95 protein-coding genes and 1 riboswitch (1 of these 96 running past the window's edge) are annotated in these 115,343 nt (G+C 47.2%); of the genes, 56 read left to right on the top strand and 39 right to left on the bottom strand.

What is annotated here, in order from left to right:
- Together QCB45_RS02750 and QCB45_RS02745 are read left to right on the top strand one after the other, a co-directional pair.
- Nucleotides 1–804, top strand: the 3' portion of a protein-coding gene (locus QCB45_RS02750; protein WP_279419010.1) for a sensor domain-containing diguanylate cyclase. 474 nt of this gene lie to the left of the window's left edge; only the last 804 of its 1,278 coding nucleotides appear in the window; its start codon lies beyond the left edge, outside the window; the stop codon is at nt 802–804.
- 180 nt (nt 805–984) lie between these two features.
- Nucleotides 985–2,352 (top strand): anti-phage deoxyguanosine triphosphatase, encoded by a 1,368-nt coding sequence (locus QCB45_RS02745; RefSeq protein ID WP_279419009.1) that lies wholly within the window; start codon nt 985–987, stop codon nt 2,350–2,352.
- Here QCB45_RS02745 and queG read toward each other — a convergent pair whose 3' ends face one another.
- The gene (gene queG / locus QCB45_RS02740) at nt 2,353–3,540 is read right to left on the bottom strand and encodes a tRNA epoxyqueuosine(34) reductase QueG (protein ID WP_279419008.1); all 1,188 of its coding nucleotides are present in this window, start codon (nt 3,538–3,540) and stop codon (nt 2,353–2,355) included.
- A gap of 1 nt (nt 3,541) precedes the next feature.
- On the opposite strand from queG, the gene tsaE reads away from it, so the two are divergent.
- Both tsaE and QCB45_RS02730 read left to right on the top strand, forming a co-directional pair.
- Entirely contained in the window at nt 3,542–4,045 is a 504-nt protein-coding gene (tsaE, locus tag QCB45_RS02735; RefSeq protein WP_279419007.1) for a tRNA (adenosine(37)-N6)-threonylcarbamoyltransferase complex ATPase subunit type 1 TsaE, read from the top strand.
- A gap of 65 nt (nt 4,046–4,110) precedes the next feature.
- A complete protein-coding gene (locus tag QCB45_RS02730; protein ID WP_279419006.1) occupies nt 4,111–5,631 on the top strand; it encodes an N-acetylmuramoyl-L-alanine amidase in 1,521 nt (506 codons plus the stop codon).
- 67 nt (nt 5,632–5,698) lie between these two features.
- On the opposite strand, the gene QCB45_RS02725 is transcribed toward QCB45_RS02730, so the two are convergent.
- Both QCB45_RS02725 and QCB45_RS02720 read right to left on the bottom strand, forming a co-directional pair.
- A complete protein-coding gene (locus tag QCB45_RS02725; protein ID WP_279419005.1) occupies nt 5,699–6,298 on the bottom strand; it encodes a 5-formyltetrahydrofolate cyclo-ligase in 600 nt (199 codons plus the stop codon).
- Between the two features lie 331 nt (nt 6,299–6,629).
- Nucleotides 6,630–6,893, bottom strand: coding sequence for a cell division protein ZapA (locus QCB45_RS02720; protein ID WP_279419004.1), 264 nt, complete (start codon nt 6,891–6,893; stop codon nt 6,630–6,632).
- A 116-nt stretch (nt 6,894–7,009) separates the two neighbouring features.
- Between QCB45_RS02720 and QCB45_RS02715 the strand changes: the two genes are divergently transcribed.
- The 6 genes from QCB45_RS02715 (at nt 7,010) to QCB45_RS02690 (ending at nt 13,482) form a co-directional block, all read left to right on the top strand.
- Nucleotides 7,010–7,600: a YecA family protein gene (locus QCB45_RS02715; RefSeq protein ID WP_279419003.1), complete on the top strand. Its 591-nt coding sequence runs from the start codon at nt 7,010–7,012 to the stop codon at nt 7,598–7,600.
- A gap of 22 nt (nt 7,601–7,622) precedes the next feature.
- Nucleotides 7,623–9,005, top strand: a complete 1,383-nt coding sequence (gene pepP, locus QCB45_RS02710) for a Xaa-Pro aminopeptidase (protein WP_279419002.1) — start codon at nt 7,623–7,625, stop codon at nt 9,003–9,005.
- A gap of 40 nt (nt 9,006–9,045) precedes the next feature.
- A complete protein-coding gene (locus QCB45_RS02705; RefSeq protein ID WP_279419001.1) occupies nt 9,046–10,257 on the top strand; it encodes an FAD-dependent monooxygenase in 1,212 nt (403 codons plus the stop codon).
- Nucleotides 10,254–11,516, top strand: a complete 1,263-nt coding sequence (locus QCB45_RS02700) for a UbiH/UbiF/VisC/COQ6 family ubiquinone biosynthesis hydroxylase (protein WP_279419000.1) — start codon at nt 10,254–10,256, stop codon at nt 11,514–11,516. The genes QCB45_RS02705 and QCB45_RS02700 overlap by 4 nt, the downstream gene beginning before the upstream one ends.
- A gap of 39 nt (nt 11,517–11,555) precedes the next feature.
- Nucleotides 11,556–12,377, top strand: coding sequence for a potassium channel family protein (locus tag QCB45_RS02695; RefSeq protein ID WP_279418999.1), 822 nt, complete (start codon nt 11,556–11,558; stop codon nt 12,375–12,377).
- Nucleotides 12,378–12,531: 154 nt separating this feature from the next.
- Nucleotides 12,532–13,482 (top strand): LysR family transcriptional regulator, encoded by a 951-nt coding sequence (locus QCB45_RS02690; protein WP_279418998.1) that lies wholly within the window; start codon nt 12,532–12,534, stop codon nt 13,480–13,482.
- 88 nt (nt 13,483–13,570) lie between these two features.
- Here QCB45_RS02690 and QCB45_RS02685 read toward each other — a convergent pair whose 3' ends face one another.
- Together QCB45_RS02685 and QCB45_RS02680 are read right to left on the bottom strand one after the other, a co-directional pair.
- Nucleotides 13,571–14,983, bottom strand: a complete 1,413-nt coding sequence (locus QCB45_RS02685; protein WP_279418997.1) for a PhoH family protein — start codon at nt 14,981–14,983, stop codon at nt 13,571–13,573.
- Between the two features lie 41 nt (nt 14,984–15,024).
- Nucleotides 15,025–15,495 (bottom strand): peroxiredoxin, encoded by a 471-nt coding sequence (locus QCB45_RS02680; protein WP_279418996.1) that lies wholly within the window; start codon nt 15,493–15,495, stop codon nt 15,025–15,027.
- Nucleotides 15,496–15,699: 204 nt separating this feature from the next.
- Here QCB45_RS02680 and dapA point away from each other — a divergent pair, with 204 nt between their 5' ends.
- The 4 genes from dapA to QCB45_RS02660 all read left to right on the top strand — a co-directional run bounded on the left by dapA (nt 15,700) and on the right by QCB45_RS02660 (nt 23,760).
- Nucleotides 15,700–16,575, top strand: a complete 876-nt coding sequence (dapA, locus tag QCB45_RS02675; RefSeq protein WP_279418995.1) for a 4-hydroxy-tetrahydrodipicolinate synthase — start codon at nt 15,700–15,702, stop codon at nt 16,573–16,575.
- A gap of 39 nt (nt 16,576–16,614) precedes the next feature.
- Nucleotides 16,615–17,730 (top strand): outer membrane protein assembly factor BamC, encoded by a 1,116-nt coding sequence (bamC, locus tag QCB45_RS02670; RefSeq protein WP_279418994.1) that lies wholly within the window; start codon nt 16,615–16,617, stop codon nt 17,728–17,730.
- 66 nt (nt 17,731–17,796) lie between these two features.
- Nucleotides 17,797–21,666, top strand: a complete 3,870-nt coding sequence (gene purL, locus QCB45_RS02665) for a phosphoribosylformylglycinamidine synthase (RefSeq protein WP_279418993.1) — start codon at nt 17,797–17,799, stop codon at nt 21,664–21,666.
- Between the two features lie 180 nt (nt 21,667–21,846).
- Nucleotides 21,847–23,760: a 5'-nucleotidase C-terminal domain-containing protein gene (locus QCB45_RS02660; protein WP_279418992.1), complete on the top strand. Its 1,914-nt coding sequence runs from the start codon at nt 21,847–21,849 to the stop codon at nt 23,758–23,760.
- A 326-nt stretch (nt 23,761–24,086) separates the two neighbouring features.
- Here the strand turns inward: QCB45_RS02660 and QCB45_RS02655 are convergent, their stop codons facing one another.
- The 3 genes from QCB45_RS02655 to ettA are packed head-to-tail and all read right to left on the bottom strand — an operon-like array spanning nt 24,087 to nt 27,192.
- Nucleotides 24,087–24,581: a DsrE family protein gene (locus QCB45_RS02655; RefSeq protein WP_279418991.1), complete on the bottom strand. Its 495-nt coding sequence runs from the start codon at nt 24,579–24,581 to the stop codon at nt 24,087–24,089.
- Nucleotides 24,582–24,601: 20 nt separating this feature from the next.
- Complete coding sequence (locus tag QCB45_RS02650; RefSeq protein WP_279418990.1) at nt 24,602–25,513, bottom strand: sensor domain-containing diguanylate cyclase; 912 nt, start codon at nt 25,511–25,513, stop codon at nt 24,602–24,604.
- 8 nt (nt 25,514–25,521) lie between these two features.
- Nucleotides 25,522–27,192 carry an energy-dependent translational throttle protein EttA gene (gene ettA / locus QCB45_RS02645; protein ID WP_279418989.1) on the bottom strand — a complete coding sequence of 557 codons (1,671 nt, stop codon included), beginning with the start codon at nt 27,190–27,192 and terminating at the stop codon, nt 25,522–25,524.
- Nucleotides 27,193–27,402: 210 nt separating this feature from the next.
- On the opposite strand from ettA, the gene glyA reads away from it, so the two are divergent.
- The 8 genes from glyA to thiL all read left to right on the top strand — a co-directional run bounded on the left by glyA (nt 27,403) and on the right by thiL (nt 34,456).
- Nucleotides 27,403–28,674, top strand: a complete 1,272-nt coding sequence (glyA, locus tag QCB45_RS02640) for a serine hydroxymethyltransferase (protein WP_279418988.1) — start codon at nt 27,403–27,405, stop codon at nt 28,672–28,674.
- Between the two features lie 179 nt (nt 28,675–28,853).
- Nucleotides 28,854–29,336 (top strand): transcriptional regulator NrdR, encoded by a 483-nt coding sequence (gene nrdR / locus QCB45_RS02635; protein WP_279418987.1) that lies wholly within the window; start codon nt 28,854–28,856, stop codon nt 29,334–29,336.
- Complete coding sequence (gene ribD, locus QCB45_RS02630; RefSeq protein WP_279418986.1) at nt 29,333–30,499, top strand: bifunctional diaminohydroxyphosphoribosylaminopyrimidine deaminase/5-amino-6-(5-phosphoribosylamino)uracil reductase RibD; 1,167 nt, start codon at nt 29,333–29,335, stop codon at nt 30,497–30,499. Before nrdR ends, ribD begins: the two co-directional genes overlap by 4 nt.
- A 16-nt stretch (nt 30,500–30,515) precedes the next feature.
- On the top strand, nt 30,516–31,166 hold the full coding sequence (locus QCB45_RS02625; protein WP_279418985.1) for a riboflavin synthase: 651 nt from the start codon (nt 30,516–30,518) through the stop codon (nt 31,164–31,166).
- Nucleotides 31,167–31,168: 2 nt separating this feature from the next.
- Nucleotides 31,169–32,284, top strand: a complete 1,116-nt coding sequence (gene ribBA, locus QCB45_RS02620; protein WP_279418984.1) for a bifunctional 3,4-dihydroxy-2-butanone-4-phosphate synthase/GTP cyclohydrolase II — start codon at nt 31,169–31,171, stop codon at nt 32,282–32,284.
- A gap of 119 nt (nt 32,285–32,403) precedes the next feature.
- The gene (ribE, locus tag QCB45_RS02615) at nt 32,404–32,865 is read left to right on the top strand and encodes a 6,7-dimethyl-8-ribityllumazine synthase (RefSeq protein WP_279418983.1); all 462 of its coding nucleotides are present in this window, start codon (nt 32,404–32,406) and stop codon (nt 32,863–32,865) included.
- 13 nt (nt 32,866–32,878) lie between these two features.
- Nucleotides 32,879–33,364 carry a transcription antitermination factor NusB gene (gene nusB / locus QCB45_RS02610; RefSeq protein WP_279418982.1) on the top strand — a complete coding sequence of 162 codons (486 nt, stop codon included), beginning with the start codon at nt 32,879–32,881 and terminating at the stop codon, nt 33,362–33,364.
- Between the two features lie 81 nt (nt 33,365–33,445).
- Nucleotides 33,446–34,456 (top strand): thiamine-phosphate kinase, encoded by a 1,011-nt coding sequence (gene thiL, locus QCB45_RS02605; protein WP_279418981.1) that lies wholly within the window; start codon nt 33,446–33,448, stop codon nt 34,454–34,456.
- A 99-nt stretch (nt 34,457–34,555) separates the two neighbouring features.
- Here the strand turns inward: thiL and aroG are convergent, their stop codons facing one another.
- Nucleotides 34,556–35,623 (bottom strand): 3-deoxy-7-phosphoheptulonate synthase AroG, encoded by a 1,068-nt coding sequence (gene aroG / locus QCB45_RS02600; RefSeq protein ID WP_279418980.1) that lies wholly within the window; start codon nt 35,621–35,623, stop codon nt 34,556–34,558.
- A 318-nt stretch (nt 35,624–35,941) separates the two neighbouring features.
- On the opposite strand from aroG, the gene QCB45_RS02595 reads away from it, so the two are divergent.
- Complete coding sequence (locus QCB45_RS02595) at nt 35,942–36,235, top strand: DUF3579 domain-containing protein (RefSeq protein WP_279418979.1); 294 nt, start codon at nt 35,942–35,944, stop codon at nt 36,233–36,235.
- Nucleotides 36,236–36,396: 161 nt separating this feature from the next.
- On the opposite strand, the gene QCB45_RS02590 is transcribed toward QCB45_RS02595, so the two are convergent.
- From QCB45_RS02590 to QCB45_RS02575, 4 genes are all read right to left on the bottom strand, one after another.
- Nucleotides 36,397–37,182: an A24 family peptidase gene (locus QCB45_RS02590; RefSeq protein ID WP_279418978.1), complete on the bottom strand. Its 786-nt coding sequence runs from the start codon at nt 37,180–37,182 to the stop codon at nt 36,397–36,399.
- Between the two features lie 106 nt (nt 37,183–37,288).
- Nucleotides 37,289–37,666 carry a 6-carboxytetrahydropterin synthase QueD gene (queD, locus tag QCB45_RS02585; protein WP_279418977.1) on the bottom strand — a complete coding sequence of 126 codons (378 nt, stop codon included), beginning with the start codon at nt 37,664–37,666 and terminating at the stop codon, nt 37,289–37,291.
- A gap of 100 nt (nt 37,667–37,766) precedes the next feature.
- Complete coding sequence (locus tag QCB45_RS02580; protein WP_279418976.1) at nt 37,767–38,651, bottom strand: farnesyl diphosphate synthase; 885 nt, start codon at nt 38,649–38,651, stop codon at nt 37,767–37,769.
- A gap of 119 nt (nt 38,652–38,770) precedes the next feature.
- Complete coding sequence (locus tag QCB45_RS02575; RefSeq protein WP_279418975.1) at nt 38,771–39,373, bottom strand: peroxiredoxin C; 603 nt, start codon at nt 39,371–39,373, stop codon at nt 38,771–38,773.
- Nucleotides 39,374–39,622: 249 nt separating this feature from the next.
- Between QCB45_RS02575 and QCB45_RS02570 the strand changes: the two genes are divergently transcribed.
- The gene (locus QCB45_RS02570; RefSeq protein ID WP_279418974.1) at nt 39,623–40,255 is read left to right on the top strand and encodes a CBS domain-containing protein; all 633 of its coding nucleotides are present in this window, start codon (nt 39,623–39,625) and stop codon (nt 40,253–40,255) included.
- Between the two features lie 70 nt (nt 40,256–40,325).
- Here QCB45_RS02570 and trxA read toward each other — a convergent pair whose 3' ends face one another.
- Entirely contained in the window at nt 40,326–40,700 is a 375-nt protein-coding gene (trxA, locus tag QCB45_RS02565; protein WP_279418973.1) for a thioredoxin, read from the bottom strand.
- A 29-nt stretch (nt 40,701–40,729) separates the two neighbouring features.
- Nucleotides 40,730–42,121 carry a class II fumarate hydratase gene (locus QCB45_RS02560; RefSeq protein WP_279418972.1) on the bottom strand — a complete coding sequence of 464 codons (1,392 nt, stop codon included), beginning with the start codon at nt 42,119–42,121 and terminating at the stop codon, nt 40,730–40,732.
- A gap of 259 nt (nt 42,122–42,380) precedes the next feature.
- Here QCB45_RS02560 and QCB45_RS02555 point away from each other — a divergent pair, with 259 nt between their 5' ends.
- Together QCB45_RS02555 and QCB45_RS02550 are read left to right on the top strand one after the other, a co-directional pair.
- A complete protein-coding gene (locus tag QCB45_RS02555; protein ID WP_279418971.1) occupies nt 42,381–44,468 on the top strand; it encodes an ATP-binding protein in 2,088 nt (695 codons plus the stop codon).
- 58 nt (nt 44,469–44,526) lie between these two features.
- Nucleotides 44,527–45,180: a response regulator transcription factor gene (locus tag QCB45_RS02550; protein ID WP_279418970.1), complete on the top strand. Its 654-nt coding sequence runs from the start codon at nt 44,527–44,529 to the stop codon at nt 45,178–45,180.
- Nucleotides 45,181–45,261: 81 nt separating this feature from the next.
- Here the strand turns inward: QCB45_RS02550 and QCB45_RS02545 are convergent, their stop codons facing one another.
- A complete protein-coding gene (locus QCB45_RS02545; RefSeq protein ID WP_279418969.1) occupies nt 45,262–45,984 on the bottom strand; it encodes a DUF5610 domain-containing protein in 723 nt (240 codons plus the stop codon).
- A 251-nt stretch (nt 45,985–46,235) separates the two neighbouring features.
- Between QCB45_RS02545 and prfB the strand changes: the two genes are divergently transcribed.
- A protein-coding gene (gene prfB / locus QCB45_RS02540; RefSeq protein ID WP_279418968.1) for a peptide chain release factor 2 occupies nt 46,236–47,331 on the top strand; the annotation gives its coding sequence in 2 pieces (ribosomal slippage) (nt 46,236–46,307 and nt 46,309–47,331; 1,095 coding nt in all).
- Between the two features lie 88 nt (nt 47,332–47,419).
- Nucleotides 47,420–48,934, top strand: coding sequence for a lysine--tRNA ligase (gene lysS / locus QCB45_RS02535; protein ID WP_279418967.1), 1,515 nt, complete (start codon nt 47,420–47,422; stop codon nt 48,932–48,934).
- A gap of 137 nt (nt 48,935–49,071) precedes the next feature.
- Here lysS and QCB45_RS02530 read toward each other — a convergent pair whose 3' ends face one another.
- Nucleotides 49,072–50,160 carry a folate-binding protein gene (locus QCB45_RS02530; protein WP_279418966.1) on the bottom strand — a complete coding sequence of 363 codons (1,089 nt, stop codon included), beginning with the start codon at nt 50,158–50,160 and terminating at the stop codon, nt 49,072–49,074.
- Between the two features lie 233 nt (nt 50,161–50,393).
- Between QCB45_RS02530 and QCB45_RS02525 the strand changes: the two genes are divergently transcribed.
- The gene (locus tag QCB45_RS02525; protein ID WP_279418965.1) at nt 50,394–50,942 is read left to right on the top strand and encodes a chemotaxis protein CheW; all 549 of its coding nucleotides are present in this window, start codon (nt 50,394–50,396) and stop codon (nt 50,940–50,942) included.
- Nucleotides 50,943–51,015: 73 nt separating this feature from the next.
- On the opposite strand, the gene nadB is transcribed toward QCB45_RS02525, so the two are convergent.
- The gene (nadB, locus tag QCB45_RS02520) at nt 51,016–52,620 is read right to left on the bottom strand and encodes an L-aspartate oxidase (RefSeq protein ID WP_279418964.1); all 1,605 of its coding nucleotides are present in this window, start codon (nt 52,618–52,620) and stop codon (nt 51,016–51,018) included.
- Nucleotides 52,621–52,793: 173 nt separating this feature from the next.
- Here nadB and QCB45_RS02515 point away from each other — a divergent pair, with 173 nt between their 5' ends.
- From QCB45_RS02515 to QCB45_RS02450, 14 genes are all read left to right on the top strand, one after another.
- Nucleotides 52,794–53,258, top strand: a complete 465-nt coding sequence (locus QCB45_RS02515; protein ID WP_279418963.1) for a SoxR reducing system RseC family protein — start codon at nt 52,794–52,796, stop codon at nt 53,256–53,258.
- A 91-nt stretch (nt 53,259–53,349) separates the two neighbouring features.
- Nucleotides 53,350–54,831, top strand: a complete 1,482-nt coding sequence (locus tag QCB45_RS02510) for a DegQ family serine endoprotease (protein WP_279418962.1) — start codon at nt 53,350–53,352, stop codon at nt 54,829–54,831.
- A gap of 240 nt (nt 54,832–55,071) precedes the next feature.
- On the top strand, nt 55,072–56,880 hold the full coding sequence (lepA, locus tag QCB45_RS02505; RefSeq protein WP_279418961.1) for a translation elongation factor 4: 1,809 nt from the start codon (nt 55,072–55,074) through the stop codon (nt 56,878–56,880).
- The gene (gene lepB, locus QCB45_RS02500; protein ID WP_279418960.1) at nt 56,880–57,650 is read left to right on the top strand and encodes a signal peptidase I; all 771 of its coding nucleotides are present in this window, start codon (nt 56,880–56,882) and stop codon (nt 57,648–57,650) included. The genes lepA and lepB overlap by 1 nt, the downstream gene beginning before the upstream one ends.
- A 1-nt stretch (nt 57,651) precedes the next feature.
- Entirely contained in the window at nt 57,652–58,362 is a 711-nt protein-coding gene (rnc, locus tag QCB45_RS02495; RefSeq protein ID WP_279418959.1) for a ribonuclease III, read from the top strand.
- A gap of 107 nt (nt 58,363–58,469) precedes the next feature.
- Nucleotides 58,470–59,429, top strand: a complete 960-nt coding sequence (gene era, locus QCB45_RS02490; RefSeq protein ID WP_279418958.1) for a GTPase Era — start codon at nt 58,470–58,472, stop codon at nt 59,427–59,429.
- A gap of 27 nt (nt 59,430–59,456) precedes the next feature.
- The gene (gene recO / locus QCB45_RS02485) at nt 59,457–60,179 is read left to right on the top strand and encodes a DNA repair protein RecO (protein ID WP_279418957.1); all 723 of its coding nucleotides are present in this window, start codon (nt 59,457–59,459) and stop codon (nt 60,177–60,179) included.
- Between the two features lie 44 nt (nt 60,180–60,223).
- Entirely contained in the window at nt 60,224–60,973 is a 750-nt protein-coding gene (gene pdxJ / locus QCB45_RS02480) for a pyridoxine 5'-phosphate synthase (protein ID WP_279418956.1), read from the top strand.
- Between the two features lie 9 nt (nt 60,974–60,982).
- Nucleotides 60,983–61,363, top strand: a complete 381-nt coding sequence (acpS, locus tag QCB45_RS02475) for a holo-ACP synthase (protein ID WP_279418955.1) — start codon at nt 60,983–60,985, stop codon at nt 61,361–61,363.
- A 23-nt stretch (nt 61,364–61,386) separates the two neighbouring features.
- Complete coding sequence (locus tag QCB45_RS02470; protein WP_279418954.1) at nt 61,387–62,106, top strand: DUF445 domain-containing protein; 720 nt, start codon at nt 61,387–61,389, stop codon at nt 62,104–62,106.
- A gap of 57 nt (nt 62,107–62,163) precedes the next feature.
- Nucleotides 62,164–63,078: a bile acid:sodium symporter family protein gene (locus tag QCB45_RS02465; RefSeq protein WP_279418953.1), complete on the top strand. Its 915-nt coding sequence runs from the start codon at nt 62,164–62,166 to the stop codon at nt 63,076–63,078.
- 250 nt (nt 63,079–63,328) lie between these two features.
- Complete coding sequence (locus tag QCB45_RS02460; RefSeq protein ID WP_279418952.1) at nt 63,329–65,422, top strand: bifunctional diguanylate cyclase/phosphodiesterase; 2,094 nt, start codon at nt 63,329–63,331, stop codon at nt 65,420–65,422.
- Nucleotides 65,423–65,616: 194 nt separating this feature from the next.
- A complete protein-coding gene (locus QCB45_RS02455) occupies nt 65,617–67,872 on the top strand; it encodes an EAL domain-containing protein (protein WP_279418951.1) in 2,256 nt (751 codons plus the stop codon).
- Between the two features lie 338 nt (nt 67,873–68,210).
- Entirely contained in the window at nt 68,211–71,768 is a 3,558-nt protein-coding gene (locus QCB45_RS02450; RefSeq protein ID WP_347710072.1) for a transporter substrate-binding domain-containing protein, read from the top strand.
- 54 nt (nt 71,769–71,822) lie between these two features.
- Here the strand turns inward: QCB45_RS02450 and QCB45_RS02445 are convergent, their stop codons facing one another.
- The 8 genes from QCB45_RS02445 to QCB45_RS02410 form a co-directional block, all read right to left on the bottom strand.
- Nucleotides 71,823–72,230 carry a hypothetical protein gene (locus QCB45_RS02445; protein ID WP_279418950.1) on the bottom strand — a complete coding sequence of 136 codons (408 nt, stop codon included), beginning with the start codon at nt 72,228–72,230 and terminating at the stop codon, nt 71,823–71,825.
- A 139-nt stretch (nt 72,231–72,369) separates the two neighbouring features.
- Nucleotides 72,370–72,630 carry a helix-hairpin-helix domain-containing protein gene (locus tag QCB45_RS02440; protein ID WP_279418949.1) on the bottom strand — a complete coding sequence of 87 codons (261 nt, stop codon included), beginning with the start codon at nt 72,628–72,630 and terminating at the stop codon, nt 72,370–72,372.
- Between the two features lie 21 nt (nt 72,631–72,651).
- On the bottom strand, nt 72,652–73,041 hold the full coding sequence (locus QCB45_RS02435) for a VOC family protein (RefSeq protein ID WP_279418948.1): 390 nt from the start codon (nt 73,039–73,041) through the stop codon (nt 72,652–72,654).
- A 105-nt stretch (nt 73,042–73,146) separates the two neighbouring features.
- Nucleotides 73,147–73,530 (bottom strand): hypothetical protein, encoded by a 384-nt coding sequence (locus QCB45_RS02430; RefSeq protein ID WP_279418947.1) that lies wholly within the window; start codon nt 73,528–73,530, stop codon nt 73,147–73,149.
- A gap of 324 nt (nt 73,531–73,854) precedes the next feature.
- Complete coding sequence (locus QCB45_RS02425; RefSeq protein WP_279418946.1) at nt 73,855–75,060, bottom strand: HlyD family efflux transporter periplasmic adaptor subunit; 1,206 nt, start codon at nt 75,058–75,060, stop codon at nt 73,855–73,857.
- A gap of 4 nt (nt 75,061–75,064) precedes the next feature.
- Nucleotides 75,065–77,428: an ABC transporter permease gene (locus QCB45_RS02420; protein WP_279418945.1), complete on the bottom strand. Its 2,364-nt coding sequence runs from the start codon at nt 77,426–77,428 to the stop codon at nt 75,065–75,067.
- Between the two features lie 6 nt (nt 77,429–77,434).
- Nucleotides 77,435–78,130 (bottom strand): ABC transporter ATP-binding protein, encoded by a 696-nt coding sequence (locus QCB45_RS02415; RefSeq protein ID WP_279418944.1) that lies wholly within the window; start codon nt 78,128–78,130, stop codon nt 77,435–77,437.
- Nucleotides 78,131–78,355: 225 nt separating this feature from the next.
- Nucleotides 78,356–79,582, bottom strand: coding sequence for a hypothetical protein (locus QCB45_RS02410; RefSeq protein WP_279418943.1), 1,227 nt, complete (start codon nt 79,580–79,582; stop codon nt 78,356–78,358).
- A 167-nt stretch (nt 79,583–79,749) separates the two neighbouring features.
- Between QCB45_RS02410 and QCB45_RS02405 the strand changes: the two genes are divergently transcribed.
- Nucleotides 79,750–80,355, top strand: coding sequence for an arylesterase (locus QCB45_RS02405; RefSeq protein WP_279418942.1), 606 nt, complete (start codon nt 79,750–79,752; stop codon nt 80,353–80,355).
- Nucleotides 80,356–80,399: 44 nt separating this feature from the next.
- On the opposite strand, the gene greB is transcribed toward QCB45_RS02405, so the two are convergent.
- The 4 genes from greB to QCB45_RS02385 form a co-directional block, all read right to left on the bottom strand.
- A complete protein-coding gene (gene greB, locus QCB45_RS02400) occupies nt 80,400–80,903 on the bottom strand; it encodes a transcription elongation factor GreB (RefSeq protein WP_279418941.1) in 504 nt (167 codons plus the stop codon).
- Nucleotides 80,904–80,947: 44 nt separating this feature from the next.
- Nucleotides 80,948–81,397 (bottom strand): hypothetical protein, encoded by a 450-nt coding sequence (locus tag QCB45_RS02395; RefSeq protein ID WP_279418940.1) that lies wholly within the window; start codon nt 81,395–81,397, stop codon nt 80,948–80,950.
- 126 nt (nt 81,398–81,523) lie between these two features.
- Entirely contained in the window at nt 81,524–82,648 is a 1,125-nt protein-coding gene (locus QCB45_RS02390; protein WP_279418939.1) for an FAD-dependent oxidoreductase, read from the bottom strand.
- Nucleotides 82,649–82,863: 215 nt separating this feature from the next.
- Entirely contained in the window at nt 82,864–83,775 is a 912-nt protein-coding gene (locus QCB45_RS02385; protein WP_279418938.1) for a pyridoxal-phosphate dependent enzyme, read from the bottom strand.
- A 54-nt stretch (nt 83,776–83,829) separates the two neighbouring features.
- On the opposite strand from QCB45_RS02385, the gene QCB45_RS02380 reads away from it, so the two are divergent.
- Together QCB45_RS02380 and QCB45_RS02375 are read left to right on the top strand one after the other, a co-directional pair.
- Nucleotides 83,830–85,047 carry an ammonium transporter gene (locus QCB45_RS02380; RefSeq protein ID WP_279418937.1) on the top strand — a complete coding sequence of 406 codons (1,218 nt, stop codon included), beginning with the start codon at nt 83,830–83,832 and terminating at the stop codon, nt 85,045–85,047.
- A 143-nt stretch (nt 85,048–85,190) separates the two neighbouring features.
- The gene (locus QCB45_RS02375) at nt 85,191–87,593 is read left to right on the top strand and encodes an ATP-binding protein (RefSeq protein ID WP_279418936.1); all 2,403 of its coding nucleotides are present in this window, start codon (nt 85,191–85,193) and stop codon (nt 87,591–87,593) included.
- Between the two features lie 131 nt (nt 87,594–87,724).
- Here the strand turns inward: QCB45_RS02375 and QCB45_RS02370 are convergent, their stop codons facing one another.
- The gene (locus tag QCB45_RS02370; RefSeq protein WP_347710071.1) at nt 87,725–88,222 is read right to left on the bottom strand and encodes a DUF2062 domain-containing protein; all 498 of its coding nucleotides are present in this window, start codon (nt 88,220–88,222) and stop codon (nt 87,725–87,727) included.
- A gap of 52 nt (nt 88,223–88,274) precedes the next feature.
- Between QCB45_RS02370 and QCB45_RS02365 the strand changes: the two genes are divergently transcribed.
- The 6 genes from QCB45_RS02365 (at nt 88,275) to QCB45_RS02340 (ending at nt 94,724) form a co-directional block, all read left to right on the top strand.
- Complete coding sequence (locus tag QCB45_RS02365) at nt 88,275–90,818, top strand: DNA internalization-related competence protein ComEC/Rec2 (protein ID WP_279418934.1); 2,544 nt, start codon at nt 88,275–88,277, stop codon at nt 90,816–90,818.
- Entirely contained in the window at nt 90,815–91,834 is a 1,020-nt protein-coding gene (lpxK, locus tag QCB45_RS02360; RefSeq protein ID WP_279418933.1) for a tetraacyldisaccharide 4'-kinase, read from the top strand. The genes QCB45_RS02365 and lpxK overlap by 4 nt, the downstream gene beginning before the upstream one ends.
- 14 nt (nt 91,835–91,848) lie before the next feature.
- Nucleotides 91,849–92,049, top strand: coding sequence for a Trm112 family protein (locus QCB45_RS02355; protein ID WP_279420006.1), 201 nt, complete (start codon nt 91,849–91,851; stop codon nt 92,047–92,049).
- 54 nt (nt 92,050–92,103) lie between these two features.
- Nucleotides 92,104–92,874: a 3-deoxy-manno-octulosonate cytidylyltransferase gene (gene kdsB, locus QCB45_RS02350; protein WP_279418932.1), complete on the top strand. Its 771-nt coding sequence runs from the start codon at nt 92,104–92,106 to the stop codon at nt 92,872–92,874.
- A gap of 11 nt (nt 92,875–92,885) precedes the next feature.
- Complete coding sequence (locus QCB45_RS02345; RefSeq protein WP_279418931.1) at nt 92,886–93,086, top strand: hypothetical protein; 201 nt, start codon at nt 92,886–92,888, stop codon at nt 93,084–93,086.
- Between the two features lie 222 nt (nt 93,087–93,308).
- Nucleotides 93,309–94,724, top strand: coding sequence for a PilZ domain-containing protein (locus QCB45_RS02340; protein ID WP_279418930.1), 1,416 nt, complete (start codon nt 93,309–93,311; stop codon nt 94,722–94,724).
- Between the two features lie 2 nt (nt 94,725–94,726).
- Here the strand turns inward: QCB45_RS02340 and QCB45_RS02335 are convergent, their stop codons facing one another.
- The 5 genes from QCB45_RS02335 to QCB45_RS02315 form a co-directional block, all read right to left on the bottom strand.
- Nucleotides 94,727–95,656: a cobalamin-binding protein gene (locus QCB45_RS02335; RefSeq protein WP_279418929.1), complete on the bottom strand. Its 930-nt coding sequence runs from the start codon at nt 95,654–95,656 to the stop codon at nt 94,727–94,729.
- An 80-nt stretch (nt 95,657–95,736) separates the two neighbouring features.
- Nucleotides 95,737–97,563, bottom strand: a complete 1,827-nt coding sequence (locus QCB45_RS02330; protein WP_279418928.1) for a TonB-dependent receptor — start codon at nt 97,561–97,563, stop codon at nt 95,737–95,739.
- 140 nt (nt 97,564–97,703) lie between these two features.
- Nucleotides 97,704–97,919: riboswitch (cobalamin riboswitch) on the bottom strand.
- Nucleotides 97,920–97,982: 63 nt separating this feature from the next.
- Entirely contained in the window at nt 97,983–100,814 is a 2,832-nt protein-coding gene (locus tag QCB45_RS02325) for a PAS domain S-box protein (protein WP_279418927.1), read from the bottom strand.
- 305 nt (nt 100,815–101,119) lie between these two features.
- Nucleotides 101,120–102,331, bottom strand: a complete 1,212-nt coding sequence (locus tag QCB45_RS02320; RefSeq protein WP_279418926.1) for a multidrug effflux MFS transporter — start codon at nt 102,329–102,331, stop codon at nt 101,120–101,122.
- Between the two features lie 280 nt (nt 102,332–102,611).
- A complete protein-coding gene (locus QCB45_RS02315) occupies nt 102,612–105,158 on the bottom strand; it encodes a methyl-accepting chemotaxis protein (protein WP_279418925.1) in 2,547 nt (848 codons plus the stop codon).
- Nucleotides 105,159–105,646: 488 nt separating this feature from the next.
- On the opposite strand from QCB45_RS02315, the gene glnS reads away from it, so the two are divergent.
- Nucleotides 105,647–107,317 (top strand): glutamine--tRNA ligase, encoded by a 1,671-nt coding sequence (gene glnS / locus QCB45_RS02310; RefSeq protein ID WP_279418924.1) that lies wholly within the window; start codon nt 105,647–105,649, stop codon nt 107,315–107,317.
- Nucleotides 107,318–107,438: 121 nt separating this feature from the next.
- Here glnS and QCB45_RS02305 read toward each other — a convergent pair whose 3' ends face one another.
- Nucleotides 107,439–107,903: a peroxiredoxin gene (locus QCB45_RS02305; protein ID WP_279418923.1), complete on the bottom strand. Its 465-nt coding sequence runs from the start codon at nt 107,901–107,903 to the stop codon at nt 107,439–107,441.
- Nucleotides 107,904–108,063: 160 nt separating this feature from the next.
- On the opposite strand from QCB45_RS02305, the gene QCB45_RS02300 reads away from it, so the two are divergent.
- The 3 genes from QCB45_RS02300 to QCB45_RS02290 all read left to right on the top strand — a co-directional run bounded on the left by QCB45_RS02300 (nt 108,064) and on the right by QCB45_RS02290 (nt 113,211).
- The gene (locus QCB45_RS02300; RefSeq protein ID WP_279418922.1) at nt 108,064–110,643 is read left to right on the top strand and encodes a CHASE domain-containing protein; all 2,580 of its coding nucleotides are present in this window, start codon (nt 108,064–108,066) and stop codon (nt 110,641–110,643) included.
- A 15-nt stretch (nt 110,644–110,658) separates the two neighbouring features.
- Nucleotides 110,659–111,780 carry a SpoIIE family protein phosphatase gene (locus QCB45_RS02295; RefSeq protein WP_279418921.1) on the top strand — a complete coding sequence of 374 codons (1,122 nt, stop codon included), beginning with the start codon at nt 110,659–110,661 and terminating at the stop codon, nt 111,778–111,780.
- A 231-nt stretch (nt 111,781–112,011) separates the two neighbouring features.
- A complete protein-coding gene (locus QCB45_RS02290; RefSeq protein WP_279418920.1) occupies nt 112,012–113,211 on the top strand; it encodes a methyl-accepting chemotaxis protein in 1,200 nt (399 codons plus the stop codon).
- 108 nt (nt 113,212–113,319) lie between these two features.
- On the opposite strand, the gene dbpA is transcribed toward QCB45_RS02290, so the two are convergent.
- Nucleotides 113,320–114,702 (bottom strand): ATP-dependent RNA helicase DbpA, encoded by a 1,383-nt coding sequence (gene dbpA, locus QCB45_RS02285; RefSeq protein ID WP_279418919.1) that lies wholly within the window; start codon nt 114,700–114,702, stop codon nt 113,320–113,322.
- Between the two features lie 189 nt (nt 114,703–114,891).
- A complete protein-coding gene (locus QCB45_RS02280; protein ID WP_279418918.1) occupies nt 114,892–115,101 on the bottom strand; it encodes a cold-shock protein in 210 nt (69 codons plus the stop codon).
- Between the last annotated feature and the right edge of the window lie 242 nt (nt 115,102–115,343).

Below are 115,343 nucleotides of genomic sequence, written 5' to 3'. Positions count from 1 at the left end.
ACTTCGGTCAGCAGAGCTTTTTGTGAGATCAGTGGATTCAGTCGTGAGGAGTTAATTGGTCGAAACCACAATGTGGTTCGTCATCCTGATATGCCTAAATCCTTGTATAAAGATTTGTGGCGAACAATCTCCCGGGGGAAAGTGTGGCGGGGTGAAATCAAAAACCGTAAAAAAGATGATGGTTTCTATTGGGTGGATGTGACCATCAAGCCAGAGCATGATGAAACAGGTGGAGTATCTGGATATACGGCGGTTCGTCATGACATCACGGATAGAAAGAAAATTGAGCAGTTAATCATTACCGATGAACTGACCGGTGTCTTTAATCGTCGTTATTACAACCAGGTTTTGATGAGTGAGGTGAACCGCGCCAAGCGTCATGGAGAATGGTTGGGGTTCTTGATGGTGGATGCGGACAATTTCAAAAAATACAACGACGGCTACGGTCATCACGCTGGAGACGGCGCTTTGCAAGCAATCGCCGACACATTGAAGCAGGTTTTTCAGCGCAATGGCGATTATGTCTTCCGCTTGGGGGGGGAGGAGTTCGGCGTTCTTTTCGCATCGGAATCCCATGGTGGATTTGCGCATCTGGCCGAAAAAGCAAGGCAGGCCGTGTTTGATTTGAAAATGGAGCATGATGGCAACGAGCCTTATGGTTGCGTCACTGTTTCCATCGGGTTGTTCATCATGGATCCGAGGTTGACACATCTGGACGAGGACATCCTGAAATGTGCCGACCGGGCTTTGTATTTGGCAAAGGAGAATGGGCGCAACCGCATCGAAATCCATACAATAATCTGATTTTTTACTGTGTTGTTCAAAACGTTTCAAAAATCTTAACAGGCCTGCCGGTACCTATCCTTTTTCTCTTTTATTGGCTTTATTAATGGCTTGAAGCTTGCATCCCTGCGGGCTTTTCGTATGATGATAGCCAATTGTCATTGTTCGCAATCATCCTAATCCCAATATACGGAGTGAAGCATGGATATTACGCAAAGCCAAATATGGACACAGCGTTATACCGATTATTTGAATCAACAGGAATCCAGACCGGCACGAATCGTCTATCAACGTGACCGCGCCAGAGTGATTCATTCCGCTTCATTTCGCCGTTTGCAGGCCAAGACCCAGATTTTCGGTTTGAGTGAATCGGATTTCTACCGCACTCGTCTGACCCATTCGATGGAGGTCGCACAAATCGGTTCCGGCCTGGTGGAACAGTTGATTACCGTGGGAACGGAAGGGGTGGCCCAAGAAGCCGAATACATCAAATGGTTGCCTTCGGTTTATCTGATTGAGGCTATCTGTCTGGCTCATGATTTGGGACATCCGCCTTACGGTCACGGCGGAGAAGTGGCCTTGAATTATATGATGCGTCATTATGGCGGTTTTGAGGGCAATGCTCAGACGCTGCGTATCATGGCGAAGTTGGGTGAATACACACCGGAAAACGGTTTGGACTTGTCGCGACGTACCACATTAGGGGTGATGAAGTATCCAGCTCTTTACAATGAAGTTATCAATACAAACGAAGACTATCAGATGCAGTTGCTGGAGCCGGAAGTCTCTGATTTCAGAACCTTGCAGATGAATCGTTGGAACCCTCCTAAGAGTTTGTATTCGGAAGAAAAGACGGTATTCGATTGGGTGCTACAGCCGTTTTCGGACTCTGACCGTGCCTTGTTCACCCAGCTTTCACATTGCGAAGGCGCTTGCCATAACCGAACCAAATACAAAGCGTTGGATACCACGATTATGGAGTTGGCCGATGACATTGCTTACGGTATTCACGACTTTGAGGATGCGGTGGCAATGAAGATGGTTTCCCGCGAATTGTGGCAGGCGGAAGTCATGGACGATCCGGTTTTTCAACAATATGCACCTTGGGGTGATGAAATGACAGAACGTTTGTTCTGTGGATCTTCTCGTGCCCGTAAGCATGCTATCAGTAAGATGGTCGGTATTATGGTGGAAAGCATCTATATGGATGAAAATCACGAATTCGAGCATCCGCTACTGCGCTATCAGGCTAAGTTGGCCGAAGACAAGGCGGCGGTTTTGGAACTCTTGAAGGCATTCGTTTTCAAAAACGTCATCACCATTCCCGAAGTGAAAGGGATGGAGTACAAAGGCCAGCTGATTGTTCTGGAGTTGTTCAAATCGTTACGCGCTAACCCAAGCACTTTATTGCCTAGAAGCTCCTACCAGAAATATCAAGCGGCTGAAAGCGAGCAGGCGCAGCAGCGTGTGATTTCCGACTACATTGCCGGGATGACCAATACCTATGCTTCGCGTTTGTATGCGAAACTCTTTACGCCGACGCAAGGTTCGGTATTTGACGTTCTGTAGTCAGGATTTTGGCTTGGGAAGATAGTATTTAGGTGCCTTGAAGGGCTTGAAATTGAACCCAGTTTTGGTTTCTGAAAACCCAACAGGCCTGTTGGGTTTTTGCTGAAGTTTGTTTTTAGCGATGGCGTTTAAGGCCCATTGAATATGTTCGTCTACCAAAGGGCTGATTTGACCGATCTCAGACCTCAACGCGGTTTCCGCAATTTCCAGGTTGTCAGAATCGCTTTGCATATTACCCAAAGCGACCGCCAGATTGCGCTTCCATTGATTATAGCCAATCCGACGGATGGGCGAGCCTTCAAAGTTTTTCAGAAATTGCTTTTCGTCCCACTTCCAGAGTTCCAGTAAGCTTGACGAATCCAGATCGGCTTTAGGTTGAAAGGCTTCTTCTTGCGTGGAAGTGGTGAATTTATTCCACGGGCAAACCAGTTGACAGTCGTCGCAGCCGTAGATACGGTTGCCGATTTTGTCGCGTAACGCTTCCGGAATTGAACCGTCGTATTCGATGGTCAGATAGGAGATGCATTTGCGTGCATCAACAACGGCGTCGTCAAGAATGGCGCCGGTAGGGCATTCGTCGATGCAGGCGGTGCAAGGACCACAACCTTGTTTGTCGAATGCCGGATCGGGTTGCAACGGTAGATTGGTATACAGTTCGCCGAGGAAAAACCAGGAACCGGCTCGTGGATGGATGATTAGGCTGTTCTTGCCGATGAATCCCAAGCCGGCTTTCTGCGCCAAAGGGCGTTCGAGTACTGGGGCACTGTCGCAAAAGGCACGGTAGCTAAAGTCGGGAACTTCCGAATGAATCTTTTCGGCCAACTGTTGCAGACGCTTTCGCATCAGCTTGTGATAATCCTTACCTAAGGCGTAGCGTGAGACATAGGCTTGTTCGGAGTCGTGCAACTGCTGAAACGGTGAGTTGGCTTCAAGATCCAGATAGTTGAGACGGACGCTGATCACGGTGAGTGTACCGGGTTCCAATTCCTCAGGGCGGGTTCGTTTGGTGCCATGACGTGCCATGTATTCCATTTCGCCATGAAAGTTCTCACCTATCCAGTTAAAATAACGGGCTTCGTAGTCCGACAGGTCCGTATCGGAGATACCGACATCGGCAAACCCCAATTCAAGCCCCCATTGCTTGATTTTTTGGGCCAGGGATAACGGTTTGGATAAGTAAGGTTGCATAATGACAAATTCTAAGGCAGTTTCTGAAAAACAGGTAATTTTTTTAGAGGACGAGACGGCGACGGCGCAGTTTGCAGTCAAGCTGGCACAGGTCTGTGAGGCTTCCGGGCTCTACGAAAAGGGGCTGATGATCTATCTGAAAGGCGATTTGGGAGCCGGGAAGTCTTTTTTCTCCAGAGCATTCATTCAATACTTTTTACCTGATCAAAAAGTTAAAAGTCCTACCTATACTATCGTTGAAAGTTATAATTTTTGTAAATTTACGATACATCACCTTGATTTATATAGACTTTGCGATCCGGAAGAGTTAGAGTACTTAGCTGTTAGGGATTTATTATCAAAATCTTATGTCGCTTTGGTGGAATGGCCGCAGAAAGGTGAGGGCGTTTTACCGGGTGCAGATATCGAAATTACTCTGAATCACAAACAGCCTGGTCGGCAGCTTGAATTGCAGGCATTGAGCACAGAAGGACGGCAGCTTTTAGGAAGTGTGCCGGAATTTTGACGGTGAAGTTGGCATGCTGTTTGTTATGACATTGGTAAGTTAAACTTTAGTGTAGAGATAAGTTTATGAAATCATTCAGCTTTGCCAAGACATTCATTACTGCGACTTTAGCTGTGGCGTTGCTGCTCAATGCCTCTTCGGTTTATGCCGGAGCAGAGTTGGACAAAGTTCGTGTCGGCCAGAAACCGGATAAGACGCGGGTTGTCTTTGATATCAGAAAAAATCATGACTTTAAGGTTTATAAGCTAAACAATCCGTCCAGAGTGGTGGTCGACTTTTACAAAACCGCCAATAAGCTCGATTTCAAGAATAAATATTTCAAAGATTCCCGTCTGTATCGAGTCCGTGTTTCTGATCACCAGAAAGGCTTGCGGATCGTCTTGGATCTTCATAAGAATTATGACTACAACTTCTTTACGCTGGGTGAGAACAAATCCGGCGCCGAGCGTTTGGTTGTAGACCTGGTTCAGCCTGACGTTCAGGTTGCCGACAAAAAGGTGACAGTTCAAAAGCATGAGAAGAAACCTGCCGAAACTAAGGCAAGTTTGATCGCTAAATCGCCGGAAAATCCGAAGCCGTTGATTGAAAAAACTCCTTCACAGCCTTTGGTAGCGATGGACAAAACGGTAAAAGACAACGTTGCACGCGAAGTTAAGAATAACCAAGCGACTCAATCCTTGCTTAATAAAGATAGCTCGATTCTGATTAAGGGCGATACGTTGGTTGTGGCGATTGATCCTGGGCATGGTGGAAAAGACGTTGGGGCAATCGGTCATAACCATGTGTACGAAAAGAATGCTACGTTGCAAATGTCGCGAGAGCTGAAACGTCTAATCGATCAGCAACCTGGGATGCGCGCCATTTTGACGAGAAACAGCGATGTCTTTATTCCATTGCATGAGCGCGTTAAAATTGCCAAAAAGAATAATGCCGATATTTTTATTTCGGTTCATGCGGATGCTTTCCATAAAAAATCGGTGCGAGGTGGTTCGGTCTACGTTTTGTCGAAGGGTGGTGCGAGTAGTGTCATGGCCAGACTGTTGGCAAAAAGTGAAAATGCCTCTTTACAGGATATTAAGCTGCAAGGGCGAGATCGTGACGTGGCGTTTGCGTTGAGTGATCTGACGCGAGAAGCGAATATCCGCGCCAGCCGCAAGCTTGGAAGAAGCGTTTTGAAAGAGATGCAGAGATCGGTTCATATGCATAAATCCACACTGCAGTCGGCTGAATTTGCTGTATTGAAATCGATTGATATGCCTTCTTTATTGATCGAGACGGCATTTATTTCGAACCCAAGTGAAGCACGTAAGCTAATGAGCTCTTCGTTCCAAACCAAGATGGCAAGCTCTATCGTGCGCGGTTTGCAGAAGTTCGTTGACGGCAATGCACAGAAACCGCATTGGGGAGAGACTTTATATGTGCAGTATAAAGTTCAGCCCGGCGATACGCTGTCTGAAATCGCGAGTAACTATCAGGTTTCAACGAAGACTTTGAAAAAGTTGAATGGAATTAAAAATGCGAACCAGCTTTATGTTGGTAAGAAGATGAGAATTCCTTTGTCTGATCAGGTGGTTGCGGGTCTTTAAAGAACCCGGAAGCGTCTTCTGGACGTTTTTTCTTATCTCTGGCCGTTTATTCTCAGGCGGCTTTCACTCACTTGTTGAAGCTTAAAAGGCCTAGTTCGGTTACGATGGCGTCGAGTGGAACATCCCAAGATTCAGTATCGAGCTTCTGTACCTGTTGGCAACTATGCGCCCAGCCGATCAACAACGGTTTCTGTTTGTGTTCTTTGAGTTTAAATTCGAAAGTTCGATCATAATAGCCGCCGCCCATTCCCATGCGATTTCCATCTCCGTCAAAACCGACTAGAGGCATGATGACCAGATCCATGTCGACACCCGATAGGTGTTGCTCTAGAGGTATATCCGGTTCGGGAATCTTGAAGCGGTTGGGAATCATTCGACTACCAGGCAAGTAAGGCGAGAATCCCATGTGCCAATTAGGTTGGGTTTCCAGTGCCGGCAGGTAGACTTCCAGATTTTGTTTTTCCCATAGCGCGTGGATGAGTGGTTCGGTTCCCAGTTCTCCGTCTTGACTTAAAAATACGGCGATTTTTTTGTTTTGTTGAAGGAGTTTGGAATTCAGTAGGTTTTGGCAGGCCGAGAGCGCGTGTTCGTTTTGTTGTTGCGTTGTTAGCGTCTGGCGCTTTTCTCGCAGTGTCTTTCTTAGGGTGGCGCTGCTTTGAATTGTCATTGTCCGGCATTCGAAATGGATGATAGGGTAGACACGAAATCGCTGAACGAAAATCCCTGAACCGAAGAGTTCAGGTGGCAGCCTCCACTAAGAATTTAGGCTTCTCGGGTTAGCCAGGCTAACGAGATGCTCACCACTCAAAGTTTCTGGCCCCAATGTAGTAATTATCGGAAGGGGGTTTATGCCCAGCAACTCCGTGCCATGGTTATATTATAACATTGCCAGAGGCAGACTCTGAATAAGAAATAACGCGAATCGCTGCGATTATTTTGATCGGTTTTTATAAGTAAATGTGATGTCTTTTATCGGTTTGACGTTTGGCGTCTATCGGTCAGGTCGATTCTGTCGCCAACTGATTCATGACTGTGTCCATCTGATCTTCCAGATGTAATGTGTATTGCACGGTTTCGTCTTTCATCATCAAATGTTCGTAGGCCAGGTTCAAGGCAACCATTAGAACTTTGCTTTCGCCTTTTAAACTCGGGACCTGTTCCAAACGGTCTTCGATTAAGGTCGCGGCTTCGATCAAGCGTTCTTTATCCTCTGGTTCACAAGGGATTTCAAAAGTGTGATTCATTAGGGTTATGGTTAACACGGCCAACGCTCCTTAAAGGGATTTTTGGTTTTTGCAGGGACTTCGAGTAAGTATGTTCTGCCTTTAAGTATGGTATTATTCATCAATATTTTGAGATTAACAAGAGTGTGTTGGAAATGGATTTTGATCAAATAAAAGAAGCGCTTTCACCGTATCCGGAATTGGAGTCGCCATCTTTCGTTCAAGGGGTGCTTGTCGGCTTGATTTGTGGTGATAACGACCTTGAAGAGTCGGTGTGGATTCGTAAGTTGCTGGAAGAGGCTCAGATTAAATCCGTTAAAGAGTCTTTTTTGAAAACTTTGCACGATCTTTACCTGGCTACGGATAACGGCCTGAACGGTTCCGGTTTTGAGTTGGAATTGTGCCTACCTGAAGATGAACAGGATTTGATTTACAGGGCTTCCATGCTGGGTGAGTTGTGCGAAGGTGTCCTTTACGGTCTAGGATTGGTTGGGCGGCTGCAAGATCCGGAAGAAAAAATTTCAAAAGATGTTCGTGAGTTGATTAGTGATTTGGGTGACATCGCACGAATCGATGTGGATGGTTTGGCCGAAGCGAAGGAATTGGGTGAAGCCGAAGAGAGTGATTTGATGGAGTTGATCGAGTTTGTGCGCATCGGGATTCTGACGATTAATGAAGAGTTGAATCCGACACAGGCGCCGCCGATCATGCCTGAAGATTCGGATATGTCTGATACCGTTCATTAATTGGTTTTAAGTCGAGTACCTTATGTTGCAAAACGATTCCAAACAAACTGGTTCTGCTCAGAAAAATGGCTGTCAGCCAGCCAATCATATGATTGATATGGCACAGGAGCACCGCCATGCGCTGTTTGCTAAACTCCCGGAAAACAGCGCAGTACTGGTTTCTTCTGGACACGAACAGATTCGTAACCGGGATGTGGAATTTCCGTTCCGCGCAGAAAGCGATTTTTTCTATTTGACCGGTTTTTCCGAACCCGATTCAGTGCTGCTGCTACTTAAGACATCACGTAATCAGAGTGTACTTTTTGTTCGCCCGAGGGACCCCGAGCAGGAAACCTGGCAAGGTAGACGCCTCGGAGTCGAAATGGCGCCGGCAATTCTGAAAATTGATCAGGCCTGGTCAATTGAAGAGATGGATGAGCACGTGGCGGAATATCTGGAAAACATCGAGAACCTTTATTTCAGTTTCGGTCAGATGGCTACTTGGATGGAGCCGGTCGAGCAGTGGTTGTCCACTTTGAAATCTAAGGTTCGCAGAGGGGTTTCGGCGCCGACGCAGTTGTGCGACTTGGATACCATTACTCATGAGATGCGTTTGTTTAAATCCGATGCGGAAGTCGCATTGATGCGTGAAGCCGCGAGAATTTCCGTTGAAGGGCATTTGGCGGCCATGCGCAGTGTGGCTGCCGGTAAATATGAGTTTCAGGTGCAGGCGGATTTGGAAGCGACGTTTATGCAGCACGGTTCGCAGAAAGTGGCATTTAATTCGATTGTGGCCAGTGGTGATAATGCCTGCATCCTTCACTATACCGAGAATAGTGATCAGATGGGAAGGCATCAATTGGTTCTAGTGGATGCCGGGGCGGAATTCCGTGGGTACGCCGGCGATATTACGACTACATTTCCGGTAAGCGGCCGTTTTTCCGAAGAACAGAAAAGTTTGTACGAGTTGGTCTATCAGGCTCAGCAAACGGCGATTGATTGTATCAAACCGGGCGTCTGTTACAGTGAACCGCATCAAAAGGTGATTGAAATCCTGACGACAGGTTTGGTGGAGTTAGGGTTGTTGAATGGTGATGTTCAGGCCTTGATCAAGGAAGAGGCGTATCGCGCTTTCTTCATGCACGGAACCGGACATTGGCTGGGTATGGATGTACATGACGTTGGCAGTTACAAGATCAATGGCGACTGGAGAGAGTTTGAGCCGGGTATGGTGGTGACTGTTGAGCCGGGATTATATGTTGATCCGGGACTGGACGATGTTGAAGAGCGCTGGAAAGGTATCGGAATCCGAATTGAAGATGACATTCTGGTGACGGATTCGGGTAGTGAAGTATTGACCAAAGGGTTACCGAGAACGGTGGAAGCCATTGAGCAATGGATGTCTGAGAACAATCCCAATGTGTGATGTTCGGGGCTAAGAGATAGATAAAACGGATAAAACATTCATGGCAAAAACGATTAATCAGGGTGACGCATTTATCTGCGGCGGAGGTCCAGTCGGTTTGATGTTGGCTATCGGCTTGGCTCTGAAAGGGCATTCGGTTGTCTTAGCGGAAAGCGTTGCATTGGATGATGTTTTAACTGGAGGGGATGAGCCTTCCCGAAGCTCTTTTGACGGGCGCGTTCTCGCTTTGTCTCATGGTTCTAGACTGGTTCTGGAAAAATTGCAGGTTTGGGCCGACGTTCAGACTTTTGTGACCGAAATCCAACATGTTCACGTTTCCCAGAAAGGCTATTTGGGTGTTACGACCCTTAATGCAGACGAAGTCGGCGTTCCCGCTTTGGGGTACAGTATCCAGTCCAGTGATCTGGGCAGGGTGTTGTGGCAGCATGTCCGTAAGATGGCGACTGTTACCGTACTTTGCCCGGCTGAACTGGTCGATTTTTGTGAAAAGGGTGATCGAATCCATGCAAAGGTTCAAATGGGTTCCGGAGAAGAGATCGAAGTGCAAGCAGGATTGATCATTGGAGCCGATGGAACACACTCTCGGGTAAGGACGATTTTGGGACTGCCTATGCAGGAAAAGTCCTATCATGCTTTTGGAGTCATTGCCCAGATTGAGACGCAACAGCATCCCGAAGGTTGGTCGTACGAGCGTTTTACTGAGCAAGGACCGGTTGCACTCTTGCCAATGCAGGACCATTTTCATAAGGCGGTATTAGTTTGTCCCGAAGAAGAAATCGAATCGTTGATGGCTCTGAATGACGAGGCGTTCATGGATTTGTTTGCCGAAAAGATGGGGGAGCGTCTGGGTGCTTATACCCAGGTGAGTAAACGTGTCGCTTACCCGTTGAAAGAGACTTATGTCGAACAGATGAATTCGGGGCGGGCTGTGTTGATGGGAAATGCATCGCATACCCAGCATCCCGTTGCAGCGCAAGGTTTAAATCTGGGAATTCGTGATATTGATGTTTTTCTGGAAGGGCTGGAAACACAGGCTGATATTGGTGATCCGCAATATCTGGCCGACTATGCCGAACAACGCAAATCGGATCATGAAAGCGTTATGGGATTGACGGACAGCCTGATTCAAGTGTTTCAGCATACTTCACCTCTGGTAGGGCATTTAAGAGGAATTGGAATGATGGCCTTGCAAGCGATGCCTGGACTGCGCAAGCGGTTTGCCCGATTTGCAATGGGAGGGCGCCGCTCATGAATTTAGTTACGGAACAGGGTGCATTGAATCATGTCACGCCCGAGCAGGCGGAACAGACAGTTTGGGGTGTTGTGGTTGTTGGTGGTGGAATGGTTGGTGCGGCCATGGCTTTGGGCTTGGGTCGTCAAGGTTTTAATGTTCTACTTCTTGAGCGTGAGGCGGTTAACACCGACTGGAACCCGCAACAGCTTTATCAGACCCGTGTTAGCGCTTTGACACGTGCTTCGGAAAACATTCTTAGAAACCTGGGGGCCTGGCAAGGAATCGAGCGTCGTCGTTACCATCCGTTTGTTGCCATGCATGTCTGGGATGAAGTCACCCCTGGTGAAGTGCATTTTTCCGCTGAAGATATGGGCGAACCTAATTTGGGTTATACAGTAGAGAACAGTGTGGTTCAGGCGGCCTTGTGGGAGCAGATCGCACAATGTGAGCAGATCAAGGTTCTGCTGGATGTGAAGCTGGAAAAGTTGGGACGCGAAAATGAACAGGCCTGTCTGTTTTTGGAAGGTTATGGAAAGATTCGTACAAACCTGGTCATTGGAGCAGATGGCGCCAATTCTCAAGTTAGGCAAATGGCTAACATCGGATTGGATATCCACGAATATGAGCAGTGCGCGGTGGTAGGCTGTGTCAAGACAGAGTTGAGTCATCAAGATACCTGTTGGCAGCGTTACCTTAAGGACGGCCCGTTTGCGTATTTGGCAATGGGTGAAAATATCAGTTCGATCGCTTGGTATCTACCGATCGAAAAAATGCAGTGGGCATTGTCGTTATCGGATGCGGAATTTGCCGAGCAGCTTGGTATCGCATCGGATTGGAAGTTGGGTCGTGTGGTTGAGGTTGCTGAAAGAGCCGCTTTTCCGCTTGTAAGACGTCATGCGGAGCATTATGTGAAGCCGAATCTGGCACTGATTGGTGATGCCGCGCATACGATTCATCCTCAAGCTGGACAAGGGGTCAACCTTGGGCTATTGGACGCAGCCGCTTTGATTGAAGTGCTTGCCGAGGCGCGAGATACCGGTAGGGATTTAGGGCAGTTTTCTGTTTTGCGTCGATATGAACGTTGGCGCCGAGGCGACAATGCCATTGTTCAACGTTCAATGGAAGGGTTTGATTGGATGTTCAAGCAGGATGCTGCGCTCAAGTCGGTCTTCCGAAAAGGGTTCTTACCGGTTGCCAATCGACTTACGCCTGTTAAGAACTGGTTGATGGGGCAGGCTTTGAACGGACGTGAAGCCTTGCCGAAATTGGCAAAATAAATTGATGTTCAGAAATACAGTGTTGGTTGGGAAGCGTGAATGGATTATAAGTCGATATTAGGGATTGCCGGCGTTAATTACCGTGAGAATGCCAAGGCGAAACGGATTGGTGGTCAATTCGAGGTACTGGTGCTTCTGGCATTGCTGGCCGTGTTTGTCCAGTTGTTGATGTATTATTCAGGATACGAGGCGGATACTTCATGGTTATCGACGCTTATCTGGATCGTGTTTGCAGCAGAGCTTTTCGTCAACCTGTATAACGTGAACGACCGTCCTCGATATTTGCGGGAGAATTGGCTGAACGTTTTGATTGTCATCCTGGCATTCCCGTGGATCGGTTGGCATGGTGATTGGGCTGTTATCATGCGTTCCCTGCGGCTTTTGCTGTTCCTGAGATTTTTTGCTCACTTCTATAATGATGTTGTTACTATCCTCAAGCGCCACCGGCTTGGGCAGATTTTGATAGGCGCGGCGTTCATGATTGTCGGTGCAGGTGGTTTGTTCTCTTATATAGAGGATCGCAATATCATTGATGGTATCTGGTATGCGATTGTGACCGTAACGACCGTTGGTTATGGTGATGTGGTACCACAAACTGAAAATGGCCGTATTTTTGGAACCTTTCTGATTTTGTTCGGGGTGGTTTTGTTTTCCTTGGTTACTGCGAATATTTCCGCATTTTTGATTGGTTCGGGTCAGCGTAAGCAAGAAAAAGAAATTCTTAATTATGTCCGCTTGATGGAAGAGCGTCTTGAGAGGCAGACGATTGAGAATCAGCAGCATGTTGAAAATATCATTAAGCACATGACCAAAGAAATTCAGGACCTGAAAAGTCAATCAGATGATACAAAGTCAAAGTAATACAAGCTGTTATGATTGCTTGCTTAAAGCAGGTGTTGGAGACTTCTGCGGCATAAAATTTATGCTGCTATCAATAAGTTTGACTTTTGGGTTTTAAAGCCCTATATTCACAGTGTTTAATAAATTTTATTGTAGATCATAAAGGAAATTTCGGATGGCAGATAGACGTCTTCAAGTATTCCATACTGTTGCGAAAGTAATGAGCTTTACCAAAGCTGCTGAAACGCTTCATATGACTCAGCCGGCAGTCACGTTCCAAGTAAAGCAGCTTGAAGATTTCTTTAACACCCGACTTTTCGACCGTACGCACAACAAGATAACTCTGACGGATGCCGGGAAGGTAGTGTATGACTATGCTGACCAGATTCTTGAGCATTATGAGAAGATGAACAGCGAAGTCCGGGAATTGACTGGAGAAGTTACTGGGAGTCTGGTGATCGGTGCAAGTACGACGATTGCCGAATACATGCTGCCAAGCCTTTTGGGTGCGTTCAAAAAGCAATTTGAAGACGTTAATATCCGTCTTCAGGTTGGGAATACCGATGCAATCGTGTCTATGGTCGAAAACAACATGATCGATTTGGGTCTGGTTGAAGCGCCGGTACACAACAAAAACCTTGAAGTGGATGTCTGCCGACTGGATGAAATGCAGTTGATCTGTCCTTTGGATCATCCATTGGCTAAACGCGACAAAGTATCGATCGAAGATTTCAGAAAGTATGGTTATATTTCACGTGAAGAAGGCTCAGGTTCCCGTTCGGTAATTGATACTTACATTCGTGAGCAGGGGTTGAGTTACAGTGACTTAAACGTTGTGATGGAGTTGGGTAGCCCTGAAGCTGTCAAAATGGCTGTAGAGTCTGATGTGGGGGTAGCGATTGTTTCACGTACCACTATCTCTAAAGAGTTGCGTTTGGGTACTCTGAAGGCAATCCCTCTGGATCCACCTATCGTACGTCCGTTCTCTCATGTCCGTCAGAAGCATAAGTTCCGTCATCGCGCGGTCGGTGAGTTGTTGGATTTCGCAATCAACTATTGCCGTGACAAGGCGTTGGAGCAAGGTTTTTCGTTGCCTGAAGACGTATTGAAAGAGCGTCAGAAATAATTTATAGCTTAGATGATTGCTCGAATGATAAAAAAGGCCGTATAAACGGCCTTTTTTGTTTCTGGATGGAAAGTCGCTTGTTACACAATTAAAGTGTTTCTGAAGCGAATAGCGACAATCTTGAACGCTCTCCTTGCTGGAGGGTGATGTGCGCGCCGTGATCCCAGTTCTTGAATCGATCAACCACGTAGGTCAAACCACTTGTCGTTTCTGAAAGGTAGGGGGAGTCGATCTGACCGATGTTACCGATACAGACGATTTTTGTGCCCGCTCCTGCCCGCGTGATCAGGGTTTTCATCTGTTTTGAGGTTAGGTTTTGAGCTTCGTCCAGAATGATGAATTTGTTTTGGAAGGTGCGGCCGCGCATGAAGTTCATGGACTTGATTTTGATGCGTTTGCTCAGTAGTTGTTGGGTGCTCTCTTTTTCCCATTCGGTTGTGTTGGCGCCGTCAGAATTTGTGAGCACCTCAAGGTTGTCCATTAAGGCTCCCATCCACGGCGTCATTTTTTCCTCTTCGGTGCCTGGTAGAAAACCGATGTCTTCGCCAATTGGAATGGTGGCGCGTGTCATGATGATTTCGTTGTAAATGTTCAGGTCCAAAGTTTGCTCTAATGCGGCAGCCAGTGCCAGAAGTGTTTTTCCTGTTCCGGCAATACCTAATAGAGAGACGAAATCGATTTCCGGATCCATCAAGAAGTTTAGTGCCATGTTCTGTTCGGCATTTCGTGCATGAATCCCCCAGATTCCTTGAGTGCCTTTGCCGTAATCCTGCATGTACTCTAATACAGCTTTGTTGTTGGATACGGAACGGACGATGGCATTGAATCCGGCTTCATTTTCACTGATTAAGCATTGGTTGGCATGCCAGTTGCAGGTGTCGTCGACTTCAAGTTCGTAGAAGGTTCGGCTGCCGTCCTGCCACGATTTCATCTGTTTTCCGTGTTCTTCAAAGAAGTTTTCCGGAAGCGATTCCCAGCCAGTATAAAGCAGGTCAACATCTTCCAGTACCCGGTCGTTGTAGTAGTCTTCGGAGTGCAGTCCCACCGCGGAAGACTTGATGCGCATGTTAATGTCTTTAGTGACCAGTGTAACGTTGCGTTGCGGGTAGTTTGCCTTTAGAGCCAAGCCGGTTTGCAGGATGTGATTGTCGGCCTTGTGGCTTGGCAGTGAGATCGGAAGTTCGGCGATCAATGGCTCCGTTTCAAAATAGAGTTTTCCTAAGTGTAGGCCTTCTTTGTCAGAGTGAGGGTGGATTCTTTCAAGTGGTAAGCCTTCTTTGATCTCTTCGAATGATGCATTGCTAATGATTTCGTCAATCAGACGGTTGGTTTCACGAGCGTTTCTGGAAACTTCGGAAATCCCTTTTTTTGCAGCGTCCAATTCTTCCAGTACCGTCATGGATACGAATATGTCATGTTCCTCAAAATTGAACATGGCCATTGGGTCGTGCATCAATACATTGGTGTCCAGTATAAATAATCGTTTGTGCTCATTGGTCATACGAAGGCTTCCTATATGGTTTTAATGGTGCTGCTAGATATTCATTTGCTGAGTTCTTTTAGTTTTTCCAAAACGGCTTGCGCGTGATCCTTTACCTTTACTTTTTGCCACTCTGCGACCAGTTTGCCATCGGGATCGATCAGAAAGGTGCTGCGTACGATTCCCATGTACTCTTTGCCGAAATTCTTTTTAAGTTGGTAGGTGCCAAAGATTTGGCAGAGTTCCGCTTCAGTGTCTGAAATAAGATCAAATGTAAATCCTTGTTTACTTTTAAAGCTTTCATGTCGCTTCATGGAGTCCATTGAGACGCCTAGTATCTGGCAGTTAAGCGCTTGGAACGATTCCCTTAATTCGGAGAAATCTTTTCCTTCGGTGGTACAGCCGGGAGTGCTGTCTTTGGGATAGAAGTATAGGACGGTGTAGTGTTTGAGAAGGTCTTGCTGAGTGATGGTTCGTTCTGATGTGGCGGGCAGTGAAAATTTGGGAACTTTCTGTCCAAGGGAAATATTCATTCGAGGCCTCTTGAATAGTAGATTTTATTCAAGTATGCCGCGTTTTAAAGAGTGTTTCAATAAATAAAAATCAGTTTTCTAAAAAACGATTTTTGTACTGGATTTTGTCGTCAACAGAGGGCCGAATTTAAGTTGAAGTGTTCAGGGGGAAAGGGTAAGATTACCCTTTTTTGAGTTAGCGTAAATCTATTGGAGAATTTCGCCGTGTTTAGAGGCAGTATGGTGGCGTTAGTCACACCTATGTTGGATGATGAATCGATTGATTACGATTCACTTGAGAAATTGGTGGAATTTCATATTGCATCAGGAACCGATGCCATCGTTGCAGTAGGGACGACCGGAGAGTCGGCAACATTGGATATGCAAGAACATTGTGAAGTGGTCAAGTTTGTGGTTGATAAGGTTAATAAACGTGTTCCTGTTATTGCCGGTACAGGCGCTAACTCAACGACGGAAGCAATTGAGTTGACTCAATGCGCTAAAGAAGCAGGTGCGGACGCCTGTCTTCTGGTGACGCCATACTACAATAAGCCGACACAAGAAGGGCTTTATCTGCACTATAAGAAAGTGGCGGAGACCGTCGATATCCCTCAGATCTTATATAATGTTCCAGGTCGTACAGCTTGTGACCTTCTGCCTGAAACCATTATTCGTCTTTCTAAGGTCAAGAATATCATTGGTGTAAAGGAAGCGACGGGCGATCTTTCTCGAGTGGCTGAGATCAAGGCGGGAGTGTCTGACGATTTTGATCTTTATACCGGTGATGACGCCAGCGCGGTCGATTTTATCCTGGCCGGTGGTCATGGCGGAATTTCTGTAACGGCAAACATTGCTCCCAAGCAGGTGCATGAAATTTACCAAGCGGCCCTGGAAGGAAATGAGGAAGAGGCAAAGCGTTTGGATGAGAGTCTGACGGCATTGCATCGAGACCTTTTCGTTGAGGCGAATCCGATTCCTGTTAAGTGGGCCGTTTCTGAAATGGGGTTGTGTGGAAAGGCGATTCGTTTACCTTTAACAGTACTTTCCGAGAAATACCAACCTCTTGTGAAAGAGGCGATGAAGCAAGCGGGTGTCGCTTAAGACAGCTATCAATTTAAAATCAAGAGTAAAGTCCTAAGAATGAACACGCCTACTAAATTTGTTCCTGTGTTGTTAATGTTTTCACTTGCCGGATTGAGTGGGTGTTCAACTCTCTCAAGTTGGGGGAGTTCCGATGAGTCTGATTACCGAGAAACTAATACTCGCTTGGCCAAAGACTTAGAGGTTCCGCCAAATCTGTTTAACCCATCCAAACGTCAAGATCCAATGGAAGTCGTCTTGCAGAAAGCGACGACAGAGAAGCAGAATGATTATATTCCTACTTATAAGGCTTCGGGTGTTGCGATCAATTCGAATCTGTCGGAACGTTGGTTGGAAGTTGATACCATCAACAGTGAACACGTTTGGGATAGCGTAAAACGTTTTCTTTCCACAATGGGGATGAAGATCAAGGAAGAGCGTAAGGACATCGGAATCATTAAGACCGAATTCACCAAACGTACTGAATTGGTTCCGTTAGACGATGTTAGTCCTCTTACCCGTTTGTTGAACAGCTGGCGTCCTGAGTTGGCAGAAGGGGTTTATGATCGTTTCGTCGCACGTGTTGAAACGGATAAGGAAGCCGGCAAAACGCGAGTTTATTTCCATCACCATATGGTGTATTCGCCGGATACCAATTCGGAAATGGGCGGTGAAGATCGTTGGAGAATCAAGCCGTATAATCCTATGATGGAAGCGGAAGCTTTATATAGAGCGATGATTTTCTTCGGTTCGACTTCGGATGTGGCTTTGGCTCAGTTGAAAGTGACCGGAAAGATGTCGGAAGAATTTAACGGTGAGCAGGAATTGGAAGGCCTGGTTCTGCATGCCAATCTTTCACAAAGCTGGGGTTATCTGCAGGCGATGGTGTATCGTGCCGATTGGCAGGTCGATCATTCACGCCAAGAAACGCATCAGATGTGGGTGAAGGTACCTGAGTCAGCAAGAAAAGACGAAGGTTTCCTGTCTAAGCTGGCCTTCTGGAAAGACGATTCGGAAAAAATGCAGTTGCCTGAAATCGTTATGTTGCAGCTTGAAGCGGACGAGAAGAACTCGGAAGTGTCTATTTTGAAAGCCAAGGCGCTGGAAAGCGACACGCCCCTTAACGAAGAAAAGCGTAAGTATTTGTTCGAGCGTTTAGGGTTGATGGGACAGTAAAAAAAGATTTTGATTTTAGGACCCTCGAAGATCGGGGGTTTTTGTTTTTTTGGAAGGACAAAAGATATGCAAATTGTTTGGGGAAATCCTGCTCACTCTGATTACCGTTTGAATCAACTTTTGAACAAGTTAAAGAGTGTTGGCGCAATTGAAGCGGTTCGTTCACAGTTCGTTTATTTCGTGGAGCTGGAAGGGGAGTTATCCTCGACAGAAATGGCTCATTTGAGAGTTCTTTTGAACAATACGGAAGAGAGTCTGGATGCTTCGATTGTTTCCGGAAGCTGTATCGTAACGCCGCGTTTGGGTACGATTTCTCCTTGGTCATCCAAGGCGACGGATATCACCCATACTTGTGGTATTCAGTCTATTCAGCGAATTGAACGTGGTATTGTTTATTTCCTGGAGGGGGTTGCAGAGTCTGATAAGCCAGTAATGGAAGCTCAATTGCATGACCGAATGATGGAACAGGTATTTCATTCATTTGATGAGTTGGAAAATCTGTTTTCCCACCAGTCACCAAGGCCTATGACGACAGTTGATGTTCTGAGTGGTGGTAGGGATGCGTTGGTTAAGGCTAATGCTGAAATGGGATTGGCGTTGAGTGACGATGAAATTGACTATCTGGTCGATGCTTTCACCGGCTTGAAGCGTAACCCGGTTGATGCCGAATTGATGATGTTTGCCCAGGCCAACTCTGAGCACTGTCGCCACAAGATTTTCAATGCTGACTGGACGATTGACGGCGAAGACAAACCAAATTCATTGTTTGGTATGATCCGCAATACTTATCAGAAAAATCCTCAAGGGGTGTTGTCCGCCTATAGCGATAATGCCGCTGTTGTCGAGGGTGCTCAAGCCACTCGATTCTTCCCGGATCCGGTAACCCGTGAATACGGTTACCATTCCGAGCCGGTACACTTCCAGATCAAGGTTGAGACTCACAACCATCCAACTGCGATTTCACCTTGGCCGGGAGCGGCTACGGGTTCCGGTGGTGAGATCCGTGATGAGGGTGCGACCGGTCGTGGTTCCAAGCCTAAGTCCGGTTTGACGGGTTTTACCGTTTCTAATTTGAACATTCCCGGTTTTAAACAGCCTTGGGAGCGAGAGTATGGCAAGCCAGGGCGTATCGTAACGCCTTTCGAAATCATGATCGAAGGACCTTTGGGAGCAGCCGGTTTCAACAATGAATTCGGTCGTCCAGCCATCAATGGTTATTTCCGTACTTATGAAAATACATTGATGACCCATGATGGAGAAGAGGTACGTGGTTATCACAAGCCGATCATGTTAGCGGGTGGTCTGGGTAGTATCCGTGAAGTTCATATCCACAAAAATGACATTCCAGTTGGTGCCAAGTTGGTTGTGTTGGGTGGTCCAGCTATGTTGATCGGTCTTGGCGGTGGTGCAGCGTCTTCGGTTGATAGCGGTGCAGGTTCCGAAAATCTGGATTTTGCTTCCGTGCAACGTGAAAACCCTGAAATGGAGCGCCGTGCGCAAGAGGTGATTGACCGCTGTACTTATTTGGGCGAAAACTCGCCAATTGCGTCTATCCACGATGTGGGTGCAGGTGGTTTGTCTAACGCTTTCCCGGAATTGGTGAATGATGCGGGTAAGGGTGCAATCTTCGATCTGCGCAAGGTGCCGAATGACGAACCGGGCATGTCGCCAATGGAAATCTGGTGTAACGAATCTCAGGAACGCTATGTTATTGCGGTTTACCCTGATCAGATCGAACAGTTCGAAGCTCTATGTAAGCGTGAACGTTGCCCGTATGCCATCGTGGGTGTTGCCACTCAAGAGCAAAAGCTGGTCGTTAATGACACGGTTTTCGATAACAATCCAGTGGATATGCCGTTGAATGTACTTTTGGGCAAGCCACCAAAAATGCATCGTACTGTTGAGTCGAGATTGGTTCCCCAGCCAGGCTTTGAAACGGCGGTTTTGGATTTTGAAGATGTGACCGAACGTTTGTTGAAGTTGCCTACGATTGCGGATAAATCTTTCTTAATTACCATCGGGGACCGAAGCATCACCGGTATGGTTACTCGTGATCAGATGGTCGGACCTTGGCAGGTTCCTGTGGCGAATGCCGGGGTGACTTGTTCGGATTATAAAGGTTATACCGGTGAAGCGATGGCGACGGGTGAGCGTCCACCGGTTGCATTGATCAATCCTAAAGCTTCTGCACGTTTGGCGATTGCTGAAGCGATCACTAATATCTCGTGTGCGAAAATCGCTGAAATGGGCAAAATCAAGATTTCTGCCAACTGGATGGCTGCAGCCGGTCACCCTGGAGAAGATTCCGCTTTGTACGATGCCGTGGAAGCGGTTGGCTTGGAATTGTGCCCTCAATTGGGAATTGCAGTACCGGTCGGTAAAGATTCCATGTCGATGAAAACTGTTTGGCAAGATGGTGATCAGGATAAGGCTGTTATTTCGCCTGTTTCTTTGAACATCACGACTTTCGCTCCGGTTGAGGATGTCCGTAAAACGGTGACACCTCAACTTAGAACGGATTTGGGTGAAACCGAGCTTTTGGTCATCGATCTCGGGCGTGGTCAAAACCGTATCGGTGCAAGCTGTTTGGCACAGGTTTACAATCAGATCGGTGATGTGTCGGCTGACTTAGATAGCGCTGATGATCTATTGAATTTATTTAATGCAACTCAGGCGATGTTGGCTGATGACTTGATGGTCGCTTATCACGATCGTGCCGACGGTGGCCTTTTGGTTACGTTGTTGGAAATGGCGTTTGCCGGACATTGTGGTTTGAATGTGGACGTTTCTGCATTGGGTTCCGAGCCGGTTGCCGCTTTGTGTGCTGAAGAAGTCGGTGTTGTGATTCAAGTTAAATCGACGGATAAAGCCAGTATTGAAGCTATATTGGAAGCCAATAATCTGACTGGTATGTCACACTGGATTGGAACGCCAGCGTTGGATGACCAGATTAAAATTGTTGCTCATGGTGAAACCATGTTGCTTAAACCGCGCAAAACGTTACAGGCATGGTGGTCTGAAACAAGTTATCGCATGCAGGCCTTACGAGATAACGAAGATTGCGCCCAGCAGGAATTCGATGCAATTTCCAATGATGCGAATACAGAATTGTCAGTGAATTTGACGTTTGATATCAACGAAGATATCACTGCTGAGTTCGCCGGTAAACCTCGCCCGAAAGTTGCAATTCTTCGAGAGCAGGGCGTCAACGGTCAGCAGGAAATGGCTGCCGCATTCAACCGTGCCGGATTCGATGCGGTTGATGTGCATATGTCTGACGTATTGTCGGGTGAAGTCAAGTTTGATGGTTTCAGAGGCTTGGTGGCTTGTGGTGGTTTCTCATACGGTGACGTATTGGGTGCCGGTCGTGGTTGGGCGAATTCAATCCTTTTCAATGATACCGCTCGTGAAGAGTTTGCTCAGTTCTTCCAGCGTGAGGACACCTTTACCTTAGGTGTTTGTAACGGCTGTCAGATGCTGTCGAACTTGAAGGAAATTATTCCGGGGGCTGAAAGTTGGCCAAAATTTGTCCGCAACCATTCAGAACAGTTTGAAGCACGTTTTTCATTGGTTGAAATTCAGTCTTCTCCTTCCGTGTTGTTGCAGGGAATGGAGGGAACCCGTATTCCGGTTCCTGTCGCGCATGGTGAAGGGCGTATGGATTTTGGTAATGGTTCGGCTTCCGATGTTGAAGGTCTTGTCGGGCTTCGATATGTCGACAGTACAGGTGCTCCGACGGAAGCGTATCCGTTTAATCCGAATGGTACGGTTGGTGGTATGACCGGTCTGACAACGAAGGATGGACGCGTCACTATTATGATGCCACACCCTGAGCGTGCGTTCAGAACGGTACAGAATTCTTGGCATCCAGATGACTGGTTAGAGGATGCTCCATGGATGCGCATGTTTAGAAATGCGCGGAAGTGGGTTGGTTAATCAGTTCTAATTTATAACTAGGGGTAAATTTGTCGGCCTTAATTTTCCATAAGGAATTTTTTGGGGTCGATAACTTTGCTTTATTTGACTTTATAAGGTTTATTCTTTAAATTTGCTGGGCTTTGTTATAGCCCATTTTTAGAGTGAGCCAAAATTGAAACTAAAACGGAGAGAGTCCGAATGTCTTTAAATCGTCGTGAATTTTTACATGTAATGTCTATGGCTGCAGCTGCAGGGATGTTACCAGGTACTGCAAGTGCAATGTCTTCAGGTACAGACAAAGCTGCAGCAGCAAAAGCTTCTGCAGAAATCTATAACCAGCCTATGAAAGGTAAGGTTCGTCTGCTGCACATTACAGATACGCACGCCCAGTTAAAGCCAATCTATTTCCGTGAGCCGAACGTAAACTTGGGTACTGGTCCAGCTTTCGGTAAATTGCCTCACGTTGTTGGTACAAAATTGTTAAAAGAGCTTGGTATTGAGCCAAACACACCTCTTGCACACGCTTTCACTTACATTAACTTCCAAGATGCTTCTGAACAGTACGGTAAAGTAGGTGGTTTCGCACACGTTAAAACCCTTTTGGATAAATTGCGCGAGCAAGCTGGTGGACGTGAAAACACGTTGACTATGGATGGTGGTGACTTGTGGCACGGTTCCGGTACTGCGCTTTGGACTCGTGGTGCGGACATGGTTGAAGCGTCAAACCTACTAGGTGTTGACATCATGACCGGTCACTGGGAATTTACATACACTGAAGAAGAAGTGTTGAAGAACTTGAACAACTTCAAAGGTGAATTCCTTGCACAGAACATCCGTATCAAAGAAGATTCATTGTTTGGTGACGCATATCGTGAAATGGTTGAAGCGAACAACGGTGTTGGTCTTTATGACGAAGACGAAGCACGTGCATTCAAGCCATACACAATCAAAATCGTTAACGGTGAGCGTATCGCTGTTGTAGGTCAGGCTTTCCCACGTACTGCAAACGCTAACCCACAGTCTAACTTCCCGGATTGGTCTTTCGGTCTTCGTGAAGATGCGCTTCAGGAAACAATCGACAAGATCCGTGAAACTGAGAAGCCAGCGGCAGTCGTTATGATTTCTCACAACGGTATGGATGTTGACATCAAGATGGCTTCACGTATCAACGGTCTAGATGCGATCTTTGGTGGTCACACTCACGACGGTATTCCTAAGACTACTCCGGTTAAGACTCCAGAAGGTGGTGTATGTCACGTAACAAACGCCGGTTCTAACGGTAAGTTTGTTGGTTGCATGGACTTGGATATCTCTAACGGTAAATTGAAAGGCGTTGATTACAAGTTGCTACCTGTATTCTCTAACATCTTGGATGCAGATCAGGAAGTAACGACTTTCATCGATCACCTATATACTCGTAAGTACGATACAAACATCGTTGAATCTCGTGATCCTTCACGTGCATACAGTAAAGAGCGTCTAGGTAAGACTTACGGTGAAATCCTGAACGAAGAGCTAGCGGTAGCGGAAGATACTCTATACCGTCGTGGTAACTTCATGGGTACTTGGGATCAGATCATCGTAAACTCTCTACGTGAAGAGCATGATACTCAGATCGCTATGTCTGCCGGTGTACGTTGGGGTACTTCTGTTCTAGCTGGTGAAACCATCACTATGGAGCGCGTAATGGATGAAACTTCTATGACTTATGGTGAAACTTATAAGTCTGAAGTAACCGGTGCTCAAATGAAGGATATCCTAGAAGGTATCTGTGAGAACCTATTCCAGAAAGACCCATACCTACAGTCTGGTGGTGATATGGTTCGTCTTGGTGGTATGGACTACACTTGTGAGCCAAACGCTACACTAGGTAACCGTATCTCTGACATGCGTTTGGATGACGGTACGCCTCTAGAAGCTAACAAGACATACACTGTTGCCGGTTGGGCACAGGTTGAGTCTGTTGGTGACGGCCGCTTGATGTGGGATGTTGCTGCTGACTACCTACGTCGTCATAAGAGCGACATGAAGCTTAAGAAGGTTAACCATCCTAAGCTTAAGGGTGTTAAGGACAACCCAGGTATCGAAGCTTACCCAGGTGAGATGGCTTAATTTAAACTTAAGCTTTCGATTAAAAAAAACCGGCTCTAATGCCGGTTTTTTTATGTCCGGAAAAAATGAACAGGCTTGTTTGGATTGTTATTTGGCTGAGTTAAGGATTATTGACGTACCGTATTGTTTGGTGATGTCCCAAGAGGTATACGTAAAAGGAAAATGGGCGTTATAAATTTTGGTTTGAATGAGTTGTTCTACCGGATCGGTCTGGTATTAGGAGTGTGAGAGGATGAAGATGAATTTGGGAGATGGGGAGGGAGCCCGCCTGACGGGCTTTGAAGTCCGTGCAGGCAAGATGGTTCTAGATGGTTATTAGGCCACAATTATTGAATTTTGAGATATGAGAAGCCTTCGCTTTGCAGGATGGCGATCTTTGCCACACCGGAAGGTGTCAATTCAATTCCTTTATAGATCTTATCTTTTGCCAGACCGACTTCGTCACGTGTTTTGTCGCAAAGTTCGACTTTCACGCCACGAACCGTAATCAGGCTCTGTAAACGGCCTTTAAGCTCTTCACGGCGTTCAAGTAGTGGCTGATCTGCTTCGTAAGGCGTGCCTTTCAAATCGTCGTCGGTTGTGAAGCGTAAGCCGTAGCCGACAAATACTAAATGTACTTCCGGCTCCATCAATTCAGACTCGTAGAAGTTGAGAATGTTGTTGATGGAAGTTAGTGTAGCCGAATAGCGGGTCGGATCCTTGAAGTCGACGTGGTAGACGACTTTAGCACCGTCATCGGCAGCTTGCGCCGTAGTGATTGACGATACGGCAAGCACGATACCGGCGATAAATGCTTTAAAACCTTTGTGGAACATGTTCATCGTTGATTCCCCTCGTTGGTTTACAGGATGTTGGTGATGTCTTTTTTGCCTTCAATCGCTTCAATGGCTTTATTGACACGCATGAATAGGGTTTGGCTGTCCTCTTCAGGTTTGCGCAGTTCGGTCACGCCTGCATGGCTGGTCAGGCAGGTCGTCGTACCGTCATCCAGTTTGATTGTCTGGGCAGTGATGGTTTCCTGTGCCAGTTTGGCGATGCGGAAGGCATCGACCGCTTTGACTTCCGGCAGAACCACCATGAACTGGTCGCAGCTCAAGCGGCCGATGTGGCCAAGATCTTTAATGACGTTCTTGATTGCATGAGCAGCGGTGAGAATCGCTGTATCACCCATCTCATGACCATAACGGTCGGTGATGCGTTTGAAGCAATCCAGGTTGATCTTGAATAGTGACAGAGGCTGATTGTTCAACTTGGCTTTGCTGATCTCTTCGTTGACGATGTCGAAGAAGAAGTCACGGTTGTACAAGTTGGTCAGAGGGTCGTTGGAAGAGAGGTGTTCTAACTGTTCTTCCATGTGTTTACGACTGGTGATGTTGATCGCCAACCAGATGGCTGCTGGCTGTTCATAAGCGCCTTCGTTGATCGGGTAGACACGCGCTTCGTACCACTGACCACCTTTGGTTGAGCTGTCGTGGACACCTTCAACTTCTTCATCCGCCAACTGGTATTCGATCTCCTGTAAGCGACCGCTTTTGATGGCGTTCTGCACAACAAGCAGGAAACGTTCAGCCATTTTTTCAGGCAGGACGTCACTGTATTTCTTGCCGATCAGTTCGGAGCCGTCGGCGTATAAAGAGCGTTCCTGTCCACCTATGATGTCCAGATAGGTGCCGTCCTGACCCATGACGAAAATCGGGTCGGGCATGGCGTTGGCAATGGCGATAAGATGAGAGTTGATATTTTCTTCAGTCATTGGAATCCCTAGTCCTTGCTAATCGGTTTGTATTTAATGCGATGTGGTTGTGCGGCATCCGCACCTTTGCGGCGTTTCAAGTCTTCTTCGTAATCTGAGAAGTTTCCTTCGAACCATTCGACATGTGAATCCCCTTCGAAAGCCAGCATGTGCGTGGCGATACGATCCAGGAACCAACGGTCGTGGGAGATGACCACGGCGCAACCGGCGAATTCCAGTAGGGCTTCTTCCAAAGCACGCAGAGTTTCAACATCAAGGTCGTTGGTCGGTTCATCCAGCAGCAGCAGGTTCCCGCCGCTTCTTAAAGTCTTTGCCAAGTGGACGCGGTTGCGCTCACCGCCTGAAAGTTGACCGATTTTTTTCTGTTGGTCTCCGCCTCGGAAGTTGAAGCGGCTACAGTAGGCTCGAGAATTGAATTCCATGTTTCCGACCATGAAGACATCATCACCACCGGAAATCTCTTCCCAGACGGTGTTGTTGTCGTTCAAAGCGTCACGGCTCTGGTCAACGTAGGATAGCTGTACGGTTTCACCGAATTCGATAGAACCGCTGTCGGGCTGTTCCTGCCCGGTCAGCATGCGGAATAGGGTGGACTTACCGGCACCGTTGGCACCGATGATTCCGACAATTCCCCCTTGTGGCAGGCGGAAGTTCAGGTCGTCGATCAGTAAGCGATCGCCGAAACCTTTGGAAATGTGGTTGACCTCAATGACTTTTTCACCCAAGCGTTCCGCAACCGGGATATAAATTTCGTTGGTTTCGTTACGTTTTTGGTGTTCGGAGCTACTCAGTTCTTCAAAGCGTGATAAACGTGCTTTGGATTTGGCGTGACGGCCCTTTGGATTGGAGCGTACCCATTCCAATTCGTTTTTCATAGTTTTGATTCGGGCCGCTTCGGTTTTGGCTTCCTGCTCCAAGCGTTTCTCTTTCTGTTCCAGCCAAGAAGAGTAGTTGCCTTCGAAAGGAATCCCTTCGCCGCGATCCAACTCAAGAATCCATTCAGCGGCGTTATCCAGGAAGTAACGGTCGTGAGTGATGGCCACCACGGTACCCGGGAAGTCGAGCAGGAAGCGTTCCAACCAAGCGATGGATTCTGCATCCAGATGGTTGGTTGGCTCGTCTAATAGCAACATGTCCGGTTTTTCCAAAAGCAGTTTGCAAAGTGCGACACGGCGGCGTTCACCACCGGAAAGTTTGCTGACATCCGCATCCCAAGGAGGCAGGCGTAATGCATCGGCAGCGATATCTAGGGTACGGTCCAGATTGTGCCCGTCTTTGGCTTGGATCAAGTCTTCGATTTCGGCTTGCTTTTTGGCAAGTTCGTCAAAGTCGGCATCCGGTTCGGCGTAGGCGGCATAAACCGCGTCCAGGTCGGCCAAAGCCTGTTTGACGTCCGCTACGGCTTCTTCGATATTGCCGCGTACGTCCTTGCTTTCATCCAGTTGGGGTTCCTGAGGCAGGTAGCCGATTTTAATTCCCGGTTGTGGGCGGGCTTCACCGACGATATCGGTGTCGATACCGGCCATGATCTTCAATAGTGTGGATTTACCGGAACCGTTTAAACCTAAAACCCCGATTTTGGCTCCGGGGAAGAATGACAGTGAGATGTCTTTCAAGATGTGGCGGTTTGGCGGGACGACTTTCCCGACGCGGTTCATGGTATAAACGAATTGAGCCATTTAGCAGTTTCCTAAAATTTTCTAATCTAACTTCAAAAATACAAATAATAATGCATGCAACTTTACCGAAAAAACGGGCGTTTATAAAGATAAACCGTCTTCTGGATGGATAAGATTTGTAAATGTATGGATTGCCGTGGTTATTTGGCTTGAAAACGGGTAAAATTCTCATCTTTGAACAAACTAAAACTTGAGACGGAGAACCTTTTCATGTTCACAAAATCTATGACCATTGCCGGTTACGATGATTTGATCGCAGATGCCATCCAAAACGAAGAGAAACGACAAGAATCTCACATCGAATTGATCGCGTCTGAAAACTACACCAGTCCGCGAGTGATGGAAGCGCAAGGCTCGTGCTTTACCAACAAATATGCGGAAGGTTATCCAGGAAAACGCTACTACGGTGGTTGTGAATTCGCGGATATCGTTGAACAAGCGGCGATCGACCGTGCTAAGGAATTGTTTGGAGCGGATTATGCAAACGTTCAGCCGCATTCCGGTTCCCAAGCAAACGCAGCGGTTTATATGGCTTTGGTCGAGCCGGGCGATACGGTTTTGGGTATGAGCTTGGCGCACGGTGGTCACTTGACTCACGGTTCTCACGTCAGTTTCTCAGGTAAGATCTACAACGCGGTTCAGTACGGAATCGATTCCGTTACCGGTAAGATCGATTACGATGAAGTTCAGGCATTGGCTAACGAGCATAAGCCTAAGATGATCATCGCCGGTTTCTCAGCCTACTCTCAAGTTATTGATTGGCAGCGTTTCCGCGACATCGCGGATTCGGTTGGCGCTTACTTGTTTGTTGATATGGCTCACGTGGCTGGTCTGGTTGCCGGTGGTTTGTATCCTAACCCTGTACCGTTCGCGGATGTTGTGACGACTACGACCCACAAGACTCTTCGCGGTCCTCGTGGTGGTTTGATCCTGGCCAAATCCAATCCGGAATTGGAAAAGAAATTGAACTCTGCGATTTTCCCGGGTGGTCAAGGTGGTCCTTTGGTTCACGTCATGGCGGCAAAAGCGGTTGCTTTCAAAGAGTGTCTTGAGCCTGAATGGAAAACGTATTGCCAGAATGTGGTTAACAACGCACAGGCAATGGCAAAAATCTTCATGCAGCGTGGATGTGATGTTGTTTCCGGCGGAACTGAAAACCACTTGTTCCTTGTCAGCCTGATCGAGAAAGGTTTGACTGGTAAGCTGGTTGATGCGGCTTTGGATAGCGCGCACATCACCATCAATAAAAACTCGGTTCCGAACGATCCGATGTCTCCGTTTGTGACTTCCGGTATCCGTGTTGGTACGGCGGCCGCGACCACGCGTGGTTTCACTGAAGAAGATTGTACGAACCTTGCGACGTGGATGTGTGACGTAATCGATGCTTGTGACCAGGAAAACGAGACCTGGGACGAAGCGGTGATTGCGGATGTTCGCGCTAAAGTTTCTGCTTTGTGTGAAGCTAAGCCGGTTTACAAGTAATTTCAGTTTTTACGAACTGAATTCGAGTTCTAAAAAACCACCAGGCCTGGTGGTTTTTTAGCATCTGCAAAAGAGTTTCTTGAATTTTTGGTATTTGTTTTTATAAAAATCTTGGATTTGACTTGGGTTTTTATAAAAGAGATTATCAGATAAATCATTGTCCATGGAGTGAATGAGGTATGCATTGTCCGTTTTGTAATGCGCCGGATACGAAGGTGGTGGATTCACGTCTTGCGACCGAAGGTGCTCAAGTACGCCGCCGCAGAGAATGTCTGCAGTGCGGGGAGCGCTTCACCACTTATGAGTCGGCGGAACTCTCGCTGCCTCGAGTCGTGAAAAGCGATGGCAATCGTGAGCGTTTCGATGAGGAGAAAATTCGCCGTGGCTTGATCAAGGCACTGGAAAAACGCCCGGTTGAGAGCGATGCCATCGACCAGATCATCAGTCAGATGACCAAACGCCTAATGTCTGAAGGTGTGCGAGAAATCCCTTCCTCCCAGCTAGGAGAGTGGCTGATGGAAGCTTTGAGAGAGTTGGATCAGGTCGCTTATGTGCGTTTCGCTTCAGTTTACCGTTCTTTCCAGGATGTAAACGCCTTTAGGGAAGAAATTGAAAAACTGGTGATGGCCACGACCGCTAAAATGGATAATGGCAATTCATGACGGAACGTTTTTCAGAAGAAGACGAACGTTTTATGCAACTGGCCATTGATTTGGCCGGCAAAGGCATCTATTCGACCAAACCGAATCCGGCTGTCGGCTGTATTCTAGTCAAGAACGGAAGCATTGTCGGTCAAGGGTGGCACAGAAAAGCCGGTTTGCCGCATGCGGAAAGGGTGGCGTTGGCGGAAGCCGGTGATGAGGCGCAAGGCTCAACCGCTTATGTGACTTTGGAACCTTGTTCGCATCACGGCCGGACACCGCCGTGTGCCGATGGTTTAATTGAAGCGGGTGTGGCTCGTGTCGTCGTCGCCATGCGAGATCCGAATCCTTTGGTAGCCGGTTCCGGTATCGAGAGGATGCAGCAAGCTGGAATTGCTGTAGAAGTGGGTCTGTTGTCCGAGCAGGCGAGAGAATTGAATCCGGGGTTTATTCAAATGATGGAAAAGCAAAGACCTTTTGTGCGGTTGAAGATGGCCAGTAGTTTGGATGGACGTACGGCGATGGCAAACGGTGAAAGCCAATGGATCACCGGTCCGGAGGCGCGCATTGAAGTGCATAAATTGCGTGCTCGAAGTGGAGCGATTGTGACCGGTATCGGAACTGTATTGGCCGACGATCCAAGTATGAATGTTCGTCTTCCGGAAGCCGTGTTGGCGGAAATGAATCTGGATGAGAGATCCTGCCAGCCGTTACGAGTGGTGCTTGATCCGAACCTAAGTATGCCGTTGGACGCTAAAATGCTTTCATGTCCGGGGCGCACGGTTCTGATGACGTCGAAAGAAACCATTGAACGTGACCTCGGTCAGGTAGAGGCTTTGATCGAAGCAGGGTATGAACTGGTTGCGGTGTCTTCCGAGGAGGATCGTCTCGATATCGGATCGGTGTTGGATTATCTGGCTCAGGAAGAAGAAATTCGCGAAGTGATGGTGGAATCCGGTGCGATTGTGGCCGGAGCCTTTATTCAATCGGGTACGGTTGATGAATTGCATAGTTTCATCGCACCTGTTTTGATGGGGCACCAGGCCAAACCGATGTTTGTGCTGCCCGGAATGGAGTCGATGGAGGACAAGTTGTCTTATCGAATCGAGTCCATAAACCGGTTGGGTGAAGACGTACATATGATCCTGATACCGAAAACGGATCAGGAAACGAACCAGGCTTAAGAGGAAATATTGGTCAATGTTCACGGGAATTATCCAGGCAGAAGGCTTTATAGAAAAAATCGAGTCCCGTCAGGGCGATTGGCATGTCACCATCAATACTGGAAAGCTCGATATGAGCGATGTTCAGATTGGTGACAGTATCGCCGCCAATGGAATTTGTTTGACGGCGATCGAATTAGGTGGGCAGTCTTATGTGGCGGATGTGTCAGGTGAGACTTTGAGTGTGACCACGGCAGGTGAATGGCATGTGGGTACGCCGGTCAACCTGGAGAAGGCTTTGCGTTTGCAGGATCGTTTGGGCGGCCACTTGGTCAGCGGACATGTTGACGGTGTAGGTGTGGTGAAGTCAGTTGCTCAGGATGCCCGTTCCTGGCGTTATGAAATTGAAGCGCCGATTGAGCTTTGTAAATACATTGCAGGAAAGGGTTCGATTTGCATCAACGGTATCAGTCTGACGGTCAATCAGGTCGACGGCTGTGTGTTTGGCGTCAATATTGTTCCTCATACCCGTCAGGAGACGACCATCAAACATTTTAAACCGGGTACTCAGGTAAACTTGGAAGTAGATTTATTAGCGCGTTATTTGGAGCGGATGCTGTCCGCTCCACAAGCGGAATCGACATCGAAAATCACGCCGGAATTCTTGGCGGAAAATGGATTTAAATAAGCATGCAGTTAAATACGATTGAAGAACTGATTGAAGATTACAAGCAAGGCAAGATGGTTATTCTGATGGATGACGAAGACCGTGAAAATGAAGGGGATCTTTTGGTGCCTGCCAGTACGGTAACGGCAGAGGATATTAACTTCATGGCACGTTACGGCCGTGGTCTGATCTGCCTGACAATGACGCGTGAACGTTGTAATCAACTGCACTTGCCTTTGATGGTGCGTGATAACAAAGATCCTCATGGCACCAACTTCACTGTCTCTATTGAAGCGGCGGAAGGTGTAACGACTGGTATCTCTGCCGCCGATCGCGCGGTGACCGTGCGGACGGCTGTGGCGAAAGAAGCTTCGCCGGGCGATATTGTAACGCCGGGGCATATTTTCCCTTTAATGGCACAACCAGGCGGCGTCCTGACACGTGCGGGGCATACCGAAGCGGGTTGCGATTTGGCTCGTTTGGCTGGTTTTGAACCGGCCTCGGTAATCGTTGAAATCATGAACGAAGACGGCTCTATGGCCCGTCGCGACGATCTGGAAGCTTACGCTCAGGAACACGGCTTGAAAATCGGTACGATTGCCGACCTGATTCAGTATCGCCTGCAAAACGAAAAGACAATCGAGCGCGTCTCAGAATGTAAGTTGCCGACCGAATACGGTGAATTCAAATTGGTGGGTTATCAGGATGTGGTTGAACACAAGGCGCATTTCGCTCTGGTGTACGGTCAGTTGGATCCGGAACAGCCGACGGCGGTTCGTGTACATATGCTCGACACTCTGTGTGATGTTTTCGGTTCTACTCGAGGCGAATGCGGATGGTCGTTGCAAAAGGCGATGCAGCAGATCGTTCAGGAAGGTAGTGGTGCGATTGTGGTACTGCGCAAGCATGAAGAGGCTGGCGAGTTGCTTGATAAGATTCAGCAGTTCCAGATGCGTGACTTGGGTGTGAAATCTCCGGAACGCATTGTGGAAGACGATACTAAGACCTATGGTTTGGGTGCTCAAATTATAGCGGATCTGAATATTCGAAAGATTAAGGTTATCGGTTCGGCGTGGAAGATGAACGCATTGAGCGGATTCGGGTTGGAAATTACCGAAGTACTACCGAAAATTGAATGATTTAAACAGATAAATTACGGATAAAAACCCCATTGGGTCTGAAATTTTTCTATTTAACGGCAAATATGGCAAAATACCGCATTAGATATCGGTATGAAATTAATTTAAGAGAACTATAAATGAAAACGATCGTTGGAAACTTAACTGCAGCAGACATGAAAATCGGTTTGGTGGTTGGCCGCTTTAACAGCTTTATTGTTGATCACCTAGTTGAAGGTGCCGTCGATACAATCGTGCGTCACGGTGGTGATGAAGCCAATATCGATAAGGTGATGGTTCCGGGTGCTTTTGAGATTCCTCTGGTCGCACAGAAAATGGCGAATTCCGGAAAGTACGACGCCATTGTTGCATTGGGTGCGGTTATTCGAGGCGGAACGCCACATTTCGACTACGTAGCCGGTGAATGTGTCAAAGGACTAGGTCAAGTTCAGTTGAATAGCGGAATTCCGGTTTCATTCGGCGTTTTGACGGTTGACAGCATCGAACAGGCAATTGAACGCGCGGGAACCAAGGCGGGTAACAAGGGTGAAGAATGCACTTTGGCAGCCATTGAGATGGTTAACGTATTAAAACAATTATAAAGTAGTTCACTGAATGAAAGATTTGAATCAAGTACAGCCTGGCAAGGGCGAAGAAGTCATCGAAGACGAACCGAAGGTGTCACAGCGTACCGAGACCCGTCGCGTTGCTCTGCAAGCGTTATATCAATGGCAGATGAATGCGGATGAACCGTTTGTCATTGCCAAGCAGTTCAATGAGGACGGCTTGTTGTCGGGCGTCGATGCAGAATTGTTCAACGAACTGTTAACCGAAGTATCTGCTAAGGCAACTGACTTGGACGAGGTTTACGGCTCTTTGCTTGACCGTTCAGTTTCGATGATCGATCCGGTCGAGAAAACCATTATGCGTATGGGTGTATACGAATTGCAGGCCAAGCCTGAAATTCCGTATAAGGTTATCATCAATGAGTGTGTTGAGTTGGCCAAGCGCTTTGGTGCCGAGGAGAGTCATAAGTACGTTAATGGTGTTCTGGATAAGGTTGCTCAGCAACTAAGAAGCCTGGAAGTGAATGCTTCTTAATTGAAAAACGGGTAAAACTTATGAAGAAAGCCCCGCAGGTTTTAACGACTTGCGAGGCTTTTTTTGTAATAGGGGAATGCAGTGTCCGAAGAATTTAATTTGATTGACCGCTACTTTTTGCCGTTGAGCCAAAATTTATCTGCTGATGAAGTCGGTATCGGCGATGACGGCGCCGTATTGACGCCGCCGGAAAACCATCAGCTAGTAGTGGTTACCGACACCTTGGTGGCTGGTGTACACTTTCCTCTCGAAACCTCTGCCTATGACGTGGCCTGGAAAGCTTTAGCGGTGAATCTCAGTGATTTGGCGGCGATGGGAGCGATTCCGGGTTCTTTTACGTTGGCCTTGACTTTGCCGGAAAATGATCCGGCCTGGTTAGAGTCTTTTTCCCTGGGGCTTGCAGAATTAAGCCGACTCTATCGGATCTCTCTGGTTGGTGGTGACACTACAAAAGGCCCTCTGACGGTGACTGTGACCGCAAATGGTTGGGTTGAAAAAGGGCGAGCCATATTGCGTTCCGGCGCGGACGAGGGCGACCTTATCTGTGCTTCCGGTTGTTTGGGCGATGCCGGTTTGGGCTTGAAAGTCGCAATGCGTACTTTTGAAGGAAATCAGCAGGCCTGTCTGTCTAAAGCGGACATGGAATCTTGCCTGGAAGCCTTGAACCGTCCTAAGCCACAGCTTGATTTGGGCCGTCAGTTAACCGATTTTGCTTCGGCAGCGATCGATGTTTCGGATGGTTTGTTGGCGGATTTGGGGCATATTCTGGAAAAGTCTTCAGCTAAAACAGGCAGGGTGTTAGGCGCCGAGCTCTATCTGGATCAGGTACCTATATCCGAGGCAATGCGTAAATGGATTGATGAAACCGGAGACTGGAGTTTGCCGCTTTCGGCCGGAGACGATTATCAGTTGTGTTTTACAGTCCGCGAGAAGGATTGGGAGGCTTTGAGTACAAGACTCGTAGGTCTACAGATGGATGTGAAGCCTATTGGCAGAATCCAGTCGGTACAGGGCGTGCAAATCAAAGAGACGGAAGGGGGAGAAGTGCTTTCTGACGTTTTATCGATAATCAATGGTTATCAACATTTCTGATCTTATGCGAGATTAAAGATGACTGTCTTTTAGTCAGGATTTACCCACATCCGGTTTTAAGGAAGTTGGATGTGGGTTTTATAGGTTACGGTACTGGAATCAATCCTTGAATTGACGACGCTTTTGAACACCTTTTGCTAGTGTATCCAAAATGCTTTCACTGTCTTCCCAGCCGATGCAGGCATCGGTGATGCTTTGTCCATAAGTCAATGGTTGACCGGGCTTCACATCTTGACGACCTTCAAGCAGATGACTCTCAATCATAGCACCCATGATATGGTGCGAACCTTTTGATAGCTGTTCTGCGATCGAATCTGCTACGACCATTTGGCGTTCATGTTGTTTGCTGCTGTTTGCGTGGCTGCAATCCACCATTAACTTGTCTTCAACGCCGGCCGACTGAAGCATTTCAACCGCTTCTTTAACGTGCGCTTCATCGTAGTTCGGCCCTTTGTTTCCACCGCGCAGAATAACGTGACAATCCGGGTTCCCCGTGGTCTCGAAGATGGCCGAATGGCCTGCTTTGGTCAGGGACATGAAAATGTGTGGGTTGTTCGCCGCGCGAATTGCGTCTACGGCAATCTGGAAGCCTCCGTCCGTGCTGTTTTTGAATCCGACCGGGCAGGATAGACCGGATGCCAGTTCACGATGCCCTTGGCTCTCGGTGGTTCTGGCGCCGATTGCACCCCATGAAATCAAATCTGCAATGTATTGAGGGGAAATCAGGTCCAGGAACTCCGTCGCGGCAGGTACACCCATGTCGTTGATGTCGAGCAGAAGGGAGCGTGCTAACTCCAAGCCGCGGTTGATTTCGAAGGATTCATTCAGACCAGGGTCATTGATCAGGCCTTTCCAGCCAACAGTCGTACGCGGTTTTTCGAAGTAGACGCGCATCACGATCAATAGGTCTTCTTTGTGTTTGGCGATTTCCGCTTTGAGCTTCTCTGCGTATTCACGCGCCGCTTCCGGATCGTGGATCGAGCAAGGGCCGATGATGATCAACATGCGGTCGTCACGTCCAGACAGGATATTGTGAATCTGTTGACGCGTATCATACACCGTCTGGGCAGCCATTTCTGTAATTGGAAATTGCTCATGCAGTTCGCATGGTGGACGGACTTCTGTAATGTTTTTGATACGTAGATCATCGGTCTGATACTGCGTCATAATCAACCCTGTTTTCAAGTAAGACTCAATTTGTGAGTGAACGTTATTTTTAGAGCAAAATATTATGCCATTTTATTGATTGAATTGCTTTAGGATTTTATGGCTATGTACGTTTTGTTTATGGAAAAACCTTCAAAAAAGGTGTTGGTTGAAAATCAACAGGCCTGCCGGGAATGAAATTGAACGAAAAAATCACTTCAATCGCCTAAAGATAGGGGCGATGGGGATGGTTATTAAATTGTTTTGTGCTAAACTTACGGGGTTTAAAATTTATTGCTTAATTTTTAAAAAATTAAATTATTTCTAGGCAGAAAGAACGTGCATTGTAAATACATAATTCAAGGCTACACCGAAGATGGCCGAAAATTCAGACCCAGTGATTGGATCGACCGTATCGCGTCAATGATGGCGAGTTATGGTACTGCGCATCGCCTTGTATTTTCTGAGTTGTTGCATCCGGAATTATATGAGGGCGAAAAATGCCTGATCATCGACACGGAATTGGAAATCAAAAACCCGATCATGTTTCAATACGTGATGAACTTCGTGAAAAGCAATAAATTAAAGATGTCACGTGTCTGTGACGCAACCGAAGCGAAGCTGGGCAGCTGATTATTTGATGTGGTCCCTGTGCGTAGAGCGCAGTGGGCTGGTCCGACATTCACCGTTTTCACATCGTCATACTTTCAGTCTTTTCTAAAGCACAGCGTCTTTATCTCTTATACCGCCCTTATACCGTTTATACCCTTCAATTTTTTCTATGAAATCGTGCTCTAAATCAGATTGGTGCCTGCAATTAATGTAATCCAGCCGCCTAATGCCAAGAAGGGCCCGAATGCCAATGGACTGTTGTAAGCGCGTAATTTCAATAAAACGCCTCCCAATCCGATCACCAGGCTGGCAACCGAAGCGACCAGAATGATTTGTGGGATGGCTGCAATACCAAACCAAGCCCCCAGTGCTGCCAGGAGTTTAAAGTCACCGTACCCCATCCCTTCTTTTCCGGTCAGTAGTTTGAAGGTGTGGAATAGAACCCACAGTAGCATATAGCCGATTGCCGCGCCCCAAATGGCGTCGGTTGGTGAAGTAAACAGGCTTTGGGAATTAAGCAGTAAACCTATCCATAAAAGAGGGAGGCTTAAATTATCCAAAATTAATTGGTGTTCAATGTCGATGACGCTGATGGTGATTAGAATCCATGTGAACGCTAAGGCCGCAAAACCGATTGATGTCGCACCGAAGTGCCATATGACCAGTGTGGTAGCAGCGGCGGTGGCAATTTCAATCAGAGGGTAGCGGGCGGAGATGCGGACATTGCAATTGTGGCACCGGCCTTTGCTCCAGAGCCAACTGAATAGGGGAATCAGACGGTACCAAGGCAAGCGGACGTCACAGTTAGGACATTTGGACCCACCTAGGCTGATTGACTTCAGTTGCTCACTTTCTTCCATCATGAGGAGACGGGGCAGGCGCCAGCTCAGCATGGAGATGAAGCTGCCGATGATTAAGCCGATTAATGCGCTGAAAATCAGAAGTTGAGTGAGACTGAGTTGTACCATGTCATTCCTGTCGATCTGTAAATATACAGATTTTAGCAGGCTAAGATGGAATAGCGTGTGTTTTTTGTGGTTTTATCCCGCACTACCTGAGTGCGGGCGGAAAAGGTTATTCCGAGTAGGTGACGCAGTTGCGGTCATTTTCCCAGACGGTGATGCTGTGCATTTTTACTTCAGGTGTTGCTATGCGCTCCTGAATGGCACGGAATAGGTAGACCGCGATGTTTTCAGCTGTCGGGTTGGTCTCCTGGAAGTGCGGATGATCGTTCAGGAAGGTATGATCCAATTCCTTGACCACCTCTTTTGCATGGCGTTTGATCTCTTTGAAATCGATAACCATACCGATTTCATTGAGCTTGTTGCCTTCTACCTGTACTTCGATTTTCCAGTTGTGGCCGTGCAGTTTGGCACAGTCGCCCGGATAGCCCCTCAGGCTGTGAGCCGAAGCAAAATCTAATAAGGTTTTTAAAACAAATGTTTGTGCCATAACCAACCGGAATGTCTGTTTAAATTTAAGAGGAGGGAATTATATCTAAAAGGCTAGCCTATTGAAAGCAAACCTTTTTTTGAAAATTAACAATCTCTCTTTAATGGTCGCGTTGAGCGATGTAGGTGATAAGGTTCTCTAAGAATAGGCTTTTGATTCCGCTTTCTGACAGGTGAGACTGCGCTTGCTGAATCAGTTGGTCTCGGTATTGTTTGGATTTATCGAGACCGAGCAGTCTTGGGTAGGTGGATTTGTTGGCCTCTTGATCGCTGCCTTGGGGTTTGCCTAGGGTCTGGGTGTCGCCTTCGATGTCCAGAATGTCGTCTTGAACTTGAAAAGCCAGACCAATGCAGGCCCCGAGCTGCTCAAGTGAAGGCTTTATGTTTGTGTAGCGGGAGCTTTGAACTGCCCCCATTAGTAGGGAGGTGCGAATCAAAGCGCCGGTTTTCATGAGGTGCATGGTTTTCAAGCTGTCGAGGTCGAGTTCCAGGTTTTCGGATTGGATATCGATCATCTGTCCGCCAATCATGCCTGCGATGCCACTGGCGTCAGCCAGAAGACGAATCAGTTCCACTTTATGTTCTGGCTGAGTTAGAGCGTCATCGCTGAGCGCTTTGAAAGCCAAGGTTTGTTGGGCGTCGCCGACCAGAATGGCTGTCGCTTCATCGAATTGTATGTGGCAGGTGGGAACGCCGCGTCTCAAATCGTCGTCGTCCATAGCCGGCAAGTCGTCGTGAACCAGGGAATAGCTGTGAATGAGTTCAATGGCGCAGGCCGAACTGTCAAGTTGTTCAAGAGGGATGTCAAGACTTTGGCCAACGGCATAAATCAAGGCGGGGCGCAGGCGCTTGCCATTGTTTAAGGTCGCGTAACGCATGGCTTGTTTGATTTTGTCCGGGATGGCTGGTTCGAGCATTGCTTTTGAGAGCAGTTCGGACAGTTTTGTTTGAGTGCGTTGCTGGTAAAAAGTCAGTTGTGTTTGCAAAACTCCGCTCCATAAAAAAAGGCTGTCAATTTGACAGCCTTTTCAGGGTTCCATTGAATGGTGCTATTCTAATCTTAGAACGCTTCTAAATAAACACCTTTCATGGCTGGAGGTGGTGCTTATAGCTCGTCACCGTGCTTGCCTAGGTATTCAGCAACACCCTCTGGAGAGTCTTTCATACCTTCATCACCTTTGTTCCAGCCAGCAGGACAAACTTCACCAACTTCTTCGTGGAATTGAAGAGCTTCAACCATACGAACCATCTCATCAACGTTACGTCCAAGTGGTAGGTCGTTAACGACTTGGTGGCGAACAACACCTTCTTTATCGATAAGGAACGCACCGCGTAGTGCAACGTTACCAGGGTGAACGATGCCGTAAGCTTCCATGATTGAACCGCCAAGGTCAGCAACCAATGGGAATTTAACCGGACCAAGACCACCTTGATTTACCGGAGTGTTACGCCATGCGTTGTGAGTGAACTGAGAATCTACAGAGATACCGATAACTTCAGTACCAAGTTCCTTGAATTTATCAACGCGGTGGTCGAAAGCTAGGATTTCAGATGGGCATACGAAAGTGAAGTCTAGTGGGTAAAAGAAGACGACCGCGTATTTACCGTCGATGTGGCTTTTCAGGTTGAAGTCATCAACGATTGAACCGTCTGCAAGTACTGCTGCAGCTGTGAAATCTGGTGCTTGTTTAGTGACAAGTACTGACATGTTAAATCCTTTCTCTAAGTAAATTAAATGATCAAATTAAATACCGGAATAGTATAGTAGATTTGTAGGGTATATGCTACAAAACGAAGTGCATTCTCAACGTGATCCATGAGGTCAGGCGTGTCCGGTAAAAAAACATTATATTTCTGTTTTGCGATCGAATGGGGTATAAATGCTTACTTGAATCCTAATGCTTTTTTATTTATGCCGATAACTAAAGAATCAGGACTCTGTAATGGGGGTTAGGAGATGTTTGTAGTTTACAGTCCGGAAGGTCAAAGTTTTATTGGCGCTGCCCATAATTTGCCGGTTTTGAAGGTAGATCCGTCTATGCGTGTCACTCAGGCGAAAAAAGCCGGATTGGACGACATGAGTTTGGAGCCCGATCACTCTAACCCTTATTTTCAGAAAAATGAGGCGTTGAAAAAATATCAGAATGTTCAGAAGTCTGGAGGCGACAGGCGCCGAAGTGTAAAAGTGTCCGAGCTTATGTCCAGTCCGGTCGTGACGATCGATAGTGAGGCACTGATAGAAGATGCTTGGAATTTGATGGTGGAGCGGGAAATACATCACCTACCGGTCATTTTTAATGAGCAGTTAGCCGGAATCTGTTCTAAATCGGATGTTTTGCAGCGAATTATTTTGGATGAAAACGGCAATATTGAAGAGGCGCGGGGGGATGTGGTCGGGCGGATTATGAACCCTCAGGTGATTACGACCAGGCCGGAAACGGAAATACGAGAGATCGCATTGGCGCTGACGCAGTATCGAATTGGTGCTTTGCCGGTAATGGATCAGCAAGAGCATTTGATTGGGATTGTGACCTTGACGGATTTAGTCAAGCATCTGTCGCAACGTCCTCCAGTAGGACTCTACGTATAGCGTTTAGATAGTGAGGGGGAGAGGCCTGTTCATTTGTATGAGCAGGCCTGTTGGGAATTGGATTTGCCAGTTATTGCTGCTGTTGCTGTTGGGCTTCAGCCAGGTCTTTGTGAACCTGCTCCATGTCCAAATCTAATAACTGTTGGATGCCTTCTTCCAAAGCGCTGCCCGGAATAGCACCCGGGTTTGAGAAAACGACGATTTTTTCACGCATGAAAACCAGTGTCGGAATTGAGCGAACCTGGAACATGCCAGCCAATTCCTGCTCTTCTTCAACGTTCACCTTGGCGAATACAATTTCCGGATGCTTTTCGGAGATTTCTTCAAAAATCGGTCCGAACTGTTTACAAGGACCGCACCACTCAGCCCAGAAATCGAAAATGACAATTTCGTTATTGTTGATCGTTTCTTCGAATTCCGCCGTGGTTAGGTTGACTACAGCCATGTTGGGCTCCTTTGGGTTTTGATGTTTATTTAAATGCTTGGGTTTCCACCTTGGGTTAACAGTACAGGATTTAAGTACTGTTTTAAAGTGGCCTCGTCTAAATCGGTCATTTCTAGCGCCACTTCCAAAACCGGGCGACCACTTTTGTATGCCTCTTTAGCGATGGCGGCACCTTTTTCGTATCCTACTACCGTATTGAGTGCGGTAACCAGGATAGGATTGATATCCAAGGCTTTTTTAAGGTGGTCAGTATTAACGACAAAACCTTTGATTGCCATGTCGGCCAGTTGGGTGGAGGCATTAGAGGCGATATCAATACTTTGCAATAGGTTGAATGCAATCATCGGTAAGGCAACGTTTAATTGGAAGTTGCCCGATTGCCCCCCGATGGTGATGGCGGTGTGATTCCCCATGATCTGTGCGGCGACCATGCAAACTGCCTCCGGAATGACCGGATTAACCTTGCCAGGCATGATGGAGCTTCCTGGCTGCAAGGCTGGCAGCTGTATTTCGCCTAAGCCGGCTAGCGGGCCGGAGTTCATCCATCTTAAATCGTTGGCGATCTTCATTAGACTGGTCGCCAAAACATTGAGCTGACCACTTAGCTCGACAGCCGTGTCTTGACTGCTTAAACCAACATATAGGTTGTCCATCTGTTCGAATGGAACCGCGGTGATAGTTGATAGGTTTGCAGCAACCAAACGTCCGAATTCCTGATCGGCATTGATTCCTGTTCCGACGGCGGTTCCGCCTTGAGGAATTTTGTGCAGACGTTTTTGGGTGTCTTTAAGGCGAGCGATGTTGTCTGTAATCTGAGCTCTCCAACCGGAAAGTTCCTGACTCATTTTGACCGGGGTCGCATCCATAAGATGTGTGCGTCCGGTTTTGACGACATCGGCCAACGCCTTTTCTTTGTCTTCGATGGTTTGTGCTAGGTGATTTAACGCTGGCAATAACTGTTCTTCAATTGCGATAGCCGCAGCAACATGAATCGTAGTTGGGATTACGTCGTTTGAGCTCTGACTCATATTGACGTCATCATTAGGATGTACTTCGATGCCGGTAAGGTTTTTCGCCAGTTGGGCAATGACTTCGTTGGCATTCATGTTAGTACTGGTCCCGGATCCGGTCTGGAATACATCAATCGGGAAATGTTCAAGATACTGGCCTTTGATGATACTATCGGCGGCGGTCTGAATGGCGTGCGCTTTTTCCTCGCTGAGCAAGCCGAGTTCGTGGTTGCTGTCGGAACAGGCAAATTTCACATAGCAGAGTGCTTTGATGAAGTTTGCAGGCATTGGAGTGCCGCTAATCGGAAAGTTGTTGATTGCTCTTTGTGTTTGAGCGCCGTAAAGAGCATCTTGAGGAACGTTAAGAGTTCCCATGCTGTCTTTTTCGATTCTATATTGCTTGTCTGACATGTTTTCGATTTTGCTGTAGGTTTAAATTTAAATAACAGGTGACTGCTTTAAATCTGGCTAATAAAAGATTGAATCTGAATATTTTAGTCGATTTTTGGATTGGTTTGACAGCTTAATCATGAAAACTTATCGCTAAACAATATGGGCTTTTAGGGTAATATGTGTTCTCACTAAGGTCGTAAATAAGTACGCTTAGTTGCAAAGAAATTACACGCTTTTACCCTTATATGCGTAAACGGGCAGGATGATAGTTGACTCTATGAGTATTGATAATCAGTCTATTAGTCATTGGATGTTGGATGAGTTCCTCTGGTGGAGTTATGAGGGAGAGGATTCCGATTATCGGATAAAGTGCTCCGAAGCTCTTCAACGTTTGTTTGATCACCCGGTCGAGAAGCTGGAAGACTTAAGCGGATCTTATGACTCGTCGCTATTGGTATTGAAAATTCAAGAGATTTTGAACAATCCGGAAGCGGATTTACGTTTTGTGTGTAGTTTCGAAACCCGAAACGGTAAAGCGTCCTATCAGCACCGTTTGCATGTGCATGAGCGTGAAGGACACCGCACTGTGTTTGCGGAGTGTATCGATGTGACCGAGATGGTCTTACTGGAAAAGGACATTGTTGATGCTCAGGGTCGAATGTCTTTAACCCAGGTTTATGAACGGCAAGCCATGCTGGAAGAGCAGAATCGACTTATTCAGGAATCATATTCCAAACAGTCACGATTCTTGGCCTTGCTGAGTCATGAATTGCGATCACCCTTGCTGGGGATAAACAGTATGGTGACCCATCTCAAGAAGTATTATGCGAATGACGAATATCTGGTCGAGAGGTTGCGAATCATTAATTTGACCTCTGAACAGATGATGTTCCTGGTGAATGATATCCTGACCTATTCGCAGACAGAGTATGACGCAATCAGCCTTCACCCTAGACGATTCTCTCTCAAGCAATCTTTTGATTACGTCAAGCAGCTCACCAAATCGATCGCCGCCGACAAAGGGGTTTTTGTCTCTTTGGTTTATCTTGGTAAGAGCGATTGGGTTTATGGCGATAGTATCCGCCTGTCACAGATTTTAATTAATTTGATTGTTAATGCGATCAAGTTTACTAAGTTAGGTGGAGTTTCCGTTGAGGTGCGTCAGGAGTCGGACGACCAATTCTCATTTATGGTTATGGATTCAGGCGAAGGGATTGCGGAAGAAAAATTACAACATATTTTCGATCCTTTTGTTCAGTTCAAAACAGAAGGGGCGACGAGAACATTAGGATCCGGTTTGGGGCTTTCCGTCGTTAAGCAGCTGATCGACTTGATGGGCGGAGAAATTTCGGTCACTTCCACCGTTGGCGTTGGAACGACGTTCAATTTTAGTTTGACGTTGCCGGTCGCAGAAGCAGACACGGAAGCTGATATTGAGGAAAGGTTTGAAACTGTTGAGGAGGATGGAGTACCTGTTGTCGAGGGAGTTCAGCAGGTCGAACTTCTTCAAAGCCGAGGTTATAAAGTACTCGTTGTAGACGACTCTAAAATCAATAGAATGGTGTTGAGCGGATATTTAAAAGAGCTGGATTGCACCGTCGTCGAAGCCAAAGATGGATTTGAAGCTTGGGAACTTTTCCAAAAGGATGATTTTGATTTCGTTTTCATGGATATACAAATGCCGATCATGGATGGTTTTCAGGTGATGGAAAAAATTCAGGCGATGAGATCGGCCGGAGGGGCGAGTCATCTTAAAGCGGTCTTTGCTGTTACGGCAGGAGGGGGAGAAGAGTTAATTCCCGAGGGGCACTCACTTGACACGCTTGGTTTTGAGAAGTGGCTGGTGAAACCAATTGGAAAGTCGCAGGTGGTCAAGTTACTTTCGAAAGTTTGGGGAAGTGAAGAGTATCCAGATCAGAGTGAAGTGATTAATAAACCATCCGATGTAGAACCACAGTCTTTGAGTGAGCCTGAAACGAAAGAAGTGTCTGAGGAATCAAGTGAAGGGGTGTCTTCGGAAGCGGTTGAGTATTTGGAGGATGTTTCCAATATTCCAGAAAATTTTTACCATCTTTTGGGGCGTTTTGCTGAAGAGTTTAGTGAGAACCTGGAGAGACTGCATGAGATCGTTGAACAGGCTCAGTGGCAGGAAGTTAAAGGCTTGGCGCACTACATGAAAGGTAATTGCATGGTATTTCAATTGTTTAATTGTGTTGACATGTTGAAAGACATTGAGAGACTGGTTCAAGAGGAAATAAGCGATGCGGAACGCCAAAGAATGATAGAATTGAACATTAAAGATCTTGAAAAAGCTTTGAAATACCTTGAGAATTCCGCGGTATTTAGACATAATACTGACCAGTAATGTTGATTTGGGATGGGGCACCAGGAAGAGGCCCTATTTACAAGAGGTTGAAAATTCCATGACAAAAAAAATTACGATTTTATTAGCAGAAGACCACAGCTTGGTTAGAGCCGGGTTTAAATCGATTCTTCAATCTGAAGAGGACTTCTCTGTAGTGGGAGAAGCAGAAGACGGTCTAGAGTGTCTGGAGTTGGTCCGAGCTAAGTCACCGATGGTCGTGTTGCTTGATTTGTCTATGCCTAAATTAAGTGGTTTGAATGCGATATCTCATATCCAGAAACGTTATGCAGATACTAAAATCATCGTTTTGACGGCAGCTGAAACACCGAGTGTTTGGACGGAAGTGCTAGATTTAGGTGTAAATGGTATTGCTATGAAATCTGTCTCTCAGAAGGAACTGATTGCGGGTGTTCGTAAGGTTGTTGACGGTGAAACGTTTATTCATTCTGAGATTCAGCCGATTTTAGATGCTGAGATGGAAGAAGTGGGTATTGGTAAAAAGCTGTCTGTTCGTGAAAAGCAAGTCGTTAAGTTGGTTGCCGAAGGTTACAAAACGAAAGAAATCGCAGAGATGTTGGATATCAGTGACCGTACGGTGTCAAAACACCGTGAGAACTTGATGACTAAGATGGGTGTGACGTCTACGGCTGAAATCACGAATTACGCCAATGAATCGGGATTGACCAAGGTTCGCCTTGAAGAGATTGAATAAGATAACTTTATTCAGTCGGTATAAAAAAAGGAGCCATCGGCTCCTTTTTTTATACGACAAAGTCGGGAAGTTAAGGAGTGTTTAGCTGCCAGCTTGTTGGGCGTCTTCTTCCTGTGTTTCGGATGCTTCCGTTTCTGTCGACTCACTTTCCTCTTCAGAAATACCTAGGTATTGGTTTTTGAAAGCTGTTAACCCATCCTGAACCGCTTTGTAGGTCAGATCGATGTTGCTTTCTACCTCGCCTTCCAAAACTTTCATGTCTCCTAGAATTCCTTTGGCTTGATCGAATCCTTGGCTGATTCCTCCGCCTATTACGTCAAGAAAACGATTGATCAGTTCCTCACCTTCCAGTTCAGGGTGAGCTGCCTGGAATCCGGCTAAAAAGGCGGTGCTGCCGTCGACAATACGTTTTGCGGTGTTTTCCGGAGACCAATACTCCATACCGCCTTGCGCCTGCAAAGCCTCTTCACTGATTGGTGCAGGGGCGTCTTCGGTTTGTCCCAAGCCTGCAGACAGAATTTCGTTCAATTTATCAATCACCTCTTGAAAGGTGATTTTCATGCTGTTTTCGGTTGCTTTTTCCGGTGTGCCAAACAGATGCTGAACCAAGCTTGCCTGACGCTCCAGACGCGCACTCATTTGTGATTGATGGGCTTGAGATGCCTTTTCTGAAGCCTGTTCTGGCAGGTCGGGCTGTCCGAGGGTGCGTTTGCCTTGATTAGATTTGTCAGCTTGTTCCATGTCTTGGTTGACAAGTTTTTGATACGCTGAGAGCGGTCCGCTATTGAGTGTTTGGATTGCCATTAGGGTTTACCTCTTTCCGGTCATTTTTCCATGTACTTCATGGGTCTATCTGTTATTTTACGCTTCCTGTTTTGCAAGTACAGTTTTTGCATTTTGCGAATGTTGCGTTTTATTATTAACTTGTTAGCGGCTATCAATGTGTTTTCTTTAATAAAAAAGCGCTTTCAGCAGTGTATAAGCACAAGCAAAATACTTTCATTTCTGCTATCATTCCCGTTTATTTTTAACCGTATGAGAAAGGTCTCAAAGAGATGGAATTAAACCCAGTTTATAGCCGAATGGACGACTATCAAGCGAGAACGGAATCGCTTAGGGGGTATCTTTGACTACGAAACCAAATCTGAACGATTAGATGAGGTTTTACGGGAACTTGAAGATCCCGATGTTTGGAATAGGCCTGAAGAGGCCCAGGCATTAGGGAAAGAGAAGTCCCTGCTAGAGAATGTTGTCGCGACCATTGATGAATTGGAAAGCGGTCTGGAATCCTGTAAGGAATTGCTGGAACTGGCTGAGATGGAGTCGGATGAAGAGATGGTTTCCGAAGTCGTAGCGGAATTGGACGACTTGGGAGAAAAGTTGGAGAAGCTTGAATTCCAGCGTATGTTCTCGGGTGAATTGGATGCCAATAACTGTTACGTCGAGATTCAAGCCGGTTCCGGTGGTACTGAGGCGCAAGATTGGGCGAACATGCTGTTGAGAATGTATTTGCGTTGGGCGGAAAGTCACGGATTCAAGGCGGAATTGCTGGAAGTGACCGCAGGTGAAGTGGCCGGTATCAAAGGGGCGACGATCCATGTTCAGGGCGAGTATGCTTTTGGGTGGCTGAGAACCGAGACCGGTGTACATCGTCTGGTTCGTAAGTCGCCGTTCGATTCGGGTAACCGTCGCCATACTTCGTTTTCGTCGGTGTTTATTTCGCCTGAAATCGACGACAGTTTTGAAATCGACATTAACCCGGCCGATTTGCGTATCGACGTTTACCGAGCCAGTGGGGCAGGTGGTCAGCACGTTAACCGAACCGAATCGGCGGTACGTATTACACACTTACCGACCAATACTGTGACCCAGTGTCAGAACGGACGTTCTCAGCATCAGAACAAGGCTGAAGCGATGAAGCAGCTGAGGGCCAAACTTTATGAGTTGGAAATGATGAGCCGTAATGCTGAGAAACAGGCTTTGGAAGATTCCAAGTCGGATATTGGCTGGGGAAGTCAGATTCGTTCTTACGTGTTGGATTCCGGGCGCATCAAGGATTTGCGTACCGGTGTCGAAACAGGAAATACCACGGCGGTATTGGACGGCGATTTGGACCAATTTATCATTGCCAGCTTAAAGTCTGGTGTTTAAACCGAAAATTTGAAATTAAACAGGCCTGGTCATTTGAGTTTTTCGACTCTGCCGGGCTTTATCATAAGATTTGAAGAGAGTTATCTAAATGTCAGAAACACAAAACAACGTGCCTGAAGTGGATGAAAATAAAATTATCGCTGAGAGACGCGCTAAGCTTAAGGCCTTGAGAGACATCGGCCACTCCTATCCGAATACGTTCCGCCGTGAAGACAGTTCAGCGGATTTGCACGCCAAATACGATGAAATGTCCAAGGAAGAGCTGGAGGCGGCAGAGCCGGTAAGAGTTAAGGTCGCCGGTCGTATGATGTTGCGCCGTATTATGGGTAAAGCCAGTTTCGCAACTTTGCAGGATCATGAAGGGCGTATACAAGTTTACGTTACTCGCGACGAATTACCAGAAGGTTTCTACAACACTCAGTTCAAGAAGTGGGATTTGGGGGATATCGTCGGTGCGGAAGGTTATTTGTTCAAGACGAATACCGGTGAACTTTCGGTGCACGTTGAAAACATTGAGTTGATCACTAAGTCGATTCGTCCGTTACCGGATAAGTTCCATGGTTTGCAGGATCAGGAAGTCAAATATCGTCAGCGTTATGTTGATCTGATCGTTAACGAAGAGAGTCGTGATACCTTTATCATGCGTTCAAAGATCGTTCAGCATGTCCGTAATTTCTTGATTGGAAAAGGTTTCATGGAAGTTGAAACTCCGATGATGCACGTGATTCCGGGTGGGGCGACGGCCAAACCGTTCAATACACACCATAATGCATTGGATATGCCTTTGTATCTGCGTATCGCGCCGGAATTGTATTTGAAACGTCTGGTTGTCGGTGGATTTGAGAAGGTGTTCGAAATCAACCGTTCTTTCCGTAACGAAGGTTTGTCTACTCGCCATAACCCGGAATTCACCATGGTGGAATTCTACTCGGCTTATACCGACTACCACCAGTTGATGGATTACACCGAAGAATTGTTGAAAGAGTTGGCCGAGTTGACGGTCGGTTCGACGCAGGTACCTTATCAAGGACAGGTGTTTGACTTCGGTAAGCCGTTTGCACGTTTGACGATGAAAGAAGCGATTCTGAAATACAACCCGTCTGCTAAGGCCGAACAGTTGGATGACTTGGAATCGGCACGCGAGTTGGCGAAGTCTTTGAATGTTCACGTCGAAGAGTCCTACGGTTTAGGCAAGGTCATGACAGAAATCTTCGAAGAGACGGCGGAAGAGAAGTTGATGGATCCGACGTTCATTACCGAATACCCGGCGGAAGTATCGCCTTTGGCGCGTCGTAACGACGAAAATCCGTTCATCACCGACCGTTTTGAATTGTTTATTGGTGGTCGTGAATTGGCGAACGGCTTCAACGAGTTGAACGACGCTGAAGATCAGGCGGAACGTTTCAAAGCGCAGGTTGAGGCTAAGGATGCCGGCGACGATGAAGCGATGCACTATGATGAAGATTACATCACAGCACTTGAGCATGGTATGCCACCGACAGCGGGTGAGGGGATTGGAATCGATCGTCTGGTTATGCTGTTTACGGACAAACCAACCATTCGTGATGTCTTGTTGTTCCCGCACATGAGACCGGTTCAGTAATTGCGCTTGGAATGACATTGTTCAGAAATTAAAAAACCCGCTTTAAGCGGGTTTTTTAATGGGCGTTGAGATCTGGCTTCAAATCCCAGCGGGCCTGTTGATTAGCGCTACGCGCAAATCAAGAGTGTTTAACAAAATCACTCATCTTCAGTGATGCTGTACGGAAGAGGCTCGATGATAGCCGGTTGACCGGATTCACTCATCAAATTACCTTCTACGCTACCAAGTGATTTTAGGGTTCCAATCGCCAGACAACGGGTTCCACCGAGAATATCTGGGTTAGCGTTGATTACTTCCAGATTGTGGTTCTTACCGTTGTTATCTTTAAGGGTTAGGGTGTCGCCAGCTGCCAACTCCAACGTCTCTTCAAGACGAACGCGAAGCATGCGTTTGGTGACCTTGCCTCGGTAATGGATTCTGGCAATGATTTCCTGTCCCGGAAAACACCCTTTTTTGAAGTTGATCGCGTCTAATTTATCCAGGTTTAAAAACTGGGCGGTCAGTTTACCTGTCGTTGCAGATGTGATTTCCGGAACGCCAGCTGCGATATTCAGCAAGTTCCAGTCTTGAGTGTTAGTTACGTCGCTGTTATCACGAAGTTTTGACCAGGCCTGTTTGATTTGTTCAACCGGGCCGAACAGGTCATATTTGTGGTAAGGACCCGGAACCTTAACAACGAAAACGTCTTCCATGCCTTCGGCTGCCACATGACCTGCTTCGTAGACTTCTTTTACTTTGGTTTCAAGACGTCTTTGGATGTCCAGATCGCCGAATTCCCCGCCGAAACCGATGTGGATTAATTCTTGGCTAGCATCGGTAATCTGTACATCTGAGCGTAATACGAACATGCTGAGGCGCTTTTGAATACTTTCTTTCAGAGAGCTGTCGAAACTCAGGTAGAAATCCCCTTTGTATTTAAAAATCAGGAATACTGCCAGAACGTTGCCTTGCGGGTCGCAGTACGAGCTAAGTTGAGCGTGAGTGTCGCTGACTTGGTTGACATCGCTTGTCAATTGACCTTGAAGGAATGTGCTTGCTTCGCTGCCGCTGACTTTTAATAGACCTTGATGTGCAAGGCTGGTGACGACCGGACCGTGTTTGATCAGGTAACGTTCGATTTCGGCGTGGCCGAATGTCTCGATCCTGGCGTCGTCCGTGAATTGAGCACCTTGTTCAGTCATGAAGCTTTGCCAAGTTGGGTCAAGTTGTTCATTAACAGTGGTCATTTTTTGTCCTCGATTTCAAATGTGCACAAATGATACCTTAGTCTTGTTGAATCACAAAATTGACAGGCCTGTTAGTCGCTAGAAGTCGAATCGTTTTGCCGGATTTGAAACAATTTGAAATTTTGCGGCTTAGTCAGTAGTATTTCCATTCACTTATACCCCTTTATAGTTCATAATCTTTACATACTTATGTAATTTATGTGCTTATTTGCAGATCGAATTGGAGATCGGTTGTGTCTGAATCAAAAAAAGAATTTTTAACTTTCCGCTTGGGGAAAGAAGAGTATGCGGTGGAGATTCTTCGAGTCCAAGAAATAAGAGGTTGGGAGGAACCAACTCCATTACCGAATGTACCGCCTTTTGTAAAAGGTGTGGTTGATTTACGTGGCAGTGTGGTGCCAATTATTGATTTAAGAGAGAAATTTAATCTTGATGCCAGTTACAATGCCACGACTGTTGTCGTTGTAGTGCATGTATTCACTTCTTTAGGTGAGCGTGTTGTCGGCTTGGTTGTAGATGCGGTTTCGGACGTTCAGCAGATTGATATGGATAGTTTGCAACCAGCTCCAGATGTTGCAACATCGGTTGAAAACCAGTTTATCCTTGGTCTATCGACTTTGCTGAATGATCTGGACAAGCAAGGCGAATCCGAAGGTTCTGGTGAGCCGACTAAGGCGCCGAAAGGCACGATGGTGATTCTGATCGATATCGATAAGTTGGCTTCGGAAGGTTTGATCGAACAGGTTGCTAGTCAGGACAATATGCCGGTCGGTAACGGTTAGTTCTTAGGGTAGATAGGTAGGGATCGGACGTTGTTGTAGACGTTTCCATCCCTAATCCTGCAATGTTCTACCATTAATTCTTTTGTTTCTTGTGTTTCAAGATTGTCGGTTTAGCTTTCTTTAAGGTCAGCGGGTAATCCAAATTGTAATGAAGTCCACGGCTCTCTTTACGTTTCTGTGCGCTCTTAACCATCAGTTCGGCAACTAACGCCAGATTTCTCAATTCCAGCAAATCACTATGAACCGTATGTTCATGGTAGTACTCGTTGATCTCTCTCTGCAGGTTGCGTATACGTTGACGGGCACGTTTTAAACGCTTATTTGTCCTTACGATTCCGACATAGTCCCACATCACGCGACGTAGTTCATCCCAGTCGTGGGCGACTAAAATCTTTTCCTTAGGATCGGTCACTTCGCTGCTGTCCCAGGGAAGGGGGGCTTCGTTGTTGTCCAGAGGTTTTTTATAGGCCTTTTCAATGCTTTTAGTTGCCATATCCGCAAACACTAAGCCTTCAACTAAAGAGTTGCTAGCCAATCGATTGGCGCCATGCAAGCCCGTATAGGCGGTTTCACCGATTGCATACAGGCCTGTTAGGTCTGTTTCTCCGTGTTGGTTGGTGACGATCCCTCCACAGGTATAGTGGGCAGCAGGAACCACTGGAATCTGTTGGCGACTAATGTCGATGCCGACTTTGAGACAGCGCTCGTAGATGGTTGGAAAGTGCTCCTGAATGAAGTCGAGTGATTTGTGAGTGATGTCCAGATAGACGCAGTCTAAACCGTGTTTTTTCATTTCTTGGTCAATTGCGCGGGCGACGATGTCCCTTGGCGCGAGGTCTTTGCGCGCGTCATAAAACTCCATGAATGCGGTGCCATCCGGAAGGCGCAGTATGCCCCCTTCACCGCGTACCGCTTCGCTGATTAGGAAGGAGCGGTCGTTCGGATGGTAGAGGCAAGTTGGGTGGAATTGATTGAATTCCATGTTGCCGACCGAACAGCCTGCGCGCCACGCCATGGCAATACCGTCACCTGTCGAGGTGTCTGGATTACTGGTGTAGAGATAGGCCTTACTGGCGCCTCCGGTTGCCAGAACGGTGAAATCTGCCCAGATGTCATAGACCGCATTTTCGATTTTGTTCAGTACATATGCGCCGATGCAGCGGGTATTCTGTTTGTTCAGAATCAAATCGATCGAAATGTGTTCCGGAAGTAGGGTGATGTTGGGATGGTTTTCCACGTTATTGATCAGTGTTTCGCTGATCGAGTGCCCCGTGTGATCTGCAGCGTGGATCACTCGACGGTGGCTGTGTCCGCCTTCTTTCGTCAGGTGGAACGGGTAGGTGCACTGTTCACCCTCGCATCGGCTGAAAGGAACGCCAAGTTCGATCAATTCCTTGATGGAATCGGCGGCGTGGACGGCAACCATTTCCACTGTTTTACGGTCGCACAAGCCGGCACCGGCTTCCATGGTGTCATCAATATGGGATTCGATACTGTCGAAGGGATCCAGAACTGCCGCAACACCGCCTTGAGCGTAGTTGGTGCTGCTTTCGGACAGTGAGGCCTTTGCCAATATGGTCACATGGTGGTTGTTCGCTAATTTCAGGGCAGTCGATAGCCCGGCAATACCGCTGCCGATAATTAAGATGTCCGTTTTTAAACTCTTAGAGTGAACCACTCGAATCCCTTTGTGATATTGATCGATGCAGGAGGATTGTCATATTGAGACATGTTGTTTGGCGCGCGTCCTTGAATACGTGCATAATTGGTAGCATATTATAGAGAAAAGCCGGTGGTAAGCGAATGTTTATGTTAGTTTACTATCCGCAAAACATAAGGGTTTTAGATATTATGAGCTCCAATGAAGGTAATTTGTTGGTTTCGCAAGGACGTGTAGTGGCCGTTGAAGATTCGTTTGTTCTGATTGAAACTCAGCAACAAACGGGTTGCAGTGGATGTAGCTCTGAATCGGGTTGCGGCACGGCGGCTTTGTCCAAGTTGTTCACTTCAACCCGAAGAGCGCCACTGAAAGTCCTTAATACGTTACAGGCCAAAGTGGGCGACCAGGTTGAACTGACTTTGGATGAATCGAAACTGGTGAAGCATTCGTTTATGGCTTATGGCATGCCGTTGGTCGGTTTGTTTGTTTTCGCCATTCTTTTGAAAGCACTTGGTCAGGCTTTTTTCGGGGTTGCGGAAGAACACGCTGATTTGCTGTCGATTTCGGGTGGCCTATTGGGTTTGTTTGCGGGCTGGTTGGTTACACGTCGTTTTTATAAACCGACTCTGCCGGTGCTGGCAAAAATCTTGAAATAAAGCCAATATCTCTCAAGTGTTTTTTAAGGGTTTCTGTAAATTATTTCTTGTAGGATAAAAATCTCTTAGGTTTATGGATAAGGTAGGGAAAATGAAAAAAGTGTATTTTTTAGCCTGGGTGATGACAGGTCTTCTGTTTATGGTTCAAGCACCCTATGCGATGTCGAGTAATGAACCGCAAGTCAAGGCACCAAATCAAACTCAAGTTCAAACTGCGCAGTCTTATGGGCTGCCGGATTTCACTCAATTAGCTGCAGACAACAGTCCGGTCGTCGTCAATATCAGTACGACCAAGAAAATCAAACAGCAAAGGCCTCCGCAATTTCAAGGTATGCCGGAGGATCTATTGCGTTATTTCTTTGGTATTCCTAATGGAAGGCAAGGTATGCCTGGTGACAGGCAAGAGGAGTTGCAACAGCCAATGCCTCAGCAGGAAGTCCATTCTTTGGGTTCCGGTTTCATCATCAGTAAAGACGGTTATATCCTGACCAATAATCATGTGGTTGATGGAGCAGACGACATCGTAGTCCGTATGCGTAACCGTAAGGAGTTGAAGGCCAAGGTTGTGGGGACAGATTCTCGCAGTGACGTGGCTCTTTTGAAAATTGAAGCCGATAACCTTCCGGTTGCAAAAATCGGTTCATCCAGTGATTTGAAAGTGGGGCAGTGGGTATTGGCGATTGGTGAGCCGTTTGGACTGGATTATACGGTGACTCACGGTATTGTCAGTGCTATTGGCCGTTCTTTGCCTGATGATACTTATGTTCCGTTCATTCAAACAGATGTGTCAATTAACCCTGGTAATTCAGGTGGACCTTTGTTCAATCTGAACGGCGAAGTGGTGGGTATCAACTCGCAGATTTACAGCAAGAATGGTGGTTCTATGGGGCTTTCCTTCTCGATTCCGATTGATATTGCCATGAACGTTGCAGCACAGCTGAAAGACAGCGGTAAGGTGGCTCGTGGTTATCTTGGTGTTCTGGTGCAGGAAGTGACAAGCGATCTATCCAAGTCGTTTGGAATGGAGGCACCGATGGGCGCACTGGTAGGGGAGACTTATCCTGATACACCAGCGGAACGTGCCGGTATTCGTGCTGGAGATATCATTCTGGAATTCAATGGTCAGCAAGTTAAGAAGTCGGCAGATCTTCCTCCGCTGGTTGGTGTTGCTAAAATTAACACGCCGATCAAGGTGCTCCTGTTGCGTCAAGGTAAGAAAGTGACCGTTAATGTCAAGTTGACCGAGTTAGACAAGGCGGATCAGATTGCTTCTGCAGACGGTGGAGCGAGTAAAAATGCCAGTTTGGGGGCGGTAGTAGAGGCCTTGAGTAAAGATGAGCTCGATGCTTTGAATCTGCCGTTTGGCGTCAAGGTGTTATCTGTAGGCGAAGGTGCGGCGAGTAAAGCCGGAATCCGCCCGGGTGACATCATCGTGACCATCGATTTCCAACCGGTCAAGAATGTGGAGTCGCTACGTCAGATACTGAAGCAGGCGCCAGCCGGACGTTCTTTACCGGTACGAGTGGTACGCAATAAACGCTCACTGTTTTTACCATTGGTTGTCGAGAAGTAAACGAAGCGTTCAATTTGGAGAAACGGCTTGAAATCTATGTGATTTATCTCTGCGTAAAAGGCGAATTTATCGTAAAATACGCAACCATTAGATTTTGAACCGTATCCTTTCCGCTTTTCAGTTCGAATGGTTTGTTTAGTGGGAAGGTTAAAGGGGCTACTGGCCCCTTTTTTTATAGCATGAAATTCCTGAACGCCTGACAGGCGGAGTGGTGTGGATGTTGTTATTGTTGGAGCTTAAATGTCAGACGCCTTAAAATTGATTCGAAACTTTTCAATTATTGCTCATATTGACCATGGTAAATCGACCATTGCCGATCGTTTTATCCATCTATGCGGCGGATTGACTGATCGGGAAATGTCTGCTCAGGTCTTGGATTCGATGGATATCGAGCGTGAACGCGGTATCACCATCAAGGCTCAAAGCGTTACTTTGAACTACAAGGCCAAAGACGGTAACACCTATCAGTTGAACTTCATCGATACTCCTGGGCATGTCGATTTCTCTTATGAAGTATCACGTTCTTTAGCGGCTTGCGAAGGAGCGCTTCTGGTAGTTGATGCATCCCAAGGGGTTGAGGCGCAAACCGTTGCGAACTGTTATACCGCGATCGAGCAGGGCTTGGAAGTGCTTGTGGTACTGAATAAGATCGATTTGCCGGCAGCCGATCCGGAACGCGTCATTGAAGAAGTTGAAGAAATTATCGGAATCGAAGCCGTCGATGCTGTGCGTGCAAGCGCCAAAGCAGGTATCGGTATCGAAGAGACGTTGGAAGATATCGTTAGCAAGATTCCACCGCCGGAAGGCGATCCGGAAGCGCCGCTTAAGGCATTGATCATTGATTCCTGGTTCGACAACTATCTGGGGGTGGTTTCCCTGGTCCGTGTCATCGACGGAAAAATCGGAAAGAAAACCAAAATGAAAGTCATGTCGACCAAAGAAGAATATCTGGTCGATGATGTAGGAATCTTTACTCCAAAACGTACTTCCAAGCCGTTTTTGTCAGCCGGTGAAGTCGGTTATGTTATCGCTGGCATCAAGGACATTGACGGTGCGCCTGTTGGGGATACCTTAGCGGACGCGGCCAGAGCGGAAGTTGAACCATTACCGGGCTTTAAACCTGCGCAGCCACGCGTTTTCGCCGGTCTTTTCCCTGTTACTTCCGAGCAGTACGAAGACTTGCGTGAAGCGCTTCGTAAGCTTCGCTTAAACGACGCGGCACTGCATTTCGAACCGGAAACTTCGGAAGCTTTAGGATTCGGTTTCCGTTGTGGTTTCCTTGGAATGCTGCACATGGAGATCATCCAAGAGCGTCTTGAACGTGAGTATGATCTTGATTTGATCACCACTGCGCCGACGGTTGTTTACGAGTTGCTGACCAAGAAGGGTGAAGTGATTAAAATCGACAATCCGTCCGAATTGCCGGATCCGAGCATCATTGCCGAAATTCGTGAACCGATCATCCAGGCGAATATCCTGGTGCCTCAGGACTATGTCGGAGCGGTGATGAAATTGTGTATCGAAAAGCGCGGCGTGCAAAAAGATATGCAGTATTCGGGTGGACAGGTTTCCATCAACTACGAATTACCGTTGAATGAAGTTGTTTTGGATTTCTTTGATCGTTTAAAATCTTGTAGCCGAGGCTACGCATCCATGGATTATGAATTCAAACGTTTCCAAGCGGATGACCTGGTAAGGATGGACTTTTTGATTAATGGTGAGCCAGTGGATGCGTTAGCTGTTATCGTACACCGCAGTTTTGCCGTTCAGCGTGGTAAGGTAATTATTGAGAAATTGCGTGAAGTAATTCCTCGCCAGATGTTCGATGTGGCGATTCAAGCGGCGATTGGTGCTAAAGTCATCGGTCGAACCAACGTGAAGGCCTTGCGTAAGAATGTAACAGCGAAATGTTACGGGGGAGATGTCTCCCGTAAGAAGAAACTGTTACAGAAACAGAAAGAAGGTAAAAAGCGCATGAAGTCGATCGGTAGTGTTGAACTTCCGCAAGAAGCCTTCTTGGCTATTTTGGATACAGGGGGAGAGTCCTAATGAGTTTTGAGTTGATTTTAGTTATCGTCACAGCGGTGACCGGTGTGATTGCTTATGTGGATCGACTCGTTTGGCGCCCTAAGCGTGAAGGGGCTTTGACAATGGAAAGGGAGCCTTTGTTGATCGAGTATTCCCGTTCTTTGTTCCCTGTGTTCCTGGTGGTGTTGGTTTTACGTTCGTTTGTCATTGAACCTTTTAGAATTCCTTCGGGCTCTATGTATCCAACTTTGGAAATCGGGGATTTTATTGCGGTGAGCAAGTTCTCTTACGGTATTAAGTTGCCGGTTACGCAAACTAAAATCATCCCGATTGGTGAACCGGAACGAGGCGATGTGGTCGTTTTCAGTTATCCGAAAGATCCGGATGTTGATTACATTAAGCGCATCATCGGTCTGCCGGGCGACAAGATCACTTACGTCGGACGTACTGTTTTCGTGAATGGTAAGCCAATTGTTCAGCAGCCGGACGGAAAATATCTGGGTAACGATTCCGGTGCGGTAATGAACGGCGCCAATATCGTGATTGAAACCATGGATAACGGCCACAGTTATCATATCTTGCATGACATGGATAAGAGTAGTCGAGACATGGATACCATTACCGTTCCCGAAGGGCATTATTTTGTCATGGGGGATAACCGTGACCATAGTAATGACAGCCGTTTCTGGGGCTTTGTGGCGGAAAAGAATCTGAAAGGTAAGGCTTTCGGCATCTGGATGAACTGGGATAACGGTATCCATTTGAACAGACTCGGTAAAGGGATTGAGTAACATGAACGACCAACCTGCTCCATTAAGCATAGAGCGACAGGCAAAACTCAAGCAACTTTCAAAAAAACTGGGTTATGAATTCAATGATATTCAGTTTTTGCAAAATGCTTTAACCCATCGCAGTATGGGCGCGAAAAACAACGAGCGTTTGGAGTTCTTGGGCGACAGTCTGGTCAACTTTATGATTGCGGATGTGTTGTTCCACCAATTCACAAAGTTGCCGGAAGGTGATATGAGCCGTGTGCGTGCGCATTTGGTAAAAGGTGACACTCTGGCTCTGATCGGTAAGGAATACAACCTTAGCGAGTATTTAGTTTTGGGGCCGGGTGAGTTGAAGAGTGGCGGGTTCCGCCGTAATTCGATTATCGCCGACAGTGTCGAGGCGATCATAGCCGCCGTTTACGAAGATGGCGGCTTGGATGCTTGCCGTGAGTTGGTGAATCGTTTTTATGAAAAGCGTTTGCAGGAACTTGACCCGAAAAAAATCGGCAAGGACCCGAAAACACGCTTGCAGGAGTGGTTGCAGTCCAGACAGGAACCATTACCGGAATACAGCATTATTAGTGTCAATGGTGCCGCCCACGCACAGGATTTCACTGTGTCATGTTATGTGGCCAAATTAAATACTAAATTCGAGGCTACGGCGTCCAGCCGACGCAAAGCCGAACAAAAAGCCGCTGAAAACGCGTTGGAAGCATTAGAAAACCTTTAGTTCTCAAAAGCGGCACACTCGCTCCAGACTCTAGGCCGTCCTCTTTTTCTTGTAGGCGGTCATTGCATATCAATCACTTACGTTACGTTGTTATAGAAGGCTATAAAATGGATATTTCGGATTTAAACCAAGATTCAGGTCAAACGTCTGAAACGCATGATACCGATTTTCAGGCCGGCTTCGCCGCCGTTATCGGACGCCCGAATGTGGGTAAATCCACCATTATGAACGAGTTGCTCGGCCAGAAACTGAGCATTACCTCTCATAAGCCGCAGACGACACGCCATCGTATTCACGGAATCCATACCACCGACACCTATCAGATTGTTTACGTTGATACGCCGGGTATGCATTTGGGCGGACAGAAGAGCATTAACGAATACATGAATAGGACTGCCAACAGTGCGTTCTCCGATGTTGACGTGATTCTGTTCGTGGTTGAAGCAGGGCGCTGGACCAACGAAGATCAGGCAGTTGCCAATAAGCTTAAAAATATCGATGTCCCCGTCATCGTTGTGGTGAACAAAATCGACAAGATCAAGAAGAAGGAAGACCTGTTCCCGTTTCTACAGATGATTTCCGAGAAAGTCGATATGGTGACGTTGGTTCCGGTTTCCGCGTATCAGAAAAACGGTCTGGATAGGCTTGTTGACGAGGTATTGAAGTTTATGCCTCAGCAAGCGGCAATTTTCCCGGAAGACGATATTACTGACCGTTCGACCCGTTTCCTGGCTTCCGAGATCATTCGTGAAAAACTTATGCGTACCTTGGGTGAAGAGGTGCCTTACGGCGCAACGGTTGAGATTGAGGAATTCAAATACGATGAAGAGGAAGGACGCTGGGTGATTCATGCCTTGATCCTGGTTGAACGTCCGGGGCAGAAGAAAATCGTCATTGGTAACAAGGGCGAACTGATCAAGAAGATTGGTACTCAGGCAAGAAAAGACTTGATCGCGATGATGGACAGCCGAGTGCATTTGGAACTATGGGTTAAGGTGAAAGAGAACTGGTCCGACGATGCTCGTGCTTTGGCGAGTTTGGGTTACAACGACGATTACAGTCGTTAAGCTTTAACGATCAGGCAGATCGGACAGATGGACGTTAGCCAGCCCGCTTATATCTTGCATAGCCGACCCTATCGCGAAACCAGCGTGATTGCGACACTGTTGACGCCGGAACACGGTAAGCTCAATGCAGTCATAAAAGGCGCTCGCAGCAAAGGTAAGCGATCCACCTCTAAAGGAGCGGTCTTACAACCGTTTCAGAAACTGTTGGTGGAGTGGCGGGAAAAGCCTAATTCGACGTCCGATCTGGTTTCGCTTAGAGGCTTTGAAGCCGATACCTTACGTTTTCCGCTGGAGGCCGAAAGTAGTTTTTGCGGTCTGTACCTGAATGAAATTCTCTATCGCTTGTTGTATAACGGCGTGGCGGTGGACTCTCTGTTTGAGCAGTATGAGCAGGCACTGTTTTCGTTGCTTCGTAGCCAAAATCGAAGTGAACAGGCCTGGGTACTGCGCCAGTTCGAGTTTCAGTTGCTTGAAGCGATGGGCTTGAACTTGAATTGCGAGACGGATGTGAATCATCAGCCGATTCAATCCGGCGTGAATTATCTGTTTTATCCGGAAATGGGTGCTTATCCGGTTAATGGAGAAGAAACCGGCGGTAATGGTGTGCCGATTTCCGGTGAATGCCTCCTACTGCTGTCTAATTTGGAATTCTGCGAGAATTGCTTACCTTCCTGGAAGCGATTGTTGCGTCATGTATTAAGTTTGTATCTGGGGTCAAAACCGATTCTTTCGCGTCAACTGTTTCGCTGAATCGACCAAACCTCAATTATTGAAAATTTATTTGGAGAAAATTTATGTCGCCTATTTTTCTAGGATTGAATATCGATCACGTGGCCACCTTGAGACAAGCGCGAGGCACACGTTATCCTGATCCTACCAAGGCTGCTTTGGATGCTGAAATGGCCGGTGCAGACAGCATTACTTTGCACTTGCGTGAAGACCGTCGCCATATCCAGGACGAAGATGTGGCGAAGATTTCTGCGATGCGTCAGACAAAAGTGAATCTTGAAATGGCCGCAACCGAAGAGATGGTCAATATCGCTTGTCAGTATCAGCCGGAAGACATCTGTCTGGTTCCTGAAAAACGTGAAGAACTGACTACAGAGGGCGGTTTGGACGTTGCCGGCCAGAAAGAGTGGTTGACTGAAGTTTGCAGCCGTTTGGCCGAAGCGGGGTGTCGTGTCTCCCTGTTCATCGATCCCGACGAAAAGCAGATTGAAGCCGCAAAGGAAGTCGGTGCGCCGGTGATTGAACTGCATACGGGAACCTATGCGGAACTGGAAAAACCACAAGAAGTGGAAGAAGAGTTGCAACGTATTCGCCATGCAGCGGAATACGCAACACGCCTGGGGCTTGTAGTGAATGCGGGTCACGGACTGCATTACCATAACGTTCAGGCGATTGCCGCCATCAAGGAGATCGAAGAACTGAATATCGGACATGCCATCATTGCGCAGGCGATTTATTCCGGTCTTCCGGAAGCGGTTCGTGAAATGAAACGCTTGATGGTCGAAGCGCGTCAGCAAGCGTATTTGAACGACTAAGGTGAAAGTGTGATCATCGGAATCGGAACCGATATTGTTGATGTCGACCGCATCGCCAAGGTGTATCAGCGTCAAGGCGAGGCGTTTGCTCGCCGACTGCTCTCTCAGCAGGAGTGGGATCGGTTCAGCCGACACAGTTTTCCAGAGCGTTATCTGGCGAAACGTTGGGCGTTGAAGGAAGCGGTTTCCAAGGCATTGGGGACGGGCATCGCTCAAGGGGTGTCGTTTCACGACATGACCATCAAGAATGCACCAAGTGGACAACCTTATCTTGAGCTTGCTGGAATCGCCCAGGAAAAAGCCGAATCATTGGGCATTACGCATTGGCAGATCAGTGTCAGTGACGAGAAAACCCATGCTGTGGCCTTTGCGATTGCCGAAAGCCGTTGAATGATTGTTAATGGAATTGAGTAATGAATAAAAGTTTGATAACCAATTTACTGGCCGCTTTGTTACTTATGGTCGGTATTGTTTTTTCGAATTCTCTTCTGTTCTGGACAGGCCTGTTCGCTTTGTCGGGCGCTCTGACAAACTGGCTGGCGATTTACATGCTGTTTGAAAAAGTGCCGGGATTGTACGGTTCCGGTGTTATTCCCAACCGTTTTGAAGCCTTCAAGGCGGCGATTCGGGAATTGATGATGCAGCAGTTCTTCAATCAGGAGAACATCGACCGTTTTGTCAGTGGCCAGCCTCCGCTGCATACTCGTCTGCAACTATCGCCGGTAATCGAAAAAGTCGATCTGACACCGGCTTTCGACAAGTTGGTTCAAGTGATCATGAACTCCTCTTTCGGTAGTATGTTGGGCATGTTCGGTGGGGCGGATGCTTTGAATCCACTGAAAGAACCGTTTATCAGTAATATGAAGTCTGCTCTGATCGAAATGACGGAAGAAGAGAAGTTCTTGCAGTTATTACAGGAAGAGATCGACCAGCCCGATGTGATGGCCGATATTCAGGCGAAAATCGAGGAGATCATTGATGCACGCCTAGCCGAGTTGACCCCTCAACTTGTCAAGCAGATGGTGCAGGAGATGATCAAGCAACATCTTGGATGGCTGGTTGTTTGGGGCGGTGTTTTCGGAGGTCTGATCGGTTTGATTTCCGCACTGGTTTCTACCTATTTGGCGGTTTAGCCTTTTATGAACACGGCAGGCCTGCTGGGTTTTTGAATTGAAATTTTAGGATTTTCTTTGCAGAGACTGACCGTTTTATTCCCACTCTGGGCCTTGTTACTTTCGGTAGCGGCCTTTTACCAGCCGCAAGCTTTTGTCGAACTGAAAAGTTGGATTGTGCCGTTGCTGATGGTGGTGATGCTTGGCATGGGATTCACTTTGCGCTGGCACGATTTTCAAGGTGTGTGGAAATTGAGGAAAGTGGTTGGGCTTGGTGTGGCTGTCCAGTTTCTGGTGATGCCGTTAGCGGCGCTGCTGATTTCACGTCTGTTTGGTTTGTCGCAGGAATTGACTGTTGGCATGATGCTGGTTGGCGCTACGGCGGGCGGCACCGCTTCAAACGTTATGACCTATCTGGCCGGCGGTCATGTGGCTTTGTCAGTGAGTATGACGATGGTTTCAACGTTGGTAGCCGTTGTCATGCTACCTTTGTTGACCTGGTTTTACATTGGACAGAGTGTTGATGTGCCGGTGGGCTCAATGATGCAGAGCCTGTTCAAATTGATTGTCGTTCCCTTGACGCTTGGAATGCTATTCAACCACTGGTTGGGTGAACGAGGGCGCTTCTTACATCAAATGTTTCCTTTGTTGTCTATGTCGGCGATCATTTTGATTATCGCCATCGTGGTCGGGTTGAATCAAAGCAACCTGATTGGCGCGGCCATCGGAGTGTTCGCTGCAATTATCCTACACAATCTGATTGGGTTGACGAGCGGCTACTGGATTAGTCGTAAGTTCGGTTACGATTCCAAGGTCGCCCGTACCGTTGCAATCGAAGTCGGGATGCAGAATTCCGGTTTGAGCGTAGCGCTTGCTCTTAAATACTTTTCCGCTGCCAGTGCCTTGCCGGGCGCATTGTTCAGTATTTGGCATAATCTTTCCGGTGCCTTGTTTGCCAGTTTCTGGCAGAGAAAAACCCCTTCAAAGGATTGAATGGCTCCTTTTCACCGTTCTGTGTGTGGTTTAATCTCGTCTCTTTCTATAATTATTGCTGTGAATTGTTTACAAGTGTTGGGGTTTTGTTTTGAATTTTCCTAAATGTAAATAAATGACGTGAATTGAGTTTTCTAATGGTAGGTTAACAAGGATTGATTACACTTTTTACGCCCCCTGCATTTTTTTAGGTAGAATGGAATTTAATAAACGTTCCATACTTATTCTGAAAACAGGATGATGATTCTAAATGGCAATGCCGAAAGCGATTAATCAACAACATCAAAGTTTCTCCCTGCTTAAGCATATCTTGGAAGAGTTCCCTGATGGTGTTTTCACACTTAACCAGGAGATGGTTATCACTTACGTCAACCCGGCGTTTTGTCGGTTGATGGGGTACAGTACGGAAGAGATGATTGGTACTGAAATCACAACCTATTTGGGTGATTTGGATATTTTGGCGGCCTGTCAAATAGAAGTGATGGAGACAGGCAGTTGCCGTGATCAGGAAACCACGTTTAAGCGAAAAGACGGCACGTTTATCAGTATTTCCAAAAACGTACAGATGCTTTTGGACGATGAAGGCAAGTTTGGATTAATTGTCAGTGTCCGTGATTTGACTCAGATTCATGAATTGAATAAACAATTAGCACGTTCCGCCGAACAGTTAGAGCATTATAATCAGAATCTTTCTGCTATGGTGCTGGATCGCACTCAAAGCCTGAATGAACAGATGGCGTTTTTATCGAGTTACAAGAAAGCGATTGATACCAGTACCTTGGTTAGTAAATACGATTTAAATAATCAGGTCACGGAAGTAAACAAGGCTTTATGTGAACTTTCGGGTTATACAGAAGAAGAGTATATTGGCAGGCCTGCTTCGTGTTGTTGGGATGAAGCCTCTATGGCATTATTTCCTGATATTAAACGATTGGTGATGGAAGGCAAATCCTGGAAGGGAAGAGTCGTTACGAAATCCAAGGCGGGTGATCCGCTTCATTTTGAATCCTGTATCGTACCGATCATGGATGAGTCGGGAGAGGTCAGGGAGCTGGTTAACATCAGCTACGATATTTCCCCTCTGATAGAATCCACCAACGCGCTTTCTTACCGTTTATATCACGACGCCTTAACCGGTTTTCCTAACCGGGCCAAACTTCTCGCGGATACCGACAGCAATATCAATCAAGTTCAGATCGCGCTTTTCAACATCGACAGTTTCAATGAGATAAACTCATTTTACGGTCATGAGCTGGCGGACAAATTACTCAATGCCGTCGCTTTACGACTACAGGAACTTGTTTCGGATATGCCGGTCGAGATCTATAAGTTACCGGTCGATGAATACGCATTGGTGATTCGTCAGAACTGGAATAAAGTCGAGTTTGAATATTTTGCCCATACCCTTATGGAAAGAGTTTCTTCAAAAGGTTTTGATGTGGATGATACACACATCAATGTGACCATGACAGCAGGCTTGGCTGTTTCATCCGGGCAGGGAGAACCGGTAAGGGACGTGCTGATTGCCGCAGATATGGCGTTGAAAATGGCCAAGAAACAACATAAAGACCTGGTGTATTATGAACCTGAGCTGAATATTAAACAAAGTTATGAGAGTAATTTGAATTGGGTTCAGCGATTGCGCGATGCGATGGATGATGACCGTTTAGTGCCTTTTTTCCAACCCATTGTGAATACTCATACTCTGGAAGTCGAGCGTTATGAGTGTTTGGTCAGAATCCTCGAAGAAGACGGAAGTGTTGTTTCACCATTTTATTTTCTGGAAATCGCTAAAAAACTCAAACTGCATACGTTGTTAACCAAACGGATGATTGAGAAATCTTTTGAAAAGTTTGAGAATCAGCCTTATACCTTCTCTATTAACCTGTCTATTGAAGATATTATTGATCCGTCTGTTAGTGAGTGGATTTTGCAAAAAGTTCGTTCATGCGGGTTCGCTGAAAGGGTGATTTTTGAAATCGTCGAATCGGAAGGGATACAAAACTACGATGAAGTTAACCGCTTTATCAAAGAGGTCAAACGTTATGGCGTCAAGATTGCAATTGACGATTTTGGCGCCGGTTATTCCAATTTCGCTTATATCATGCGTTTGGATGTTGATTTCATAAAAATTGACGGTTCGATTATTCGTGATATTCATAAGAATCGTTCATCACAGGTGATTACCGAAACCATTCTTGATTTCGCGCAAAAGTTGAATATTCAAACGATAGCGGAATTCGTCTCGGATGAGGAGGTGTATAACTACGTGAAAAACCTTCCTGTCGACAGTTTGCAAGGTTACTTGTTTGGCGAGCCAAAAGCTGATTTGTTACATGGTTAATGAATCATGTTTTCTGTTGAGTGTAACTCTTTAAGTTATTGAATAATAAGCTTTACCTCTTGACTTAGATTTTTTACTAACTGTCTTTTGAAGTGTTACGTTTTACTTTCCTTTTCAATTGAATATTTCATTGACAGTGCACCTGATTTTTTAATAGTCTTTAGTTTAAGATTCTTTGCGGATTATAACAGTAGATGACCAAAACCACCGATGTCCTCCCTTTACCGTTTTTAAAAACAGTTACAGGAATTGCGTTACTTTTCGCAGTATTTTTATTGAGTGTGTTCAATGTTGTCTATGCCGAAGAAACTCCGACATCATCCCCATCCAGTTTAGTTCTCTCACCAGCGGAAAAACAGTGGCTTAAAGAGCATCCCGTTATTCGTTTAGGTTCGGATTTCGGTTGGCCTCCATTTGAAAAATTGGGCGCAAAAGCTCAATACGAAGGTATTGCAGCCGATTTTATGAAATTGGTTGAAGGTCGTTTGGGCGTCAAATTCGAAACCTCACCGTTACTACCTTGGACGGAAATTCTTAATAAAACCAAAAATAGAGAACTGGATGTTCTGCCAGTAGCTCAATCGACAGCCGCTCGCCGGACTTTTATGTTGTTCACTAAGCCGTATCTTTCCCAAGCGATTGTGATCGTGACTCGAGATGACGTCGGTTATGTTGACGGACTTTCTGCTTTGACCGGTAAAACAGTCGCTTATCAGAAAGATTCCCAACCTATTAACCAGATCATGGTTCGGTATCCTGAAATTACACAGTCTATCTATACGGACAACTTGGATGCCTTGAGTGCGGTTGCAAAGGGTAAGGTTTTCGCTTACGTCGGCAATATCGCCACCGTCAGTTATATGATGAGAACGGAAGGGTTTACTAATCTAAAAGTATCCGGACAGCTTGATCAGCGTTTTGAGCTTTCTGTAGCTGTTCGTGATGATTGGCCACTAATGCTGTCTGTCATGCAGAAGGCGTTGGATTCGATAACGATGGAAGAGAGAAATACTATTTTCCAGAAGTGGATTAATGTTAAGGTCGATCCTGAACTCGGGTTCAGACAAGTTATTCAGTATCTAGCTGTTGCAGCAGCGATCTTTTTGCTTTTCTTGGTTTGGAACATGATGTTGAAAAGTAAAGTACGCCAAGTCTCGGAGGAACTTCAACACCGATCCTATTACGACCCTTTGACAAATCTGCCAAACCGTTTTTTGATTAACGATCGTCTGAACCAGTTGATTCAGGAAGCGAACAGAGAGCAAAAATACGTTGCGGTTTTAAGCGTTGGATTGGATAACCTGAATGAGATCAATAGCACTTTGGGTCTCTCGACCGGAGACCAATTTATTGCGGAAACCTCGAATCGCATTCAAAGAGTTTTACGAACTGGAGATTCGGTGGGACGATTTGAGGGCGATACGTTTATTCTTTTGGTTGGCGGCTTGGAAAACCCCAACGAGGCCGATAGTTTGGTTGAGGCATTGCTGAACCAGTTCAAGCCTGCTTTTGTGATGGGGGGGCGTGAATTGAACGTAACAGCATCGATTGGTGTCGCTTTCTTCCCAACGGATGGTCAAGAGGCCCCGGCTTTGTTTGACCATTCCGGTTCCGCACTGCAATACGCCAAGAAGCACGGCAAGAACCGATTATCGTTCTACACCCAATCGATGAATGAGAAAGCTAACCGCAAACTTCAACTGGACGAAGCCATGGTCGGCGCATTGGAAAGAGGGGAATTCCAGGTTCATTACCAACCCAAAATAGATATTAAAACCGGTGAAATTAGTGGATTTGAAGCACTGCTGCGTTGGTTCCATCCTGTTTTGGGGAACGTCCGGCCGGATGAATTTATTGCGGTTGCCGAGGCGAATGGCTTGATTTTGCCAATTGGCGAATTTGTGATTAAAGAAGCTTTGAGATGCGTGACTGAATGCGGGAATGACAACAGCGGCCATTTTAGTATGGCGGTCAACCTGTCTCCGGTGCAGTTCAGAGATGCATCTTTGGTGGAAAAGATCGGACGATATCTGGATTATGCAGGAGCCAGTCCGGAACAGTTGGAATTTGAAATCACCGAAGGCGTTTTGATGACCGAATCGGAACCGCTTCTAAAAAGCTTGAACGATTTAAAAGCATTAGGCATCAAAATATCGATGGATGATTTTGGTACAGGCTATTCTTCATTGAGCTACCTGCAAAAATATCCTTTTGATGTTATTAAAATCGAACGGGAATTTATTATGGGTCTTGAAGAGGATTCGAATAAGCGGCAGTTGGTTATCGCAACGATTGCGATGGCGCACGGCTTGGGATTGCAAGTGGTTGCAGAAGGGGTTGAGACCGGTGAACAGCTTGAATTTCTTTCTGAACAGGGCTGTGATATCGCACAGGGTTACTTCTTTAGTCCTGCTGTTCCGGCAAATGAAGTAAATGGCCTGTTCCATTGATTAGATTTTGATCGGATGTTTTCTTAAAACCGGCAGGCCTGCCGGTTTTTTTATGCCTGGCCGCTTTCGGAAATTGATTGACATTAAAGCCCGTTTCTATAATAGTCTTTTAAAATGAATATAGTGATTTCAGGTTATTGGCGTAGATGAGTAATAAGTTAGACTCTTTCTTTATTAATCGAGCAAGACTCGGTGCCTGTTTTGCTTTATTGGTATTTTTTGTAGTCGCCCTAAATACTCCCATAGCAAGGGCAGACGATGTCACTGCGAATCCAGCTAATCTATCCGCCGACACCAACTCTACAGGTTTCACACTTTCCCCAGCAGAAAAAAAATAGCTGGCGGCACACCCGAAAATCACCATCGGTCATATGAGAGGATGGGCGCCATTCAGTTTTGTGAATAGAAGGGGCGTATCCAGAGGCATCAGCATTGACTATGTCAAAGCACTGAATAAACGTCTGAACGGCGCGCTGGAATTGGTTCCCGGTGAGTGGGAAAACCTTTATGGATCCGTTAAGGATAGGCATCTGGATGCCGTATTGGATATAACCGACAAGCCAGATAGAGAGCCTTATTTTAATTTCACGGTTCCTTATCTAGACGTTCCTCATGTCATCGTGACCCGTCAGGATCAAGGTTACGTGACGGGCGCCAAGGCGCTAGCGGGTAAAACCATCGCTCTGGAAAAAGGATTCGGCAATGTCGATTATTTCAAACAACACTTTCCCAAGGTATTGATTCACGAGTATCCGAATACTCAAGAAGCGCTGGAAGCGGTATCAAGGGGCGATGTTGATGCCTATGCGGGTAACCGGAGTGTCGCGCTTTATCTGATGCGTCAGAAGGTCATGAGCAACCTTAAGATAAACGGGGTAATGCAGAAAAAAGGTTCGGTATTGTCAATCGGCGTTCGAAAGGATTGGCCGGTTTTGAGAGACCTGCTTAACCGCGCGCTGGCGGATATGAGTCAGACCGAAATTCAAACGATTCACCAAAAATGGCTGGAGCAGGATTATGAGTCGGAAATTGCACTGACGCCTGCGGAACGACTATGGCTTCAACAGCATCCAGTGATTCGCATCGCCTATGATGAGGCGTTCGCTCCTTACAGTTATCTAGGTCATGCACACAAGTTTGCAGGTGTATCCGTCGATATTTCGGAAGAGATTGCAAAGCGTCTGGGCGTTAAACTGTCGGTCTATCCAAACGGGAACTGGTCACAATTGTTTACCGCCGCAAAAAAACACGAGGTGGATGTGATCGCAACACTGGAGGAACGCCCTGAAAGGAAGGATTACTTCAACTTTTCGCAACCCTATTTGTCTCTGACACAGTACATCGTGACCCGTAATGATGAAAAAGCTGATTACCAAAAAGTAAGCTCTTTAAATGGCAAACGGGTGGCGTTGGTTCGTGATTATTCAACGGCCGAACGGGCGCTCAGTGAGGTTAAAAACATTCAGCCTCGATACTATGCAAATCTGGAAGAGGCCTTTTACGCGGTCTCGACCGGTCAGGCCGATGCGACCATTGCCGATGCCGGAATGGCGCAACACCTCATTGCTAAGACGGGACTTCAGAATCTCGGTCTTGCAGGGCTTTATTCCCCTGATAAATCCCTACAGCGGTTCGGGGTTCGCAAGGACTGGCCGGAATTGGCGACGATTCTGGATAAGGCATTGAACTCATTGAGTTACCGGGATTATCTTTCAGTTTATGCGAAATGGCAGATTCAGGAACATGTGGATCCTTTGAATAAAATGAAACCCTTCAGGGATCGGTTGACTGCGGAGGAAAAAGCCTGGTTGAGTGAGCATCCGATCATTCGTCTGGCATCCGATTACGGTTGGCCGCCGTTTGAACAGATGAGCAAGAACGGAAATTACGAAGGGATTATTGCCGATTATATGAAGTTGGTCGAATCCCGTTTGGGAGTCAAGTTCGAACCTTCACCGTTTATGCCGTGGACGGAGATCGTTAAAAGTGTTGAAGACAAAAAACTGGACGTTCTAGCCGCCGCGCAACCAACCCCGGAACGCCGGAAGTCGATTCTGTTTACCGAACCGTATCTTTCGCAAGCGATAGTCATCGTAACGCAAGACAATGTAGGTTATGTGAACGGCTTGTCTGCTCTGGAAGGAAAGACGGTGGCCTATGAACATGGATACGCACCGATTGCTCTGGTTCTGGAGAAGCACCCCGAGATCCAACAAAACACGTTTAATGACAGTTCCAAAGCGTTGGAAGCGGTTTCTAAAGGGAAAGTGTTTGCCTATTTGGGCAATATCGCCACTGTCAGTTATCTGATGAGGAATCAGGGGATCACCAATATCAAAGTGTCCGGCCAGCTTGACGAGCAATACAATCTGGCTGTCGGCGTGCGCGACGACTGGCCGCTTCTGATGTCCGCTTTCCAGAAAGCACTGGATTCGCTCTCTTTGGAAGAGAAGAACGCGATTTACAAGAAATGGATTGGGGTAAAAGTCGAGAGTGGCCTGGGATATTGGAAAGTGATGCAATATCTCGGCATTGCGGCGATCGTATTCTTGTTGTTCCTAGCGTGGAACTTGATGCTGAAAAGAAAGGTGCGCAAGGTTACGGATGAGCTTCAACACCGCTCGTACCACGACGCCTTGACCGATTTGCCGAACCGTTTCCTGATCAACGATCGTTTGAACCAGTTAATCAAGGAAGCGCGAAGAGAAGATGAATACGTTGCCGTTATTACAATTGGACTGGATAACGTCAGTATGATCAACAGTAGCCTTGGGTTTTCTTCGGGAGACCGGTTCATCATCGAATCGGCCAAACGGATTCAAGCGTCGTTGCGTACCGGCGACACCGTCGGGCGATTTGACGGCGATACCTTTATCGTTTTGATGGGCGGGCTAAAAAAGCCTACGGAGGCTGATAGACAAGCCGAGGCGCTGCTTAACCAGTTTAGAACCGCTTATGAACTGGACGGGCGGGAGTTGAAAGTGACGGCGAGCATCGGCATCGCTTTTTATCCTACCGACGGTAAAGAGGCTCAGACGGTATTCCACCATTCCGGCGCGGCACTTCAGTACGCCAAGAAGAACGGTAAAAACAGTCTGTCTTTTTATACCCAATCCATGAACGAGAAGGTGAATCGAAGAATGCGGCTCGACGAAGCGATGGTGGGCGCTTTGGAGCGAGGCGAATTCCAGCCGCACTACCAGCCTAAGGTCGATATCAAAACCGGAGAAATTTGTGGATTCGAGGTGTTGTTGCGATGGCAGCATCCGGAACTGGGTTCGGTGCGTCCAGATGAATTCATTTCTGTGGCCGAGGAGAACGGTCTTATTTTGCCGATCGGCGAGTTTGTGATCCGTGAAGCATTGAAGGCCGTAGCAGCCTGGGAAGTGACGTTTGAACGTGAGTTGAGCATTGCAGTTAACTTATCACCTGTTCAGTTCAGGGATTCGACGTTGGTTGAAAAGATCGAGCGTATGTTATGGGACGCAGAACTTCATCCGGAAAAATTGGAACTGGAAATCACGGAAGGGGTCTTGATGAGCGAATCGGAATCGATTCATAAGAGTCTGAACGCATTGAAGGCGATCGGCTTGAATATTTCGATGGACGACTTCGGTACCGGTTATTCTTCGTTGAGTTATTTACGGAAATATCCGTTTGACATCATCAAGATCGACCGGGAATTCATTATGGATTTGGAAGCAGACGAAAACAACCGCGAACTGGTCATTGCGACGATTGCGATGGCGCATGGCCTTGGTTTACAGGTGGTGGCAGAAGGAGTGGAAACCGCCGAAGAGTTGGCATTCCTTGCAGAGCATGGTTGCGATATCGCTCAAGGTTATCTGTTCAGCCCACCGGTACCGCATCACGACGTCGCCAAATTGTTTGTTTAGCGACGGCTGGACGACATTTTCGAAAGATGGAAACCGGCAGGCCTGCCGGTTTTTTTATGATTCGGATTTATCAATCGCCAAACGATAGAAAAGCGCTGCACTTGCTAATGTCAGAGCCGTGAAGACTAGTGTCTCCGTCGTGGTTTCAGCTAGAAAGTTTCCTAAAGCAATGATCGAGAAGATGATGACGAACGCCCATAACAGGACCTTGACCACGCGGCTATTGCGGAACTTTGACATCACATAACCCGCCTTGACCAATACGGTTGTCAGGATAATCAGATTGATGATGATCGCTTGGATTTCATAGCGCTGCATCTTATCAATGCTTTCGTGCTTGCCGGCCCAGACGATGTCATAAGGGATCACTTGAAGCAGAATCAGAAAGTGGAAAATCAGGAGTCCGGAAAAAATCAGTAACAGGCCGTTGACGGCTAATTTAAAGTTCAGGTTTTGTATCATGTTCGATGTCTTTGCAAGGCTTCGTATAAAAAGTTGGAATTGATGCTGGAGTTGTGGCAGGCTTCGTTGCCCGTGCCCACTTACGTTCAAGTAATACGTTATACACCAGCCGCAGGGGATTTCAAAGCCGTACAGGCGATTAATTGTCTTTCCAGTTCCACCATTTCAGAAGCTCGGGATCCGGTTTTTCAGTTTCACAATAATAAACCGCACAACGGAACACATACAGAAGACAGCGGTCTACAGGATGACCAACCAGATCTTGATAGCGGTCATACAGTTCTTGCGGATTCTGCCCGCACAGCTCTTGAGGTTCCATGATGCCCAGCCAGTTCAGTTTTGCGGCAACGGCCGGACCGATACCCGGGACGGTTTGAAGAGGCGAAGTCGTTTTTTTCATGCGTTTGTTGTGCCTTTTCATTTAAGCCGAATGCTTTTCGTTGGCGATTTCAATCAGGTTTTGATCCGGATCGCGGATGTAGAAGGAAATTATCGGCCCGTTTGCGCCGGTTCGCTCAACAGGACCTTTAATGATTTCCACCTCATGACCTGTAATTTCATGCATTGCTTGTTCCAATGGAAGATCGGTAAGAAAACATAAATCGGCACTTCCTGTTACTGTGTTGCCCGCTTTGGGGTCGAACTCCATCCCTGCTTGATGAAGGTTGATTTTTTGATTACCGAACTTCAAAGCGACGCGATTTTGGCCGAATACAACTTTTTCCATTCCCAGTACAGACTCGTAAAAACGGACGGTTTTGTTTAAATCTTTGACGGTGAGTACTAAGTGGTCGAGTTGGCGGATTTGCATGACGGTAACAAGTTTCTATTAAGGATTTCTATGTTATACCGGTTTGTGTGATTTAGACAGGCCTGTTCATTTTGTTTTGAACCGGCCTGTTTGAAACCGGGATGGTTACACGTCTGTCTTTTGTGTGGCGACGACAAACAACACCGCCATCAGCAGCATTCCGATGAAAACCATGATCTCGAAAATACCCAGAATAGGGCCGATTACATTTTCGGGAAAGGTTTTGGCAAACAGCAGGAACAGTCCGATCAATAGGAACAGAGTGCCGATCTGGTGTAAGTAGTACTGGATTTTGGAAAGGGTGGTTGTGAGGTTGTTAAGCCACAGTTTATGGCATAAGCCGTAGATAAATGTGACGACGAAACCAAGCAGCATGACATGGGCGTGGGTCACGTGTTGAGTGTGATTTTGGGAACCGGCCATATAGATGCCCAGTGCGAGACCGACCAGTGCGTAGGCAAAAGCCGTTAAAACGAATTTTCTGTCCATTTGAAGCCTCCGGGTATTCAACAGTATAAAAATACCGACGGTTCGACTTAAAGTTCACTGTCGGTCATTTTAAGATTTATTCCGTGAGTCGAATTGAGAGCCGTCAACGAGAAGAAAGTATTCGGCTTTCAGGTGGGCTAGAAATAATACTAATTTAACTAGGGTTGTTGGTCAATCAAAATTGCTGGGTGGAGAGGGTGTAACTTTTTGTTTTGAATGGGTTTTTATGGATGTTGTTGCGAATTGTAGAGCTGAAAAGGCAACAGGCCGGCTCAAAATAAAATTGAACAGGCCTGTTGGGAATGGGTCTTTAGGCTAAATGTTTTATGACAAGCGTTCTTTTAAACTTACACCGTCTTCCACGGTATCGCTTGGGTGGTTGATGATTTTCTCGCCTTCTTTCAGGCCAGTCAGTATCTGCGCAGTCAAGCCGTTGCGTTCACCAAGTGTGACGGTTTTGAGTTTGGCGTGGTCGTCTTCGACGGCGAACACTGCCCAGCCGTCTTTATAACGGAAAAGGGCACTGATCGGTACTTGCAGTACGTTGTCTTCATGCCAGAGTAAAAACTTGGCTTCGACGCGGTAACCATCACCCAGACGGTGCCACTCTTCTTGAGGGGAAGTGAAGTCGGAGATGACCAGAACACGTTGTTCTTCCACGCCAAGTGCAGAGACCTTGGTGAAACCGACCGGTTCGATGTTGCGTACGATGCCCTCAAGCGTCTCTTCTCCTCCCCAGCGGTCGAACAGTACTTTCATGCCCGGTTTGATCTTGACGGCGTCGGCAGAAAGGACGTCCACTTCTACCTCAAGTGCGGTCGGATCACCGACTTCAAGCAGAGATTCGCCGGTGGTGACCGGGCCTTCGCATTTGCGTGCGACCTTTAAGATGCGACCGTCAATTGGGGATTTGACCGGAACCCGTTCAACCGGTTCGTCGCTTGGTTTGGCGGCCGAATATTCCAATACGGTTAAGGCGGCCTGCAGTTCATAGTTGGCGACCTCAACATTAAAGTCGGCAGAACGTTTGGCGGCGGTTGCGGTTAAGGATTCGGTTCGAGCCTGATCGTAGGTCTCTTGAGAAACCAGGCCTTTTTCAATTAACGGTTTGTAGCGTTTGACCTTGTCGCTTGCGAGTTTGGCATCGGCATTCGCGGCTAAAGCCTGCTCTTTGGCGGCTTGCAATGCGGATTTTGCGGCAGAAACCTGAGCTTCTGCTTGAGCACGGCTGCGGGAATCGAGTACTTGGGATTCCAAAGGTGTGATGCCGAGCAGGGTTTCGCCTTTGGCGACCAGGTCGCCGACTTTCAGGTGCATTCGGCAGGTCATACCGTTCACGGGTGCGGAGATTACATAGCGGTCGATCACGCGGGTGCGGCCTTCTTTTTCAACGGTGACAGTCAGCGGTCCGCGTTTGACGGTGGTCGATTCAATCAATACCGGCTGAGGCCAGAAGCCCCAAATCAGCAGTGCAATGATTAATGCACTGACGACCAAGATGCCCGGATGATTACGCAACGGAATCTGCATGAAATTACTCCTTAGCTTTCAATACTGCCACCATATCAAGGTGCGCGAGGTTTCGCCATATCATTATGGCGGAAATAATGGATGAAACAATCACAACCAGCGCCGCAAACGCATAGATATCCGGATTCAAAACAACCGGAATTCGGTACAGGTCGCTGTCGAATTTAAGGGCGAGGTAATAACACAAACCGTTGCCGATCAGGAAACCGATCGGGATGGCGATTATGGTCAGAAGCGCCAGTTCACCCAGCAAGATGTAGGCGACTTCGCTTCGCCTCAGGCCGAGAACGCGTAAGCTGGCGAGTTCTCGGTTACGTTCGGACAGGGCGATGCGCATGCTGTTGTAGACTACACCGAAAGCGATGCTGCCACCGAGCAGAGTGGTGATGAAAGTGAAGAACAAAATGGTGTTGTCCATCATTTCGTAAAATCCTTCGATGGACGAACGCTGTTCTACCGCTCCGACGATTCTTGGCATGCCTTTGAGTTTGGCGTAGACCTGTTTGCGGTATTTTTCGTCCACCGTCATATAGGCACCGGAAATCACGTCGCCTTCCTTGAGCAGTCTATTGAGTGTCTCACGTTGCAGATAGACACTGACCCCCAGATACTGTTTGGCGGTACCGACGATCGGCACTTGTATCGTGGGGCGGCGTCCTTCCAGCACTTCAATGGTCAGAGTGTCGCCGGTTTTGATGTGTAACAGTTCGGCCAGATAGTCGGTGATGATCGCGCCTTCGGCCGGCAGTTTGATTTCATGCAGGTCTTGGTCAAGCAGACGCATCAACTTGCTACTGGGTTCGACGCCGTTGACCGTTGTACGGTAGGAACGGTGTTCGAATTTCAGTTTGGCGGCCACGTTGCGGAAACCTTCAACGTATTCCACGCCTTGTAAGCCGCGCAAAGAGTAGAGTGAATCGTTAGAGGTCGGTTCGGAGTAACCGATCATGAAGTCTTCGCGCTGGCTCATGCTGTATTGAACGTCTACCATTTCTTCAATGGCGCTTTCCTGAAAACCACCAACCATCATGATGCCGCAGGCCATACTGATACCAAGTGTGGTCAGCACAGATTTGAACGGACGGCGCTCGATGTGACGCAGGATCATGCGGGAGGACTGGGAGAAATGTTTTTGAAGCCCGAGGCGTTCCAGAGAGGTGGGTTTGTAGGTGGAAGGTTGTTCGGGGCGCATTCCTTGTGCCGGCGGCAGCTTAGCCGCCTGACTGACGGCGAACAGGGTTCCCAGAACCGCAACGCCAACGCTTACCAGGATCGAGGTGGCGATGACCTGAGGGTGTAAGACGTAATACATGTATGGAAGGCTGTAGACGTCCATGTACAGGTTACTCAGCCCCTTGCCCATCCAGATACCGAATCCGGTGCCGATGAGAATGCCGAGCGTAACAATCATCAAAACCAGTTTGCTGTAATGCAGGCCAACGTCGAAATTGCTGTAGCCGAATGCTTTGAGTACCGCGATCTGTTCGCGCTCCAGAGAAATCAGACGGCTGATGACGACATTGAGCAGGAAGGCGGCGACGCCGAAGAAGATGATCGGAAACATCGTTGCCATGTTTTGCAGACTTTTGAGTTCTTCGGTCAAGAATCGGTTCGAAAGCTGGTCTTTTCGGGCGTAAGCACCGATGCCGCCGTAGGGCTTGAGAATCTGGTCGAGACGGTCGATGACATCCTGTTCGTTGGCGCCTTTGGTCAGGGTGAGACTGACGTCGTTGAAGGCGCCGTCCATGTCATAGGCGGTCGCCAAAGGCTTGCGCGCCATCCACATTACGCCATAGCTTTTGTAATCAGGAAACATGGCGCCGGGAGCAATCTGGTAAATGTATTCGGGCGATAGTCCGGTGCCGACAATTCTGAGCACTTTGCTTCGGCCGTTGATAGTGGCGCGGATTTTATCTCCGGGTTTGAGGTGGTGGGCATTGGCGAACTCTTCGCTGATGATGATTTCGTCATCCCGTTTGGGTTCTACGAGTTTGCCGCTACGCAGGACGATCTGATTGAGCAGCCCGCGGCTTTGGTCGGGCAGGGAGATGAGGTGTCCGCTGATTGGTTCGGAATAGCCTTCCACATCCAGATTCACGTAGGTGACGACACGGGTTTCAACTTTGTCGACCCCGGGTATTTCCCGGATTCTTTTTTCGACGGAAATCGGAGCGCGTTTTAGGTTCGCGAAGACGTCGGCGAAATGATGGTCGCTGTAATAACTTTCACGGGTTTCGTAAAGTGAATCGTACGTGCTGAGCGACATGATGAAGATCGCTACGCCGCTGACGATGACCATTGCAATCGCCAACGCCTGCATGCGCATGTTCCACAGTTCCCGCCAGAGTTTGATGTCGATCGCGTTCATGGCGGTTTACCAGCTCAACTCTTTCGGGTCGAGAAGGGTTTCGTTGATATCGACGTTAGTGATGCGTCCGTCGGCCAGATGAATGACCCGATTCGCCATCTGTGCGATGCCGGCGTTGTGAGTGATGATAACGGTGGAGGTGCCGAGTTCGCGGTTAACGCGCTGCAAGGCTTCCAACACCATGATACCGGTCTGTGAGTCGAGCGCCCCCGTCGGTTCGTCGCACAGCAACACGTCGGGATTCTTTGCGATGGCGCGGGCGATGGCGACGCGCTGTTGTTCACCCCCTGAAAGTTGTGCAGGGAAGTGATCCAGACGCTCGCCGAGGCCGACCAGTTTAAGCGCTTCTTCAGGCGTCATCGGCGATTGGGCGATTTCGGTGACGACGGCGACGTTTTCACGTGCGGTCAGACTTGGAATCAGGTTGTAGAATTGGAAAACGAAGCCGACATGATAGCGACGGTACTCGGTGAGAGCATCTTCACTGGCGCGTGTCAGGTCATGGTCGGCGTAGATGACATGGCCGTCGGTTGGTAAGTCCAATCCTCCGAGTATGTTGAGAAGGGTCGATTTTCCGCTTCCGGAGGCACCAAGCAATACGGTGAGTTCACCCCGATAAAGATCGAGATCGATCCCGCGCAAGGCGTGAACCTGGACTTCACCCATCTGATAGGTCTTGGTGACACCGTGAACGTGAAACACCACGTTCTCGGGCAAGGCTTCATGCGTGACCTTTTTGTCCGACGGATTCTGCTGTGATTTGCTCATGAAACACCCTCCGCTACCAAGTATATCAGTATGTGCGAGGAGTTCCATTATCGAGTTCAGGGAAATTGAGTTTAATTTGGGCCTTTAAAGTGAAAATCAACAGGCCTGTCCGGTTTGCAGTTTTGGACAGGCCTGCTGAGTTTTTAACCTAGGAAAGAATCAGACGGCCAGATCAATCTGCTGAACACTGCCGGCACCGCTGCCGTCTTCGTATAGGAAGAGCCCGCTGCTGACAGCCTGACCTTGCATCCGGTTGGTGTCATCTTTGTAGCTGAACGGTGTATCGACATTCTGTAATGAGATAGCGCCGATGTTGAGTTCCAGCAACCCTTGTAATTGGTCGAGACCGTTGGCGTCTTTATGCCAGATTTGCAGTTTTGCAAAGACGCTGTCGTTTTCGTCAATCCAGCCGTTGCCGTCTTCGTCGTAAGCGCTCAGATCGGCGAAGCCGTTCCCGCTTTGGGTACCGAACAGTTCGGAACCGTCATTAACCGTTCCGTCCCCGTTCTTATCAAGCGTCAGAAAGCCGGAACCGGGTTGAACGAAAGAGATTGAATCCTCTTGTCCGTCGGAGTCGATGTCGAACTGAACCTTCTCCACTGTCAGGGTGGCGGGTGTTCCACCGAAGTTGACCGTTAGCGGGTCTTTGAGAACAAATCCTTTCTCGCGTTCGGAACTGACCTGTGCAGAAAAGGTACGGCTCATCTGCATATTGAGATCGAAAGCGATCTGTTTGCCGTCGGTCGTGGTGACGTTACCCTGGGCACGGAAATCGGTCTGTTCCTGCTCAAAATGGGAGCTGTAAAGCCGCCAGCGTTCACCGTGTTGCGATGCCTGACCGACGGGGCGTTGGAAACCACCAATGTCAGGCAGTCTGAAAACCGGGTTTTGTAGCCCTTTATCGGGTGTTTGTTTGGTGGTTTCGGCTGAGGTCGTATCTCTTGGCTCGTAGCCATAGACCTTAAGATGATAGGGTTTGCCGGTCATCTTTTCCATCAGCGCCTCAATCGCTTCAATCATTCGGATCAAATTTGGCGGTAAAGCCGGTTTATTATCGGCTTTTTGGCTCTGAGCAGCTGTTGCTTGTTCAGGAAGCGGGCCGAAGTGCTGTGTTAACTTTTCCGCTTGCAGAGTCTGTCGGTGTCGCATGGCCGCAAACTGCTGGTTTTCTATCACGCCGGTTTTACGGTTGTGATGATCGGTGGACGACATCCGCTTTTCACGCTGATCGATCAATTCAAGCGATTCGCTTTCACTTGATGCGGTTTCGGTGGTGCGGCTTTTGAGCATACCGTCCACGAAGATGTCGTGTATGTTTTGTACTCGGCTTTCGCTTCGGGCGTAATGCTGAGCGGAAAGCTGAACGTTCTGGTCTAGGATTTTCATACTACAGTCCCATTTATTATTGTCGTGTCTTCCGGAGCGGTTTTATTTTTATTGCATTCCGGAATTTGGGTTTTCCCTTGGGCTGTGTTTTTATATGTTTTATCGTGTCAGTCGGTTATCGGCCGAATCTGGAAATTCTTGATAAAAAATAAGGTTATTTGAGCGGTATGAAGCGTTGGTTTTTGAGCCTGGTGTTGGCATCGTTTCTGAGTCTTGTCGGGTGCAGTGATCCGAAGCTGCCGCCATTGGCAAGTGATGCCAAGATACTGGCGTTTGGAGACAGCCTGACCGAAGGGGTCGGCGTGGATCCGTCTCAAAGTTACCCCGCGGTATTGGCACGATTGAGTGGTCGCAAGGTAATCAACGCCGGGCTTTCGGGGGAGACCACGGCACAGGGGTTGAAACGTCTGCCGAAACTTTTGGAACAGCATCAACCGGATCTGCTTATTTTGCTGGAAGGCGGTAACGACGTTTTAAGAAATGTGCCGCCCGATGCGGTGGAATCCAATTTGGGAATGATGATACGAATGGCGCAGATTAAAGGGGTGCCGGTTCTGTTGGTTGGAGTGCCGGAGAAAGGTGTGTTTCCAAGTACCGCCGATTGGTACGCAAGCTTGTCCGACGAATACGAGGTGCCACTGGAGGAAGACACCGTGGCCGATCTGGTCGGTCGGTTGACCATGAAATCGGATTACGTGCATTTCAACGAAGCGGGATACCAAGCCCTTGCCGAAGCGATCTTCAAAAAGTTGAAAGAAGCAGGGGCACTCTAGTTCATTAAACTGAACAGGCCTGTTGAAAATGTTTGAATTAAAATTTAACTGTTTTCGTTAAATGGTTGATATTGAATGGCATTGACGTACCAGTTCTTTTTTCCTTCCGGCGTATGAACGACCACTTCGTCGTCCACGACTTTTCCGATAAGTGCGCGTGCCATTGGTGAATTGACGCTGATGGCGTTCTTTTTCGGATCGAATTCGTCGGCGCCGACAATGCGATATCGAGCGATCTGGCCATCGTCGTTTTCCAGTTCCACCCAAGCGCCGAAAAACACTTTGCCGTCCTGTACGGGTGAATACTCAACCACATGAACCACATCCAGACGTTTGCGCAGGAAACGGATTCGACGGTCGATTTCCCGCAAACGACGTTTGCCTTCTTTGTATTCGGCGTTTTCCGAACGGTCGCCATGGGCGGCGGCTTCGGTGACGGCCTGTGTGACTTGGCGACGTTCGACTCGCCATAAGTGATCCAGTTCTTTTTCCAGGGCGACGCGCCCTTCACGGGTGATGAGGTTGGCTCTTGACGGGGTGTTGCTCATATTTTGAAAAATACCAATGAAAAAATGATGACGGAAGCGGTTGTTTAAGGTTCGATCGGAAACCACTGTGAGGTTTCAGCCTTGTCGAAGAGTGATTGCAGGTTTTCTTGAAACGCCTTCAACAAACCTTTTTCTTTGGCTTTTTCACAGCCACCCATTTGAGACAGTTGAAGGTAGATGTCTTTTTTGAGTTTTTCCTTATAGCCGCGGGTGTCTCGGTCGATGTATTGTTTGATGAAGTTGTTGATGGTCAAACCGTATTTTTTCAGAAACATACGTTCGACTTGATAACTTTCGCCTGAAACGGAAATACCGCGGCAGCGTTTATTATAGAAGTCGTATTTCAAAGCGGTTTCGACTAATTTTTCATGCAGCGCCTGACCGTTCAGCTCATCGATAGAGACGGCCTGTTCCTCAGTACTGAATACAGTTTGGCTGTAGGCGAGGAGAAGTGTGCTGAACAGCAGTGTCAGGAAACGTTTTGAAATCGTCATCGTTCTCACTGTTTTGATAACTGAATAGGTAAGAGTATAGCGTTTATGTAGGCGAGGGCAAATATTATGATCGTTTTTCGTATGCCGATGCGACCAAGCCCTCTTAACGAGGGCCTGAAGAAACGGTTACTTGTATTGGCTTAGATAGAGCCATTCGAAAAAACGTTTGGCGTAGTGCATCAAACGACACGGCGGAAGTAGGGTGGTGCCTTTTTCCGTACGCTTGATCAGAATGCCGTGTTTCAACGTGTCGACGATACAGATCAGTTCGTGTTTGATGTCTTCGAAGTCGCTTTGCCCTTTGAGTGACTTGATCAGGTTGCCGGCTGCCACTTTGGCTTGTATGTCTGCGGCGTGGGCCTGTTTCGCCTGCCAGTCCGGACCGGGAAAACTGCCCGCATCACCGGCGACGTAGACATTGTCGTAACCTTCTACCTTGGCCTGCAGATCGGCACGGATCATGCCGCCTTCGGATTTAGGCAGATCGCTGTCCGGCAACCAGGCCGGCCCGGTCATTCCCGGCATAAACAGGATCAGATCGGCATGGAATTCGCCGTCTTCGGTCTTCACCAGATTCTTCTCGAAACCGACCATTTTGTGACCCAGATGGGTTTCGATACCGCGTTTTTCCATCATCTTCACCAGATGTTCCGGTACCTTCGGTCCAAGTCGCTTTCCGGGTTCCGGTGCCGGGTTGAAAAACACCAGTTTGAAATTATGGCGACGTCCTTGCTCGCGGAGCAGGTTGTCGATACCGAAGAGGAATTCGAACATCGGACCGCCGCGCATTGCTGACGGCTCTTTGGGGTTGCCGCCGAAGCCGATGGCGATGGTGCCGTTGAACATGCCGTCCAGACGTTGTTTGATTTTCTCCGCAGCAGGAATCCCTTCGCAAGGCGTGATGGCATGCTCGATTCCCGTAAGCTTTTTAATGAAGCGCCCTCCGGTGGCGATGATCAGACCGTCGTTTTCGACCTCACCTTGATCGGTGACGACGGTACGGCCGCCATTGATGACGTTTTCGACTCGGGCTTCTATGAACACGACTTTTGTCCGGTTGAAGAAGTTGTGGAGGTTGATTCGCAGGTCGCTGGCTTTGCGAAGACCGGATGGAATCCAGATCAAGCTTGGCAGGTAGATGAACTCTTCACTGGGGGCAATTACGGTAATGATTGCGTTCGGTGCATGTTTACGGGCGTGTTTAATCGCTGTCAGAGCGGCAAATCCGCTGCCTAGAATGGTAATGTTCATATTCGACGGCTCTCAACTCTCAGTTTTGATGTGTTTAATTTAAAAGTTAAATCCATTATAGAAAGGATTAATCCGAAAACGTTTTTAAATTCTTTATGCATCATACCAAAATAAAATGATGAGTTTGCAACTCGAATTGAGTGGCTTAATTGAAAGCGATTTTGGTTGAGGAAACCGAAAGTTTTGGAGGTTTTTTGAGGAAAGACGGATGCTGCTTAAACGGAATTGCCTTGAAGGCCGCCTGTATGCAATAGCACGACGTTGGAGCCTGGCGGAATTTCCCCTTGTTGCAGTTGTTGGTAAAACGCATGGAAAGCTTTGACGGTGTATACAGGATCGAGCGGTACGTCGTAATCGGTTTCAAAGCGGGATTTGAAAAGACGAAGATTTTCCGAAAGTTTACCGTAGCCGCCGTCATGGTATTGGGTGAGCAGTTCCCAGTCGACGACTTCAGTTTTGCCGATCCATTGACTGATTTGCGGCAAAAGGTAGTCGGCTTCTTTAAGTGTTGCGACACCGAGTATCTTCCGTCCGGAATAAGGGGACGCATATTTGACCAGGCCTGCCAGGGTTCCGCCGGTACCGACGGCGGTGTAAAGGTGCGTCCATTGCGGGCATTGCTCTTGCAGATTCTGCATCAGACTCTCAAAACCTAGCACTGCCAAGGCATTGCTGCCGCCTTCAGGGAGAATGAAAGCATTTGGATAGCGTTCTTGAAGCGTTTGCAGAAACGAGGCGTCGTTTCTTTTACGGTACTCTTGACGGTTGAGAAAAATCAGTTGCATACCGTTTTCAGAGGCAAGCTTCAGTGTATGGCTCCAACGCTGCGGATTATCGGCCAGTTCGTCACCGCGGATCAGGCCAATACTCTTCAATCCGTATTCCTTGGCGGCAAAGGCGGTGGCTGCGATGTGATTGGAGTAGGCGCCACCGAACGTAAGCAATTCAGTTTGGCCCTTTTCAAGGGCTGCGGCTAAGTTGTGTCTGAGTTTATGCCATTTGTTTCCCTGGATATCGGGATGGTTCAAATCTTCGCGTTTAATCCACACCTGAATGCGTTTTTTTTCGAATAAGGGATCGCTAATAGGTTGTAAAGGAGTGGGATTTTTCGAAAAACGCGTCTGCATATTTTGTTAGAATTCCGCCTGAAAAAATAATTATAAGATTTTTTGGAGAAGACAGTGGAACAGTTGACGACAAGCATCGATGTTTTGTTCATCTTACTAGGCGCTATTTTAGTATTGTTTATGCATGCCGGTTTTGCCTTTTTGGAAGTGGGTACCGTACAGCACAAGAACCAGGTGAATGCCCTGGTTAAGATCATGAGTGATCTGGGTGTTTCCACGGTGGCGTATTTCTTTATCGGTTATGGCGTTGCTTACGGCGTCTTCCTTGGGTTTAATCTTGACGGAGCTTTGACTCAGGCGATGACTGAGCGTTCGGGTTATGACCTGGTTAAGTTCTTCTTCTTGATGACGTTTGCTGCGGCGATTCCTGCGATTGTTTCCGGTGGGATTGCCGAGCGCGCGAAATTCTATCCTCAGCTAGCGGCGACTTTCTTCATCGTAGCGCTGGTTTATCCTTTCTTTGAAGGGATTGCATGGAACGGAAACTTCGGTATTCAGGCGCTTCTTGAAGAGAATTTCGGCGCAGGATTCCACGACTTTGCCGGCTCGATCGTGGTTCACGGTGTAGGCGGTTGGATCGCACTGATCGCGGTATTGTTGCTTGGCGCACGTAAAGGCCGTTACAGTAAAGACGGTCAGATCAAAATGACGCATCCGCCTTCAAGCATTCCTTTCCTGGCGTTGGGTGCATGGATTCTTACCGTTGGCTGGTTCGGATTTAACGTGATGTCCGCACAGGCGATCGAAGGCATTCAAGGCTTGGTTGCGGTGAACTCCTTGATGGCGATGGTTGGTGGCATCCTTGCTGCGACGTTCATTGGCGACAAGGACCCTGGATTCGTTCATAACGGTCCATTGGCAGGTTTGGTTGCAATCTGTGCCGGTTCGGACGTGGTTAGCCCGTTGGGTGCCTTGGTGATCGGTCTGATTGCAGGAGCATTGTTTGTTAAAGCGTTCACCTGGACTCAGAAGAATCTTAAGATCGATGACGTTTTGGGTGTTTGGGCACTGCACGGATTGTGTGGTGTTTGGGGCGCTATTGCGGCCGGTATCTTCGGTACTGCTGCGCTTGGCGGACTGGGTGGTGTTGCCATCGAGTCTCAGATTATCGGTACCTTGATGGGAATTATTGTTGCTGTTGTCGGTGCGACCGTGATTTACGGCATCATTAAAAAAGTATCCGGCCTGCGTTTGACCGAAGAGCAGGAATACAATGGAGCGGATTTGAGTATTCACCGTATCCATGCGAATCCGCCGCGTGAGGATTATTAACGTTCGGATTATGGAATGCCGCGCTTCTGCAAGCGGGCATTGTCGGGTATGATAAAGGGAGTTGCTTCGTTGGAAGCAACTCCCTTTTTTATTGCTTTGCATGTTTAAGATATTGATATAAAAATAATAATTTGGCGAATTTGATGCGAAAACTCACTCCTGAAAAACTCTATCGATATACCTCCATTAATGCTGAAGAATTTGATCCCAGCAAAATAAAAGTCGAAGACCGCGACGTTATTGAATTCATGAAACGCTTTCACCCGAGAGCTTATCAGTCGCTGAATTTCGGACTGCACCTGAAACGTAATCAGAACCATATCTTCATCATGGGGGAACCGGGAGTCGGTCGTATCGGCATGACGAAAGCATTGCTGAATCAAGCGGCCAAGCTTAAGCCGGAACCGAAAGACGTGGTGTTGGTTTCCGATTTCAGCGACAGTGATAAAACTCAATATCTCTATTTTACAGCCGGGCATGGTCATGAATTCAAACTGGCGATGGAAGCGCTGATTACTCAGTTGAAATCACAGTTACCGATTGTGTTCGACGGTCATGCCTATCAGTTGAGAAGCCAGCAATTGGAAAACGAACTGGCCGATAAACAACAGGCGATCTTGGAACCGGCGTTTGAGTTGGCGGAAAGTTTGAGTATCGAGATCATACAGACCGAAAACAACTTCATGTTGTCCGCTGTGGTGGATGATAAACGTTATAAGCTGAGTGAACTTAAAGCATTTGACGAAAAGGTTCAGGAGCATTTCGCCAATGCGATGGATGAGGTCGAAACCGCATTGAACCAAGCCTTGACGCATTTTCCTTTTTTACAGCATGAGTATTTGGATGCGGGTAAGAAACTGAATACCGAAGTGGCGACCGACCATATCCGGCCATTGATCGACTCCTTGAAAATGGAGTTTGGCGAAACCGATAAGATCAAACAGTATCTGGATGACCTGCAAACCAGCTTGGTCGCCAAGCTTCACCTGTTCTGGGATCAGAGTGCCGATCAAGTGACCACTCCGGGGGCCCAGATCAGTATGGAGGAACTGCTGAGCGAACAGCAGGGACTTTCGATTTTTGAAGTCAATCTATTGGTCGATCATCGAGGGCTGGATAGTGCACCTGTTATCTACGAGCAGAATGCAAGTATGCCTAAGTTGTTCGGTTATGCCATCAATTCGGCAGCGGCTTCGGCGGTAGATACCTTGAGTTTGGCGATGAGCCATCAGGCCGGTTTGTTACAGCAGGCGCACGGCGGTTTCCTGATTCTGGGAATCCAGTCGGTGCTTAAGGATCCGGATATCTGGTCGCATCTTAAGGCCGCATTGATGTCCAAAAAGATCACGTTTGAGATCCCTTCTTCGCGTAATGTGGTGCCGTACCATCTTCCAGATTTTCCTCTGAACGTGACATTGGTTCTGGCGGGTCAGTCAGCACATTTTTATGCTTTACAGGAAATCGATCCGGAGTTTGGCCGTCTGTTTAAGGTACAGGTGGAATTTGAAGTCGAACTGGAAAGAACGGCCGAACATGAAGTGACTTTAGCACGTCAGCTGGCTTACGAAGTTGGATTGTGGGAAGACTTGCCGATTGACGTTACGGCTTACGAATGTCTGATCGAGTATGCTTCGCGCATGGCTGAGGATGCCAACCGTCTTTATACCAACAAGGCGATTTTACGTGATGTGTTGGCGGAAGCGAACGCTTATGCCCGTGCCAACGGCGAGATGCAGGTGACCCGTAAGACCATTGAGGAAACCATTCTTCAGCGGGATTTCCACACCGGTTTGATGGAGGATTATTACCATCGCGCGATCATCGAACAGCAGGTGTTGATTTCGTTGAAGGGCGAACATGTCGGTCAGGTGAATGGCTTGACGGTGCTGACCGTTGGTAAATTGTCCTTTGGTCAGCCGGTACGAATCACAGCCCAGGCTTCGGCAGGGGATGAAGGAGTGGTCGATATCGAACGTGAAGTGGAAATGGCCGGACCGATCCACTCCAAAGGGATGTTGATCCTCAGCGGTTACCTTCGCGGGCGTTATATGAAGCAGCGTTCGCTCGGCTTCAGCGCTTCTATCGTTATGGAGCAATCTTATAACGGTGTCGAAGGGGATTCGGCCTCCTCAGCAGAATTGCTGGCTCTGATCTCTTCAATTGCCCATGTGCCGATGAGGCAGGATTTGGCAATCACTGGATCGATTAACCAATTCGGTGAGATTCAACCAATCGGCGGGGTTAACGAAAAGATTGAAGGCTTCTTTAAAGTCTGTGAAGCACGCGGACTGACTGGAACTCAAGGGGTCATTGTTCCGGAAGCGAATGCCGCGCATTTGATGTTGAGCTCGAAAGTGCGTAATGCGGTCGAAGAGGGGCAGTTCCACGTCTATACCATGAGTCATATTGACGATGCACTCGGCTTATTGACCGGGTTGGCGGTCGGTTCGGAAAACGACGACGGAGATTTCCCGGAGGGCAGTGTCAATGCGAAAGTGGTTGCGGCTTTGGAAAAGATGAATGAGAAACACGACAACGATGATTGAACGATTTAAAAGACGTTTCGGGAGCCGTTTCCGGGAGGTAACGGTTGACCATTAGCCGACGCAGAGGCCAGCTTTGATGATTCGAAGTTGGCCTTTTTTATTTCTAGGTGTTTTGTAGGGTTACTTTGGGGCTATTTTTTGAGCCCTTCTTTACGGAATTTTTTACGCCACTTTTTACTGCGGCGTTCTTTCCAGTTTTTGATCACGTGTCGTCGCCACAGCAGGTCGATGGTGAAATAGCTTGCTACACCGAGAACAATACCGACGATGGCACTGCCGAGGAATAATGGCATCCATAAGTCGCCCAGGGTGTGAATCAGCCATTGCCAGCTAAGTTCGAAGTGCCAGTCTTCGGAAGCGTCTTGACCGAGGATGTAGGCACCGACCAGATAGTTAAAATAGAAAATTGGCGGCATGGTAAACGGATTACTGATCCAGACGAGCGCGACACTGACAGGTAAATTCGCGCGGAACAGAATTGCAGTGAAAGCGGAAGCCACCATCTGTGCAGGAACTGGAATCGCCATCCAGAACATTCCAATCAGGAAGGCTTTCGAAACGGAATGACGGTGAAAATGCCAGATACTGGGATTATGCAACCATTTTCCTAAAATGCCCAACCCCTTCATGTTTTTGATTTTTTCCGGGGTCGGCATATAACGTTTAATGAGCTTTTTGGGCATGTTTATTAGTTTTGTTATTGCGTTTGTCTTAGCAGTGTCCGGTTTTTATCAAGGCGTTCAGACGTCGGGTTTGTGGCCCGCCGTTGTCGCTTTAGTCGTTTTGATCGCCAATGAGATGGTTCGCAGAGGCTGGAAACGCAACCGTGAAGATACGCTAAGAAAACATCCTGTTTGGGTTAAAGGCCAGTATTTAACTTGGCTTAGTAATGTTTTATTGGGATTCATTATAGGATGGAGTTGGGTCTTTTGGCAGACTTTTTTTTCGGTTTCCGTCGATGAGAACTGGGTTAATCGACCGGTACAAATTCAAGGTACCGTGATTGGGTTGCCGGAAGTGGAGCATGGCAGTCATAGTACCCGGATGCGGTTTATGTTTGAGTTGCAGAAGATTGGCAATCCGGGTTCGGGTTTTTCAGCGGTTCAATCGGATTTACAGATTAAAACTGAACAGGCCTGGTCAATTTTAAAACCCAAAGTGCAATTGAACTGGTATATAAAAACTGCAGAAGAGACGGCACCTCAAGTCATTCCTAAACCAGGCGAACAGTGGCAGTTCACCGTGAAATTGAGGGCGAATCATGCATCGATGAATTTGGGCGCTCTGGATTATGAAACCTGGCTCTATCAGAACCGTATCGCGGCTAAAGGTTACATCATTCAGAAGTCGAGTACGAAGGAAGCCAATCGTAAGCTAGAGGATTCGAGCGTTTATGGATTGCGCTACCATTTGGCTCAGCGTCTGAGCAGTGCGTTTGAACGGAGTGAATTAGGCGGTATTTACCAGGCATTAAGTTATGGCGATAAGCATAACATCAGTGACGCGCAATGGCAGGTACTGCAAAATACCGGTACGGTTCATCTTATGGCGATTTCCGGCTTGCACATGGGGATTGTCGCAGCGCTGGGCTATTGGATTTTCAAGGGACTATGGTGGTTGGGTTTGTATCGTGTGAAGCGTTTTAACCTTCCTGTCGTTGCGGCAACAGGCGGTTTGCTGTTCGCCAGTTTTTATTTGATCCTGTCCGGTTTTGCCATTCCTACACAACGCGCCTACTTGATGGTGTTGGCGGTGTTGTTGTTCTTGTTTCTTAAACGTCCGTTTCAACCTTGGCAAGCTCTGTTTCTGGCGGCGTTTTCTGTTGTGTTATGGGATCCTCGTTCCGTGTTAAGCGTGGGATTCTGGCTCTCTTTTATGGCCGTGGCGTTGATTTTTGCCGTCTTGCAGATTCCTATGGTCAAACGCTCATCACGCTGGCTGCAACTGCTTTGGATACAACTGGCCCTGACAGCCGGATTGGCGCCTTATCTGTTATGGATGTTTCATTTTTTGCCAAGCTACAGTTTGATTGCCAATTTGGTTGCCGTGCCGTTTGTAAGTTTTATCGGTCTTCCTTTGGTGTTTGTCGTCTCTGTCATCAGTCTGTTTTCGGTGGATTTCGCCGTGCATACAGTGGCATGGCTGGATTGGATTTGGAAGCCGATTTGGAATTTGCTGGTTTCAATGAATGATCGTTCTGTGTTTAGTTCTATAGGGGGGAGCCTTGAATTTTGGCAAGTGGTAACAACCTACGTTCTTTTATTTGCTACGTTGCTGAAGAAACCGATATGGATACGCTTTTCAGCTGGGGTGTTCTTGCTGATTTTTTCAGTATGGTCGTTGGGAAATCCGTTATGGTCAAGACCTGAAAACCGGCAGGCCTGGTTGCATGTACTGGATGTCGGGCAGGGACAGGCTTTGGTGATCGAAACCCGGAATCATGTGATGATATACGATACCGGAGCAAAATGGGGCGATAAGATGGATGGCGCCAAACTTGCCATTTTGCCGTTTTTGCGCGCTCAAAACCGGTCGGAGGTGGATTTAGTGATGGTGAGTCACAGTGACATCGACCACGCGGGCGGCTTAGAGCGTTTGCTTCGCCAATTCAGGGTCAAGCATGTTGTCAGTGGACAGCCGAAAAAGGTTCAGGAAGGACTGTCAGGTTCTTACCCGGTTGAGAATTGTTCGGCGGGGCAGAAGTGGAAATGGGATGGCGTCGTTTTTGAAGTGCTGTCTCCCGGAGTCTCGGAAGGTGATGTTGGCTTGCGTAGCGATAACGATCGTTCTTGTGTACTTAAGGTAACAGCCGGCGGAAGGTCTGACTCGTCTTCGGTAATAATTAGCGGCGATTTGAGTGCCAAAGGTGAAAAACGCCTGATCGAGCTATATGGTGACAAGTTGAAAGCGGATATATTGGTGGCTGGACATCATGGCAGCCGTTATTCGACATCGAGTATTTGGTTGCGTCAAGTTCAGCCAGAAGTGGTGGTGTTTTCGGCTGGTTATCATAACCGTTACCACTTTCCTACAGAGGAGACGTTGCAACGTCTCGCTCCTGAAATCTTTTGGTTTAATACGGCTTGTTCAGGTGGAATCGGTTATGAAATTGGTAATGAAAGCGGAAAATTTAATCCATTACCGGCATATCAGGTCAGAAAAACCTTGAGTAAATGGTATCATCACAGCTGTTTAACGAATGAGAAAGGAATCCTGTTTCAATGAGCTGGCCATCGTTTTGGAGCCGAACCAACTGGAAAACTACGTTGCTAAAACCTTTGGGTAGTTTGGTGTGTTGGGAAGCGAAGCGCCGACTAGAGCGTTTCAGGCAATTTCCACCACCGAAGCCGACCGGTGCGGTCGTGATTGTGGTCGGTAATGTCGTGGTCGGTGGCAGTGGTAAAACCCCATTTATCATCTGGTTGGTAAGGCAGCTACGTCAGCAAGGTTTGAACGTGGGCATTGTCAGTCGCGGATACGGCGGTAAATCCAAACACTGGCCGCAGGAAGCTCATCCGGCCAGTGACCCCAAACAGCTTGGTGATGAACCTGTATTGTTGGCCAAACAGTTGCAATGCCCGGTTGCGGTTGCCCCTCAACGCTGCCAGGCGGTCGCTTTGATGATGCAACGGCATGACATTGATGTCATCGTCAGCGACGACGGCTTGCAGCACTATGAATTGCCTCGTGATATTGAAGTTGTGATGGTCGATGCCCAGCGTCAATTCGGAAATGGTTTGTGCCTGCCTGCCGGGCCTTTAAGAGAACCTAAAGAACGTTTACAGCAGGTGGATTTCATCGTCTATAACGGCAACATGCCCAAGAGCATCGAGTTTCCGCAAAAGAGTTTTGCGATGCAGTTGCAGCCGGTCTGTTTCCGTCAGTTGACCAATCCTAAAAACACGCTGCCTGCTAATGCGTTTGCCGGACAGAGTGTGAATGCGATTGCCGGTATCGGTAATCCCCAGCGGTTCTTCGATACGTTGAATGAATTACAGATCGAGGTAGAAGGCCGGGCGTTTGCCGATCATTATGCATACAAATCGGCTGACTTCACTGAATACGGCGATGAAAAACCCTTACTTATGACCGAGAAAGATGCTGTAAAATGTAGCGAGTTCGCCCAATCCGGGCAAAAAAACAATTGGTGGTATTTGGAAGTGGAGCCTCAAGCGGACGAAGCTTTGTTCGAACCGTTGTATGAACAGGTACGGTCACTATTACACCAAGAAATTAAGTGAAAATTGAGAGAAGCATGGATCCTAAACTTTTAGAAATTCTAGTCTGCCCCGTGAGTAAAACCAAACTGATCTACGATAAAACGAATCAGGAACTGATTTCCACTGCGGCTAATCTGGCGTATCCGGTGCGTGACGGTATTCCGATCCTTTTGGAGGATGAAGCGCGCCAGATTACTGCGGAAGAAGCGGAAAAGTTCCGTTCCCAGAAGGCCTGAGCCGCTTTTAAGCAGATTTAGGATTACTGTATTAATTTGGATTAAGAAACATTTATGGCCTTTACCGTTATTATCCCCGCGCGTTTTGAATCGAGCCGTTTGCCAGGAAAACCTTTGATGGAGATTGAGGGTAAGCCGATGATTGAATGGACCTGGTTGCAGGCCAAACAGTCAGGAGCGGATCGCGTGATCGTCGCAACGGAATCGCGCGATGTGCAGCATGTCTGCGAAGGGTTTGGCGCCGAGGTCTGTCTAACGGCGGATCATCATCAGTCGGGTACGGAACGTATCGCTGAGGTCGTCGAGATTGCCGGTATTCAGGGAGATGAAATTATCGTCAATGTCCAAGGGGACGAACCGATGTTGCCTCCGGAGCTGATTCATCAAGTGGCTGAAGGTTTGGTGGCGCACCCTGAAATTTCAATGGCGACCTTGTGTGAGCCGATCGAGGACGTGGAGACGGTATTTGATCCGAACGCGGTCAAGGTCAGTCGCGATGTCGCAAACCGGGCCATCAATTTTAGCCGGGCACCTTTGCCGTGGTCTCGTGATACGTTTGCGCAAACTGTCAAAACGCTGCCTGAAAACTTGGGTTACAAGCGTCATATCGGTTTGTACGCCTACCGTGCCGGATTCGTCAAACAGTATGTTTCCTGGCCGGAATGCGCTTTGGAACAGGTGGAAAAGCTTGAGCAGCTTCGCGTACTTTGGCACGGTGAAAAGATTCTTGTGCTGGATGCATTGTGCGATGCCGGTGTCGGCGTGGATACCGAAGCCGATTTGCAGCGTGTGCGTCAGTTGATGCAAGGTTATCGAGAAGTCTGACGGTCGAATCCATGCTGAAATATCTAACCCTTGCCGCCGTCGTCTATTTTTTCTACTGGTTGATAAAATCCAAGCTTCGTGCGCGAAAGCTTGCACAGCAAGGAATTGTTGTCGAGCAAAAGGGGCTGCGGCCAATTACTTTGCTAAGTATTGTCATGGTGGTGATATACGGCGGCTATCTGGTTTACCATCTACTCAGTAATCCTTCCTGAAGCCTGTGTTTTAATGGATTTACCTCGAAAAACTCAAATAAAACACGTGATAGGCAATTAAACCCGGTTTTACCCTAAACTTTCGCTTTCAAAAGCCGTTTTATGGATTATATTAACCATAATAAAATTGATGAATGACCAAAACGATTACAAACGATGAATGCTCGTAAGATTTCAATGAATATACATCAAAATTTGTCATTAAAGGCAGGTTGCTAGGTTATGCCGGGTACGCATTACGACAGCGATCACTCTTTTATCGAAGCTTTACCGTTCGAGTATAAGAAGATTGCCTATAGGATCCTTCGCAGCAGTTCCCTGGAAATCATGCTGTTGGATCTGAGAAGCCAATATTCAAAGCATTTCGAACTTTTCAAGGCAACCGAACCATTAGACGTCGATTATGTCGAAAAGACAATCTGTGCCTGTATCGTCGCCAAGATAACTTCCTTTTCAAAAGGCCTGTTCATCAGCGAGATTCATTTCCAATTCCTTCAAGAGGTGCTTTATAAGGCACTGGGTGTGGTTTTGGAGCGACCGGGCGCTGAAAACGAAGTTATCGACAACATTCTTGCCGATGCACACCCTAAAACCCTGCACTGGATCCAAAAAGACAAGGATGACCACGGCAAGCATTCGTTGGCGATACGCAGTCGCCGCGAAAATACTCGACGTTATTTCCGTTATCAAGCCAATATGAGTTACCACTTCATTCGTATCGGTAATCATGAAAAGGTCGAGGATCTGCAAGGGGATATCTACAGTTCCGGGGTTAAGCACTTCAACAAGATCGTTAATGAAAAGCTCGACACCATTGTGGTGAACTATTCCAAGAACATCAAATCGTCCTTACAGGAAAGTTATCCGGAAGCCTACGACCTATTCATGGTTGTACTGGAGAAACTGGAGTATCTGAGAGAGGTACTTAACGGAATTTCCGTCGGGATTCTGGATATCAGCAATGCGATGCGTTTCTTGCAGGAAAACGTCAAAAACGTGCTTGATTACGATTCATTGCAAGGGAATATCCGTACCGAATCGATCCTGCGCGATTTCGAAGAAAAGCTGAACCAACTTAACAATCACACGATCACCTTGTTGGAAAATTCGACGCCGCATAAGTTATACGAAGGACCGATGCTTCAGAAAATGAAGATTGATCACGATATTCGAGGTTACGTCGAGAAAAACAAGAAGAACGGTTCCAAGTTGTTGAAGGCGTTCATCGACCTATATCATTACACTTTGCTGATGGAGAAAATCTATAACAACATCTCCAGCAGTAATTACATCATCATCTTCCCCGAGTACTGGTCTCAGGAATATCAGGATATTTCTCCGGGCGGATTTGCTTTTTACAGCGAATTCCTGGTCGAGAGAAACGATATTCTGGAATTATTCTTCCGTATCGATATTTCCAAGACGGAAATCGAAGAATTCGAGATTATTCATCAGAGAGCCAAAGTGGTTCGTATCGAACCGAAACCCGATCTGGGAAGATATCTGATCGCTTGCGAATTCATGACGGTTCCGGAAGAGACAGTCATGCTGATCAGTCATGCGATTCAGGGGCTGGAAGTGAAAGACGCTTATAACTCCTCCGGTCTGTTGGATGAGGATGATGCGTTCGGCGTTTAGGGTTACTCTTTAGTCGTTTTGTCTGTTTTGGACATGGCCTTTCTGGCCTTGTCGATGGCCTTGCAGAGTCCTTCCAATCCATCGATTAAGCGAGCCGTCGCTCGGTGAAAGCGGTCTGCATCCAGTTGATAGATTTGCTCGTTACGCACGGCCGTCAGACTATTCCATTTCTTCCAGTCTTGCAGCCATTGGTTCTGCATAGCCTGTTCACCTCCTACCAATATAACTTGCGGATCACGCTGCAGAACCGTTTCGATATTGACTTCGGCCGCCAGAAGCGGCAAGTCTGAAAAGATATTTTTTGCGCCGCAAATCTGCATCGCTTGACTGATAAACTGTTCATGATTAACGGTCATTAAGGGCGCATTCCATATTTGGTAAAAGGCTCGAATCTGCTTTCGTGAGCTATAGTGATCATTTAAGTTTTTTAAGATGGCTTGTAAGCGTTGTGCTTCTGGTTCGGCCACCGATTCGGTATGCAGAAGTTTGCCGAACCGTTCGATCTCATTCGGTATGTCTGAAAGTTTTTGGGAGTCCGACAGGATGACGTTGAAGCCCAGTTGCTTCAAACGGTTAACGTCGACAGGGCGGGTACCTGATTGCCAGGCGATGATGAGATCCGGTTTGAGCTGGATGACCTTTTCGATGGAAATCGCATTGTAGGCGCCTACTTCGGGTAAGCTGCCCGCTTGCGGGGGATAGTCGGAATAACTGACACGCCCGACCAGTTTGTCACCGGCGCCGGCACTGAATAGCAGTTCGGTCAGATGGGGGGAGAGGCTGATTACCCTGTGATAAACTTTTTCTTCAATCGGTTTTGAGCAGGCCTGTTGAAAATGCAAAAGCAGAAAAGTGGCCAGTAACCAAGCTCTAAAAGGCATGATTCGTCCTGTTGGTTTGAAAGATTCGGGTTGGAATTGAGTTAACACCATGAAGTTTAACCTTTGAAAATAAAAAAAGGGCAAAGATTTTTTGCCCTTTTTGGATTTGCTTGAAGTAGGAACCTAAAGGATCAGAACTCTCCGCGAAGCCCGAAATAGTACAGTCTGCCGCCGTTGGCGTAAACGTACTGAGGCTCGTTGTTCGAGTCGTAACCGACATATTGGGCGACGGCACGAGTATAGTCTTCGTCAAACAGGTTGATGGCCTTGGCATAGAGGCTAAGCTGTTTGTTGACCTGATAGTTCAGAATCAAGTCGGTCACGAAGTAATCTCCAATTTGAGCGCCTTTCTGGTCTGCCAGATCATACATGGTGCCGACATATTGCGTTTGCAGATCTACAACCGTATTTTTCAGGCCGTAATAAGACAAACCAAGGTTTGCCGTCTGTTCCGGACGACGGGCAAGCCATTTGTCATCGTCGTCTTTCGCCGTGCCTTGTGCGTAGTTGAAACTTAAATCGGTGTCGATGCCGTTTAGGTTGCGCTGATAGGCGATTTCAATCCCTTCAAATTTAGAGGTGCCAGCCAGGTTTTCGTAATAATCGTTTGGCCAGGAACCTGCATAGTGGATCAGATCTTCGGTTTCTGTATGGTAGAAGCTGAGGCTGAATCCGTCGGTACCTACGGTCAGATCGTAACCGCTGGTGGTTTCCGGTTTGAGGTTGTTTGTCGCACCATAGGTCAACTCAAACAACGTCGGAGCGTTGTAGGCCGTTCCGTAGTTGGCGCTGAAGAAGAGCGAACCGTCGATGTAATGTTTGACCCCAATTTTACCTGTGACCTTGTCTTCGAAATCGCTATAGCGGTCGCTGCGCAGAGATTCAGTCAGAATCCAACGTTTATCGGCAAACTGGTTGGTATTGCTGATGGCAATGGCCTGGTTGTCGTAACGGTCGGAACTGCTCTGTTTCAAGAATTCCTTGTGTGTGGCTGCGAATCCCAGTAATTGATCTGCCGCGTAGGTGTAACCGCCTTTGATGCCCATCTCGGTGATGTTGGCTTGATAATACTGTTCGATCTGGTTATCGCTCAGATATACATCGGCATTGAACTGAGGTTTATGATAACGGTACAGGATCTTTTTAAGAGTATTGCGGTAGTTAACGCTGGCGAAGTCGGTCTGATCCGGGTTGCTGGTCCAATCGTAATCGGTCGTTCCACGTGCGGTTTTGATCAGAGTTTCCAAGCGGTGTGCAGGGGCAAGATTCAATCCCATTTTGAACAGGATGTCTGTTTGCGAAAAGGCGTCGCTTTCAAAGTTGGAAACATCTTCTTTATAGGCTTTGACCGCACTGAAACCGTCGGAGCGGATGTCGGAAAGGCTTAACAGGAAATCTGCCTGTTCCGATGCGGCTGACAGAGAAGTTGCCAGTTTTTTTGTGTTAAGGCTACCGCTTTCAATTGAAACCTTTGCGGAAGGTTTTGTGGCGTGTTTAGTCAAGATATTAATGACACCAGCACTCGCGTTGGCACCCCAGATGCCTGATTGCGGGCCTTTTATGATTTCGATTCTCGCTACGTCCGACAACATCAGGTTACCAAGTAGGGCACCACCGGTTCCCATTGGGTTGTTCATTTCGACGCCGTCGATCAGCACTAAGGTACTGCGATTGCTTTGACCGCGCATATGGATGGAGGTGGTCTGACCCAATCCGCCGTAGGTGACGAAATTGAATCCGGCTTCGTATTTCAAAGCGTCTTCTAGACTGGTATAACCTTTGGATTCAATCTCTTCTTGTGTAATGACTTTATAGTTGGACGTAATTGCATGAGCGGTTTGTCTGGTGTGGTCGGCGGTGACCAAAACAGTGTTCAGTGAGGTCGTATCTTGCGCTTGAGCCTCTAATGACGGTGTTAAGACGGCCAGTAGCGCCAAAGAAAGTGGTTTGAGTTTCATGATTTTCCTTCAATTCATTTTGTCTATGAACGAAGGCAAATGGGTCGTTAGCTTGACAAGTGTCGTGCCTGTAATTAGGTACATACTTACATGTAAGATTCACGCCGCATTGCCCTCCGCAATCGGTTGAGAGTGTGTGTTACCACTCGAGTTTTTCTGGCCGGTATCCGGGCTTAAGAGCGATTCCAGATTGCCTTCTCGGATGAATCCAATGGCTTCTCAATCTGTCTTCTCTATCACCGTTGCGGGGGCAGCGGAGGCATTGGTCTGAATGTTTGTATACAGACCTCACCTCACTTCCCGTTTAACTCATGACACTTGTTTGTGAAATGAGCACCAGAAAATGCGCATTGTAAGGGTTTAAACCCAGGCTTGCAAATCGCAATGCGCGACAATTACGGCAGGCCTGTTGAAATCAGTTATTCGGCAATAGCCGGTTCGTCTTCTTCGCCTTTTGGCTCTAAAGCCGGATTGCAATAAAAGTGGTAGGTATTGCGCAGTTTTTTAGCGCAGTACATGGCGGTATCGGAATGTTTAAGCAGGGTTTCCCGATCCTTCCCGTCAGAAGGGTAGATGGCGATACCGATACTGCATCCGATGTTGCGTTTTTCTTGATTTAGATTGAATGGCTCTGTAATGGCGGCTATGATTTTTTTGGCAACATGTTCAGCACCCGACGGCGACTTGAGTTCGGTGAGTATAATTGTGAATTCATCACCGCCGATTCGCGCGACCGTATCCATTTGACGAACACAGCCTGTCAGGCGTTCGGCGACTTGCTGCAAAAGCAGGTCGCCCATGTCGTGGCCCAGGGTATCGTTGATTTCTTTGAAGTGATCCAAGTCGATAAACAATAGGGCGAATTGGCTTGCATCGCGATAGGCTCTTGCCAGTTCCTGTTTGATTCGATCCAGGAACAGGGCGCGATTAGGTAGATTGGTCAGCGCGTCGTAATGCGCCATGCGTTTGATTTGGGCTTCGGCGCGCTTGCGGTCGGTGATGTCGCGATCGACACCGCGGTAACCGAGAAAGTTTCCGTTATCGTCAAAAAACGGTACAGCGCTGGTTTCAATGATTTTTAAACTACCGTCTTTATGGACGTTGGTGTTTTCCAGCATGTTGATCGGTTTAAGCTTTTCTGCAAGTTTGGCAAAACGCTTGCTGACTCGTTCTCTTTCTTCGTTAGGCATGAAATCGAATGGGGATTTGCCGATGACTTCTTGTGGAGGATAACCGAGCAGGGTTTCGACTTGCGGACTGACGTAGGTATAAATTCCCTTAGGATTTACCTCCCAGATCCAATCGCTGGTGGACTCGATCAGTGCGCGGAATTTTTCTTCGCTCAAGCGCAGAGATTCTTGATTGTGCTTGTTTTCAGTGATGTCGAATATCATGCCGTCTATGTATAGAAGATTTCCTTCTTCATCGAATACCGGCATGCCTTTTTCTTGCATCCAGAGGATGTCGCCGTTTTTGTGTTTCAAGCGATATTCAACGGCAAAAGAACGTTTTTCGACGATCGCTTTGTCGACTTCCTCGAGTACCTTTGGGCGATCCTCATCGAGGATGTGTGGGTCGATCGAACAAATATCACCGGTCGTGAGTTCTTCTTCCGTATAACCGGTGATTTCGACTGTCAGGTCGTTATAGAACTCCATATGGTAATTGTCTTGGATAAGGACCCTGTATACGAGGCCGGGAAGGTTTTCCGTCAAGGTTCGGTAGGCGAGTTCGCTTTCACGCAGTTTTTTCTGTGCTTCTTTTTGTTCGGTGATGTCTCGGGCGATACTGATCAGATACGGTTTGTCTAAGTTGACGACCGAAGCGCGAACCTCGACCGGAAACGTTGATCCGTCCTTTCGTTTGTGTATGGTTTCAAGATGAACCTTTCCGGTTTCATCGACCTCTTTTTTGACGTACTTAGCTTTTTCTTTATCGAATACGGCGTCGATGTCGAACACACTCATCGAAAGCATCTCTTCACGTGTATAGCCGAGTTCCTTGCATTCCGTTTCATTGACATCCAGAAATTGCAAAGTTTCCGGATCAAGTACTTCAATCGAATCGCCGGACTGATCCAGTAGGGCACGAAACAGTTTGAATCGTTCCTGATTCTGCCGCCGTTCGCTGACGTCCCTGAAAACACCCAAGATATAGGGTTTATCGTCTGTTATCAGAGGTGTACTGTTGACGTCGGCATAAAATACCGAACCGTCTTTGCGTTGAACGGGCAGTTCCGCAGCCAGTGCGATTTCTCCACGGGCTTGTTTTTCGAACTGTTCAAATACGTAGGGTAAATCTTGTTGAGGGTGAATGTCGTCAACTTTGAGTGTTCTCAATTCATCCAGGTTGTATCCCAGCATATTGCAGAGAGCGGCGTTGCCGTCGATCAGTTGTTTGGTTTCAATGTTTGCGACGACAATGCCATCCAGGGCACCTTCATAAATGGCTCGGTGCTTCTTTTCGGATTCTTGTACGAGGATTTCCATCTGTTTTCGTTCGGTAATATCTTGAACGGTTCCGAGCGTACGTAACGGCTTTCCCGAAGAGTCGAACTCGTGCTCGCCACGTTCATGAACGTATTTAACCCGTCCATCCGGAAATAGTAGTCTATGATCCGTTTCATAACGTGTTTTGTTTTTTATGGAATCCTGGTAGGCCTGATTGACGGATTCTCTGTCATCCGGATGAATGACGTTGATGAAGGCGTCGTAGGACGCTTCGAATTGTTTGGGATCAACTTCGAAAATTCGGAAGATTTCATCAGACCACCATAATTTGTTTGTGATCAGATCCATTTCCCAGCTCCCCAGGCTGGCTAGGTTTTGAGCAGCGTTTAGTCTGGCTTCGTCATACTCAGTTTTTTTGAGAGGGATCAGGGTTGCTAAAACACACTTTTTTCCATCGTAATCAACCCCCTGCAACGTGATTTGAGAGGAAGTCTCATTATTATGGTCGGTTTTGAAATGCCAGTTAAAGATGTCTGAATCGTGGGTTAGAGCCTGTTGGAGGTGTTTTTTAGTAAATTCTGTTGAAAGGCTGCCGTCTGGTTGATGCTCGGGGGACAGTTCCGCTAGGGTGTTTCCGATGATATCGTTGCATGATGCGGTAGAAAGCTGTTGGGTCGCAGCCTTGCTGCAATCAATGATTTTACCGGTTTCGGCATCAAGTAGTATCAAGGCATCTTTTGAACTTGCAAAAAGCACATCGTATAGCGGTTTAAAATTGTTCGCTCCCGCTTTTTTTTGCATAACCCTTTTCCTTTTTAGGCGTTAAAGGTGCCGCGATAGGTGAAGTAGGCACTGGATAAGCGGCTTAAACAGACTTTGATAGCTGTTGGGGGGTACCTGTTTGACCGCAAACATGATTTCAAGAATAACCATTCGAAAAAAGAGAATAATCGTTAGAGCTATTCTGCCTGAAAGTACGTAAAGTGCAATAGAGTTTTTTCTATGAATTAAATCAGGCCTGTGGAAAGTACGAAATAAAAGGAAGAGAGTGTCGATGTTTCACTTTGGCAAGCCGAACGGATGAAGTCCGGCTTGTTTCTTAATGCTTAAAACTCATGTATCTGTTCGGCCTGACGGGGTAAGCGGCGGTGGACGTTCAACCAGAGGAGCCATCCCAAAAACCATAAAGATGCCATTGAAATCGCCATTTCAAGTAGGGAGGCATGGACCAGCGGAACCACTAAAATGGACACTAAGGCCATCATACCCATCTGCATTAAACTCTGCAGGGAAGCCGCCATACCACGCTTTTCAGGCAGACAGTCCAAGGCGAGGATAGAGAGTACCGGCAGCGCGAAAGAAAGCCCGAAAGCGTAAAGGCTCAACTGAGGGATGACGGTCATGACTTGAGGCTCAGTGAAAAGTTCAAGAATCAGATTGGTGACTACCGCGATACCCCCGATGGCAAAGGCGATGTTGGCCATTTCGATTGGTGTTTTGTGGTTAGAGACCCGGTGAGAGAAGAACGATCCCAGCATCATTCCACCGACCATCGGCACGAATTGAATCCAGAAATCTTCCGCACCGAGATGCAGGTGATCGAATATCAAGCTGGCGGAACCGACCACGTAGACGAAGAAGCCGCCGAATACAAATGATTGAGCCAGGACAACCCGGATAAACACTGGATGCTTAAGGCTGTGAACGTAGGAAGAAATCAGTTTTTTTGGAGCTATGGATTGCACGTGCTCGGCCGCCTGAGTTTCTTTGAGAAACAATAAGATAAGCAGAAAAGTGATGATGCCGTAAGCCGTTAAAAACCAGAAAATGCTTTCCCAATCGTAATGGTGTTGCAGGAACCCGCCGATAATCGGAGCGATGGCAGGAGCGATCGCAAATACCATCATGATTAACGCCATGGCTTTTTGCGCTTCTTTAGGAGGGAAAGCGTCCCGGATCATCGCTCTCCCCGCAATAATAACGCCTCCGGCAAATACGCCTTGCAGTATGCGGAAGGTCATAAAATAGTCGAACGAAGGCGATAGGGCGCATCCGGCTGATACCAATGCAAACCCAATCAGTGAGGTGATTGCAATGGCCTTTCGGCCGAAACGATCGGCGAGTGGCCCCCACACGAGGGTTGTAATCGCGAAGGCGGCCAGATAGGCGCCCATGGTGGTGGTCATGATTTCGCGGGAGACATCGTAATAGCTTTCTATTGCCGGAAACGAAGGCAAGTAGGTATCGATCGAAAAGGGCGCAATCATATTGCCGAGTGCCGCAATTAGAATGAGCCAGATTTTTTTATTGGAATTCACGCCTGTGTGTCCTGTCCTGTGTCATCTTGAATGGTTTATGACGTTTAAGTGTAATGATAATTACAGAGTTTGATTTTAACACGAGCTTTTTGACCGTATTGAATAAAGCGGGAATTTATTAAGTTGGAATCCAAACGGATAGAGAAATAAAGTGAAAAGGCGAACGGTAGTGAAGAGGTTTACGGCACATGGCCGGGAAGGGAGTCAGGCAAGTCTGGTAAGAGCTTGCCTGAAAAGTTGTCATGAACGGTGTTTTGTCATGACGGTTTATGAGAAGGGGTTAGAAATCACTCCACTCTTGAGAGATATTTTCCGCCTGGATTGTGGAGGAAGGTGTGTTTTTGGCCGGATTTTCCAGCGTTAACACTTTCGGTTTTTCCATTTTGGATTCAATTGTTGTAGCTTTTGGTTGAACCGTTCTCTGTTGAGATACCGCGCCGGTGTTGAAGAATGACATGTCGTTTCGCAGTGCTTCGGCTTGTTCACTCATGCTCTCCGAGGCAGCAGAGGTTTCTTCGACCAAAGCGGCGTTTTGTTGGGTCATTTGATCAATCTGGCTGATAGCCAGATGTACCTGGCCGACACCAGTCGCCTGTTCGGATGACGCAGAGGCGATCTGACCAATCATTTCGGTGACCGAAGCCACGGATTCGTTGATGGTGTTGAGCATCTCTCCGGATTGAGAAGCCAGATCGGTTCCTTCCCCTATGCGGTTTACGCTTTCTTCAATCAAGCTCTTGATGTCTTTTGCCGCTTCGGCCGCTTTTTGGGCCAAGGCTCTGACTTCACCGGCTACAACGGCAAAACCTCGACCGTGGTCACCTGCACGTGCCGCTTCTACCGCAGCATTCAAGGCTAAAAGGTTGGTTTGGAATGCGATGCCATCGATCAATGTGACGATCTCTGAAATCTTTTGGCTCGAATCCTGAATGGCATTCATGGCTTCGATTGTTTTTTGCATGACCTGTACGCCTGCATGCGCTTTGCTTTGCACATCTTCGGACAGGTGCGCAGCTTCAGAGGCGTTTTGGGTATTGTTCTGAACGGCTGTATTCATTTCGTCCATGGTGGCCGAAGTTTCTTCAAGAGAAGCCGCTTGTTCCTGAACACGTTGACTCAGGTCAATGGCACCTTTGGTTACCTCTTGAGCCGCATCGCTAACGATGTTGGATGCATTAACGGCGTCTGAAACCACTTCAATCAGTTTTTCGGCTGTTTGGTTGATGGCATCTTTCAAGACCTGTAATTCACCATGGTATTGAGCTGTGATTTTCTGAGTCAGATCTCCGTTTGATTGTCCCACCATGATTCTGGTGATGTCTTGGATAGCATTCTCCAGAGAATCCATTGAGTTGTTTACGCCATCTTTGAGTTTCAGCAGGTCACCACGAGCTTCTACTGTTACGCGATGCTCGAATTCTCCTTGCTGCATTTGATCCATTACTCGGATGATGCCGTTAATGGTCTCGTTGATGGCGCCAAGTGCGTTTTCCGTACGAGCTCTGAATTCACCTGCTACACGCGGATCCATTTTCACAGTAAAGTCGCCGTTATAGAGTGCGTCCATCACTTTGCCCAGTTCTTTCATCATGAAGTCGACACTTTCAGCACTGCCGTTAACGCCTTCTTTCAGAGTATGAAGGTCACCTTTAAGTTCAGCGGTGACGCGTTTGTCGAATTCACCTTTTGCAATGGCGCCTACAACGGTGTTGGCTTCTTGGATCGCTTGCTGAGAGCTGGATAGTAGGGCATTGAATGCATCGGACATCTCTCCCAGTTCATCTTTCTGGTTAACGTCGGCTCTATGTTGGAATTCTCCGGTTTCGGAAACGCGTCGCATGACGTCGGCCAAACGGTGTACCGGGTTGACAATCAATCCGGTGATATAAAGACTGAATGCAATGGCGATGATACCAATCAGTAGGAAAATGGTAATCATTGTGGTTTCAAGGTTTGACTTGATTTCTTCACGTTCTTTTTTCTGGTCGGCACGGATTGCAACAGCCTGATCGACGGCTATTCTCGCCTTATCTTTCATGGTAGCCGAAAGCTCGATGGACTTCTCTCGCAGGTCGTAATATTCAGAGAAGGCTTTCTTATAGGCATTCAAGCTGGTGATGATGTCATCCATCATTTGCTTGTTTTCTGGGCGGCTAAAGTCCGCTTTCAGATTTAGTGAAGTCTGGCTAATGCTAGCGGATAATTTGTTAATGGTGTCTACATACTTCTGGTCTTTACGGCGAACGTAATTCTTTTCGGCGATTCGCATGTCTTTAAGGTCTTTGACGATACGGTTGGTCAAGGACGCTTTTTCCATCTTGTTAACTATCTGGTCGAGTGGGGCATTGGCACCAATCAGAGCCTGACGTTGATTTTTTTGTTCCTGTCTTGCCTTGTTCGATAAGGTTTCGATATTACGCGCTTGCTTGACCATTTCCTCTTCGGCTTTCAACGACTCTTCTCTGACGTCTGTGTAGTCCTTAAAAGCCTGGCTATATTCACTGATTGCTTGTCGAGTGTTGGCCGCCTGTTCTTTATTAGCCGGATTGGAAAAAAGCGCTTCAAGGTCGTTTGCGATTTCGATGTTTGTTTTGGCGAAGTTTTCCACCTCAGCTACATATTGAGGATCTTTTCTTCTGACGTAATTTTTCTCTGAGATACGAGAATCCAACATGTTTTTGATGATGCGGTTTGCAGCACTGGCTTTATAAGCCTTGTCATCAAGATTGGTCATGCCGGAGGTAATCGTGAAATATAAAATCACAAGAGAAATGGCGACGATCGTAGGGATCAGCATCATTTTGTATTTGAGCTTAATATTTTTCATTGTGGTCTGAATCCTTAAAAAATGACAGCTTAGGTTGCATGGAGGCATCCTAAAAATCAGAAAAAAAACAAATGGTTGTCGATTAGTTCCGTTGACAGATATTGAATTAAGCATGCAATATCGACGGGATGTATATACGACTGGTTATATTTGGATATAAGTATATATGGGATTCCTTATTTTATGTAATGCAATTTGATTAAGCTTTTATTAAACCGACTGAGTTATTAAGTATTCATCAATGCTGTTCTCTGTTTCGTTTTCTTTCTGACGGGTTGAAAACGTTCCAAAGATTATCTTCATGGAAATGTAAGAGGGAGAGCATTCGTCATTTTTTTGATGACCACTAACCTAATGAGTTGTGCTTGTCCCACTTGGCTTTAATGCTATAATTTGCCCTATTTCCATCGGAGTCGTCATGAGAGACGGCTGGCACAGGCCTGATGATTTTTAGGCTTGATTTTTAATTCAGTAGGTTTTTTTCCCAAATGAGCAAAGTTGAAACAACTGATCGTCCCGTAAATTTCATTCGCAACATCATTGATGAAGATTTGGCTAACCATAAGTATGAATCGGTGCGTACCCGTTTTCCGCCCGAACCGAACGGTTATCTGCACATAGGGCATGCGAAGTCGATCTGCCTGAATTTCGGAGTTGCCGAAGATTACAACGGTGAATGCAATCTTCGCTTCGATGATACCAACCCGGCTAAAGAGGACATGGAATACGTTGATTCCATTCAACAGGATGTATCTTGGCTTGGGTTTAAATGGCCGGGCAAACCTTGTTACTCATCGAACTATTTCGATCAGTTTCATAAGTATGCGGTGGAGTTAATTGGGAAAGGCTTGGCGTATGTCTGTTTTTTGAATGCTGACGAGACGCGTGAATACCGTGGTACTTTGACCGAACCTGGCAAGAACAGCCCTTACCGCGATACTTCGGTTGAAGAGAACTTAGCTTTGTTCGAAAAAATGCGAAACGGCGAATTCAAGGAAGGTGAGTGCGTGCTCCGTGCCAAGATCGACATGGCTTCTTCTTTCATGTGTATGCGTGATCCGACACTTTACCGTATTCGTTTCGAGCATCATCACCAGACCGGTGACAAGTGGTGTATTTACCCAATGTATGATTTCGCCCACTGTTTGTCGGATGGAATTGAGGGTGTGACGCATTCTTTGTGTACTTTGGAGTTCCAGGACAACCGCCGCCTTTACGATTGGGTTTTGGATAATTTGGAAGATTTCCAGAAACCGGACCGTCCATTCCAATACGAGTTCTCGCGTTTGAACCTGGAATACACGGTGATGTCCAAGCGTAAATTGCACCAGTTGGTTGACGATAAACTAGTGGAAGGTTGGGATGATCCGCGTATGCCGACTATTTCCGGTATGCGTCGTCGTGGTTACACCCCGGCGGCCATTCGTGATTTCGCAGACCGTATCGGTATTTCCAAAGTCGACAGCATGACCGAGATGAATATTCTGGAAGCGGCGATTCGCGACGACCTCAATAAAGTGGCACCGCGCAGCATGGCGGTTATGGATCCGGTCAAAGTGGTGATCGAAAACTATCCTGAAGGCCAAGTAGAAACACTTCAAGCTCCGGTTCATCCTCAGAATGAAGCAATGGGCAAACGTGAGATCTTTTTCAGTCGTGAACTTTATATTGATCGTGCTGACTTTATGGAAGTTGCACCGAACGGCAAATACCAGCGTTTGGCGATCGATAAGGAAGTACGCCTGCGTAATGCCTATGTTATTAAGGCGTTACGTGCGGACCAAGATGCAGAGGGTAACTTCACAACCATTTACTGTAGCTACGACCCGGAAACGCTAGGTAAAAACCCTGCGGACGGTCGTAAGGTTAAGGGTGTTATTCACTTTGTAGAAGCTACGAAAGCGGTACCGGCTGAATTCAGAATCTATGATCGTTTGTTCACGGTCGCCAACCCGGCAAAAGAGGGCGATTTTGAATCGGTCATCAACCCGGAATCGTTAGTGCTTAAAAATGGTTTTGTTGAACCAGGCCTGTTGAGTTCTGAACCGGAAAAAGCTTATCAGTTCGAACGCGAAGGTTACTTCTGCCGGGACAATAAATCCGGTGATGCCATGGTGTTCAACCGCACGGTTGCTTTGCGTGAAACCTGGAGCAGTTAAATCCGCTCGGTTATGTATATGATTGTTCTATTGGAACAATGATGGATAACTTACCATTAAAGGCGTGGGGTCATTCGGCTCCACGCCTTTTTGTTTTCTTAAGTCTTAAAAAGTGTAATTCTTATAAGCTTTTTACTCGATCCAACATGGCTTGGGCATGACCTTCAGGGCTAACACCATATAGCGCTTCTTCCAGTAAGCCTTGTTTGTTAATGATGAATGTTGAGCGAACGATGCCCATTTTGGAAACCCCGTTTTTTTCCTTAAGCTGCCAGACACCGTAATCTTCACAAATTTTTCCGTCGGTATCTGCCAACAAATCAACTTCTAAACCGAACTTGTCGATAAAGGCCTTATGGCTTGCGCAGGAGTCTTTGCTGACGCCTATGACTACGCTGTCGGCTGCGGCAAACTCGCTCGCGAGTTGTGTGAATTCATTGGCTTCGATCGTACAACCCGGCGTATCGTCTTTTGGATAGAAATAGAGAACGATGTTTTTTTGCCCTTTGTAATCGGAAGAAGAGACGGTTTGATTGTGTTGGTTTGGGGCATTGAATTCGGGGGCGGTTTGTTGAGCCTGAAGCATGATCGGATTCCTTATGCAGAATAAAAAGGTCATCATACCCAATTACGCCTGCATTGCGTAGCGTCTAAACAGGTTTTTCTGCGTAGTTATTTGGAATAGGCTACAATGATTTTGTCTGTAAAATCACGTTCTAATAGGCTCTATCTAAAAGGATTTCTGAGTGCCCCGGATTCAATCCAGTAGACAAATTTATTTAATTACGTTTGTTGTGTTGTTGATCGGTTTATCGATTACAGCAGTCCGTTATGGCTATCTTCAAGAAAAGAACAAAGAGGTTTTGCAGGAACAGTTTAGAGAGCATGCGAATAAGTTCTTCTGGGCCGTCCAACAGGGGGTTCAAAGCGAGGTGGAACGACTCAATGGATTAGCCGCCGTGTTCAAATTCAGTGAATTGGTTACCCGTGATGAATTTAATAATTACGCCCAAGTATTGACCGCTTCTAAACACGCCATTCAGGCATTAAGCTGGATTCCTATTGTTCATGCCGATCAGCGTGCTGAATTTGAGGCGAAAATCCGTTCCCAGGGTTTTGATGGCTTTCAAATTAAAATCATGATGGACGATACTTTAGTCCCGGCCCCACGAGCCCAAACCTATTTACCCGTTACTTATGTTTATCCGCTGACATCAAACCGAAAAGCATTCGGACTCGATGTGAATTCTATCCCAATTGAAAAGGCCGCAACGGAAACAGCAAAAAAACTGAGAAGGGATGTCATCTCAGCTCCCGTTCAGCTTGTTCAGGAATCGGCCACGCAAAAAGGGGTGATTGTCTTCAGCCCGGTCTTTGATAAATCGCCTTCCCGAACTTTGCAAGGCTATGTTTCATTGGTTCTGAGAATGGGGGATTTCCTGACCTACTTGAAACGTGATTACCTTCTGAATCAAAACATTCAATACGCCATCACTGACGTCACTCAAGCTACTGAACAGATGGTGAACGAGATTACGTTGGATCGTAACGATTTGTCAGACATTTATCAAATGAGTCGAACTTTGACTGTTGGAGGAAGGCTTTGGCGCTTGACCGCTTATGCAGATAGTTTGTTGTTGAATAAGTTTCAACCCGGTCAAACCATGTTGAGCAAACACCCATTATTGAACGGATTCGCGATAAGCTCCCTAGTGGCTTTATTACTCTACGGTTACTTGCGTTACCGTCGGGACCATTACCGCAGTGAGAAGAAAATTCAGTTGCAGAGAGGACGTTACCAACAGTTGATAGAACAAAGCTCGGAAGGCTTTTATTTGACGGATTGCGAGGGCCAGATATTAAGTGTCAATGAGACGGCGTGCAAGATGCTCGGTTATTCCAGAGAGGATTTGCTGGAACGCAACTTGTCTGACATTGATGGTAAGTATTCATTGGACGAGTTGAAATCTATGTGCGTCAATCTTTCTCCGGGAGAAAAGCTTTTGGTCGACAGTATTCATTTGAAACTGGACGGATCGGCTTTACCGGTTGAGATCAGTGCCAGCAAGATTGAACTGGATGAACGTTATGTCGTGGCATCATTCGTTCGTGATTTGACAGAACGTGTCACGTTCAGGGCTTTGTCGATCGACAATACAGAGCTGCAAGCCGAGCTTAAAAAATATACCAAAGAGTTACAAGAGCAGAAAAACGCTTTCGAAACGGTCTTTCAAAAATCGACGGATGGTATTTTCCTGATTGAAGGCCGACGGGTGATTGATTGTAACGAGGCGACGGTTAAAACCTTCGGTTATGATTTTAAAGATCAGATTATCAAACGCCCTAACCACTTGTTGTCGCCGCCGTTTCAGCCGGACGGTGAAAGCTCTATGGTGAAAGGCAACAGAATGTTGCAGCGTTGTCTGGATGAAGGTTCTCATAGTTTCGAATGGGTTAACTTACGTGCTAACGGAGAGCCTTTCTGGACAGACGTGGTTCTGACTCGCTTGGAACTTTACGGGCGGACGATCATCCACGCGGCTTTTCGTGATATTTCAAAGCGTAAGCAGCTGGAATCGGATTTGATCAGAGCCAAAGAATCGGCTGAAAAGGCCAACCAGATCAAATCGGAATTTTTGGCAAATATGTCGCATGAAATTCGTACGCCTCTGCACGGTATTTTGAGTTATGCCAATATGGGAGAGAGCCGGATTGAAAGCGCTTCTAAAGAGAAGCTGGCGCGTTATTTTTCCTTGATTGACCGCAGTGCTCAGCGTTTGATGCACTTGTTGAATGAACTGTTGGACTCAGCCAAGCTTGAAACCGGTAAGATGGACTTTAATCTGGTGCAACAGGACCTTCTAAGCGTCATTGAAATGGCCGTATCTGAACAGGAAGCGATTTTGCTGCAGAACCGACTGTCGGTTAGTGTGCCGGATCATCATCAGGAAGCGTATTTTGACCGACAGCGAATCGCTCAGGTATTGGCAAATTTGCTCTCCAATGCGATCAAGTTTTCGCCGGAAGGCGGACAAATCAAGATTAGCTATGAACCTTACCAAGAGTCGTATTTGCTGGTGTCGGTTTCCGATCAAGGATCGGGGATTCCCGAGGATGAATTAATCAGCGTATTTGATAAGTTCGTGCAGAGCCGAAAACAGGAGTCTTCGGTTAAAGGAAGCGGTTTGGGCTTGTCCATTTCAAAAGAGATCATTTTGGCGCATGGGGGAGAGATTTGGGCCGAGAATATAGCCGGGGGCGGTGCCGTATTCAAATTCACTTTGTTGCTCTCACCTGAGATGGCGCTGAATCCTCCTAATTTTTAAAGGACTGTAACTTTTATGAGTGACAAACCCTATTTACTGGCAGTAGACGATGAGTTGATCAATCGGTACGTACTCGAGGATTTACTTGAAGAGCATTACGAATTTAGCCTGTTACAAAGTGGACAGGCCTGTTTGGATGCCGTTGAAGAGCGTAAGCCTGATTTGATCTTGTTGGACATTGATATGCCGGGTATGGACGGGTTTGAAGTCTGCGAACGATTGCAAGGCAACGCAAAGACAAGTGATATTCCGATTATTTTTCTGACGGCTAAAATTGAAGTGTCGGATCAGAAAAAGGGATTTGAAATCGGGGCGGTGGATTACATTACCAAGCCGTTTACCGAACCGTTGCTTCTGGCTCGTATTCGAACGCATTTGAGTTTATCCAGCTCTAAAAAGATGTTGGCTAATCAAAATTCAGAATTGAATAAAGAACATGCCTATATTGAAAATATTTTGCTCAATATGAGGGATGATGCCCAGTTTGTAAGTGACAATCTAAGGTTGTTGATGACTCCGTTGAACCGAACCAATGGGGATCTGGTTCTTTCAACGATCACTCCGGGCGGCAAACGTTACCTACTAATTGGTGATTTTACCGGGCATGCCTTGCCAGCAGCATTGGGAGGACCGTTGGTATCGGCCTTGTTTTATGCTTTGGCCGAGCAGGAAGTACCACTTACTCAAATCGTTCAGGAAATTAATAATCAGTTGTTTACCAAGATGCCGGTTGAGCTGTTTATGGCAAGTTTGGTGATGGAATGGCAGGTCACACAAGGTCGTATTCTGGTCTGGAACTGCGGTATGTCCGACCTGATGCACTTTAGAAACCATCAGTTGATTGAGTCGGTCAGCTCGGCTTATTTGCCTTTGGGAATTGTCGAGCATGAAGAACCGTTATTGCCATGTGCCGAATTAGAGGTTAAAAGCGACGATCGCTTGTTTGGTTATTCCGATGGCGTCATCGATGCACGTTCCGAGCAGGGTGAACTGTTTGGTAAAACACGTTTAAAGTCGCTTCTGGAAGAGCTGCTGGCGGAAAAGCATTCATTGGACCGAATTAATCAGGTATTGAACAATTTTGCCGGTGAACAGGGGTTGAATGATGATGTCACCCTGATGGATTTGAAAATCTGACACCTGTCTGTATATATTTCTTTCTTTTCTTTTTCTATACCGTTTGACCATTGAATTTAGTGGGTTTTTCGTGCAATAAATGTATAGCTTCTTGTATAATTCCCCAACGTTTTAAAAGGTGAAAAAACTATTTCTACCTGTTTTGGTCAGGTTATTGCTTAATGCAGCTTAGTCCATAAATTCAATTAAAAATCAGTTGCAGATAGCAAAGATGTATAGGGAACTTTGGTGATGGCCAGATTTGATTTTAGCGAACCGAGTATTTTAAGAAACCTGTTTTTAGCCTTTATGGCTTTCGGGTTTGTTATGGGGATAGCATTCCCGTTTTTTGCCGACTTATTCGTCGAGTGGAAAGAGGGCATGCTAATTTGGTTTATTTTGTCCTGTATCGTGGCCGGTATTAGTATCGGTTTGATGAACTTCTGGTTAGTAAACAAGATGTTACTTCAGCGTCTTAAGCGCATCGCCGAAGTTGCAAACGCGATCAGCCAGAACGATATCTCTCATACCTGTGTTATGCAAAGTAACGATTTTATCGGGGATATGGCGAAAAGTTTTAACCTGATGTCTCATAACCTGCGCACAATGATTACGCGTATTGCCGATGTGACGGAACAGCTCAATAATGCATCGACCGAGATGGTGTCGGTAACACAAACGACGCAAAGTGGCGTCGAGCAACAGAAGCAGGACACGCAAAGTGTTGCCAACGCGATGGAAAGCATGAATGATGCAGTCATGGAAATGTCTAATCAGGCCCAAGCAGCGTTGAGTTCGGCCAGTGAGGCGAATTCAGCGACTGAAAAAGGCACGAAGGTGGTTGGCGATACGGTTTCTTCAATTGGTAAGTTGGCCCAGGAAGTGGAGCAGGCTGCCACTGTTATCAAGCGTCTTGAACAGGATAGCGAAACTATCGGAACCGTGTTGGATGTGATTAAGGATATTGCGGAGCAGACCAATTTGTTGGCATTGAATGCGGCAATTGAAGCGGCGCGTGCTGGTGAGCACGGTCGAGGGTTTGCCGTGGTGGCGGACGAAGTTCGAATCCTAGCCAGCCGTACTCAGGATTCCACCAAAGAGATCGAATCGACAATAGAGCGTTTGCAGGTTGCATCCCGTGAAGCGGTTGGAGTGATGAACCGAGGTCGTGAACAGGCGCATAACAGCGTTAACCAAGCAAATGAAGCAGGTATCTCTTTGAAAGCGATTGATTCGGCTGTAAACACCATCAATCAGATGAACAGTCATATTGCATCGGCATCGGATAACCAGCGTCGTCAGGCGGCTGTGGTCAATGAAAACGTCGAGCATATCAGCGAAGTGGCGCAAAATGTTGCCGCCGGGGCGGCAAGAACGTACGATTGCAGTTCTCAGGTTGGGCAGTTGGCCGTTCAATTGAGTAAACTAATCGGCCAGTTCAAAACCAAATAAAACGTACACATAATTTTTGCAGTAAAAAAGGGAATCCATGTTGATTGGATTCCCTTTTTTTATGCTCGTTTTTATAGTTAATACGTTTTTTAACGGTTTATCGTAATTTTAAATATACCGTATGCGGAATGACCGACCTTTCAGTTTGCCCTGTGCTAATTTATCCATAGCCGCTTTGATTAAATCGCGTCTGATCGCAACATAAGAACGATTATCGAAGATTTGGATTTTACCGACTTTACTGCCGGCAATGCCTTTCTCTCCGGTTAATGCGCCTAAAATATCACCCGGACGTAGCTTTTGCTTTTTTCCACCGTCAATTTGTAATGTCGCCATTAGCGGCTTGCTTGGGGCGTTGCTTAAAATTTTATTTGAAGGCAGTGTTTCCGGTTCGATCGTTTGGCCTAAATAGTCACCGAGCAGTGCCACTTTATAGCTTTCTTTATCGCTGTACAGTGAGCAAGCGATTCCTTTGCTGCCTGCACGTCCTGTACGACCGATTCGGTGAACATGAACTTCGGTGTCGCGTGCGATGTGGTAGTTGATAACCGCATCCAGACTGTCTATATCCAGACCGCGAGCGGCCACATCCGTTGCCACCAGGATCGAGATACTTTTATTGGCAAACTGCACCAGGGTTTGATCTCGATCCCTTTGTTCCAAGTCACCGTGTAACGCAGCAGCGCTGAAACCATATCCGGTTAATTTGTCCGCGACGTTTTGAGCTTCGAGTTTGGTGTTGCAGAAAATAACGCTGGATTCCGGAGTATGGTGCAAAAGCAGTAAGCGAATGGCTGTCATACGTTGTTCGTCATCGTCGACCTTGTAAAAGTGCTGACGAATGCTGGAGTCGTCGTGAGTGGATGCCGCTTGCGCCATGACCGGATTGTTCATGATGCGTTCCGAAATCGCCTGTATCTGTTCCGGATAAGTTGCGCTGAAGAGCAGCGTTTGACGATTCTTTGGGGTGAGTTCGATAATTGCATCCAGTGCAGATTGAAAGCCCATTTCCAACATTCGATCGGCTTCATCCAAGACCAGCATATTGAGCTTGTCTAATTTCAATGTGCCTTTGCGCAGGTGCTCTTCAACACGTCCGGGCGTTCCAACAATAATGTGGGCACCGTGTTCTAGTGATGCGATTTGAGGACCGAAAGGGGTTCCGCCGCACAAGGATAATACCTTGATGTTATGAATGGTACGAGCAAGTCGACGAATCTCTTTAGCGACTTGGTCGGCTAATTCCCGAGTGGGGCAGAGTACGAGAGATTGTACATGGAAACGTTTGACATCCAGTTTTGATAATAAACCTAAAGAGAAGGCCGCCGTTTTACCTGAGCCGGTTTTCCCTTGGGCAATCACGTCTTTACCGGCCAGAATAGGTGGCAGGCTTTGCGCTTGAATAGGCGTCATGCATTCATAGCCGAGTGAAGTCAGGTTTTTTAGCAGGTCTGCGTGCAATTTTAGGGAGGAAAAAGCGCTGTCGCTCATGAGAATATCCTTTAAATAACGGCGAGTTTTGCAAGCCGTTGGAACTATTCGATGCCATGGTTTCAATGGTGTCGCTTGGCAAGCTGCCAATAAAAAAGGCGAGACCCAAATGGCCTCGCCTTTTAAATACCCTCAATTCTTTCTTGGATTGAGGCCGGCCTTTGATATCAGGCCAAATAGCGTTTTAAATTAAAGCGCTACGATGTTCTCTGCCTGAGGACCTTTTTGACCCTGAGTAACAGTGAATTCAACCTTTTGACCTTCAGTCAATGTTTTGAATCCAGAACCAGTGATTGCGTTGAAATGAGCAAAAACATCTGGTCCATTTTCTTGTTCGATGAAACCGAAACCTTTTGTTTCGTTGAACCACTTAACGGTGCCTGTGATTGTATTAGACATAGTAATATCCTATAAAAATTTAAAAAAGTAATTGAGCCTTCGAAAGGCAAATGGATGGAAATGTGGTTATTACTTATGGAGAACAGGACTAGACTAAAAAAGACATCGAAATGGAGCGCATAAATAGAAGACAAACTTCCAACTCGATTGACTATACGCGGTTTTTTAATTAAGTCAAGGATTTACTGGAATTAATAATCTGAGTTGCCGTATTTTCGGAAGCTTATGCAGTGTATGGTTAA

Origin of the sequence: Thiomicrorhabdus sp. ZW0627 (assembly GCF_029767005.1) — a bacterium.
Taxonomy (GTDB): Bacteria; Pseudomonadota; Gammaproteobacteria; order Thiomicrospirales; family Thiomicrospiraceae; genus Thiomicrorhabdus.
Note: the sequence above shows the minus strand (reverse complement) of the source record. Positions and strands in the feature narration are given on the sequence as shown.

What these genes read in the sequence shown, in the direction of transcription:
- QCB45_RS02745 (WP_279419009.1), top strand. Translation starts at nt 985, where the DNA reads ATGGATATTACGCAAAGCCAAATATGGACACAGCGTTATACCGATTAT.
- queG (WP_279419008.1), bottom strand. Translation starts at nt 3,540, where the DNA reads ATGCAACCTTACTTATCCAAACCGTTATCCCTGGCCCAAAAAATCAAG.
- tsaE (WP_279419007.1), top strand. Translation starts at nt 3,542, where the DNA reads ATGACAAATTCTAAGGCAGTTTCTGAAAAACAGGTAATTTTTTTAGAG.
- QCB45_RS02730 (WP_279419006.1), top strand. Translation starts at nt 4,111, where the DNA reads ATGAAATCATTCAGCTTTGCCAAGACATTCATTACTGCGACTTTAGCT.
- QCB45_RS02725 (WP_279419005.1), bottom strand. Translation starts at nt 6,298, where the DNA reads ATGACAATTCAAAGCAGCGCCACCCTAAGAAAGACACTGCGAGAAAAG.
- QCB45_RS02715 (WP_279419003.1), top strand. Translation starts at nt 7,010, where the DNA reads ATGGATTTTGATCAAATAAAAGAAGCGCTTTCACCGTATCCGGAATTG.
- pepP (WP_279419002.1), top strand. Translation starts at nt 7,623, where the DNA reads ATGTTGCAAAACGATTCCAAACAAACTGGTTCTGCTCAGAAAAATGGC.
- QCB45_RS02705 (WP_279419001.1), top strand. Translation starts at nt 9,046, where the DNA reads ATGGCAAAAACGATTAATCAGGGTGACGCATTTATCTGCGGCGGAGGT.
- QCB45_RS02700 (WP_279419000.1), top strand. Translation starts at nt 10,254, where the DNA reads ATGAATTTAGTTACGGAACAGGGTGCATTGAATCATGTCACGCCCGAG.
- QCB45_RS02695 (WP_279418999.1), top strand. Translation starts at nt 11,556, where the DNA reads ATGGATTATAAGTCGATATTAGGGATTGCCGGCGTTAATTACCGTGAG.
- QCB45_RS02690 (WP_279418998.1), top strand. Translation starts at nt 12,532, where the DNA reads ATGGCAGATAGACGTCTTCAAGTATTCCATACTGTTGCGAAAGTAATG.
- QCB45_RS02685 (WP_279418997.1), bottom strand. Translation starts at nt 14,983, where the DNA reads ATGACCAATGAGCACAAACGATTATTTATACTGGACACCAATGTATTG.
- QCB45_RS02680 (WP_279418996.1), bottom strand. Translation starts at nt 15,495, where the DNA reads ATGAATATTTCCCTTGGACAGAAAGTTCCCAAATTTTCACTGCCCGCC.
- bamC (WP_279418994.1), top strand. Translation starts at nt 16,615, where the DNA reads ATGAACACGCCTACTAAATTTGTTCCTGTGTTGTTAATGTTTTCACTT.
- purL (WP_279418993.1), top strand. Translation starts at nt 17,797, where the DNA reads ATGCAAATTGTTTGGGGAAATCCTGCTCACTCTGATTACCGTTTGAAT.
- QCB45_RS02660 (WP_279418992.1), top strand. Translation starts at nt 21,847, where the DNA reads ATGTCTTTAAATCGTCGTGAATTTTTACATGTAATGTCTATGGCTGCA.
- QCB45_RS02655 (WP_279418991.1), bottom strand. Translation starts at nt 24,581, where the DNA reads ATGAACATGTTCCACAAAGGTTTTAAAGCATTTATCGCCGGTATCGTG.
- QCB45_RS02650 (WP_279418990.1), bottom strand. Translation starts at nt 25,513, where the DNA reads ATGACTGAAGAAAATATCAACTCTCATCTTATCGCCATTGCCAACGCC.
- ettA (WP_279418989.1), bottom strand. Translation starts at nt 27,192, where the DNA reads ATGGCTCAATTCGTTTATACCATGAACCGCGTCGGGAAAGTCGTCCCG.
- glyA (WP_279418988.1), top strand. Translation starts at nt 27,403, where the DNA reads ATGTTCACAAAATCTATGACCATTGCCGGTTACGATGATTTGATCGCA.
- nrdR (WP_279418987.1), top strand. Translation starts at nt 28,854, where the DNA reads ATGCATTGTCCGTTTTGTAATGCGCCGGATACGAAGGTGGTGGATTCA.
- ribD (WP_279418986.1), top strand. Translation starts at nt 29,333, where the DNA reads ATGACGGAACGTTTTTCAGAAGAAGACGAACGTTTTATGCAACTGGCC.
- QCB45_RS02625 (WP_279418985.1), top strand. Translation starts at nt 30,516, where the DNA reads ATGTTCACGGGAATTATCCAGGCAGAAGGCTTTATAGAAAAAATCGAG.
- ribBA (WP_279418984.1), top strand. Translation starts at nt 31,169, where the DNA reads ATGCAGTTAAATACGATTGAAGAACTGATTGAAGATTACAAGCAAGGC.
- ribE (WP_279418983.1), top strand. Translation starts at nt 32,404, where the DNA reads ATGAAAACGATCGTTGGAAACTTAACTGCAGCAGACATGAAAATCGGT.
- nusB (WP_279418982.1), top strand. Translation starts at nt 32,879, where the DNA reads ATGAAAGATTTGAATCAAGTACAGCCTGGCAAGGGCGAAGAAGTCATC.
- aroG (WP_279418980.1), bottom strand. Translation starts at nt 35,623, where the DNA reads ATGACGCAGTATCAGACCGATGATCTACGTATCAAAAACATTACAGAA.
- QCB45_RS02590 (WP_279418978.1), bottom strand. Translation starts at nt 37,182, where the DNA reads ATGGTACAACTCAGTCTCACTCAACTTCTGATTTTCAGCGCATTAATC.
- queD (WP_279418977.1), bottom strand. Translation starts at nt 37,666, where the DNA reads ATGGCACAAACATTTGTTTTAAAAACCTTATTAGATTTTGCTTCGGCT.
- QCB45_RS02575 (WP_279418975.1), bottom strand. Translation starts at nt 39,373, where the DNA reads ATGTCAGTACTTGTCACTAAACAAGCACCAGATTTCACAGCTGCAGCA.
- QCB45_RS02570 (WP_279418974.1), top strand. Translation starts at nt 39,623, where the DNA reads ATGTTTGTAGTTTACAGTCCGGAAGGTCAAAGTTTTATTGGCGCTGCC.
- trxA (WP_279418973.1), bottom strand. Translation starts at nt 40,700, where the DNA reads ATGGCTGTAGTCAACCTAACCACGGCGGAATTCGAAGAAACGATCAAC.
- QCB45_RS02560 (WP_279418972.1), bottom strand. Translation starts at nt 42,121, where the DNA reads ATGTCAGACAAGCAATATAGAATCGAAAAAGACAGCATGGGAACTCTT.
- QCB45_RS02555 (WP_279418971.1), top strand. Translation starts at nt 42,381, where the DNA reads ATGAGTATTGATAATCAGTCTATTAGTCATTGGATGTTGGATGAGTTC.
- QCB45_RS02550 (WP_279418970.1), top strand. Translation starts at nt 44,527, where the DNA reads ATGACAAAAAAAATTACGATTTTATTAGCAGAAGACCACAGCTTGGTT.
- QCB45_RS02545 (WP_279418969.1), bottom strand. Translation starts at nt 45,984, where the DNA reads ATGGCAATCCAAACACTCAATAGCGGACCGCTCTCAGCGTATCAAAAA.
- lysS (WP_279418967.1), top strand. Translation starts at nt 47,420, where the DNA reads ATGTCAGAAACACAAAACAACGTGCCTGAAGTGGATGAAAATAAAATT.
- QCB45_RS02530 (WP_279418966.1), bottom strand. Translation starts at nt 50,160, where the DNA reads ATGACCACTGTTAATGAACAACTTGACCCAACTTGGCAAAGCTTCATG.
- QCB45_RS02515 (WP_279418963.1), top strand. Translation starts at nt 52,794, where the DNA reads ATGAGCTCCAATGAAGGTAATTTGTTGGTTTCGCAAGGACGTGTAGTG.
- QCB45_RS02510 (WP_279418962.1), top strand. Translation starts at nt 53,350, where the DNA reads ATGAAAAAAGTGTATTTTTTAGCCTGGGTGATGACAGGTCTTCTGTTT.
- lepA (WP_279418961.1), top strand. Translation starts at nt 55,072, where the DNA reads ATGTCAGACGCCTTAAAATTGATTCGAAACTTTTCAATTATTGCTCAT.
- lepB (WP_279418960.1), top strand. Translation starts at nt 56,880, where the DNA reads ATGAGTTTTGAGTTGATTTTAGTTATCGTCACAGCGGTGACCGGTGTG.
- rnc (WP_279418959.1), top strand. Translation starts at nt 57,652, where the DNA reads ATGAACGACCAACCTGCTCCATTAAGCATAGAGCGACAGGCAAAACTC.
- era (WP_279418958.1), top strand. Translation starts at nt 58,470, where the DNA reads ATGGATATTTCGGATTTAAACCAAGATTCAGGTCAAACGTCTGAAACG.
- recO (WP_279418957.1), top strand. Translation starts at nt 59,457, where the DNA reads ATGGACGTTAGCCAGCCCGCTTATATCTTGCATAGCCGACCCTATCGC.
- pdxJ (WP_279418956.1), top strand. Translation starts at nt 60,224, where the DNA reads ATGTCGCCTATTTTTCTAGGATTGAATATCGATCACGTGGCCACCTTG.
- QCB45_RS02470 (WP_279418954.1), top strand. Translation starts at nt 61,387, where the DNA reads ATGAATAAAAGTTTGATAACCAATTTACTGGCCGCTTTGTTACTTATG.
- QCB45_RS02460 (WP_279418952.1), top strand. Translation starts at nt 63,329, where the DNA reads ATGGCAATGCCGAAAGCGATTAATCAACAACATCAAAGTTTCTCCCTG.
- QCB45_RS02455 (WP_279418951.1), top strand. Translation starts at nt 65,617, where the DNA reads ATGACCAAAACCACCGATGTCCTCCCTTTACCGTTTTTAAAAACAGTT.
- QCB45_RS02445 (WP_279418950.1), bottom strand. Translation starts at nt 72,230, where the DNA reads ATGATACAAAACCTGAACTTTAAATTAGCCGTCAACGGCCTGTTACTG.
- QCB45_RS02440 (WP_279418949.1), bottom strand. Translation starts at nt 72,630, where the DNA reads ATGAAAAAAACGACTTCGCCTCTTCAAACCGTCCCGGGTATCGGTCCG.
- QCB45_RS02435 (WP_279418948.1), bottom strand. Translation starts at nt 73,041, where the DNA reads ATGCAAATCCGCCAACTCGACCACTTAGTACTCACCGTCAAAGATTTA.
- QCB45_RS02430 (WP_279418947.1), bottom strand. Translation starts at nt 73,530, where the DNA reads ATGGACAGAAAATTCGTTTTAACGGCTTTTGCCTACGCACTGGTCGGT.
- QCB45_RS02425 (WP_279418946.1), bottom strand. Translation starts at nt 75,060, where the DNA reads ATGCAGATTCCGTTGCGTAATCATCCGGGCATCTTGGTCGTCAGTGCA.
- QCB45_RS02420 (WP_279418945.1), bottom strand. Translation starts at nt 77,428, where the DNA reads ATGAACGCGATCGACATCAAACTCTGGCGGGAACTGTGGAACATGCGC.
- QCB45_RS02410 (WP_279418943.1), bottom strand. Translation starts at nt 79,582, where the DNA reads ATGAAAATCCTAGACCAGAACGTTCAGCTTTCCGCTCAGCATTACGCC.
- QCB45_RS02405 (WP_279418942.1), top strand. Translation starts at nt 79,750, where the DNA reads ATGAAGCGTTGGTTTTTGAGCCTGGTGTTGGCATCGTTTCTGAGTCTT.
- greB (WP_279418941.1), bottom strand. Translation starts at nt 80,903, where the DNA reads ATGAGCAACACCCCGTCAAGAGCCAACCTCATCACCCGTGAAGGGCGC.
- QCB45_RS02395 (WP_279418940.1), bottom strand. Translation starts at nt 81,397, where the DNA reads ATGACGATTTCAAAACGTTTCCTGACACTGCTGTTCAGCACACTTCTC.
- QCB45_RS02390 (WP_279418939.1), bottom strand. Translation starts at nt 82,648, where the DNA reads ATGAACATTACCATTCTAGGCAGCGGATTTGCCGCTCTGACAGCGATT.
- QCB45_RS02385 (WP_279418938.1), bottom strand. Translation starts at nt 83,775, where the DNA reads ATGCAGACGCGTTTTTCGAAAAATCCCACTCCTTTACAACCTATTAGC.
- QCB45_RS02375 (WP_279418936.1), top strand. Translation starts at nt 85,191, where the DNA reads ATGCGAAAACTCACTCCTGAAAAACTCTATCGATATACCTCCATTAAT.
- QCB45_RS02370 (WP_347710071.1), bottom strand. Translation starts at nt 88,222, where the DNA reads ATGAAGGGGTTGGGCATTTTAGGAAAATGGTTGCATAATCCCAGTATC.
- QCB45_RS02365 (WP_279418934.1), top strand. Translation starts at nt 88,275, where the DNA reads ATGTTTATTAGTTTTGTTATTGCGTTTGTCTTAGCAGTGTCCGGTTTT.
- lpxK (WP_279418933.1), top strand. Translation starts at nt 90,815, where the DNA reads ATGAGCTGGCCATCGTTTTGGAGCCGAACCAACTGGAAAACTACGTTG.
- QCB45_RS02355 (WP_279420006.1), top strand. Translation starts at nt 91,849, where the DNA reads ATGGATCCTAAACTTTTAGAAATTCTAGTCTGCCCCGTGAGTAAAACC.
- kdsB (WP_279418932.1), top strand. Translation starts at nt 92,104, where the DNA reads ATGGCCTTTACCGTTATTATCCCCGCGCGTTTTGAATCGAGCCGTTTG.
- QCB45_RS02345 (WP_279418931.1), top strand. Translation starts at nt 92,886, where the DNA reads ATGCTGAAATATCTAACCCTTGCCGCCGTCGTCTATTTTTTCTACTGG.
- QCB45_RS02340 (WP_279418930.1), top strand. Translation starts at nt 93,309, where the DNA reads ATGCCGGGTACGCATTACGACAGCGATCACTCTTTTATCGAAGCTTTA.
- QCB45_RS02335 (WP_279418929.1), bottom strand. Translation starts at nt 95,656, where the DNA reads ATGGTGTTAACTCAATTCCAACCCGAATCTTTCAAACCAACAGGACGA.
- QCB45_RS02330 (WP_279418928.1), bottom strand. Translation starts at nt 97,563, where the DNA reads ATGAAACTCAAACCACTTTCTTTGGCGCTACTGGCCGTCTTAACACCG.
- QCB45_RS02325 (WP_279418927.1), bottom strand. Translation starts at nt 100,814, where the DNA reads ATGCAAAAAAAAGCGGGAGCGAACAATTTTAAACCGCTATACGATGTG.
- QCB45_RS02315 (WP_279418925.1), bottom strand. Translation starts at nt 105,158, where the DNA reads ATGAAAAATATTAAGCTCAAATACAAAATGATGCTGATCCCTACGATC.
- glnS (WP_279418924.1), top strand. Translation starts at nt 105,647, where the DNA reads ATGAGCAAAGTTGAAACAACTGATCGTCCCGTAAATTTCATTCGCAAC.
- QCB45_RS02305 (WP_279418923.1), bottom strand. Translation starts at nt 107,903, where the DNA reads ATGCTTCAGGCTCAACAAACCGCCCCCGAATTCAATGCCCCAAACCAA.
- QCB45_RS02295 (WP_279418921.1), top strand. Translation starts at nt 110,659, where the DNA reads ATGAGTGACAAACCCTATTTACTGGCAGTAGACGATGAGTTGATCAAT.
- QCB45_RS02290 (WP_279418920.1), top strand. Translation starts at nt 112,012, where the DNA reads ATGGCCAGATTTGATTTTAGCGAACCGAGTATTTTAAGAAACCTGTTT.
- dbpA (WP_279418919.1), bottom strand. Translation starts at nt 114,702, where the DNA reads ATGAGCGACAGCGCTTTTTCCTCCCTAAAATTGCACGCAGACCTGCTA.
- QCB45_RS02280 (WP_279418918.1), bottom strand. Translation starts at nt 115,101, where the DNA reads ATGTCTAATACAATCACAGGCACCGTTAAGTGGTTCAACGAAACAAAA.